Source organism: Bacteroides mediterraneensis (assembly GCF_016900355.1).
Lineage (GTDB): Bacteria > Bacteroidota > Bacteroidia > Bacteroidales > Bacteroidaceae > Phocaeicola.
This window is the reverse complement of sequence record NZ_JACJKA010000015.1, coordinates 1-89917: the sequence shown is the minus strand read 5'-3', so window position 1 is coordinate 89917 and position 89917 is coordinate 1. Positions and strand designations below refer to the sequence as shown.

74 protein-coding genes, 1 tRNA gene and 1 pseudogene are annotated in these 89917 nt (G+C 45.9%); 44 read left to right on the top strand and 32 right to left on the bottom strand.

The genetic code is table 11. The features are described 5' to 3' along the window. Positions 1–242 precede the first annotated feature (242 nt). A complete protein-coding gene (locus H6A28_RS09490; RefSeq protein WP_204479957.1) occupies positions 243–4280 on the bottom strand; it encodes a protein NO VEIN domain-containing protein in 4038 nt (1345 codons plus the stop codon). 1079 nt (positions 4281–5359) lie between these two features. On the opposite strand from H6A28_RS09490, the gene H6A28_RS09485 reads away from it, so the two are divergent. The 4 genes from H6A28_RS09485 to H6A28_RS09470 all read left to right on the top strand — a co-directional run bounded on the left by H6A28_RS09485 (position 5360) and on the right by H6A28_RS09470 (position 9565). Then, complete coding sequence (locus tag H6A28_RS09485; RefSeq protein ID WP_204479955.1) at positions 5360–6523, top strand: serine hydrolase domain-containing protein; 1164 nt, start codon at positions 5360–5362, stop codon at positions 6521–6523. A 239-nt stretch (positions 6524–6762) separates the two neighbouring features. Beyond that, on the top strand, positions 6763–7743 hold the full coding sequence (locus H6A28_RS09480) for an aldo/keto reductase (protein ID WP_430641274.1): 981 nt from the start codon (positions 6763–6765) through the stop codon (positions 7741–7743). Between the two features lie 184 nt (positions 7744–7927). Continuing rightward, the gene (locus H6A28_RS09475; protein ID WP_204479951.1) at positions 7928–8524 is read left to right on the top strand and encodes a DapH/DapD/GlmU-related protein; all 597 of its coding nucleotides are present in this window, start codon (positions 7928–7930) and stop codon (positions 8522–8524) included. Between the two features lie 6 nt (positions 8525–8530). Further along, positions 8531–9565, top strand: a complete 1035-nt coding sequence (locus H6A28_RS09470; protein WP_204479949.1) for an amidohydrolase family protein — start codon at positions 8531–8533, stop codon at positions 9563–9565. On the opposite strand, the gene H6A28_RS09465 is transcribed toward H6A28_RS09470, so the two are convergent. Further along, on the bottom strand, positions 9528–10427 hold the full coding sequence (locus tag H6A28_RS09465; RefSeq protein ID WP_204479948.1) for a helix-turn-helix domain-containing protein: 900 nt from the start codon (positions 10425–10427) through the stop codon (positions 9528–9530). The genes H6A28_RS09470 and H6A28_RS09465 overlap by 38 nt on opposite strands. Before the next feature lie 164 nt (positions 10428–10591). Here H6A28_RS09465 and H6A28_RS09460 point away from each other — a divergent pair, with 164 nt between their 5' ends. The 3 genes from H6A28_RS09460 to H6A28_RS09450 are packed head-to-tail and all read left to right on the top strand — an operon-like array spanning position 10592 to position 13432. Then, positions 10592–11596: an aldo/keto reductase gene (locus H6A28_RS09460; protein ID WP_204479946.1), complete on the top strand. Its 1005-nt coding sequence runs from the start codon at positions 10592–10594 to the stop codon at positions 11594–11596. A 12-nt stretch (positions 11597–11608) separates the two neighbouring features. Further along, on the top strand, positions 11609–12262 hold the full coding sequence (locus H6A28_RS09455) for a flavodoxin family protein (protein WP_204479944.1): 654 nt from the start codon (positions 11609–11611) through the stop codon (positions 12260–12262). Between the two features lie 18 nt (positions 12263–12280). Continuing rightward, positions 12281–13432: a carboxymuconolactone decarboxylase family protein gene (locus H6A28_RS09450; protein WP_204479942.1), complete on the top strand. Its 1152-nt coding sequence runs from the start codon at positions 12281–12283 to the stop codon at positions 13430–13432. Between the two features lie 375 nt (positions 13433–13807). On the opposite strand, the gene H6A28_RS09445 is transcribed toward H6A28_RS09450, so the two are convergent. Together H6A28_RS09445 and ispE are read right to left on the bottom strand one after the other, a co-directional pair. Next, the gene (locus H6A28_RS09445) at positions 13808–14617 is read right to left on the bottom strand and encodes a Type 1 glutamine amidotransferase-like domain-containing protein (RefSeq protein ID WP_204479935.1); all 810 of its coding nucleotides are present in this window, start codon (positions 14615–14617) and stop codon (positions 13808–13810) included. 146 nt (positions 14618–14763) lie between these two features. After that, entirely contained in the window at positions 14764–15588 is an 825-nt protein-coding gene (ispE, locus tag H6A28_RS09440) for a 4-(cytidine 5'-diphospho)-2-C-methyl-D-erythritol kinase (protein WP_204479933.1), read from the bottom strand. A 110-nt stretch (positions 15589–15698) separates the two neighbouring features. Between ispE and dnaB the strand changes: the two genes are divergently transcribed. Next, the gene (dnaB, locus tag H6A28_RS09435; RefSeq protein WP_204479930.1) at positions 15699–17261 is read left to right on the top strand and encodes a replicative DNA helicase; all 1563 of its coding nucleotides are present in this window, start codon (positions 15699–15701) and stop codon (positions 17259–17261) included. Between the two features lie 80 nt (positions 17262–17341). On the opposite strand, the gene H6A28_RS09430 is transcribed toward dnaB, so the two are convergent. Further along, positions 17342–19165 carry an alpha-L-fucosidase gene (locus H6A28_RS09430; protein ID WP_204476901.1) on the bottom strand — a complete coding sequence of 608 codons (1824 nt, stop codon included), beginning with the start codon at positions 19163–19165 and terminating at the stop codon, positions 17342–17344. 436 nt (positions 19166–19601) lie between these two features. On the opposite strand from H6A28_RS09430, the gene pheT reads away from it, so the two are divergent. The 3 genes from pheT to H6A28_RS09415 all read left to right on the top strand — a co-directional run bounded on the left by pheT (position 19602) and on the right by H6A28_RS09415 (position 23164). Continuing rightward, positions 19602–22064: a phenylalanine--tRNA ligase subunit beta gene (pheT, locus tag H6A28_RS09425; protein WP_204476902.1), complete on the top strand. Its 2463-nt coding sequence runs from the start codon at positions 19602–19604 to the stop codon at positions 22062–22064. A 39-nt stretch (positions 22065–22103) separates the two neighbouring features. After that, complete coding sequence (locus H6A28_RS09420) at positions 22104–22841, top strand: YebC/PmpR family DNA-binding transcriptional regulator (RefSeq protein ID WP_204476904.1); 738 nt, start codon at positions 22104–22106, stop codon at positions 22839–22841. A gap of 80 nt (positions 22842–22921) precedes the next feature. Further along, positions 22922–23164, top strand: a complete 243-nt coding sequence (locus H6A28_RS09415; protein WP_204479929.1) for a TIGR03905 family TSCPD domain-containing protein — start codon at positions 22922–22924, stop codon at positions 23162–23164. Positions 23165–23173: 9 nt separating this feature from the next. Here H6A28_RS09415 and H6A28_RS09410 read toward each other — a convergent pair whose 3' ends face one another. Further along, complete coding sequence (locus H6A28_RS09410) at positions 23174–24424, bottom strand: DUF3667 domain-containing protein (RefSeq protein WP_204479928.1); 1251 nt, start codon at positions 24422–24424, stop codon at positions 23174–23176. A 303-nt stretch (positions 24425–24727) separates the two neighbouring features. Then, positions 24728–25429, bottom strand: a complete 702-nt coding sequence (locus H6A28_RS09405) for a Crp/Fnr family transcriptional regulator (protein WP_204477226.1) — start codon at positions 25427–25429, stop codon at positions 24728–24730. Between the two features lie 115 nt (positions 25430–25544). On the opposite strand from H6A28_RS09405, the gene H6A28_RS09400 reads away from it, so the two are divergent. Further along, positions 25545–27734, top strand: coding sequence for a DUF5686 family protein (locus H6A28_RS09400; RefSeq protein ID WP_204477223.1), 2190 nt, complete (start codon positions 25545–25547; stop codon positions 27732–27734). 9 nt (positions 27735–27743) lie between these two features. On the opposite strand, the gene lysA is transcribed toward H6A28_RS09400, so the two are convergent. The 7 genes from lysA to hisH all read right to left on the bottom strand — a co-directional run bounded on the left by lysA (position 27744) and on the right by hisH (position 33900). Continuing rightward, positions 27744–28904 carry a diaminopimelate decarboxylase gene (gene lysA, locus H6A28_RS09395; RefSeq protein ID WP_204479927.1) on the bottom strand — a complete coding sequence of 387 codons (1161 nt, stop codon included), beginning with the start codon at positions 28902–28904 and terminating at the stop codon, positions 27744–27746. Positions 28905–28997: 93 nt separating this feature from the next. Next, complete coding sequence (locus tag H6A28_RS09390) at positions 28998–30323, bottom strand: aspartate kinase (RefSeq protein ID WP_204477219.1); 1326 nt, start codon at positions 30321–30323, stop codon at positions 28998–29000. A 115-nt stretch (positions 30324–30438) separates the two neighbouring features. Beyond that, a complete protein-coding gene (locus tag H6A28_RS09385; RefSeq protein ID WP_204477217.1) occupies positions 30439–31119 on the bottom strand; it encodes a cell division ATP-binding protein FtsE in 681 nt (226 codons plus the stop codon). An 8-nt stretch (positions 31120–31127) separates the two neighbouring features. Further along, positions 31128–31742, bottom strand: a complete 615-nt coding sequence (gene hisIE / locus H6A28_RS09380; RefSeq protein WP_345944514.1) for a bifunctional phosphoribosyl-AMP cyclohydrolase/phosphoribosyl-ATP diphosphatase HisIE — start codon at positions 31740–31742, stop codon at positions 31128–31130. A 36-nt stretch (positions 31743–31778) separates the two neighbouring features. Then, positions 31779–32534: an imidazole glycerol phosphate synthase subunit HisF gene (gene hisF, locus H6A28_RS09375; protein WP_204477213.1), complete on the bottom strand. Its 756-nt coding sequence runs from the start codon at positions 32532–32534 to the stop codon at positions 31779–31781. Positions 32535–32556: 22 nt separating this feature from the next. Continuing rightward, entirely contained in the window at positions 32557–33279 is a 723-nt protein-coding gene (hisA, locus tag H6A28_RS09370) for a 1-(5-phosphoribosyl)-5-[(5-phosphoribosylamino)methylideneamino]imidazole-4-carboxamide isomerase (protein WP_204477211.1), read from the bottom strand. Positions 33280–33309: 30 nt separating this feature from the next. Next, positions 33310–33900, bottom strand: coding sequence for an imidazole glycerol phosphate synthase subunit HisH (gene hisH / locus H6A28_RS09365; RefSeq protein WP_204479925.1), 591 nt, complete (start codon positions 33898–33900; stop codon positions 33310–33312). 263 nt (positions 33901–34163) lie between these two features. Between hisH and H6A28_RS09360 the strand changes: the two genes are divergently transcribed. Together H6A28_RS09360 and H6A28_RS09355 are read left to right on the top strand one after the other, a co-directional pair. Then, positions 34164–34237, top strand: a tRNA-Asp gene (locus H6A28_RS09360). A gap of 242 nt (positions 34238–34479) precedes the next feature. Then, on the top strand, positions 34480–35715 hold the full coding sequence (locus H6A28_RS09355; RefSeq protein ID WP_204430066.1) for a site-specific integrase: 1236 nt from the start codon (positions 34480–34482) through the stop codon (positions 35713–35715). 83 nt (positions 35716–35798) lie between these two features. Here the strand turns inward: H6A28_RS09355 and H6A28_RS09350 are convergent, their stop codons facing one another. Both H6A28_RS09350 and H6A28_RS09345 read right to left on the bottom strand, forming a co-directional pair. Further along, a complete protein-coding gene (locus H6A28_RS09350) occupies positions 35799–36092 on the bottom strand; it encodes a helix-turn-helix domain-containing protein (RefSeq protein WP_087212336.1) in 294 nt (97 codons plus the stop codon). Further along, on the bottom strand, positions 36089–36394 hold the full coding sequence (locus H6A28_RS09345; RefSeq protein ID WP_204430068.1) for a helix-turn-helix domain-containing protein: 306 nt from the start codon (positions 36392–36394) through the stop codon (positions 36089–36091). The genes H6A28_RS09350 and H6A28_RS09345 overlap by 4 nt, the downstream gene beginning before the upstream one ends. 260 nt (positions 36395–36654) lie before the next feature. Between H6A28_RS09345 and H6A28_RS09340 the strand changes: the two genes are divergently transcribed. Next, positions 36655–37533 carry a phosphoribosyltransferase gene (locus H6A28_RS09340; RefSeq protein ID WP_239465327.1) on the top strand — a complete coding sequence of 293 codons (879 nt, stop codon included), beginning with the start codon at positions 36655–36657 and terminating at the stop codon, positions 37531–37533. Between the two features lie 129 nt (positions 37534–37662). On the opposite strand, the gene H6A28_RS09335 is transcribed toward H6A28_RS09340, so the two are convergent. Beyond that, positions 37663–38118: a hypothetical protein gene (locus H6A28_RS09335; protein WP_204479923.1), complete on the bottom strand. Its 456-nt coding sequence runs from the start codon at positions 38116–38118 to the stop codon at positions 37663–37665. 400 nt (positions 38119–38518) lie between these two features. Between H6A28_RS09335 and H6A28_RS09330 the strand changes: the two genes are divergently transcribed. Then, a complete protein-coding gene (locus H6A28_RS09330) occupies positions 38519–38833 on the top strand; it encodes a helix-turn-helix domain-containing protein (RefSeq protein ID WP_087210464.1) in 315 nt (104 codons plus the stop codon). A gap of 231 nt (positions 38834–39064) precedes the next feature. On the opposite strand, the gene H6A28_RS09325 is transcribed toward H6A28_RS09330, so the two are convergent. The 12 genes from H6A28_RS09325 to H6A28_RS09270 all read right to left on the bottom strand — a co-directional run bounded on the left by H6A28_RS09325 (position 39065) and on the right by H6A28_RS09270 (position 51464). Beyond that, positions 39065–39859, bottom strand: a complete 795-nt coding sequence (locus H6A28_RS09325) for a PRTRC system ThiF family protein (RefSeq protein WP_204430072.1) — start codon at positions 39857–39859, stop codon at positions 39065–39067. Next, entirely contained in the window at positions 39856–40560 is a 705-nt protein-coding gene (locus H6A28_RS09320; RefSeq protein ID WP_204430074.1) for a prokaryotic E2 ligase family D protein, read from the bottom strand. The genes H6A28_RS09325 and H6A28_RS09320 overlap by 4 nt, the downstream gene beginning before the upstream one ends. 10 nt (positions 40561–40570) lie before the next feature. Further along, a complete protein-coding gene (locus H6A28_RS09315) occupies positions 40571–41686 on the bottom strand; it encodes a hypothetical protein (RefSeq protein ID WP_204430075.1) in 1116 nt (371 codons plus the stop codon). Positions 41687–41731: 45 nt separating this feature from the next. Continuing rightward, on the bottom strand, positions 41732–41953 hold the full coding sequence (locus tag H6A28_RS09310) for a PRTRC system protein C (protein WP_204430076.1): 222 nt from the start codon (positions 41951–41953) through the stop codon (positions 41732–41734). A 148-nt stretch (positions 41954–42101) separates the two neighbouring features. Next, positions 42102–43175, bottom strand: coding sequence for a PRTRC system protein E (locus H6A28_RS09305; RefSeq protein WP_204430077.1), 1074 nt, complete (start codon positions 43173–43175; stop codon positions 42102–42104). Positions 43176–43206: 31 nt separating this feature from the next. Next, the gene (locus tag H6A28_RS09300; protein WP_177609409.1) at positions 43207–43419 is read right to left on the bottom strand and encodes a hypothetical protein; all 213 of its coding nucleotides are present in this window, start codon (positions 43417–43419) and stop codon (positions 43207–43209) included. 19 nt (positions 43420–43438) lie between these two features. Further along, a complete protein-coding gene (locus H6A28_RS09295; protein WP_204430078.1) occupies positions 43439–43651 on the bottom strand; it encodes a hypothetical protein in 213 nt (70 codons plus the stop codon). A gap of 49 nt (positions 43652–43700) precedes the next feature. Next, on the bottom strand, positions 43701–43916 hold the full coding sequence (locus tag H6A28_RS09290; RefSeq protein WP_204430079.1) for a hypothetical protein: 216 nt from the start codon (positions 43914–43916) through the stop codon (positions 43701–43703). A gap of 39 nt (positions 43917–43955) precedes the next feature. Continuing rightward, a complete protein-coding gene (locus tag H6A28_RS09285) occupies positions 43956–45758 on the bottom strand; it encodes a DNA topoisomerase (RefSeq protein ID WP_204430080.1) in 1803 nt (600 codons plus the stop codon). 59 nt (positions 45759–45817) lie between these two features. After that, the gene (locus tag H6A28_RS09280) at positions 45818–46090 is read right to left on the bottom strand and encodes a DUF4099 domain-containing protein (protein WP_177609403.1); all 273 of its coding nucleotides are present in this window, start codon (positions 46088–46090) and stop codon (positions 45818–45820) included. A 43-nt stretch (positions 46091–46133) separates the two neighbouring features. Beyond that, the gene (locus H6A28_RS09275; RefSeq protein WP_204430081.1) at positions 46134–47996 is read right to left on the bottom strand and encodes a DUF3945 domain-containing protein; all 1863 of its coding nucleotides are present in this window, start codon (positions 47994–47996) and stop codon (positions 46134–46136) included. Positions 47997–48608: 612 nt separating this feature from the next. Next, on the bottom strand, positions 48609–51464 hold the full coding sequence (locus H6A28_RS09270; RefSeq protein WP_204479921.1) for a KAP family P-loop NTPase fold protein: 2856 nt from the start codon (positions 51462–51464) through the stop codon (positions 48609–48611). Between the two features lie 404 nt (positions 51465–51868). Here H6A28_RS09270 and H6A28_RS09265 point away from each other — a divergent pair, with 404 nt between their 5' ends. From H6A28_RS09265 to H6A28_RS09165, 21 genes are all read left to right on the top strand, one after another. After that, entirely contained in the window at positions 51869–52108 is a 240-nt protein-coding gene (locus tag H6A28_RS09265; protein ID WP_204430085.1) for a hypothetical protein, read from the top strand. Positions 52109–52112: 4 nt separating this feature from the next. Beyond that, on the top strand, positions 52113–52592 hold the full coding sequence (locus tag H6A28_RS09260) for a hypothetical protein (protein ID WP_204430086.1): 480 nt from the start codon (positions 52113–52115) through the stop codon (positions 52590–52592). 887 nt (positions 52593–53479) lie between these two features. Further along, positions 53480–54340 carry a transposase gene (locus H6A28_RS09255; RefSeq protein WP_204430090.1) on the top strand — a complete coding sequence of 287 codons (861 nt, stop codon included), beginning with the start codon at positions 53480–53482 and terminating at the stop codon, positions 54338–54340. A gap of 327 nt (positions 54341–54667) precedes the next feature. Beyond that, entirely contained in the window at positions 54668–55087 is a 420-nt protein-coding gene (locus tag H6A28_RS09250; RefSeq protein ID WP_204430092.1) for a GPW/gp25 family protein, read from the top strand. 13 nt (positions 55088–55100) lie between these two features. Continuing rightward, positions 55101–56882 carry a type VI secretion system baseplate subunit TssF gene (locus H6A28_RS09245; RefSeq protein WP_204430094.1) on the top strand — a complete coding sequence of 594 codons (1782 nt, stop codon included), beginning with the start codon at positions 55101–55103 and terminating at the stop codon, positions 56880–56882. After that, positions 56879–59314, top strand: a complete 2436-nt coding sequence (locus H6A28_RS09240) for an AAA family ATPase (RefSeq protein ID WP_204430096.1) — start codon at positions 56879–56881, stop codon at positions 59312–59314. The genes H6A28_RS09245 and H6A28_RS09240 overlap by 4 nt, the downstream gene beginning before the upstream one ends. Continuing rightward, positions 59299–60237: a hypothetical protein gene (locus H6A28_RS09235; RefSeq protein ID WP_204430097.1), complete on the top strand. Its 939-nt coding sequence runs from the start codon at positions 59299–59301 to the stop codon at positions 60235–60237. Before H6A28_RS09240 ends, H6A28_RS09235 begins: the two co-directional genes overlap by 16 nt. A 19-nt stretch (positions 60238–60256) precedes the next feature. Continuing rightward, positions 60257–61135 (top strand): TssN family type VI secretion system protein, encoded by an 879-nt coding sequence (locus H6A28_RS09230; protein WP_204430098.1) that lies wholly within the window; start codon positions 60257–60259, stop codon positions 61133–61135. A gap of 19 nt (positions 61136–61154) precedes the next feature. Further along, entirely contained in the window at positions 61155–62306 is a 1152-nt protein-coding gene (locus H6A28_RS09225) for a hypothetical protein (RefSeq protein WP_204430099.1), read from the top strand. Between the two features lie 29 nt (positions 62307–62335). Beyond that, positions 62336–62830 carry a type VI secretion system TssO gene (tssO, locus tag H6A28_RS09220; protein WP_204430100.1) on the top strand — a complete coding sequence of 165 codons (495 nt, stop codon included), beginning with the start codon at positions 62336–62338 and terminating at the stop codon, positions 62828–62830. Then, entirely contained in the window at positions 62827–63273 is a 447-nt protein-coding gene (gene tssO / locus H6A28_RS09215) for a type VI secretion system TssO (RefSeq protein ID WP_204430101.1), read from the top strand. The genes tssO (H6A28_RS09220) and tssO (H6A28_RS09215) overlap by 4 nt, the downstream gene beginning before the upstream one ends. Positions 63274–63278: 5 nt before the next feature. Then, on the top strand, positions 63279–64220 hold the full coding sequence (locus H6A28_RS09210; protein ID WP_204430102.1) for a PKD domain-containing protein: 942 nt from the start codon (positions 63279–63281) through the stop codon (positions 64218–64220). Continuing rightward, the gene (gene tssR, locus H6A28_RS09205) at positions 64217–66553 is read left to right on the top strand and encodes a type VI secretion system protein TssR domain-containing protein (protein WP_204430103.1); all 2337 of its coding nucleotides are present in this window, start codon (positions 64217–64219) and stop codon (positions 66551–66553) included. The genes H6A28_RS09210 and tssR overlap by 4 nt, the downstream gene beginning before the upstream one ends. 5 nt (positions 66554–66558) lie before the next feature. Continuing rightward, positions 66559–67347 carry a DUF5457 domain-containing protein gene (locus H6A28_RS09200; protein WP_204441043.1) on the top strand — a complete coding sequence of 263 codons (789 nt, stop codon included), beginning with the start codon at positions 66559–66561 and terminating at the stop codon, positions 67345–67347. Between the two features lie 268 nt (positions 67348–67615). Continuing rightward, on the top strand, positions 67616–67993 hold the full coding sequence (gene tssD / locus H6A28_RS09195) for a type VI secretion system tube protein TssD (protein ID WP_204430105.1): 378 nt from the start codon (positions 67616–67618) through the stop codon (positions 67991–67993). A gap of 21 nt (positions 67994–68014) precedes the next feature. Continuing rightward, positions 68015–72451, top strand: coding sequence for a DUF6531 domain-containing protein (locus H6A28_RS09190; protein ID WP_204479919.1), 4437 nt, complete (start codon positions 68015–68017; stop codon positions 72449–72451). 5 nt (positions 72452–72456) lie between these two features. Next, positions 72457–73350, top strand: a complete 894-nt coding sequence (locus tag H6A28_RS09185) for an immunity 22 family protein (protein WP_204430855.1) — start codon at positions 72457–72459, stop codon at positions 73348–73350. 147 nt (positions 73351–73497) lie between these two features. After that, positions 73498–74019 carry a hypothetical protein gene (locus H6A28_RS09180; RefSeq protein WP_204430857.1) on the top strand — a complete coding sequence of 174 codons (522 nt, stop codon included), beginning with the start codon at positions 73498–73500 and terminating at the stop codon, positions 74017–74019. A 479-nt stretch (positions 74020–74498) separates the two neighbouring features. Next, positions 74499–75179, top strand: a complete 681-nt coding sequence (locus H6A28_RS09175; RefSeq protein WP_204430859.1) for a hypothetical protein — start codon at positions 74499–74501, stop codon at positions 75177–75179. A 71-nt stretch (positions 75180–75250) separates the two neighbouring features. Next, positions 75251–77863: a hypothetical protein gene (locus tag H6A28_RS09170; protein ID WP_204430860.1), complete on the top strand. Its 2613-nt coding sequence runs from the start codon at positions 75251–75253 to the stop codon at positions 77861–77863. A 97-nt stretch (positions 77864–77960) separates the two neighbouring features. After that, complete coding sequence (locus H6A28_RS09165; RefSeq protein WP_204430861.1) at positions 77961–78635, top strand: hypothetical protein; 675 nt, start codon at positions 77961–77963, stop codon at positions 78633–78635. A 111-nt stretch (positions 78636–78746) separates the two neighbouring features. Here the strand turns inward: H6A28_RS09165 and H6A28_RS09160 are convergent, their stop codons facing one another. The 3 genes from H6A28_RS09160 to H6A28_RS09150 are packed head-to-tail and all read right to left on the bottom strand — an operon-like array spanning position 78747 to position 80025. Then, positions 78747–78968 (bottom strand): hypothetical protein, encoded by a 222-nt coding sequence (locus H6A28_RS09160; RefSeq protein WP_204430862.1) that lies wholly within the window; start codon positions 78966–78968, stop codon positions 78747–78749. A gap of 22 nt (positions 78969–78990) precedes the next feature. Next, positions 78991–79599 (bottom strand): hypothetical protein, encoded by a 609-nt coding sequence (locus tag H6A28_RS09155; protein WP_204430863.1) that lies wholly within the window; start codon positions 79597–79599, stop codon positions 78991–78993. A gap of 12 nt (positions 79600–79611) precedes the next feature. After that, complete coding sequence (locus tag H6A28_RS09150; RefSeq protein ID WP_204479918.1) at positions 79612–80025, bottom strand: hypothetical protein; 414 nt, start codon at positions 80023–80025, stop codon at positions 79612–79614. A 484-nt stretch (positions 80026–80509) separates the two neighbouring features. Here H6A28_RS09150 and tssD (H6A28_RS09145) point away from each other — a divergent pair, with 484 nt between their 5' ends. The 7 genes and pseudogenes from tssD (H6A28_RS09145) (at position 80510) to H6A28_RS09120 (ending at position 89557) form a co-directional block, all read left to right on the top strand. Beyond that, positions 80510–80908: a type VI secretion system tube protein TssD gene (tssD, locus tag H6A28_RS09145; RefSeq protein WP_204430865.1), complete on the top strand. Its 399-nt coding sequence runs from the start codon at positions 80510–80512 to the stop codon at positions 80906–80908. A 111-nt stretch (positions 80909–81019) separates the two neighbouring features. Further along, positions 81020–82783: a type VI secretion system Vgr family protein gene (locus H6A28_RS09140; protein ID WP_204430867.1), complete on the top strand. Its 1764-nt coding sequence runs from the start codon at positions 81020–81022 to the stop codon at positions 82781–82783. A 3-nt stretch (positions 82784–82786) separates the two neighbouring features. Next, positions 82787–84178, top strand: a complete 1392-nt coding sequence (locus H6A28_RS09135; protein ID WP_204430870.1) for a hypothetical protein — start codon at positions 82787–82789, stop codon at positions 84176–84178. Further along, the gene (locus tag H6A28_RS09130) at positions 84129–84413 is read left to right on the top strand and encodes an immunity 17 family protein (protein ID WP_204430872.1); all 285 of its coding nucleotides are present in this window, start codon (positions 84129–84131) and stop codon (positions 84411–84413) included. The genes H6A28_RS09135 and H6A28_RS09130 overlap by 50 nt, the downstream gene beginning before the upstream one ends. A gap of 12 nt (positions 84414–84425) precedes the next feature. Further along, positions 84426–88487, top strand: a pseudogene (locus tag H6A28_RS09125) (DUF6531 domain-containing protein); the annotation flags it as partial. Further along, positions 88461–88898 (top strand): AHH domain-containing protein, encoded by a 438-nt coding sequence (locus tag H6A28_RS15400; protein ID WP_343212085.1) that lies wholly within the window; start codon positions 88461–88463, stop codon positions 88896–88898. The pseudogene H6A28_RS09125 and the gene H6A28_RS15400, both read left to right, overlap by 27 nt. Positions 88899–88915: 17 nt before the next feature. Then, complete coding sequence (locus H6A28_RS09120) at positions 88916–89557, top strand: Imm43 family immunity protein (protein ID WP_204428976.1); 642 nt, start codon at positions 88916–88918, stop codon at positions 89555–89557. The last annotated feature ends 360 nt before the right edge of the window (positions 89558–89917 follow it).

Here is an 89917-nt window from a genome sequence, read left to right as displayed (position 1 = left end):
AAACCCACTTGCGTGACCTGTTCGACAAGACTAATTTCAATGATGTCAAAGATCTAAATGATCCCCTGATTCCGGGGCTTTTTGATTAATTGTTTAACTCGTCCCATTTTAACGGGACACTAATGTATTAGGGTAATTCTTACTTAATACAAAGGTACAAAAATTAAAGGATGAAAAGAATAATAAAACAATGTTCTTTCCATCCTTTATATAATTCTTTGTGATAATTACGAAAGATAAACTTATAGATCAGATTTCTCTGAATATTTCTGTAGATAATAGGCTTTTGGTGAAGTTTCCACTGCGAAAACTCGGACAATAACATATTTGGAATTATCGTCAGTCTTTTCAATATAATCCCATTCTTTGGGCTGGAAGTTCAGTGGAAAAAGATCGCTTTCTGATACATTGCCGACAGTAGTCTTGACTTCAAAAAACAATTTTTTCCCGTCAGTCAATGTGACTTCAAAGTCATAATCGTGTGAGGTAGTACATAAATAGTATGTTTCGCCATTCCAATGAACACAACGGGAATCTGTAGTTGATGGTGTAACCAGATTACTCCATTTAACATTGTTGATTCCATATTTTCTACACAATTCTTGATAGACAAAACACTCTCCTTCATCACCAATCTGTATCTTTCGTTGTTTTGTAGTCCAATCTTTTATCTGTGTTAAATCAAAATCACCTTGCTCTTTTTGAAGTCTATCAAAAATTTCATTCAAATCAAAATTGGGGAATTTTTCTTGTATTAGTTTCAGAGTTTCCAATTGACCTAGTTCTTTGTATAATTCGTCTTTTTTCTGACTCAATTCCTGAATGACGGTCTTGTTCTCAAAAAGTTGTTTAATTTCATTCCTACTATTTACCAAGTCATTCATTTCATCCAAAGTAAATGCATCGTGCATCTTCTGAAGTTGTTTGCGAGTTTCTGGGTCATATAGTAGATCCATTGCCATATCATTCCTTCTGTTATATACTTCTTGCATCAACTTACTATCCTGGGTATGGACTTCTGATTGGAAATAGTTCACAATTCGTTCTACAGCATCTTTTACAAGTTCCCTATTCTTACTATTAAGATTTTTATAGCAATATGTGACACATTCATTTATGATACCTAAAATCACACGTTTAGTGTCATCTTGTGCCCATTCTGTATGCCTAAACCCTGGCTTCAATACATAACTTAATATGTTGCGTTTAACATTTGCATTCTCTTCAAACGGACAATCGTTTAATAATCCTTTTTCCAAAATAGGTATCAGTTCTTCGATATCATTTAAACAAGAACCGTCATACATTTTGTCTTTGATTGGATGTAGGTTTCCATAGTAATCGGGTATTATCAGTGTCTCGTCCGATATATGTAATCTTGCTTCGGAGATATAATCAATATAGTTGTCCAACCATTTAATAGCAGGGATTGTAAATGAAGACTCATCTACTTTTTGGAGTTTCTTATCCAGCATATCTAAAGAACCTGCATCTGTTATTTCGTTTGCAAGGTGACAAGCTATTACCTTAACAGATTCTCGCCACAACGAGGTGTCGGAGCATTCTATTTCTGTCTGTCTCCCTGAATAATGGACAAACATATCATATACGTTTAATAATTTATCAAACCAATTCTGTCCTGAGGGTTTTAGGTGGATTATGTATGAGGCAACATCGATTTTAGTTTTAAGTTCTTTATTTTTATCAGTATAAAATGATTCCAGGTTTTTTACTATGTTGGCGAGTTGCAATGGTACAATGTTCAACCTATTGTTTATTTCAAATTGATCATGTATCAAATTTGCCTTGATATCAATGCCAGATACAGCAAAATTCTCACTTAAGAGTTCACGTGGCACGTTGCCTATTGTATGTAATTGATCCAAGGAACAGTATACTCCATATCCATTTGGAATAAGATTCCAATGTTTCCCATCTTTGCCAGACTGATTGTCCCCAGATAATTCCTCTTGGTGCAAATATCCGTTGTTTATCGAGAAATTAACGAAATTATTTAACCATTTTATAGTACAATATTTATTAGTCTGATCATCTCCACTCTCATTTATTGTGTCCAATTGTTTCTTTGAAGCGACTTGGTCTAAAAATTGCCTCATCAACCATTTGTCCGTATCTTCCCATATCTCAGCCGAAAGATTGATTTCTACCCCATTTGTTACTTCCTGTTGATATATTGCTTTGAAGAATTCAATTATTTGCAATCGTTTATTTCTGAAGTTCTTTCTGTTATCATTTTCGGCATTGGTCGGGATAGCTATGATTATGGGAAGCAACAGCTCCATCACATTTGTTTTACTATCGATAATATCTTTGCATCGTTTTTTGATGGCATTGACCACATCTTCTTTTTCAATCGCTTCTAAGGAAATGTTATTTATTCCGTCAAGGAGTAATTGTTCGTCCCAATTCAGCCCCAATTTCTTCATGAAAGCATAAGTAACCTCTTCAATATCTGCACCATTTTTCAACGGTTTTTCTCCAGATACACAAACAAAGTTTTCTTTTCGGTTTGGGACAATCCTTTTTTCATTGATGATGGATGACTTTGCTTCAGAGAGCCATTCATAAAAACGATTCAACCATTCAATAGAGTTAGATTGTTCAATCAAGGCCAAAGAATTTATATTCCCCGCTTCTTCAATGAAGTTTGCAATATCGTTGGTGTCAACAATTTGGAATATTGATTGTTCTGATTTGTCAATGCTTTCTTTAAAACCATCAGTAAATTTGTAAGCTCCCCATTTGTTTTTTATCCAATACTTAAGCTCACCAAAAACAGGCATGGAATTTCCATATATGTTATTACATATTTCATAGAAATTCGATTTGATATTTGCCGGAAAATAAAGATTATCTTCTTTTATTGACCTCAATCCGTCATTAGTTTTTACTATTGATTTGCGAACTACTATTTCGCGTAATGGAATTATGTATCGTGCAGCCAAACAATCCTTTTCTTCTTCTGTCCAGCCGGAACCATTATCTAATATTTTCCCTAATCCGTTTCCAAGATTGTATAAATCAGTGTATTCGTTTGTGATAAGATAATCAATTAATTCCTCATACATAGGAACAGAGCGTTCCAGTATCATCCAATTTATCCCATTTGGGAAAATCTCTTCTTCGTTACAATTCGTTTCATTATTATATCTTTTACTTTTGCGTATTTTCTTTAGATATAATGCTGTTCGTTCTGTTACAGGTTCAAAATCATTACTATTGATATAGAATGGCAATGTCATTCTTTCAAATCCAATAAGGGGCAAAGAACAATAGACCGATGGAGAAACGTCATAAGAGATGGGTTTCACTTCTTTTCTGTCATTTACCTCTATGGCTAATTGTAGCCGAAGATTGCGCTCAATTTTTTTAAATAATGTGAGTTCTTGATTTGGTTCTTCTATTGAATTGACAATGAAAATTCTGTTTTGAGAATAACAGCCCTTAGTTTCCTCGAATTCACATTGAACGAAAGTTCCTTGAATGGGCTTGTCATTCTCCTTGCGGCATATTTCATAATAAATTTTATCTATTTCATCATTTATTGTAATAGATTTAATCGTTGGACAGAATGTCATGGTTTGTGCAGAGTTGTCCATCAGATTGGCAATACCCATACGGGCGGGTCTAATCTTGTCTTCACTATCCAAATGATAGATGAATTCAGTGATTAGATGACCATCTTTCCTTTCTATTTCACGTTCATTATATCGTGTTTCTTCTTCAGTTCTAATCAGTCCTTTTTTAAGCTCATCATCAGTAGTACCATCACGATATAATGTCATATCGACAGACACCAATCCTTTGTCCTTCGTTTCTAATGCCCCCTTTATATCGATAATACGAGATAATGCGTGAGTCGTTAAGAAGCCTGTTCCGAAGCGTCCTGTGCTTTGCTTATCTCGTCTTATGCCATCTTCTGTTATCTCTTCACTTCTTTTTTCTGCACTGAATTTCCATTTTAATCCTACCAATGCCTTTGCCGAGAAGGGGGCTCCGTTATGTGAAAAAGAAAGGCATTGATGTCCCTTATCATCAATATATCGACGAAAAACAACATCTACAAATTTATCTTTCTCTCTTTTTACCACGGTATCTTTCGCATTTTGTATCAGTTCCCATGGCCAACGTTTGCAATCAACGTCTCCTGGATTGTCTAAATCACGTAATCTTGAACCGACGCTATTACAGTATTGTTCATACATTACGTCATTCTCTGCTATACGGATATCATCCGGTATATACTTTCCTGTTTCCATATTTTTTTGTTTAATGATAAGTTATTACATTGTAAAATGATATATTAAAGTCACGAAGGATAGACTGAATGCCACACTCTTTACCTAAAGGTCATAGGAATCCTCGGATACAGATGTAACAAAGTAGCCCACGGTATAGCGTGAGAACCACTATGCTATTCTTGTATCCAATTTGAAAATCTCCTACGTTTTCAAGTCCAAGATATGTATGACGCTTCTTCTTTTTCTCGTATGTTTTGGAATGAGTTTCTTCAATCCGCTTATAAAAGTAGGAGATTTTTCTGATAATTCCCTATCTTCTAATGTTTTTATTCGCTTTGGGAGTGGACTTTAGAGTACATTCTATATTTTCAGCCCTTTATCCTGTTTTGTATAAGCAATCTCCAACCCATTTCTCCAATCATGCGTTCTCTCCCTGAACCATGCATAAGCGGAATATCATTCACGTATATATGGTAATATCCTTTCCTGTTCTTGTCTTCCTTAAATATGAATGCTGTATTTTCGTCATGGAACTTTCGGTTGAACTCAGGAGAATAGAAATCACCTTTCAACTTCACCTTCTTCAACTTGCACAATTCTAGGATTATCCTTTCAGAGACATGCAGGGTATTTCGGCTGAAGTTAATTAGCGATAACAGCTTTTCTATATGAGATAAGTATTGTTGTAGCTTATCCACATATTCATTAAACTTGTTACGTTCCTTCTTACTGTTCCATTGTTTTGATATGTTGTATCAATTCTTTGTCCTAATTTTCAAGTGTGGATATACGTTGTTGTAAATCCTCCCTTTTGTCCTTATTTTCTTTGGTATCTTCAAGTTTTCATTGATTGTAACCTGTCCCATTGATAGGGATAATGCTTTTCAATTGTTTACCCAACTTTTGGATTATCTCTTAACTCTTTAATTCTCAAACCCTGTTGCGTTTATCTGCTGCAATTCGGTGGATATTCCAAAGATTATCCGTAAGTTTGTAAAAGCAGTATCCCTCATTTCAGATAAGAAGCCTAATCTGTCTTGCTTGGCATACAGCTTTTGAAGAACTACGGAAAGAAAATAGTTTTACAGCATATCCCTATGAAAACAAAGAAGAAAACCATCCTCCGTTTGCTCGTCGCCCTGGTCGTGGTGCTGGGGGTGGTGTATGCCTCCTTGCCCTACTATGCCCGTCAGGCGCTCATCCACTGGATGCCTGTCATCGACGACCTGGAAACCTTTCACCGACATACGGTACACCATAATCCCGACGACGTGTGGCACTGGCCCCTTTCTGCCGACTATAACCGCTACCGACTGACGGAGCAGGATACACACTATCTGGACAGCCTGCGCACCGTGTCGTTTCTCGTCATTCGTCGTGACAGCATCCTTTTTGAGAGTTATCGTGACGGGTGGAACGACACGTTGACCTCGAACCTTTATTCTGCTACAAAGACCATCGTGGGACTGTTGACGGGTGTGGCTCTCGACGAAGGAAAAATTCATAGTTTGGATGACCCCGTATCGCGCTACATTCCGACCTATACGAAAGGGATGCAGGCTGATGTCACCCTGCGCGACTTGCTGACCATGAGCGGCGGTATGGCGTGGGATGAGGCGTATGCGTCACTCTTCTCCGTTACTACGCATGGCTACTACGGCAATGATTTGTATGACTTGGTGACGGGCTTGGAGGTGACGGAAAATCCCGGCGTGCAGTATTCTTATCGTAGCGGAGAGACCCAACTGCTGGCTTTTGTGATTGAAGCGGCTACTGGGCAAACACTAAGTGACTATGCTGAAGAGAAACTCTGGCGTCCGATGCAGGCCGAGCGCGATGCTTACTGGCTGCTCGATAAGAAAGACGGCGACGAGAAGGCTTTCTGCTGCTTCCATACCACGGCCCGCGACGTAGCCCGTTTCGGAAGTCTCTTGTTGCATCGCGGCAATTGGCACGGCCGTCAACTGGTATCCGAGGCCTATATGGACGAGCTGATGCGTCCCGCTTCGTACCTGAAAGACCAGTGGGGCAAGGATTCACTCAGCTACTACGGTTTTCAGACGTGGATCATGGATTATCACGGGATGCGTTGTCCTTACATGCGCGGTATGCTGGGGCAATACATCATCGCCATCCCCGCACTGGATGCCATCGTGGTACGCCTGGGTCGCAAGCGTAGCGACGTATATCACCGCGAGCTTACGACCGACATCACGCGGTATATGGACATCGCTCTGAAGATACTGAAAGAGAATCAGTGAAACGGGTACACACCTCCGAGTTATTGTTACATACCTACTGCCTGTTCTCCGCTATATTTGCATAAAGACTAAAAAGACAGGAGATTATGGATCGAAGGAATTTTCTGAAACAGGCTTCCGGTTACACCTTGGCCGCAATCGGAATGATGACAGGCATGGGGCAGGTCTTTGCCGGAACGAGGCCGAGGGGGGAGAGCGCAGCAGATGCGTCGTCAAACAATCGGGTACAAAGAAAAGAGATGGAACACCGCAAACTGGGCGGGATGGAAGTTTCTGCCATCGGCTTGGGGTGCCTGCCGATGGTGGGTTACTATGGAGGCAAATATGAGAAGAAGGAGATGATAAACCTGATTCGGCGGGCATATGACCAAGGGGTTACGTTGTTCGACACGGCAGAGGTTTACGGGCCTTACACCAGTGAGGAATGGGTGGGTGAGGCCGTTGCCCCATTTCGTGACAAAATTAAAATCGAGACGAAGTTTGGCTTCGGGGTAGAAGAGGGGCAGCCGACCGCCCTGAACAGCCGACCGGACCATATCCGTCGGGCGGTGGAAGGTTCGTTGCGCCGTTTGCGTACAGACCACATCGACCTGCTCTACCAGCATCGTGTAGATCCGAATGTGCCGATGGAAGAGGTGGCCGGGGTGGTAAAAGACTTGATGCAGGAAGGGAAAGTCTTGCATTGGGGATTGTCGGAGGCAAGTGCTCGTTCCATACGTCGGGCACATGCGGTATGTCCGCTTTCAGCTGTGCAGAGTGAATATGCCATTTGGTGGCGCGAACCGGAGACCAAAATCTTTCCCACGCTTCAGGAACTGGGCATCGGCTTTGTACCATATTGTCCGCTGGGGCGGGCTTTCCTGACGGGAACAATCAACGAACACAGCCGTTTCCAAAAGGGAGACAGGCGGTATAATCTGCCCCAATTCCAGCCTGAAGCATTGAAACACAATATGCCGTTGGTTTATCTCGTGGAGGAATGGGCGAAACGTAAAGGGGTGACTCCGGCGCAGTTCGCTTTGATTTGGATGCTCTCGCGTAAATCGTGGATTGTCCCTATTCCCGGAACAACCAATCCTGACCATCTGGATGACTTCCTCGGTGCCGCTTCCGTACGGCTGACTCCTTACGAAATGGAGGAGTTTGACGCTGCCTACGCCAGGATAGATCTGATGGGGCACCGTGCCGACCCGTTCACAGAGAGTCAAATAGATAAATGATTTTACCATTATACAGATAATTTGGAGGTCATCATCCAAGAAGAGAGGTGCATGAAAGTGTTTGTGGGGTTTATAAGTTCATTTTCAGTGAAATTGGTATAAACACAGAGGATATGTCTACCCTGTATCGGGTGGTGTTGTCGTATCTTTATCACATAGAAAGAACCAATCAATTAAAGACAATATGGAAGATATTTTCAAGAAAGACTTGTCGGGAGAAATGGTTTCTCCCAATGAACCGGGATATGACAAATTAATCAATGCGATTTGGGACACCATGAAGCTGGCAAACGAATTGAATACCGGCTGGCATACGCCTGAAGAAGTGCGCGACTATCTGTCTCGTATTACAGACCGTGAGATTGATTCGTCGGTCACGCTGCTACCTCCGTTTTATGTGGATTACGGGAAGAACATCCGCATAGGGAAAGGTTGCTGGATACAGCAGGGGTGCACTTTCTTCGACCGGGGTGGCATCACGTTGGGCAACGGCGTGTTCATCGCCCCGAAAGTGAACCTTATCACCATCAACCATGACCCTAATCCGGACAACCGCAGTGCCACTTACGGGCGTCCCATCGTCATTGAAGACAAAGTATGGATAGGCATCAATTCCACTATCCTGCCCGGTGTGACTATTGGTTACGGTGCCATTGTTGGGGCAAACAGCGTGGTGACGCACGATGTGCCGCCGATGACGGTAGTAGGCGGCAATCCGGCGAAGGTCATCAAAGAAATTAAATGCAGAGCAACAACGACAAGTACAATAACCGGGGAATAGAAGGTAATGAATAAATTGATTTTGACAGGGGCATTGTGTGCGGCATTCGCTACTGTATCTGCACAGATGGTGGATGTACACAGCCACATCATTCTTCCTGAATACAGGGAAGTGCTGAAAGCACACGGGGCAGAATTGGAAGAAACTTTTCCGTTGCCTGAGTGGAATGTAGAGCGGCACATCGCTTTTATGGACAGTGCAGGCATCCGTACCGCTGTGCTGACCATGCCAGCTCCACAACCTTATTATGGCGATGTGGGGGAAAGCGCTGCATGTATCCGCAGAGTGAACGAGGTTTCTGCAGAAATAAAACAGCGATACCCTGAAAGATTCAAGTTCTGTGCCTCACTGCCGTTGCCGGATGTGGAGGCTGCCATACGGGAAGCGGTGTATGCACTCGATACGTTAGGGGCCGATGGTGTGAAACTGGCGACCAACAGTCGCGGGCAGTACTTGGGGGATGAGGCATTGGACCCGTTGATGGAAATCCTGAACGAGCGTCATGCGGTCGTTATCCTCCATCCGCATCGTCCCACGCCTTATCCGAAGGAAATCATAGCCACCACACCGCTGGCGATGTATGAATATCCGGCGGAGACCACTCGTGCCGTGGTGAACATGCTGGCACGAAATGTATTGGTGCGCTATCCGAACCTGAAAGTGGTTGTGCCCCATTGCGGTTCGTTCCTGCCGTTGGCTTTACCTCGCATGAAATCCATTCTCCCGGCAATGGTGAAGCAGGGCTATATGCAGCCGATAGATTGGGAAGGCAACCTTTCGCGCCTTTATTTCGATCTGGCGGGCAACCCGACCATGGAAATCTTGCGCTCGCTGCTTACCCTCACCACGCCCGACCACATTCTTTACGGCTCGGACTATCCTTACCTGCCTGATGCCGTGTTGAAAGCCAACCTGCAAAGGTTGAAGCAGACGCTTGCTTCTGATAAGGAACTTGCCGGATATGCCGACTTGTTTCTGTGGAAGAATGCGGATGGCTTGTTTGTTAAGTGTGCAGCTGCTGGCAATATTCGGAAGGAGTGATGCCTTCTTGCTTCTTGAACATGCGACTGAAATGCTGGGGATATTCAAAGCCGAGTCTGTCAGATACCTGCGATACGGTTTCGCCCGCTGCCAGTCCGTTCTTGGCCAGCCGGATGATGAATCGACGGATGTGATTGCTTGCCGTATCGCCAGTGGTTTTCTTGATGACGTCGCCGAAATAATTGGGTGACAGGCACAGCTTGTCGGCACAATACTGCACGCTAGGCAGGCCGAGGGTCAGCTGTAGTTTGTCTTCAAAATAATCGCGAAGCAGATGGTCGAAACGGACGAGAATGTCGGAGTTCTCTACCTTACGGGTCAAGAACTGGCGGTTGTAGAACCGTTGGCAGAAGTTGAGCATCAGTTCGATGTAGCCTACAAGGATGGTGTTCTGTAGCTCGTCTGGCTTTTTGAACAACTCGTCTTGTATTTGGCGCATGAGAGAGACAAGGATGTCATGCTCCTCATCTGTCATGTGCAGGGCTTCATTGACACGGTAGTCGAAGAAAGAATATTCCTTGATGTGCTTTTCGAGTGGAAAGCTGTGTAGTAGGTCGGGATGGAACAGGAGCGCCCACCCCGTAATAGACACCTGTTCGCCGTTGTCTTCCTTGCCTCCCACTTGTCCGGGTGCCACGCACAGCAGCGTACCTTTGTGGTAGTCATACTTGCCACGGCCATAGTCCAAGGCTACATTGGCATCGTCCCGCAGGAACAGTCCGTACACACTGTAATTGTTCAGACTATGACGTATGGGGGACACCTCGGCATAATTGATGACACTGACCCACGGATGCAGGTCGGCGTGTCCGAGGTAGTGACCGTAGTCATTGACATTCTTTACTTTCAGTATCTTGCTCATCGTCCTTTCCGTTAATCCCATACAAAGATAAAGTATTTAACGTACAATGATGGATGCAAATACGTAATTTCTGTAAAACGGGTATGTTTTGCCAATTTATGGTTACGGAATTTTCGCTTATCACGATGTATTTTTGCATTAGATAAATAACCGGAAATACAGTTATGAAAACAAGAGTATTGGGAAAAGATTTGGAAGTGTCTGCCGTAGGATTGGGCTGCATGGGATTTACACAGAGTTATCCGCCCTATCCCGACCGTAAGGATGTGATAGAAACGATACGTAAGGCCGTGGACCTGGGTGTGACTTTCTTTGATACCGCTGAGGTATATAGCTATGGCAAGAATGAAGACATGGTAGGGGAGGCGTTGCAGCCTGTCCGGGACAAGGTGGTCATCGCTACCAAGTTTGGTTATGACTTGTCCGAGACACCCGATTTGAATACGTCTACGCGTCCCGTCAGTCTGTCCAGCCGTCCCGAAACAATCCGTAAAGCGGTGGAAGGTTCGTTGCGTCGTCTGCGTACGGATCACATCGACCTCTATTACCAGCATCGGGTGGACCCGAATGTGCCGATTGAAACCGTAGCCGAGACTGTCGGTGAACTGATTCGGGAAGGTAAGGTGTTGCATTGGGGATTGTCGGAAGCTGCTCCTGCTACGGTGCGCCGTGCCCATGCCGTCTGTTCGCTGACTGCCGTACAAAGTGAGTATTCCCTCTGGTACAGGAAGCCTGAAGTGGAGTTGTTGCCTACATTGGAAGAACTGGGTATCGGTTTCGTACCGTTCAGTCCGCTGGGAAAGGCTATGCTGACCGGACGCTTCACCAAAAACACTACATTTGACAAGACGGACTTCCGTTCAGCCATTCCCCGTTTTCAAGGCGAGAACCTGAAGCATAACATGGCATTAGTGGAATACGTGGAAGAGTGGGCGAAGAAGAAAGAAACGACTCCTGCACGTATCGCCATTGGCTGGCTGCTGGCCCAAAAAACGTGGATAGTTCCCATTCCAGGCACGAAACGCATCGAGCGTATACAGGAAAATATAGGTGGTGCGGACATAGAGTTCACGTCTGAAGAACTGGCAGACATCCGCCGGCATTTGGACAGCATAGAGATTCTTGGGGGACGTTATCCTGAAGACCAGGAGAAAATGACAGGACTCTAACCTCAGGCACCTATGGAACGACGAGATTTTTTGAAGAAGTCTGTACTCGCCGCTTTGGGTACGGCTGTAGCCGGAACAGGGATAGTGGAGGCTTTTAACTATATAAGTGATAACAAATCAAAGACAAGCAAGATGAAAATAGTAGTATTGACGGGTAGTCCCCGTAAAAACGGGAATTCTGCTTATCTGGCGGAACAGTTTATTAAAGGAGCGGAAGAGAAGGGGCATGAAGTGTTCCGTTTCGATTGTGCTTTCGAACTGGTGGAACCGTGCCGCGCCTGCAATCGTTGTGGCATGAACGGGCCTTGCATCTTCAATGATGATTTTCAAGAACTCCGACCTCGTCTTATCGAAGCCGATATGGTGGTATTTGCCACGCCCATGTATTATTTTGGTTTTTCAGCACAGATGAAGCGGGTGATAGACCGTTTTTATGCGATCAACGGGCAGATAAAGGGAGTATCTAAAAAAGCTGCTCTCCTAATGGCCTATTCTGACACTTCCCAAAAAGAAGCAGAACCGATGCGGGTGCATTACCATACGCTGATGGATTATCTCGGATGGACAAGTGTGGGTGAAGTGGTAGCTTCGGGAGTCTGGACGGCGGGCAGCGTCCAGCATACAGACTATCCACAGCAGGCCTATCAATTGGGCAAGAGTTTATAACCTTTTATTATAGGAAATATGAGAAAAGTAATAGGTCTCATTGCTCTCGTGCTGGCAGGCAGCTTGTCCACGATGGCACAAACAGCAGACAATAGTATGAACAGGATAGAAATATGCAAGCAGAATTACCACACGCTGTTCGGCGGTGAACCCTTAACCGGGCAGGGTACAGACCCGGAAATGATGGACATTCTGCAGAAGTTTATCTTCGGTGAGGTATTCCAAACAGGCAACCTTACCTTGAAACAACGTGAGATGATTACCTGCATCACCCTTGCCACCATGCAGACACTTCCACAACTGAAAGCCTATGCAGGGGCGGCACTCAATGTAGGAGTCACTCCTGAAGAGCTGCGAGAGGTGATGTACCTCACTGCGCCTTTTATCGGTTTCCCTAAGATGCTGAATGCAGTGGCTGCGGTGAATGAAGTGCTTCAGGAGCGGGGCATCTCATTGCCGTTGGAAAAGCAAGGTACGGTGACGGAGGAAACCCGCCATGCGACGGGCAAGGCCATTCAGGACCGGCTCTATCCCGGAGGTATCGCTTCGGTGATGGAAGGATTGCCCGGTGACATGGGCAGGCAGGTGGAACAATTCCTTACGGATTATTTCTTTGGCGAGATATACAGCCGAGGTGCTATCGATTTGCAGACACGTGAATTGCTGGGCTACTGTGTGCTGACAACCTTGGAAGCTGAAAGTCAGCTTCGTTCGCACTATCACGGCAATCTGAACGTGGGCAATACGCCCGAAACACTGACTGCTGCCGTCATTCAGTGTCTGCCGTATATCGGTTTTCCGGCAGCCATCAAGGCGTTGAGTATTATCAAAGAAGAATATTCCCGGCCGGTTCCCGCCGAAAACAACCTGGTGCGCCTGTCAAAAATAACAGTCGATTCGACCCAATTGCAGGCCTACAATGCTTTTCTGAAAGAAGAAATCGAAGCTTCCATGCGGTTGGAACCGGGTGTATTGACACTCTATGCCACTGCCGAGAAGGAGGCGCCGCACAAAGTGACCATTCTCGAAATCTATGCCGACCGTGCGGCTTACGAGAGTCATCTGAAAACACCCCATTTCCAAAAGTACAAGCAAGGGACGCTTTCGATGGTGAAGGAATTGGAACTGGTGGACGTGAAACCCCTGATACCGGGATTGAAAATCAAATGACGCGATTGGAATAATAATGATTTTCCGCAGATTTTTGTTAAGTTTGCAGAAACTGTAAAATTCGTTTCAGATGAGGAGCATGATTTATCCGGTAGGTATACAGAGTTTTGAAGAGATACGGAAAGGAGATTATTGCTATTTGGAAGTGTTTTTATTGTGCCATTCGTTTGGAAAGAATCACTTTCGCTTTTTCGCGGAAGGTAATTTCACTTTCTAGTATAGTTTCTCCACCAATATCCTCTCCGGCGCTTTCCCATACTCCGTTGTGGTTATAAAAATACCATAGGCCATATATGCCCATGGAGTCCAGATATTTGTTGTTTACCACTCCTGCTATTTTATTCTTGTAGACGAATATTTTGTTTACACTGGAGTTTAGGAATGACTCTTTGCCTTTAGAAATTTCTTTGACGTTACATAGGCCGATAAAGGTGTAGATTTTCCGTCCGGTGCAATCTCAGATAATTTCTTTTCAACTTCTGTCGTTTGATATTCTCCTTCGGGAATTGCATTCTTGCTAACTACTATTTTGGCTTCAAGTTTCTCTATTTCAAGTTGTTTCCCCTTTAGAAAGACATGATACAGGTGGTGCTTGTCGCTTTGTGTGACAAATTCTTTGGCTTTTCCGTTCACAAAAAGAATGCCGGCTCTTTCATCAAACGCATAACCGGAGTGAATTTTCTTGTTGCCTATGAGTTTGTGGAATAAATCCTGACGCTCTTTTTGGGAATAATGAGGGCAATTGCTATAAGGAAGAAGACCAAGCCCTTCTACCGCACTTATACTTGTGGGGCGTGAATCGCTTATTCCCTTTTCGAACCAGCAGATAGAACCGGCACTTCCGCCTGATAAGATAATTCCTTTGTTGAGTGCTTTCTTAAGAATCTTGTCAATGCCTTGTGCTTTCCAAATTCCTATCATGTTCAATGTGTTTCCTCCACCCACTACAATTGCGTCCGAATTAAGAAGTATGTCTTCAAACGATTGATTGTCGGGCGATGCACTGACCCATACGTTCATCACCAAAGTGTCTATCTTGAGTGCGTTACAGATACTTCCCCAAAATCGGATGTTATCGGGGTTGTCTCCGCTGGCAGTCGGCAGATAGCATAGGCGCGGGTGTTCCTTCCCGGTCAAATCGGCGATGTATCTGGTAAATTTGAGGTTAATGTCTCCTTCCCACACAAAAATCTTTTTATCTTGTGCGTTGATTACAGAAAGGTTCATGATGAACAATCCTATGATAAAGAATAATCGAAGCATGATGGTAAGTTTTTATGGTTGGCAGAAACATAATCTGTTAATTTAAAGTTGAGAGAAAACCGGACTAATCAGTCCAGTTCTCTCTGACGGCAGAAGCAGCCGCCGAATTTTTCGTCTACATTTTCTATCGGTTGACGGAAGATGCCGTACACCGAAGAGCCAGAACCGCTCATGCTGGCGAACACGGCACCCAGGTCGTACAGTTCGTCTTTGATGGCGGCAATCTCCGGATGTTGCAGGAAAACGCTGTCTTCAAAATCATTTTTCATACTGTCTTTCCATGTTTCCACAGGCTGGCGGACAATCTCCTTCAAGGAAACCTCCGGTTTGTGGGGAGTGATGTGGGCAAAGGCCTCGCGGGTGGATACGAAGATATCCGGTTTTACCAGCACGAGGTAACAGCCGGAAAGTGACAGGCGGATGGGCTCAAAAATGTTGCCGATGCCGGTGGCAAAGACCGGTTGGTTGCGGATGAAGAAGGCACAGTCGGCACCCAGGCGGGCGGCATAGCCCTCCATTTCTTCCAGACTCAGGTTCAGGCGGAATTTCTCGTTCAGCAGCTTGATCATGAACGCGCAATCGGACGAACCGCCTCCCAGTCCCGCACCTGTAGGGATGTGCTTGAACAGGTGGATGTCGATGGGCGGCATCTCGTGGTCTTTCTTCAGTAGTTCGTAAGCTTTCACCACCAGGTTGTCTTCCGGAGCGCCTTCGAGGGCGGTTCCTTTTACGTGGAGGGTATAAGGAGTGTCATCTTTTTCTCTTCGCGTCACCTCCAGCGCGTCTTGCAGGTGGATGGGATAGAAAATGGTTTCCAGGTTGTGGTAACCGTCGGCGCGTTTTTCAACAATATTCAGGCCAAGGTTTATTTTGGCATTTGGAAAGGTAATCATAGTGTCGTTTGTTTTGTTTGTTTTTTGTTGCTCAAATATACACGAAAGTTTTTAGAAAAACGGGATTCACGGAAAAAATCGTATCTTTGCCCCACTTAAACAAAATTGAAATGGCAGAACCGAGAAGAAATACACGTGTGGCGAAAACGGCCAAGACTAAGCCGATGGATGAGTATGGGCATCTTCAGCCGCAGGCTCCTGAACTGGAGGAGGCGGTATTAGGTGCGCTGATGATTGAAAAGGATGCGTATTCGCTGGTGAGCGAGATTCTTCGTCCGGAATCGTTCTACGAACACCGGCACCAGCTGATTTATGCGGCCATTACCGACTTGGCCATCCAGCAGAAACCGATTGATATCCTGACCGTGACCGAGCAGTTGCGTTCGCGCGGCGATCTGGATGAGGTAGGCGGACCGTTCTATATTACGCAGTTGAGTGGTAAGGTGGCTTCGTCGGCTCATATTGAATACCATGCCCGCATCATAGCCCAGAAGTTTCTGGCGCGTGAACTGATTTCTTTCACAAGCAGCATACAGACCAAGGCGTTCGACGAGACGCAGGATGTGGACGACCTGATGCAGGAGGCCGAAGGAAAGCTCTTTGAAATCTCCCAGCAGAACATGAAGAAGGATTACACGCAGATTAATCCGGTCATCCAGGAGGCGTACGAGATGTTGCAGAAGGCGGCGGCCCGTACCGATGGCTTGAGCGGACTTTCAAGCGGTTTCCATCAGTTGGACAAGATGACTTCGGGCTGGCAGAATTCCGACTTGATTATCATTGCAGCCCGTCCGGCCATGGGTAAGACGGCGTTCGTGCTTTCCATGGCGAAGAACATGGCGGTGAACAACAAGGTGCCGGTAGCGTTGTTCTCGCTTGAAATGAGCAACGTGCAGTTGGTGAACCGTCTGATTGTGAATGTCTGTGAGATTCCAGGTGAGAAAATCAAGAGCGGTCAGCTGGCACCTTACGAGTGGGGACAGCTTGACTATAAAATCAAGGAATTGTATGATGCTCCGTTGTATGTGGACGATACGCCGTCATTGTCTGTATTTGAATTGCGAACCAAGGCGCGTCGTCTGGTGCGTGAACATGGGGTGAAGATTATCATCATCGACTACCTTCAGCTGATGAATGCCAGTGGAATGTCGTTCGGCAGCCGTCAGGAAGAGGTCAGCACCATTTCGCGTTCGTTGAAGGGACTGGCCAAGGAGTTGAACATTCCGATTGTGGCCCTGAGTCAGTTGAACCGTGGCGTGGAGAACCGAGAAGGTATCGACGGAAAGCGTCCGCAGTTGAGTGACTTGCGTGAGTCAGGAGCCATCGAGCAGGATGCCGATATGGTATGCTTTATCCACCGTCCGGAATACTATAAGATTTATACCGACGAGAAAGGAAACGATTTGCATGGTATGGCGGAAATTATCATTGCCAAGCATCGTAACGGTGCGGTGGGTGATGTGCTGTTACGTTTCCGTGCTGAATATGCCCGTTTCCAGAACCCGGATGACGACATGATTGTACCGATGCCGGGCGAGGAGAAAGCGGCTCCGGTGCTTCGTTCGAAAATGAACAGCGGCGGGGGACAGGATTTTGTGCCACCTCCACCTGCTGATTTACCTCCAATGCCGGATAATCCGTTCGGTGCCCCAGTGCCGGATGTACCATTTTAAGAAGTTGGACTAAAAATAATACAGGCGGCTCGTTTGGATGCGGGCCGCCTGTAGTGTATTTATACGGGTGGTTTCAGAAGTTACTGTGCAACGGTCACTCCGAATTCTTCCAGTTCTACCGTCGCGGTAGTGGCATCGGGAGTCGTGGCTTCCAGTTTGACGAACCGGACAGATTCTGCCTGCGGAAGGGTTACGGTCTGCGGTAGCGGGTTGTGCATGATGTTGCTGAATTCTCCGTGGCTAATCACTTCCTTCCATTTCTTTCCATCCTGACTCACATAGAACTTATAGCGGAAAGCCATGGTCGGTTTGGCTTCTGCGTTCAGAGGGGCATAGGTAAAGGCCTTGAGGGTTACGGTCTTTCCCAAGTCGATGGTCAGCGGGGAACCTGACAGTTTCTTCCAAGAGTCTCTTGACAGGTTGTTCCAGTTGGTAGCACTTCCTTGTTCAGCTAAAGGTTTGGCATAGTAAGCCGCCACTTGCTGGATGTGCGCGTTCAGTCGGCTTTGGTTGATGGTGACTTTCAACGAGTCGGTCACGGTATCAGGGAAGCGTACCATGCGTTTGTAGCCTACGGTGGTTCCTTTTCCTATAGGTTTCCAGCTGCCGTTGTCCCAGGCTTCGAGAGTGAAGTCTTCCACTCGCTGTCCTTTGGAAATGTCTTCTTGCAGCATTACCACATTGATGGAGCTTTTCGATTTAACAGCATACGTGCGGGAAGTTCCCTGCGGGGCTTCCCAAGGCTGGTCTCCACGAAGCACCTTGTTGTCTTTGAATGTTTCTTGGCGATAAGCGGCAAATTCTTTCAGGCGGGCCACATCGGCTTCATGAATCCGTCCCCGGCGGTCAGGAGGAATGTTCAGCAGCAGGACGGAGTTGTAGCCAACCGACTGGAAATAGATGTCCGACAGTTGCTTCAGGCTTTTTACCTTGTCATTTTCTGCTTCATGCCAGAACCATCCTGGACGGATGGATACGTCGACTTCCGACGGATACCAGAAGAGTTCCGTGGCATCTTTCAGCATTTCGCGGCTACCCAAGTCTTTGGCCTGACTGTACACTTTCAGACGGGCATTGTTCGCTTCCGAGCGGGCGTAAACTCCCGGGGTCAGAACCGTGGCGCTCCATTCAGTTTCCCGTCCAAGTCCTTTTTCGTTGCCTACCCAGCGTACGTCGTCGCCCATGATGGCCATAACGGCTTTGGGTTGCAAGCGCTGGATGGTTTTGTAGAAGGCATCCCAGTCGTAGGTTTGTTTTTTCCCATTGGGCCCTTCTCCGTTCGCGCCGTCAAACCAAACTTCGTGTACTTCTCCGTAGTTAGTCAGCAGTTCAGTCAACTGTTCGATGAAGAATTTGTTGTAGGCAGGAGAATCGCCGTAGCAGCTGGCGTTCCGGTCCCATGGCGACAGGTAGACACCGAATTTCATATCGTATTTAGTACAAGCGTCGCGAAGTTCCTTGACCACATCGCCCTTTCCGTTTTTCCAAGGAGAGGAGGCTACGGAGTGTTTCGTGGTCTTGGTAGGCCACAGACAGAACCCGTCGTGATGCTTGGCGGTGAGCAGTACCATCTTGAAACCGGCTTCTTTCAGGGTCTTCACCCATTGTTCGGCATCCAGGTCGGTGGGGTTGAACAGTGCCGGGTCTTCCGAGCCGTCGCCCCATTCCCTGTCGGTAAACGTGTTGATGCCGAAGTGCAGGAAGGCCGTCAGCTCCATTTGTTGCCAGGCCAACTGCTGAGGCGTAGGAACCAGACGGGCCGCCATGGATACTTTTTGCTCCATGGTTTCATTGCCGGAGAAAGACAGATGTTTCACGAAATAAGCGGTGTCTTGCTGTGCGTGTATTCCTACAGGAAGCGAAAGCATTGCGCATGCCGCGAGAAATTGAGATAGTTTTTTCATAATGAGTTGATTGTCGGATGGTGATTTTATTTCATAATAGGGGAATTGTCGCTGAATTTAATTCAATGGAACGCTCCCCGAATGTTTTTATTGGGTAAAAGTAATATAACTTGTTCAATTTTCAGCCATTTCAGCAAATAAAAACGGTTTGTATAAGAATTTTTATGTTCGAAGAATGGGTTATCGTTTGAGGGAAATATCTTTCGTTTGTAAAATGAGTTGAAAAAGAAGGCTTTTAAGATTGTGTATGAACGAGTAAAGGTGAAGGAATATGGGTCATGTTTTCGTTTTTTTGATTTAGGGGCATTGAATATTTGTTGGTCTAATTCTTTAGTATTCAGTTGAATTTAAAGCAATCTGCGGATTTTATTAGAATATTCCATCTAATTTTTATAACTTTGCGCATCATTCTTAGGAAATTATAAATAACAACGATATGAATATCTCTTATAACTGGCTGAAAGAATACGTCGACTTCGACCTGACTCCGGACGAAGTGGCAGCCGCACTAACTTCCATCGGTCTGGAAACTGGGGGAGTGGAAGAAGTTCAAACGATTAAGGGAGGATTGGAAGGCCTTGTGGTAGGCGAGGTGCTGACTTGCGAACCGCATCCCAATTCCGACCACATGCATATTACCACCGTCAACTTGGGACAGGGAGAGCCTGTACAGATTGTCTGCGGTGCGGCTAACGTGGCTGCCGGACAGAAGGTTATCGTAGCCACAATAGGTACGAAGCTGTACGACGGCGACCAGTGCTTTACTATCAAGAAGTCGAAACTCCGTGGCGTGGAGTCAAACGGTATGATTTGTGCCGAGGATGAAATTGGCGTGGGAACAAGCCACGAAGGTATCATCGTATTGCCGGATGATGTGGTTCCGGGTACACCCGCCAAGGATTACTATAACATCAAGAGTGAATATGTACTCGAAGTGGATATCACTCCGAACCGAGCCGATGCCTGCTCACATTATGGGGTAGCCCGCGACTTGTATGCATGGCTCATCCAGAACGGACATAAAGCTACATTGAAGCGTCCTTCTGTTGATGCATTCAAAGTAGACAACCACGACATGAACATCGACATCGTGGTGGAAAACACGGAAGCTTGCCCACGTTACGCAGGAGTAGCCATCAAAGGCGTGACCGTGAAGGAAAGTCCGGAATGGTTGCAGAACAAGCTTCGTCTGATTGGAGTGCGTCCGATTAATAACATTGTCGATATTACCAACTACATCCTGCATGCCTACGGTCAGCCGATGCACTGCTTCGATGCCGATAAAATTAAAGGAGGTAAGATTGTAGTGAAGACTTGTGCCGAGGGAACTCCGTTCGTGACACTGGACGAAGTGGAACGCAAATTGTCTGACAAGGACTTGATGATTTGCAACACGGAAGAGCCAATGTGTATCGCCGGCGTATTTGGCGGACTGGATTCAGGTACGACGGAAGCGACTACGGATGTGTTCCTGGAAAGTGCTTATTTCCATCCGACTTGGGTGCGTAAGACGGCGCGTCGTCACGGATTGAGCACAGACTCTTCTTTCCGTTTCGAACGTGGTATCGACCCGAATATTACGATTTATGCCTTGAAGGAAGCTGCGCTGTTGGTGAAGGAACTGGCAGGAGGTGAAATCGCTTCTGAAATCAAGGACAACTATCCGCATCCGATTGCTGATTTCCCGGTAGAGCTTTCTTACGACTATGTTAACTCACTGGTAGGTAAGGTGATTCCGGTAGAAACCGTGAAGAGTATCGTTACCAGCTTGGAGATGAAGATTGTGAACGAAACGGCAGAAGGTCTTTCGTTGCTGGTTCCTCCTTATCGGGTGGATGTACAGCGTCCGTGCGATGTGGTAGAAGATATTCTCCGTATTTATGGATATAATAATGTGGAAATCCCGACTACACTGAAGTCCAGCTTGAGTGTGAAGGGAGAAGTTGACAAGTCAGTGAAACTGCAGAACCTGGTCGGCGAACAGCTGGTAGGTTGTGGTTTCAATGAGATCCTGAACAACTCACTGACCGCTGCGGCTTATTATGACGGACTGGAAACGTTCAAGCCGGAGAACTTGGTGCGTGTGATGAATCCGTTGAGCAACGACTTGAACGTGATGCGTGCCACACTGCTTTTCGGCGGTCTGGAAAGCATCCAGCACAATGCCAACCGCAAGAATGCCGACCTGAAGTTCTTTGAGTTCGGTAACTGCTATCACTTCCATGCCGAGAAGAAGAATCCGGAAAAGGTACTGGCTGGCTATTCGGAAGAATTGCACATGGGCTTGTGGCTGACAGGAAAGCGGGTAAGCAACTCTTGGGCACATGCCGATGAAAATTCATCCGTATATGAATTGAAGGCTTACGTGCTGAATATCTTCCGTCGTCTGGGTGTGAACTTTGGAGGACTGGTATTCGGAAATCTTTCGGACGACATTTACTCAGTAGCTATTTCTGTACACACTCGTGGTGGTAAGCTGCTGGCTACCTTCGGTGTGGTTTGCAAGAAGATTCAGAAGGCATTCGACATTGACCATGAAGTATATTATGCCGACCTGAACTGGAAGGAACTGATGAAGGCTATCAAGAACAATGTGGTAAGCTACAAGGAAATCTCCAAGTTCCCGGCTGTAAAACGTGACTTGGCTTTGCTGATTGATAAGAAGGTACAGTTTGCTGAAATCGAAAAGATTGCTTACGAAACCGACAAGAAGCTGCTGAAGTCTGTAGAATTGTTCGACGTGTACGAAGGTAAGAACCTGGAAGCTGGCAAGAAGAGCTATGCCGTAAGCTTCATGCTTCAGGACGAAAATGCCACACTGAACGACAAACAGATTGACAAGTTTATGCAGAAGCTGATTGGCAACCTGCAGAACAAACTGGGAGCTGTACTTCGATAAAAGAAAACTTATTAAAAATAAATTTAAAAATATAATCCAATGGGAAGAGCGTTTGAATATAGAAAAGCTACAAAATTGAAAAGATGGGGTCACATGGCGAAGACCTTCACTCGTCTGGGTAAACAAATTGCAATTGCAGTAAAAGCTGGTGGTCCGGAACCGGAAAACAACCCGGCTTTGCGTTCGGTAATCGCTACTTGTAAGCGTGAAAACATGCCGAAGGACAACATCGAACGTGCCATCAAGAATGCAATGGGTAAAGACCAGAGCGATTACAAGAGCATGACTTACGAAGGATACGGTCCTCACGGAATTGCCGTATTCGTAGATACTTTGACTGATAACACGACTCGTACGGTAGCCGACGTACGTTCCGTATTCAACAAATTTGGCGGTAACTTGGGTACGACTGGTTCACTGGCTTTCTTGTTCGACCACAAGTGTGTGTTCACTTTCAAGAAGAAAGACGGCCTGGACATGGAAGAACTGATTCTGGACTTGATCGACTATAACGTAGAAGATGAATATGACGAAGATTCGGAAGAAGGTACCATCACTATCTACGGTGACCCGAAGAGCTACGCAGCCATCCAGAAGCACTTGGAAGAATGTGGCTTCGAAGATGTCGGTGGTGATTTCACTTACATCCCGAACGACCTGAAAGATGTAACTCCGGAACAGCGTGAGACAATCGACAAGATGGTAGAACGTCTGGAAGAATTCGACGATGTACAGACGGTTTACACGAACATGAAACCGGAAGAGGACGCAGAATAAGTTTTTTCTTTACATACATTATGGACGGAGTGCTTTACAAGGTACTCCGTTCTTTTTTATACGCAAAAAAAGACAATAGTATGAAATACAGTTATAGAACGACAGGAACCTGCAGTTCCCAAATTGACGTGGAAGTGGAAAACGGAATTGTGAAGGACGTACATTTTACAGGAGGATGCAACGGCAACCTGCAAGGAATCTCTTCACTGGTAAAGGGGATGAAAGTGGACGACGTGATTGCCCGCCTGGAAGGTATCCGTTGCGGGGGGAAGTCCACTTCCTGCCCCGACCAGCTTTGCAAGGCCTTGCGCGAGATACACTGAGAGGCTTTCTTAAAACTCTTCCGAGAGTGAGGAAAGCAGCACGATGAGCAGGATGCCGGCGATAACGAGGGACAGGAACGTGAACAGGCTCAGCAAGCCCACGGTTTTGAGGAAGGTTCTGACCCAGCCACGGTGGTACACGGTGTGCAGGGAGATGTAGGTGTAGATAAACATGCCTATAAGGAAAATCGTTTGCATATAGATAGGCATGTCTCCTCTGAAGGAGTCCAGAAAGTTTTTCTCTGTCAGCAGGGGAATCAGCGGGATGGGCAATAGTATCAGGAACACGGTATTCAGGTGGATGGCATGGACGAAATGCCACATGTAGGGATACCGTGATTTGCGGAACAGGCCTTGCAGAAGCCAGGCGAACAAGGGGAGAAGGAACATCATGTAGAGAGGGGTCCATTTAGATAGGCTTCCGATAAGCTGGTTGAGGAAGGATTCCCGGCGGAGTTGTTCGGCTTCATCGGGGTTGTCCGGATTCCATTCATACACGGGAGTGAGCGCGTTTCCTGCGGAGTCGGTCTGAAAGTGGAGGGCTGCTTGCATCGACTCTGATTTGATTCCTTTTTCCTGTAGTAGGCTGTCCAGTTGTGAGGTCTTCACTTTCTGGAGGTTCAGAATGTTTTTCAGGTCTTTTTCCCTGAGGGTGCTTTCCCGCAGGCAGGAGTCGGCTACCAGCTTCGGCATTCGTACATAAGAAAGGGAGAAACGGTCGTCCAAGCGTTGTACCTTAAACAGTTCATCAGTTCGGGTGACCCCTCTTTCCTGCAAAGCCTGTACCAGTTTCGGGCCCTGATACAGATAGATGCTGGTATCGGGGAGGGCAGACTTGGAGTTTAGTTGCTGGACTACTTCATCGCTGATGCTTAGAGATTCTACGGCTTGTAGGGCTTGGTTGGCCTTATCAGAGGCCAACATGAAAAAGAGGGTGAAAAAGACTACGGAGATGCACATGTAAAGGCGGAAAGGATGCACGTAGGAATTGATTTTCCCGGCATTGAATTCGTTGGTCAGGAATCCGGGACGAGTAAACATAAACCATAAGGTCTGCCAGATTTTGCTGTCGAACTGGTAGACATTTTCAAAATATTGTTTGAAGTATTTCCAAAACGGCTGATAGATGTCGAGCGCATATTGCCCGCAGCAGTGGCAGTACATCCCTTCCAGTTTGGTACCGCAATTCTTGCAGTAGGTGTAGCCGGGTACAGTCTTTTTACGGATTCGCTGGAGGCGTTTTAATTCGATGAGTCTCATGACTCGGCGTTTCCTTTCTGTCAGTTTTTGTCGCATTCGGGCGAGAAAACCTGTTTCCTTTTTTGTGTTGTGTTATTATCCATGTCAGTAAGATTAATTGTTAATAATATACTGACACAAAAATACGTTTGGGAAATGAATCTTGCAAATTTTTATAAAGAGAAGCAGTAAGCTGAGATTCGTTTTTTCAGGCATGGGAAGGCAATAAAAAACAGTTATATTGTTTCCTTCTGTATCAAGTAATTCTTGGGAATCAATATAACTGTCAACAATACCTCGGAGGTATTATAATATAAGGAGTTGTTAGCCTATTTTGCTGATTTTCTTCAGCTTCTCCTCGTCAATAATCTTTATTTTTCGTCCGTCAATAATAATCAGTTTCTCGGCTGCAAAGTTTGACAATGTACGAATGGCATTGGAAGTAGTCATATTCGAAAGATTGGCCAAGTCTTCTCTTGAGAGATAGATACTCAGGGTACACTGGTCCTCTTCTACGCCGTAGGTTTCTTTCAGGAAGAGCAACGATTCTGCCAGACGTCCACGGATGTGTTTCTGAGTCAGGTTGACGGTTCTTTCATCTGAGATACCTAAGTCCTTTGATAACTGTTTGATGAAAAACATGGCCAGATTTGCGTTCTCCATAATCAGTTTGATGATGACGGGCATCGGGATCAGGCACATGGTACAAGGTTCGAAAGCAGCTGCTGCAGTCACGAAGTTTTCTTCGGCGAAGTAAGCCCGGTAAGCAAAATATTCCTTGTTTTTAATGACACGGATAATTTGGCTTCTTCCTCCAACTCCGTCTTTGTAAATCTTTACTTTGCCGTTGAGCAGGCACATCAGATTTTCTGGAGTTTCCCCTTCACAGTAAATAGTTTCGTTTTTCTTATATTTTTGAATGGTGAAGTTTTGAGCGAGCAATTCGCGTTGCTGCTGGGTCAATGGTTGCCATAAATCTGGTATACTTTCGGCAATCTCAGCTTCTGTTAATTCCTTTTTTACCATAAATGTTCCAAAACCATGTTATTTAGCACAAAGATAGAAAGAAAATTTGAAAATTTTCTTTTTTCCCGGCAAAAAATGCCCCTGGAATAGGCCTTTGTTATATATTTGCCTAAGAATGCGAATAAGAAAAGCCTTATATGTAGTTTGGTGGGGACTGTGGGCTTTATGTCTGCTGAGCGGTATTCCACAACGGGGAATGGCACGTGACAATACTCCGGCTCTTCCTTTTAGGCCCATGGTGCCTGATTCCATTCTGCAATATATGTTCCAGGCAGCTTCCATTTATTCGCATGAGGTCAAAGGTTATAAGGCCGATTTGTATTTGAAGGGGCATCTTACAGTCCACAAGCAGAATCGCATCATTCGTTATGTGCCTTCGATGTTCAGGTTGGAAAAGGGGATAAAGGATTATGTGCATGAATCTATCAGCGACCTTCAGTACACGGCACCTGGAATTATCGACCGGAAGATTAGGGCCATATCCACCACTTTTCCCAGTAACAGAGGACAGATTTTCGATGTGATAGATTACATGAAATTCAATATTTATTCGCCTTCTTTGATGGGTAACAAATTGTTGTCACCTTTGAATGAGAAGGCACGGATACACTATCGTTATCTGTTGGAAAGTGTGGAACCTCGTTTGGATGGCAAGCTTTATTGCATTCGGGTGATTCCCCGTTATCGGAGTACGCAGCTGGTGGAAGGGTCGTTATGGCTTTCTTCTGACGATTGGACTATCCGACGAATGGATTTGCGAGGACGATATGACTTAATCAGGTTCCACTTGAATATGCAAATGGGAGAGGAAAAAGAAACCAGATATCTTCCGGTATTGATGAACCTGGATTTGAATTTTAAGTTTCTGAAAAACCATCTGGAGATGAAATACACCGGATGGATGCGTTATTCTTCGGTGACGTTTCGTAAGCCGGGGGAGGAGTGGATTGTGAAAAAAACGAATGATCACAATCTTTCCAATTCGTATACGTTGACGTGCGATACCAGTCGTTTGGTGGTGGAACGAGACTCGTTCAACCGTATCCGTCCAATTCCATTGTCGTCTTATGAAGATTCGCTTTACCGGATGGCTGACGAACGGAGAAGGCAGCGGGAGGCAGATACCTTGAAGCCTCCACCTACGAAGTTCCAAAAGAATATGGTATTCCTCGGTCAGATAGGGGATGCCTTGATCAGCAGTTATGACATCGACCTGTCGCGGGTAGGAAGCATCAACTGTTCTCCGTTAATCAATCCGTTGCTTGTGAGTTACAGTCACCGGAACGGGATTTCCTATCGGCAGGTGTTCAAGTACAACAAATTGTTTCATGATGGGCGTCTGCTGCGTATCGCACCGCAGATTGGTTATAATTTTACCAAGAAGGAGCTTTATGCCAAGGCCGATATTGAATATTTTTACAATCCCCGCAGGTTGGGCTCCCTTGAGATACATGCTGGAAATGGTAACCGCATTTACAGTAGTGTGGTACTCGACCAATTGAAAGAAATGCCCGACAGTACGTTCTCGTTCGAGGGGTTGGAACTGGATTATTTCAAGGATGTGTATGTGGATGTATCGCACAACATTGAACTGTGCAACGGCCTGAAACTGGGTACAGGTTTGGCTATGCACTGGCGATATACCAAGAGTACGCCGGAGGTGGAAGCTCGTGTCCGTTCCCGTTATAACAGTTTCGCACCTCGCCTTCGTTTGGAGTGGACGCCGGGCATGTATTATTATATGAATGGCAATCGAAAAATCAATGTAGGTTCCTATTATCCGACTTTCATGTTAGATTATGAAAGAGGTATCAGGCTACTGAAAAACTCGGGAACCTATGAGCGTATTGAATGCTCAGTGGAACAGATTATCCGTCTCAAAAATGTCCGATCCATTGCCTATCACATCGGAGGGGGAATGTTTACGAATCAGTCGGACATGTATTTCGTAGATTATGTGCACTTTGCCAACTTGAACTTGCCGCAGGGTTGGGACGATGACATTGGAGGAACTTTCCAAATGTTGGATGGACGCTGGTACAATGCATCTCGGCATTATCTTCGTGGCAATATGACGTTTGAAGCGCCTTTCATCCTTCTTTATCCTGTAAACCGACTGCTGTCCTTCATCCAAAAAGAACGAATCTATGCAGGCATTCTGTTCATGCCCCATTTGAATCCCTACCTGGAGTTTGGTTATGGCTTTGCCACTCATCTGTTCGATGCAGGAATCTTTATCGGAAATGAAAAAGGTAAATTTACCTCCGTGGGATGTAAATTTACCTTCGAATTATTTAATAAGTAGAATGACTGCTTATACCAGTTCGTCCGATGTATAACCTTTCGGCAGCGGGCGGCAATTGTAGCCTGAAGCCATGATTTCACCGTAAGCTCCAGCAGAGCGCAGGGCAATCAGGTCGCCGCGGTGTACCTTGTTCAGGTCGATGGCTTTGCCGAACACGTCGGATGATTCGCAGATAGGACCTACCACGTCGTAGGTTTCTACTGATTCTTCCGAGGTTAGGTTTTCAATCTTGTGGTAAGCTTGGTACAAAGCCGGACGAATCAGGTCGGTCATACCTGCATCTACAATAGCAAACTGCTTGTTGGTGCCTTGTTTTACGTAAGTTACCTTGGTGATGAGGCTTCCGCACTGTCCTACTACCGAGCGGCCCAGTTCAAAGTGCAGTGTTTGCTGCGGGCGCAGGCGCAGGTGCTTGTGATAAGTAGCAAAATAGTCTGCAAAGTCCGGAATTGGCTGGCGGTTCGGATGTGCATAGTCGATGCCCAGTCCGCCTCCCACGTTGATGTGTTCTACGATAATCTGGCGGGCATACAGTTTTTCCTGCAATTCATTGATGCGGTTGCAGAGTGCCACGAAGTCGCCCATGTCCAGAATCTGTGAGCCAATGTGGAAATGCAGTCCCACGAACTTCACGTTTTTCATTTCCAAGGCCAGGTCGATGATGTGGTCCATGTCCTGCATGCTGATGCCGAATTTGTTTTCTGCCAGTCCGGTAGTGATGTTGGCATGCGTATGCGCACCTACATCCGGGTTGATACGGAATGCTACGCGGGCTATCTTGTTCTTTGCTGCAGCCAGTTCATTGATGACCTCCAGTTCCGGAATAGATTCTACGTTGAAGCAGAAAATGTCATAATCCAGTCCCAGATTGATTTCCTTGTCGGTTTTTCCTACCCCGGCAAATACGATTTTGCTGGCCGGGAATCCTGCTTCAACGGCCGCTTGGATTTCACCACCACTCACGCAGTCGGCACCCAGTCCGCTTTCGCGGATGATGCGCAGCACCTTGGGGTTGGCATTGGCTTTGATGGCATAATGTACACAGAATTTATTGTATTTTCCTGCTTCTTCCTTGATTTTGTTCAGGGTCTCCCGCAGCAGGTTTGTGTCATAATAATAAAACGGGGTTTCAATCTCTCTGAAATGTGCTATTGGAAAATTCGCTTTCATGTAGGTTTAGTTGTTTTGGATTGATATCATGATAAAAAAGCGGACGATGCGGTTTTGACCGTATCCTCCGCTTTTCGCTGTATATAAATATCTTTATTTTTTGTTGCCGTTGAACAGCACGTCGCTCAGTGACTGAAGCGCTCTCTTCTTGTCCGCTTCACGAATCAGGAAAGAGATATTGTAGTTACTGCCGCCGAATGAAATCATACGTACCGGAATTTCACGCATGGCATCGAGTGCTTTGGCTTCAAAGCCTACGTTTTCCCATTCCAGGTCGCCCACTACACAAACAATGCACATGTCGTGGTCTACTGTTACCGTTCCGTACTTCTTCAAGTCGTTTACGATTTCGTTCAAGTGCTTCGTATTGTCAATTGACATGGATACGCCTACTTCTGAAGTACATACCATATCGATAGCTGTCTGGTAGCTTTCGAAGATTTCGAACACCTTGCGCAAGAAGCCGTGAGCCAACAGCATACGACTGGACTTGATTTTGATAGCGGTGATGTTGTCTTTGGCAGCTACTGCCTTGATTTTGCCCTTTTCTGTATCGTTTGAAATCAGCGTGCCCGGAGCCGACGGTTCCATGGTGTTCAGCAGTCGTACCGGAATGTTGGCATATTTAGCCGGCTGGATACAGGTTGGATGCAGAATCTTGGCCCCGAAGTAAGCCAGTTCGGCTGCTTCCTCAAAGTGCAGCTGACGTACTGGAGAGGTCTTGTCTACTACACGTGGGTCGTTGTCGTGCATTCCATCGATATCCGTCCAAATCTGGATTTCTGATGCGTTGATGGCCGCACCGATTAAAGAAGCAGTATAGTCACTTCCGCCACGCTGCAGGTTGTCGATTTCACCGTACGCATTGCGACAGATGAATCCCTGTGTGATATAAATTTCGTAGCCCGGATTGGCTTCCAGTTGTGCTTCCAGTTTCTCGCGGATGTAGGTCAGATCCGGTTCGCCGTTCTTGTCCGTACGCATGTATTCCAATGCCGGAATCAGGATGGCTTTCACGCCCTGTTCGCACAAATAGTTTGTCACCATGTTTGTGGAGATGATTTCTCCCTGTGCCAGGATGACTTTTTCTTCAAACAACGTAAATATGTCTTTCGTATAAGAACGAATGTAATCAAAAACCGATTTTACAAAATCCAGTGTCTTCTGTTTATATTCTTCTGTAGAATATAACTCATCAATGTGCTGTTTATACTTCGCTTCCAGTTTGTTGATGATTTCATTAGCACCTTCTGGATTTTTCTTGTACAGATAATCCGAAATTTCAACCAATGTGTTCGTCGTACCCGACATGGCAGACAGGACTACAATTTTCTGTTCGCCGTCATTGATTAATTTGGCCACATCCTTCATTCTTTGAGCGGAACCTACGGATGTACCTCCAAACTTTAAAACTTTCATTTTACGTTTCGAATTTAAAATGTTTTATAATTAATTATTTTCGGGAGCAAATGTAGTAATAAAAACCCTATTTTAAGTTCATTTTGGCGAAATTCCTTTTGCTCCTTTGTCTTTTTTATGAATTTTCGGTTTCTGTCAAGTGATGATGCTCACATTTGTACACTTTTCCTGGATATTCCGACAGCAGGCTCAGGTTGTGTGTGGTCATGATGATGGCCGATCCTTGCCGGCAGATATCCTGCAATAGTTCCACAATGTGCCGTCCGGTCTCCACGTCGAGGTTACCCGTCGGTTCATCAGCCAAGATGATGTCCGGCTGGTTCAGGATGGCCCGTGCGATGACGATGCGTTGCTGTTCACCCCCTGAAAGCTCGTTGGGCATTTTGTATCCTTTATTTTCCATGCCTACCTGCCGCAGCACTTCTTCGATTCGCTTTTCTATTTCCGTACGGCTTTTCCATCCTGTAGCCTTGAGCACGAACTTTAAATTTTCGTGTACGGTACGGTCAGTCAGCAACTGGAAATCTTGGAATACGATGCCCAGTTTCCGGCGCAGGGTAGGGAGGTCTTTTCGTTTCAGCTGGCGGATAGAGTAGCCTAAAACTTGTGCCTCTCCATCGTTGATGTCCACTTCTCCGTAGAGAGTTTTCAGGAAAGTGGATTTTCCGCTGCCCACCTTCCCGATAAGGTAGACAAATTCCCCCTTCTTCAGTTCGAAGTTCACGTCAGAAAGGATTTCCTGTCCCTGCAGGCTGATGCTGACATGCTGATATGTGATAAGCGGTTGTTCTTCCATGCTTTGCATTAATGTTTTTTCCAGGTCGCGCTGTGGCGTTCTTTCAGTTCACGGGCCAAGTCTTCGATGCGGTAACCTTTGTAGGTGAGCAACACAATCAGGTGATACAGCAGGTCGGCTCCTTCATAAATCAGGCGTTCATCAGTACCGTTGCAAGCCTCGATGACTGTTTCTACCGCTTCTTCACCCACTTTCTGTGCCATCTTGTTGACCCCCGAATTGAACAGACTGGTAGTGTAGGACTTTTCCGGCATTTCTTGGCGCCGGCGGTCAATAAAATCCTGCAGTTCCTTCAGGAACATGATGTCCTGCTCGTTTTTTTCGCCCCAGCAAGTATCGGTTCCTGTATGGCAGACTGGGCCGTCCGGGTGTACCATGATGAGCAGGGTGTCGTTGTCACAGTCCGCCTTGATGGATACCACGTGCAGGAAGTTGCCACTCTGTTCGCCCTTGGTCCACAGGCGGTTTTTCGTGCGGCTGAAGAAAGTTACCTTTCCCGTTTTTACGGTCTTCTCATAGGCTTCCTTGTTCATGAAGCCCAGCATCAATACTTTCTGTGTGTAGTTATCTTGAATGATGGCCGGAATCAGGCCATTCATTTTGTCAAAATCCAGTTCCATAATTTCTTGCTTTTGTATAATTAGTGGTTAAAAATGTCTTTATCTGCGTACGGTCACGCCTTCTTGGCAAAGGTAATCTTTTAATTCGGGAATTCGTATCTCTCCGAAGTGAAAAACACTGGCCGCAAGTGCTGCATTGGCTTTTCCCAGTGTAAATGCATCGCGGAAGTGTTCTTTCTTGCCGGCGCCTCCCGAAGCGATGACCGGGATGGACAGTCGGTCGGCCAGTTCGGCCAGTGCCTCATTGGCATAGCCTTCCTTCACCCCGTCGTGATCCATGCTGGTGAACAGGATTTCTCCCGCGCCCCGGCTGTTGGCTTCTTCCGCCCATTCCATCAGGAAACGGTCGGTCTCCAGTCGTCCTCCGTTGAGGTAACATTTCCAACCCTGCGGAGTCTGGCGTGCATCGATGGCTACCACGCACACCTGCGACCCGAAGTGAAGGGCTATGTCGTCGATGAGCTGCGGGTTGCGGAGGGCAGAGGAGTTGATGGACACCTTGTCTGCTCCGGCGTTCAGAAGTCGTTCCACATCGCTTAGTTCATGGATGCCGCCCCCCACGGTGAACGGAATATTGATTTCCGCCGAGATGCGTTTCACCAGTTCCGTAAATGTTTTGCGGCCTTCGTGGCTGGCCGTGATGTCCAGGTAGACCAGCTCGTCTGCCCCCTGTTCGCTGTACGCCTTTCCCAGTTCCACCGGGTCACCGGCTTGCCGCAGGTTGACGAAGTTGGTTCCTTTCACTGTCTGTCCGTCCTTGATGTCCAGACAAGGTATGATTCTCTTTGCTAACATAGTTCTGTTTCTTGAATAAGTTTTAAGGTAGGAAAGCCTTTAAGTCGTTCAGGGTGATTCGCCCTTCGTAAAAAGCCTTTCCGAACACTACCGCCGGGATGCCGGCCTCTTCCAGCGCTTCAATGTCTTTCATGCCACTGATACCTCCGCTGGCAATCAGGTGCAGGTCGGGATGTGCTTGGATAATTTCCTTGTATAAGTCGATGGACGGGCCGTTGAGCATGCCGTCGCGGGAGATGTCCGTGCAGAGCACTTTGGTGACACCCTTCTTAATGTATTCGTCGAGAAACGGCATCAGTTCCATCCGGCTGCATTCCAGCCAGCCGTTCACGGCGATTTTTCCGTCCTTGGCATCCGCTCCTAAGATAATCCGCTCACTACCGTAAGCCTCCATCCATCGGCCGAACGTATCCGGCTCTTTCACGGCAATGCTGCCCAAGGTGACCATCCGCGCCCCGCTCTCGAAAGCGATGTGCAGGTCTTCGTCACTTTTGATACCTCCGCCGAAGTCGATGACCAGTGAGGTCTGTCCGGCCAACGCCTCCAGTACCTTATAATTTACGATATGTTTGGAAGCCGCTCCATCCAGGTCCACCACATGCAGCCGCTGGATGCCGTGTGCTTCAAACATCTTGGCCACTTCCACGGGATTCTCGTTGTACACCTTTTTCGACTGGTAGTCTCCTTGTGAAAGCCGCACGCATTTGCCGTCGATGACGTCGATGGCAGGTATAAGTTCTATCATAGGATGTTCTTATGCAAATTGAGTAAAAGATTATAGATTCAGGAAGTTGCGCAGGATGCATTCGCCCACCTTTCCGCTCTTTTCCGGGTGGAACTGGGTAGCATAGAAATTGTCCTTGTGCAATGCTGCACCGAAGGGAGTGATATATTCCGTAGTGGCAGCAGTAAACTCGTTGACCGGCACATAGAAACTATGGACGAAATACACGAATTCTTCCTCTTTAAGTCCTTGGAACAATGGGCTGCGAAGGTGTGAGAGCGTGTTCCATCCCATATGGGGTACCTTTTCTTCCGGATGGGTCGGCTGGAATTTCTTCACTTCCGCGTCGAAGATTCCCAGACAGTCTACGTCGCCTTCCTCAGAATGGCGGCAAAGCAGCTGCATGCCTAAGCAGATACCCAGTACCGGCTGTTTGAGGTCTTTGATGAGTTGGTCCAGTCCGCATCCCTTCAGGTAGTCCATGGTGGTGCGTGCTTCGCCCACTCCCGGAAAAATCACCTTGTCGGCACTGAGCAGCGTTTCCTTATCGTGGGTAATGACAGGTTCCACGCCCAGCCGTTTCAAGGCACAATCCACCGAAAAAAGGTTGCCGGCGTTGTATTTGATGATGGCAATTTTCATTCTTCTGTATTGTTTTTTATGAGAAAAAATTGTTTTTGCAAAAGTAACGAATTATAATCAATCTCCTAATAAACGCAACGGAAAGTTTGGCGTCTGCTTTCTTTTTCTGACAAGATGGAGTGGGAGAGCCTGTTTTTTCCTATTTCTTATATTTCCTGTATAAGTCTCCTGTTGAAAAATTTTTCACGAAGCTATTGCAGGTTCAAAAAATTGTACTACCTTTGCAACCGCAATCGAGAGAGAAAGCAACGAAAAAACTTAATGGTGCGTTAGTTCAGTTGGTTAGAATACATGCCTGTCACGCATGGGGTCACGGGTTCGAGTCCCGTACGCACCGCAACTCGAAAAAGCAGAATTAGGAAAAGCTCTGATTCCCAACGGAATTAGGGCTTTTTTATTGGTTTTCGGGCGGCAAAAAATAGCGTTTTAGAGAAGTTATGAGGGGCAAATTCAGGGTCCTTTTTAGGGTCACTGAAAAAAGCACCTGGAATGTATCATACTTCGTTGATTTTCATATTTTTGTATAGGATTTACCTGTTCCCTATTTTGCTAATTTTGTAACGCTAAAAACAAGGTGAAATGAAACAGGATTCAATGAAGATTTTGTTCTTCATCCGCAAGAGCAGGCTGAAGAAAAACGGCGAGGCTCCGGTGTTCCTCCGGATAACCATCAACGGGCAACAGGATGAGATACGTATCCAGCGTTCTGTACCCATCCATCTGTGGAACAACCTGAAGGGATGCAGCAAGGGAAAGGACCGTGTGTCCTTGGAACTGAATAGCTACATAGAGGCTCTGAAAGTACGGCTGTATCAAATCCATAAGGAACTGCTCTGCCGGGATGCGCTGATCACTCCCAAAAACATGCTGGTCAAGCTGTTCTCTAAGGAGGAAAGACATTTGGTTGTGGAAACAATGAAAAAGTGTATTGATGACTGGCGCTCTCTTATTGGGCAGGAATACCAACCGTCTACTATCTCCCGCTATGACAACTGCTACGAATCGCTGAAAACAGTAGTAAAGGAATTCTATAAGAAGGAGGACATCACGTTTTACGAACTGAACGGGGAATTCATTGACACATTTGAAATGCACTTGCGGACGGAGAGGAAACTCTCGCAGAATACACTCACCAAATACATGAGCTGCTTCCGCAAGGTATTGGGCATAGCCAGGGATAACGGGTGGCTGAACTTTGATCCGCTGGTAGGCAAACGGAAACGGCTGTTCAAGAAAGAAGAGACGTGCCCGACTTTCCTCACACTGGACGAACTGCAACGAATCATGGAGAAGGAGTTTTCGACGGAACGGCTGAACCATGTGAAGGACTTCTTCCTATTCTGCTGCTATACCGGGCTCTCGTACATAGATGTGAGCACGCTGCGTCCCATACACCTGTACCGGGACAACAACGGGAAGCTGTGGATACACAAGTCGAGGGTGAAAATCACGACGAACAAGGAAACCTGTACGAGTAATGTGCCGTTGCTACCGCCCGCCATCGCTATTCTTGAGAAATACAAGGGGTGGAACGAAAAAGATCCGGACGCACCTTGCCTGCCCATCCCGTCGAATCAGAAGATGAATGAATATCTGAAGGAAATAGCTACTTTATGCGATATAAAGAAACGCCTGACCGTCCATGTGAGTCGGCACACCTTCGCGACCACGGTGACGCTCGCCAACCATGTTGCCATCCAGAACGTGTCGAAAATGCTGGGACATTCGTCCACACGCATGACCCAGCATTACGCACGGGTGCTTGACAACAGCATTATGGAGGACATGAAAGGAGTGGCCGGAGTATTCCGCTAAAATATTGCATGAAGTCTGAAATATAACAAAACCAGGAAGGATTGTTTCTCATAACGACAATCCTTCCTGGTTTTTATCTCTCTTTACCGGAAAGCTTCCCGCCTGTTCTCTACAAGCAATTTTTCTATGTCTGCTTCCCGATACAGAATTTTACCGCCTATTTGATAAAACGGGATTTTTCCTGTATTGCGATATTCCTGTAACGTGCGTTTTGTCAATTTCAAGTGCTGTGCCAGTTCGGTGTCAGTCAGAAAACTTTCTCCATTCAATATCGGTCGCGTATTGGTTTCCAGCATGTCGAGTAAAGCAGATAAATGCTTCATGTCCTGGAAAAACGCAATAGCCTGCGGATCGTCACGCATTATAACTTTACTCATCTTTCGGACTCCTTTCTCGATTTACGTCTACAGCCTGTCATTCCTAATAATCTCATAATATCGTGCTCCTGATAATAGGTCCTGCGGTCAATCTGGGTGTAAGACAAAGTACCGTTGCTACGCAAAGATTGCAAGGTTCGTGGCGAGATATGCAATATGGCGCATACTTCCTGATTGTCCAGCCATTTGTCCAGTCGCTTGGGCAAATGTCTTTGAGACAACGTTTCCACTTTCTTCTTGAGCAATTCCAAAGCCATGCGCATATCTTCAAATGTTTTAGCCTCTATACATACAAATTCCATACATTTCATTTTTAGGTCAGACAAATATAGCATTTGTAACCGTATTGCCAAAATGCATGTCGGCAACTGGCTGCCAATGGCATCAAATGTCATAACAAATTCACTCAATTGAAATTTTTCAAGCGGCTACAATGCTCCCTTTTAAGCGTATGCTCGCCTGCGTGAATCTAAATATTCACTAAAAACATCTATCCCAAGCGGGGAGTTTATCAAATAATCTCTATTTTAGTCCGTCGTAATATCTAATCTTACCCAAAGGCATGAATGATTTTATTCTGACCCTATTGATAAACGGAGGCGTAGTCTTATGCATTGTTGGGCTATGGGCTTATGCCAGGTACTGGCGGCGAAAGGCGGCAAAGGCATTCCTCCAACATGCTGTGGCCTGCTACAAAAAAGAAGACAGGGAAGAATTAGCCGGACAAGCCGTAATGGCCGGGAGCAGACATGCCGGTTTGTTGTATGCGCTGACGTGCCCGGAACTGTTTGACATCGTACGGCCGATGCGGGCTTTCCGTTTCGGGAAAATACGTTGCGTGTGTGCCGACTATTATTTTCCCCAACGCTATGAAAGCTGGCTGAGGGATGATCAGGCAGACTTTGTACAGGATGTATATGCCTTTAAGGACGGGAAAGAATTATGTCATGACTATTTCTCACAAGCATTTGAAGTTCTTTCCGTCCATGAGAATGTGACAGCGGTATTCATGCCGTGCAGTACCTCTGAACGGTATTACAGGCGTTTCGCTAAAATAGCCCATTATTTGGAACGGCATGGCTATGCCCTATCCGGACTGCATCTGATAGAAATCGTTAGGAACCGGGAAAGCAAGCACACTGCCGCCCAACGGTCGAGCGTTGATATGGCAAACTACTCCATGTCACTGGCATTGCAAGGGAAAAAGGTGGTGATCGTAGATGACCTTCTCACTACGGGAAGCAGCCTGACCGGATTTGCCCGGAATCTGGAACAGGTTGGTGCGGAAGTGGTTGGGGCAGTGTTTCTTGCCCGCACATTTCAGGTTCCGTCATGGAGGAGGGTTCGTTGGATGGTGTGGAAAAAGTATATTTTGTCTAAACGAATAAAGACATGGGAGGTTTCCTATAGTTCTATCGAACAAAACTCTGTAAAAAAGTAATGATTACCCATATGTATGACTTCGCATAGGTAAAGCCATCCATCCTTAAATCGTTGAAACTGCATAATACATTGACAAAATGGTATATTTGAAAATGATAAAGCTACAAAAAGCGACTAAGGAAAATGCTTACCAAAACATATCGTATAAATCAATACAGGGATAACCGTATTCACGGACGGATTCCATACCTGCAAGTTCCTGCTTACCCAGCCAAAGAATATCCATTGCATTTTTAGAAAAGTCATTTTCCATTATCTTTCTACGAAACTGTTCCACCAATCCGCCCAACAGATAATCCGGAGTATAATTGTCATCAAAACAAGCCCAGTGCTCGTCGGACATGAAATGCTTAGCAGTAGCAAGGGTGAGCTGTATAAACAACCTTGCCGCCTGTTCGTGACAACCTGCATCCAAAAGTTCAGCAATGTTATTACAGACCGGTTCCATCGCCATAGCAATGCTTTCACAATCATTATCGAGTGGAGTTACTTGAAATATATTCTCTATGAAATCCGGTATAGCATTTAATTCGTCTTTGGGATCAACCATCATTTCGTACTGCTTTGTTCCAGCTTTTTGCAAAGTTAAGGCAATATTCCGATTTTTCCATCCTCACCGGAGAAGAAAGATTGGATATATAGCTACTTCATCGGGATATGTCACCCCATCTTGTAATTTCAGTCATTTGCAAGCCTGTCACTAGCAATTCATGAAAGTGCAAATTGAAAGTAAAAGACTGTAAAGTGTAAACTTCCAAACTGTAAATACTGTAAAGGGTTTACAGGATACAGGTTTACACTTTTATTATGAATGATAAAATTTGAGCAATTTAACCTGTTGTATATCAAACAGTAAACAAGTCAGCAATCATATTAAAGACATTCTATGGCACGGCATTTTCACTATTATAGCCATATACTCCTCATGTGCGCACGGAAGGGGTGATTATTGTATCACTTATTAAAAACATGGAGGAATAACTATGCCTTATATAGACGATGAACTGCTGGAAAAGATGATCAATACGATGGCGGAAGGATTTGCGCGTATCGAAAAGAAGCTGGAACGCATGAACCGGCAACGGGACTGCCTGGACGGAGACCAGTTTTTGGACAATGTGGACTTGGCGGAACTGCTTGGCGTGTCGCAACGGACCTTGGCACGCTACCGGGAAAAAGGGAAAATACCTTATTACTGTGTGGACGACAACGGGCGGACACTTTACCTTGCTTCGGAAGTACGGGATTTCATCAAAAGCCGGCAGAAAGGGAAAACCATGAAACCTGACAAGGGTTAGACACAGACTGGATGCAACTTGTAAGAGTGAAGAATCTCATCCAATATTATATAAAGAGACAGTTTTGAATTTTTACAAAAACTTTCCTTGCCAGGACAGCCGTTTTCGCGTATGCTCCAAGCTATAAATTCAGAACAGTTTCAGATGTGGATGTTTCATTCAAGAGAGCCGTATCATTGCTCAAAAACAGCATGTTGATACGGCTCTCTTATTATGCCTAAGCCCCATCACTCAGACCGGGACGGCAGTCATGCGCATCGTGTCCAGATTGAGATAGAGCCCCCGATAGAACGTACATCCTTCCCGGATCATCTTCCACAGCAAGCCACAACCGGCCTGCGCCAATATGGAATTGATGAAAAGATCCTGTTTCTCCAAGGCTTCCGCCAGCGAACAGCTCGGGCCGGAGTCCTTTTCGTCAATCATGGAATAGCTGACCTCCTCGGTGATGACATTCAGGTGCGGTGTAGGCTGGTACTGTTCTGAAACGGGCTGATAAATCTTGTTGCGCACGGTACCAACCAGCACCTGCCCGGTGGTGCGGGCATTGCCGAAATCCATCCAATAGATCGGGGTGGCCTCATTGATATGGGTACTGTCCCTGAAAGGTTTCAGAAACCGCCAGAGCGTAAGCCTGGAACGTACATTATCGGTACAGGTGATGATGATGTTCGCCGTACGGTTCTTTCTCTTCCCTGTTTCAGGCATCGGATAACGGCGTGGCTCTGCCGCCCATGCCGTGCCGAAAAAACGGTTGATCCGTGTGACGAGTGCGACCGCCTTGTTCAGGCCGATTTCCGGCTCGGAAAACAACTGGCGTCCGATGTTGGACTCGGACACGGTATCAGGGTCGTAAACAGTAACATACAGCCCCGGGTGACCCAATGCCTGCAAAGCCCTGTCCATACGGGCCAATGAAGTGATGACCTGCGACCCTGTACCGCCGGCACCGATGACGATGACACTGACCGGGTGGTGCGGAGAAAGCAGGTAATTCTCGGTATAATGTATTTTTTTCTTCTTCATGACAATAAATCTTTCAATGTAATGTTTAACGGTTGCAGTTCCTCTTCGTCAAAGGGAGCGTTGCGGGCATTCTCGGTAACGATGACCAGGTTGCTCCTTGTAGGGTTGCCTTTCCCTCCCAAATGGGAAAACTCGCTTGTCCAGAAACGTTGTTCCCAATACGCCAGCCAATCGGCATAGGTCGGGTTCTGCGGAACAGTCAGCGAGGTGCTGCCCAGACAGACCTTACTTTGTGTGACGTTGAAGAACGGAGCCCGGTAAAGCTCCGTCCTTTCTTCCGGCCTGTTCCCCTTGAATGCGTAGATATCCATCCGTTCCTTTTCCACCTTGTAGACAACGCCCGGAAGATTGAACTCCCCGTCAGCGATGTTCAGCCCCCCGGTGAAGAACATCAGGTGCTTTCCCGGAGGATTGTACCAGATATACTTCTCATGCCCTTTCCGGGAATTACACTCCAGCAGGTTCGGCGGAATTCTCCCGTACGGTATCCGGCATATCTCAGCGGAATAGTTGTCCGCCAAAGCCCCGATAAACTCGTGACTGACGGGAATGGCCGCTCCCATACGTCCGTCGGGACTGATGGGACGCAGTTCAAGATGATATTTATCATGGACCCTGTAAGTATTGGAATCATACGCATAAGCGATGAGTGCCGCTTTCGGCACCATGATCTCCTGCAATTTGGTTGTCAGTTCATTCATTTTCTTTCAGTTAAAAATGTTGTTCAATATACTCTGTAAACTTCCCGAACCACCGGGCGAAACGTTCAGGAAAGTTATCCATACAAAATAGCCTGTCCGTTTCGGGAGACAACGGCATATAGGTGACAGGAGAAAGGCAATACGTTTCCTGCTGGTCTGAGTTAATAATCTCCATCATATCTTCCGTCAGCACGTCACGGATGGAATAGACCAGCATGACCTGTTCATCCAACGGGATGGGCCGGAAATCCGGTTCTTCCTCGTATGCCCAGTCGTACTGGTAAGACATGATAGAAGGCGCGTCTTTGCCTATGAAAGCCATACCTTCCCGTACCAGTGCCAACAAATTCCGTTCTTCCTTCTTTTCAGGGCAGTATTCCGACAGCAACTTGGTGAATCCTGAACAGAACGGACGTTTCCACATACGTTTCAGCATCCGGTCAATTCTACCTTTCTCGTAGGACTCTACCAGTTTTTTCCACGCTTTGATTTCCCGCGGTGTTATGTGCTCGTCGTAATTAGGGCGGCTTTCCAAATTGTCACACGACATTTCATAGTAATATGTTTCTTTCAAATCCCGCATGTCGTGGTGCAGTATGAAACGACGGATAAATTCAAGTACCAGCCTCCTTGTCGGCGCAGAAAGCACTCTGGTAAAATCCAAAGGCAGCCAGAAAAGGGTGTGATCCGGCCAGTCGTGATGCCGGTAAAGGCAGAATGCCAGATTACCCTTCACCACTTCCAGATTGACAGATTCAGGGACCAGGTTGTCCATCACCTCAAAAAGCCGGACGATGTCCTGCCTCGGACATCGGCTCCGTCTCTTTTTGGGGAAAGGCAAGCGGACATCCAGCAGACGGGCGTAGTTTACAGCAGAACGATACAGGTAGTCAAATGATTCCGGTGTAGTAAGATTTATACGGTTATTTTCGTCCCAATCAATACTATAATCCGGTGGTGCAACGGGATATATCCGTTCTGTCAGAAAACCATTGTTGCGCCGGGTGGCGGCAGTAGCCTTTTTCTGTTGCGCAATGTTCCCCGGCTGATATCCGTCTGCCGTTCGAGTTCGCTGACGATTTGCCGTGCCAGTTCCTGCAACTGGTAGTCTGTAAGCTGTACGCATGCCTGTTCCTCCTTCTTTTTAATATGTTTCCCTCTTGCCATACCTCTATCCTTTTACGCCGGTGGTCGTCTTGAATTCATAAACCGCACAATCCTCCTCTATGACAGGGCCATGCACGTTTGCCGTGGTCAGTTCCGGGTAAGTCATGGAATAGAAATCCATCACATCTGCCGGAGCCATTTCCGGATTCGGATCATTCAAGGCCAGGTAAGTGTTTGCCTTCTTCATTTTGAATACTCGTTTGAGTCCTTTGATTTCGAGTGCCATATCTTTTATCTTTAAAAAATTAATAATATTATTTGTTTAAGATTCCAGCAAAGGTCTACGATACAGTTTGCCGAAATCTGATACACAGACCTTTGGTGGAATTTCAGTATATTTGAAACCTTATTGTTATCAGTTCATTTTTAAGCATTTAACAGCATACCAGTTCCAATTCCTGCTGCGCCTCGTCTTTCATGCGGTTTTCTTCCGGAAAGTCCGGGTATTCAGCATAAGGGTTTTCGCGGAGCAGTTCACGGTCCTCCTCATCTTCCTTGTCAAAACTGTAAGGGGCTGCCGACTCCTGTGGATGGGGTTGAAAATCCGGGGTTTTACTAGCCGGACGGTTCGGCGGGGTCTGTACGGGAGCAGACGGCTGTGCCTGCATATACGGATAGGTTCCTGGATACGGAGGATATGCCTGCCCATAAGGCGGGTATGGTTGTCCGTTAGGTGCAAAGCCTTGTGGCGGCATTGTCGGCGGTTGTTGTCCGTACGGCGCTCCCCATCCGTATTCCAGCTGTGGAGACGTGGTTTGCGCGGCCGGTGCCGGTGGAACAGCGGCATTTCTGCCCGCTCCGTGAAACGGCATCGGTCCGGCATCAGTCCTTTGTACGGGATTGCCATTGACCGGATGGGCCTGCGCAGACACTTGTTGTGCCGGAGCGGTGGGCGCGACCGGTTGCTGTGCGGATGGTTCAGGTACGACTTCCTGCCCTCCGAAGAGACTTCCGGCATTCGCTTTGCGCTGAATCTCCTGTATCTTGGCGTCAATTTCTTTCTGTTTATCAGCCGTGGCGAGCAGGCGTGCCTGCTTTAACCAGGTCTGCGCTTCGGAAAACCTGCTTGCCGCAGCCGCATCGTCCGCTTTCTTCATCAGTTTTTCCATTTTCTCCCGTTTTTCACGGGCTTCTTTGGACTCTTTTTCGACAGTTTTTCCCGGTTTGGCCTGTGAAGCGGTCTTTTCTGCCGCCTTTTCGAAGGCTTCCAGGTTTGTCAGGATGCCGAGCGCCTTCTTTACCGGTGCCATGACAGCCTGCAGGAACTCCCGGTCCAGTTCTTCTGGTGTCCCGCTGAGGACGAGAGGCACCATGTGTTGCTGCTTTTCTTCTTTCAAGGCATTGTTCCGGGGCATAACTGCCACATTCAATTTGTCATTCATCCTGCGGATGTTGATGCTCAGGTCGGTGCCTGTGCTGATCAGTTGGTAAATCTGTTCAAAAAACATAATTATAAAATTTAGATGGTTATTGATTGGCTTATTCTATGACTTCCTGCATGAAAAGTTTCAGCAGTTCAGCCCTGTCCGGTCGTGAAGCGATATCCAGTAACGGTTCCAGGTAATATCCTATGGTACGCGGTTCGTCTGCCGTGTCCGGAAAACGCCGCTTTACGGGTCGTGACGGGCCACACGGTGTCGGCCATGCAACGGGCGTGGCGGGTGCAGAAGGGGCAGTTGTTATTGTCTTCATGTGTTCTCGGTTTTAACAGTTACAATAATATTCCGAATAATACCAGCCATACGACTGTCTTGAAGAAGAAACGTATGACACGAAATGCCAACGAAATGATTTTTCCAGCCAACAGGATGGCTACGAGAAGCTTTGCGGATACAATCCCGCTTTTCAGCAGGAGAAATGTACCGATGAACAGGCACAGCACCATGACCGTCCTGCCGATGCATTTGATAATTCTGATTTTCATATCTTTTCATTTTAAGTGAATGACCCCATCGGGGTATGTTTTCCCGATTTTACAAAGGCGAGGTAGTGGATTGCTTTTTCCTGCACAAGGCTTGGCGGGAAAAAATACCGCAGCGAAGCGAGGATGATTTTTTCCCAGCCAACCAAGCCCCAAGGGGGCTCGCCTTGTGCAGGAAAAAGCAATCCGCTACCTTTGCTGCGTAAAACGGAAAAATATTTTCACCCAAATAAAAAATGCAGACCTTACGGCCTGCATTTCTGTCCATACCATTTATAGGGTTTTGCACCACCAGATGCCTGGAAATTTATTGGGCGCCATCTTCTTGGACGCCTCTCCCCTTGGAACCGCACAGACGGAATATCTCGTCCGTCACCTCGCCCGCCAGCCTGGATACATCTTCCAGAAATGCTTCCTGAGAGAGGTTGCCTTGTTCCATGTCCTCCAATTGCGCTTCCCAGCCGGAGGTGAGGGACGGGTCGGCAATCTTCATGCCACGCACCGTCTCGTAGATATACAACCCTTTGCGTGTGGGGATGATGTATTTGCCCGAATAACGGATGTATTTGCGGTCAAGCAACGTGCGGAGAATGGCTGCACGGGTGGATGACGTACCCAGCCCGGTCTTTTCCATATATTCCACCAGCTGTGCGTCGGTATAGGGCGATGGCGGCAAACCGCAACGGCGTACCAGGCTGCATGCCGGAACCGGCAGTGTCTCACCGGCGAAAATATCGGGCATGGTCAAGAAACAGGCACTCTCCGGGGCAATGTCGCCCTTCCGACCGAATATGCCTTGCCACCCTTGCTCCACTATCCGGAAAGTGTCTGCGCGGAAACGGAGCGCCGCACATACGGCATCCACTGTGGTACACTCCACCTTGCAGGGAGGCATGAAGGCTTCGAGCATCCGTCCGACCACAAGCAGGTAGACCTGCATCTCGCGCCGGTCAAGTTCCTGCTTTCCGGGACACAGTCCCGTAGCGATGATGGCCGGATGGGCGGCGCTGTCACCTCCGACAACATGTTCCGGCAGGCACGTAGGGTCGATGCCCGTTTCCCGCACATAAGCCCGCAATCCGTCCCACGCCAGCATCTTCCCCATAATGTCCGGCAGCATGGCGGAAACGTCAGGCGGCAAGGTACGGCAGGATGTGCGAGGATAAGAGATGAGCTTTTTCTCATACAGGCTCTGTGCAATGTCATGCACCTCGCAGACTGTAAGACCATAATGCCGGCTGGCATCCTTCTGCAGTTCACCCAAATTATACAACGCAGGCGGGGGAAGTTCCTTGACCCACCGGGTGACGGTTGTGATGCGGAGACCTTCGGCATGGCTGCAGTCGCGATGGAACTCTTCGGCACGGCCCCGGTCGTGAAATGTGTCCACGCTGCGTAACTTGAACGGAATGCCCTCCTTGGCGGTACTGACATAAATGTGCCAGCAGTCTGAGGCGATGTGGTTCTCCCGATCCCGGTAACGTCCGCTGATTGCGGCCAATACGGGAGTCTGCACCCGTCCTAGGGAATGGTTGCCCAACCCTGTCGCCCGGCAAAGCGCATAGCTCGCGTTCATGCCCAGCAGCCAGTCTGCCTTTGCCCGGCTGTCGCCCGCCCGGAACAGGCCGTCGTACATCTCCAACGGCTGCATACGGTTCATGCCTTCACGCACTGCCTGCTCCGTGAGCGAGGAAATCCAGAGACGAAGTACCGGCTGGCTACATCCCAAATACCGGTAAAGCTGCCGGAACAGCAGTTCACCTTCGCGTGATGCATCCGTGGCGGCAATGATGCGGGAACATTCCGGTAACAGTTTCTCGATGACCTTGAGCTGTTTGACCGCATTGATGTCGGGAATCCAGCCGCTGTCCGTACGGACATGCTTGACCATCAGTTGGAAAGGCCGGGGCACCAGCGGAAAGTCTTTCCGCTCCACACGTGCTTTGCCATAATCTTTCGGCATAGCCAGGGAAAGCATGTTTCCGAAGGTCCAGGTCACTATGTAGCCGCCGCCTGCCATGTATCCGTTCCCGCGCTTGTCCGCGCCTATGATTCTTGCTATTGTCTTACCCACTTCGGGCTTGTCTGTCAGTATGAGTGTATGTTCCATTTTATTTGTTATTGGTGTTTCCCCATGCCAGAAGCACGGGGAAACGGGTTTGACCATCGTTATTCTTCAAAAGATCCGTTATCAGGGCTGACCCCGTTGATTTCCATGAGCGCATTTCCCTCCGTACTGCGCACGAGGCGGATGGTAGCATCCATTGTCAGGTCGATAACGGTTGTTCTCAAATGAACGGACAGGACGGCTGTCTCCTCTCCGGAAAGGAGTGAATCAAGATTGCCGCTGTCTTCCAATTGCTGCCTGCTGATTCCTAAAGACTGAAGCCGTGTCCAGTCCATGTCGGTTTCTGAAAAAATATAGTTGCTTTTCTTTCCCATATTGTTCTTGTTTAGAAGGGTTCGTGAATGAATGATGTTTCTGTCAGACCGCCTGTCTTGCACTGCGTTTCTGTTGTTGGGACTGATCGGTTTCAGCCTGTGCCGTGTTTCGTGAGATATTACGTTTCCGGTTCGGATTTTCCTGGTAGAAATTCAGGATGCCGGTGCTCGGATTGACTTTGGCGTAAGAGGAAAACTCCTTTCCGTTTTTCCCTTTCAGGCCGGAAAGAAGCACCGCCTTTCCGTCCTGCAGGTCCGCCCGTTCCTTGGCCGAAAGCACTTTGCCGTAGACTTCCGCAGGAATCCTGGCTTCCTGCTGCTCGTTGAATCCGTCCGGCGTGCGTGAATACTGCGGATACCCGTTGTTCATGTTCAGGCGCACAAAAGAGGAAAACTCCCTGCCGTCACGTGAAATCATGTTCTCCAGGAAAACGGGCTGCCCTTTGCGTAGCGCCTCCCTGTCTTCCGGTGTCAGACGGACTTCGTTGATTTCTTTCGGGATGTAAATTTCACCCGTTTCCGGATTGTGGCGCGTATATTTCAGCTGGTTGGTTGCCGGGTCCTGTGTCACAAAGGACGAGAATGTGGTTCCGTTGCTGCGTTTCATATCCTCCACCAGGATGGTATGCCCTTCGCTGAGCATCTTGAGCTGTTCGGGCGAGAGTTTGACGCCTCCCAATGTCTGTTGGTTGAACACCTGGTCTTTCGGGAAAATATATTCGATGCCCCTGCGTTCCGCGCTGTACTGGATGGTGGCGTTGAACTCCTTGCCGTTTTTGGACGTCATGCCGTCCACATAGACGGCCTCCCCGTTTTTCAGTCGGGCAATCTCGGCAGGTTCCAGTTTCACACCCTTGATTTCATCCGGAATGAACACATGCTCCTGACGTACCGCTACCAGTTCGTTCGTCACCTTGTCCAGCGAGACCAGGCAGGGTTCGGCATTGCCATTGTTCCGGAAGTCCAGATTTACCACACGGCCCAGGTTGCCCGACTCACGCAGGTTCTTCTTGTCCTCTTCCGTAAAGATATGCCCGAAATAAGGGCGTTCCAGTTCCGGTTCCTTGCGGATGCCGTGAATGCCCAGCGTTACCTCGCCGTTCGAGTTGCTCATGAAGGAAAGGCGGGCATCCATGCGGACGGTCGCCAGGCCGTCGAGATTCAGCGAGAGCTGCACCAGCTTGTTGGTCTTGTACCCCTTGAGCATGCCGTCAAGCACTCCCATACGTTCCAGCATTTCTTTGGACACCCCGATATTTTTCAGCCCTTCCCAGTCTATCATGTTCTCGTTATACCGGTAGGACGGTCCTTGCGGCTGTTCTTCCTGTACGGGCTGCTGCGCCTGCTGTTGCGCAGCCTGTTGTACTTCGGTGTGCTGTTCGGCATACTGGGGTGCCGTCGGCTGTTCGTTTACTGTCTGTTTCTTTGCCATTGTCGCATCTTGTTTTAGATTCTTGTTTTGTTCCTCCTTTTGTTTTTTCGGACGGACTTCGTAGTGTTTGAGGAACTCTTTCACCGCATCCGTCTGTTTCCCTTCCGCCAGATCCTTTATGGCCTGCTTATTCCGTTTATAGTCCTGAAAAGTCAGGCGGATCAGGCGGAAGTGGGTCGGCTCACGGAACTGGCTCCAGAAATTCTTAATGAAATTTTCGAGTATGCTCGAATTCTTGTCGAACTTCAGGAACTCGTTCTCATGCTGTTCATCAGCAGGCACAGTCTTGCAGTTGCCTTTTTCATCTGCCTCGCTGACAGTCTGAACGCCGGCCTTCGGGTCATTCTTATTGTGGACCATCAGCAGTTCGCTGATTTGCTCCACATAGGGCGCGGACTCTGCTGCCGGTTTGGCGGCAACTTTACGGGCACGCTTTGTTCTTGTTTCTTTTTCCATTTCTCTTTTCTGTGTCATACGTGTCGTTTTTATGTGTTAACGGTTTGTTTTGACACGTCAAAAGTAGGAACATAATTTGAATAATCGTTTGATTTTCAATGAAGTGTCATTACATGACATCAGGTGTCATCAAGTGTCAGGAAAGAGTATGAAACAGACCCGAAAAAGGGAAAAAATTGAGTGGAAAGCTCATGCGGATGAAGCAAGAAAACAAGTAAGCAGACGGGAACGAATAAAAAAGGAAAGATACCATGCACAGCCCAAGCCATGCAGAGCAGAGGGAGCTGGAAGCCCCCTGTAAACTTTATAATGTCGAACACCCAACAACGGAAGTAATGTATAACTGGAGCAATACTGTTGGCTTGAATAACGGTATTAAAAACAGGCCGCTGCCTGTTGCCCTGAATCATTCATGCGTCGCGTCGGTCGCAGTTTTGCCCCTGTAATCATTCCTTAATTCCGTTTCCGGTTGCCGCCGCGTTCTTTTTCGTGAGAATTTTCCCGGCGAAGCCGGTTATGGAAAATTCTCACGAAAACCGGTGGAAACGCGGCTGGCAAAACGGAAACGGAATTACCTTTGATGGAAGGGGAAAATGGAGATATCCATATTCTGATATTACTCCAGATGCTCTATGCATTCCTAATTGAACCTGCCTGCGTAAATCCACTATTTAATTTACACATCATTTGATAAATTTCCTCTCTTAAACTTATGTATAAATCATTGGATTCAAACATTTCTTTAATGTCTTTTTCGACATATCCTTTTTGTGAAATCTCTTCCTTTATATAACGCAATTGCTTTAATTGTTTGATTTCCTTTTTGAAATTATTGTCGATTTTTTCCTGAACATTCCCTTGACCTTCAAATTCAATTGGACGATAACTGTTATTTTTATAAAGTTCCCAATAATTTTTTACCCTTGTTTCATATTGACTTTGGCTATTGCAACCCTTCAAGAATTCTTCAAAATTCTCATAACTGCCAAATATGGAGAAACAATATGGTTCAGGGAAAACCGTATTGAATTCCGGATTAGAGGAACGCCCTGTACGAATAAATTTTTTGAAATAATTTTCGGGACATTTCAGAATTTCAATTTTCATTATATCCAAAGCTTCTTGCCTTAAAAACACCTTACCCGTATGTAAGTCAATATGGTCTTGACAATTATAGAACAGATGAAACCCAAGCTCCGACAGTTTATCAGGACAATTTTTGAAATACTGTACTTGTATATCAGATAAATCAGGCAGTTTTATCAGTAACTGTTCGGAGGCAATATTACTGTTTTGGATATTTTGAATAAATTTGGACAAGGCTGAAGTCATATTACTCTGATTTGTTGTTTCCGACAAAAAAGTATGAACGATTTTTTGTTCTTCATCCCCTATTTTATGATATAAATTGGACATCAAATTATCCCGTATCAAAATTGATAGCAGGAAATTTTCTGTATCAAAATAGTTACCGGAAGTAAAGTCCATGAAATTATACAGGTTCAGCAATGCCTTGAAATGCAGATTATTGATACAGCGCAGATTGGCCAAATGGGGGGCTATGGCAACGCTTACTTCCGTCCTTACTGCCGGCAAATCTATCTTGCATAACTTAGACAATATTCCATATATCATGCGATAATCTACCGGACTATATAGTTGGCCATTTTCATCTTTTTGCAGCTGTGAAATCTGGTTCAGAAGTGCCGCTATTGTATTCTGAAATTCTAACGGATATTTATTTTCGTATAAACTTTGTACAGCCTCTGAAAATTCATGTTCATCTTTAGAAGCCAATGACATAAACTCAGGGACGGTCATAACTTTCTTATCCAGTCTGAACATAAAATATTTGTCATAGCTTCGAAGTTTGTGTATGGAATATACTCCATCGCTAAGACTGAACAAATAATTCAGAATATCATATATGATATCAACATGCTCATTGCCATGCGCCGCATTTTCAATACATGTTTTGACATCATTCTTTAATCCAAATTTATCATTATTTAGTTCTAAAAGAGCAAAAGGCTTGTTGCAAAGGAGAGAATATAAATCATTGTATTTGTACCTCAGCAATTCGATGTAAAACAAATCTTGAAATTCGATCTCCATTTCTATCTTCTGGTCCTTATAAACCTGAGCAATCATACGAAACGCATTGTGGAAACGGATCACATCCCGAATTGTATGCAAAACTTTTGGCAGCAAATAGCAACCCATAATGCTATTACTTGGATTATTAGGCGTATAATATATCATCTGAGTGATTTTTTCGTCCTCCGTGTTAATTCCCCATATATTATTAATGGTTGTGGAAAAACGAGATTTCAACTCTTGGCAAATAATTCGCTCTTCGCTTTTGGGCAAAGCAATTTCTACATTAAGGAATTTTTCCAAATAAAGCTCAGGAACACCAATTCCTGAGTTTCTTAAAGCATTGCATACATAATTCTTATCATAAGCAACAATAAATTGTATATATGGGAAATTTGCAGTATTTCTGATTAGACGCAGCACTTCCTTGATTTCATCCGGACTCAATCTGTCAATATCATCTACAAAAACTACAATCTTATGTTTTGTATTTCTCAATTTCCGCCTGATTGTTTCATAAGGATTTTGATTGCCAATTATTTTTTGAAACGATTTGCTCAATATCTTCAACGGTTTGGCGGATTCCTCATCCAGCAATATTTGAATGTAATCATTGAATACAGAAGACATGTTCGGGATATAGATTTGCAATTCGTTGCGTAACGATGTAAAAAATGTCCTGACAATAGAATCGGGAGTATCATTTTTCCAAGGTTCAAAATCAATGATACTAAGTATGGAAGTGTTTGTTTTATACTTGTCTTTCAAATTATTCATGAAAGTGGTTTTACCGCTTCCCCAAGTTCCTGTTATGGCCAATGCAAAACTTCCTTCTCCGTAAAAGCAAGTTGTCATTATATTATATGTAGTTTCAACCAATGGAGAACGCCCATACGTATCGGAGACTTCTCTACTTTTTTCTATTTCCAATTTTGGTGAATCCCCGTTTTTATTATTTTTTTTCATGTCACGCAGCAGCCAATGTATCCATAAGATAAATTCTCCAATGAGAAGAAGAAAAACCAGCAGATTGCTCCAAGCTGTACATCTGTAACCTTCTACTATTGATGTATAATCCCATTTCCCTGAAAGGAAACAAATCAGGTAAAGCGAGATACCCACCCCAATGCAGACAATTCTAGTAAGGTTTATACTTTCACTTTTTCTGTATATATAAACGTAATACCCTAATATAAGCATGGAATACAAGATGACTGTCCACCATTCATGCCCATCAAATTTGCTCATGACTGGATCTACCCATATTTTGTTTATCCATCGTTCCCAGAAATCATCCAGAATGAAGAATGAGATGAATAATGTTACCCCTAAAAACCACAAAACAACTGATTTTGCAATAGATTGCGATAATTTGTATAATGTATTCATAAACACTATCTTATTTAGTAGAAATCATTATCTATTATTATTTGAGCACAAAAATAAAAAATCAATATGGGACGAACTATTTTTCGGAAGTTTTTTATACTTTTGTTTTCATCGGACAGAAAAACTACACAATGGAAGAAAAGGAAGCTGAAAAAATGAATATGATAAGAGCAGTAATGGAATGTACAAAGTACAAGCATAAACTTCACACCTCTTTTTGCTTGGAACTGTAATCAAAAAAATGAAATCCTATAGAGAAAGAGAAATAATCAAATAAGGTTTTAGGATATTGATTTTCAACAGTCCTATTTCTCTTCAAGGCTTTGAAAAGAAACTTGCATACGGGTGTGAAGCATTTGAAAATAGTGTTGTGTCAAATATTTCATCCAAAAAACTTTTTATCAATGTCACCTATAGAAGAAAATAAGATTCAGCCTTTAACGGAGTATATTCAATTAAAAATTGAAATAGCATATCAAAAAGCCATTTCAAGAACGTCCATATTGCACCGTAAAGAATATATTGATCAATTGGCAATGGAAATATTCATTGACATGATGCGCAATGATTCGCAATTGCGGTATTATATGCAACCAATTATAAAGCGAATGGTACAACGGTGCGGTAAAGAATATATCCTTTGATGACTTGAGAGAAAAAAACCGGACAGGCATATTTTATACAAATTTAGGAGTCGGTACATTTTCTGCTTATCTGGTTTATTCAGGCGGATATTATAAATGGAATGAAATTTGGCACAAAACCAAAACCGCAGGAACAGCTTTTCGTTGGGAATCAAGGTGGAAAAAGCATTTTTCAATACAGCATAGGATTAAAGACGTAAGTAAAGTTGCCAAATATCGCAATATAGCAGGTAAAGTAACCAAAGGGAGCGGTGTACTTTTAGCTGCAGATGTAATTGTTTCTGGCGAAATAAGACCTTCACATTTTATAAATGGGGCGATGCTTGGAGCATCAACCACTGGCATTGGTTCAATTATTGCTGCTATTTGGTTTGCTGCAGATTTGGGAACTATGGGTATCAACATATTAATAAATGGAGAAGCAAAAGGCTTAGGGGATATTATTGACGAAGGATTGAGCGATTACTGCTATAAAATATATTAAATAACTTACTTTTGGGAACAATATGAAATTCAACTTGTCTTTAATTGATTATGTCTGGTATACCGGAGAGCGCTTTCATCAACAAGAACACAATCCCGGAGATGGGACTATGCTAATAATGATAAGTTGGTTTTGTACATTATTCCTTCCTTTGTTATCTATTGTCTATAAATTAAAGACTTCCCCCATAATACAAATAATAGCTTCAATCATTCTTCTTCTTTTCCCATTCCTATTCTGCCACTTCAGATACACTCCAAAACATAAGGAAGCTCTTAATTTGAGGTATAAAAATAAGAAAAATTGGGGGCGTCGTCTGTTGATAATATGGGGAAGTTTAATCATCATAGTTGCAATAGAAGTGTTTCTCTTGTCCCAATTCGGAGTCTGGCATATAAAATAAGAGGTGATAATCTCATATTGTCCATATCTTCCATGCAATGAAATATCGGACTCCTTTTCCTGTAGTTCCACATAAAGATGTCCGGATAGTACAAATATGCTTGCGATGAAGTATGATGGTTATAAACACCTGCTTTTCGTCATGCCCATGTCCCGGTTCTTCCTAACGAATTTACTCTTTACTGAGGATGAAGCATAAATGGCAAACCAGTACATTATAAATTTCCTAAAAGCAATTGTAATTTTCCCTGATATTTCATCTAACGGTGATTTAAGTTTTGCAAATATTTAACCCGTTAGTTAATAATGCGAATCAGGAGTTGAAAATAGCTTCTGATTCAAGTTTTAAAAGTTTGTAATTCAGTTGATTATCTCATTGTTTTATTTCGTAATCTCCTTGAAAATCAGTATATTAGAACAATAATTCCACTTATTTTCTAATTATGATTCCCAAGGAGAAAAAGTTAAAACTAATAAGTTTGTATATGTATATCTGTGATGTCTATAAGTCTTCTTTGCGTTTCTACTGCCAGAGATTCAGCAACAACTCCAATCCCGAGTTTACGGACGAGGAGGTTCTTACCGTCTATCTGTTCTGCGGTTACTGCCAGAAATACTTCGGCATCAGAGAGATCCATACTTTCGCCAAGGAGTATCTGTCATCGTGGTTTCCTAAGCTGCCGTCTTACCAGACATTCAATACACGTTTGAACATGCTTTCAGAAGCCTTTAAAGTGTTGGCGGAAACCATGATACAATCATTCAAGCCTGAGGATTGCGACTCTCTCATTTCCATTGTGGATTCCATACCGATTGTTACCTGCAAAGGAAAGAACCGGGAAGGGAAAGTGGCAACGGAGATAACATCAAAAGGATATTGCTCTACCAAGAACATGTACTACTATGGCATGAAACTGCACATGGTAGGACAGCGGAGGAAGGGTACAATACCTTTTCCTGAGATGATAGTTCTGACACCGGCTTCGGACAACGACCTGACAGTATTCAAAAACGAATGCGCGCCATACCTGTCCGGAAAGACCGTGTTCGGGGACAAGATTTACTGCGACTTTTCTTTCTTCAATGAGAGTAATCCGGTTAAAGTCCTTACCCCGCATAAGGAGATTAAGGGAGAGCCGGAAGTGCTCAAACAGAGGAATAAAGCAGCCAGAGACCTGTTCTCACAAGCTGTGTCCAAACTCAGACAACCCATCGAATCATTTTTTAATTGGCTGAATGAAAAAACAGAAATTCAAAGAGCATCTAAAGTAAGAGCTACCAAAGGCTTGTTGATACATACCTTTGGAAAGTTGGCCATTGCTCTACTTACATTTGTCAATTTTTAATCTTTTGAACCAGGAAGCCAACTCCTGATTCGTATTAATAAGGATTCAATGGCATGACTGCAAGGCTGAATCCTCTTTTGACAGGTATTCCGTATCAAACGGCCTGCAACAAACACGTTGCTGCCTCTGCAACTTATTGTTCATTAAATTCTATTTGAAATTATGAAAATTAGTTATACCATTCCACCTCTTACTTTTTAAAAAGCGGCGTATTTTACTAATTTAATTTGAACCGGCAAAATTTTCCACGAAATATTTTCTCTAAAAGTGTTTAGTCTTGGCGTTAAAATGCTATATTTGCAAGGTAGAATGTAAATTCGCAGAAAAATGAGTTACATAAAGCTACCCATGAATCTACATGCTGCTGTGGACGGAAGGCTAAAACGCTGTTCCTATGAGGAATCCATAGCACAGCAGATAATGCTTCTGATCGTTTCCCATCATGGAGAAGTGGTTGGACGGGAAGATTACGGTTCTGCTATTTGGGACTTGGAATTCAATCAGTTGGTGAAGATTAATGAATGGGAAGAAAAGGTTCAAGTTTCTTTAATAAAAGCTATTCAGCTTTATGAAAAGAGATTGAAAAACGTCAGTGTAAAAGTTGTCTTATCAGAAATAGAAGATGAGAACAAGAAGAACATACATGTACGACGCAAGGCACAGATTACGGTAACCGGCAACATCGTTTCTACAGATTTGCCTTTCCATTTTAATACACTTGTATATATCAGTCCGCTTTCACAATAAAACATAAACAGATATGGCAGATAAAAAGCTGATTGAAATAAAAGAACGCATATTGAAGTATGCAATGGAACTGTGGGGCATTGAGGATGCCAAGAATATGGATCCAGTCGTTGATTTGCTGCTGGATGTGTTCGCCTATGAATCGGCCAGACTCCATAACGAAATCGAAGAATCAGACTCACATATCCTTTCCCGTTTGTCCCAAATACTAACAGGCGACAAATGGTCTTTGCCTACACCGGCCCATGCCTTGATGTCCATAAACCCCAACCGAGGTGAAATGCGTCTATTAGATGCGGAAGATCATTTTTACGCTGAAAAATACATTTTTGGCAAAGGAAACACCCAAGTCTTTTTTACTCCCCTTTTTTCATATCCGTTAGTGGATGCCCAATTGCGTATGACCGTTTTTGGCAATACAGTCAGGGAGTATAAAGACAAACAAACTTTTTCCTCGTCCATCCTTCAACATGATAAGGAAACGCCGTTTGATACCCGTTCCATCTGGCTGGGAATAGCAATTAGTGATGAACAACTGCAAAAGTTGCAGGACCTCACACTCTGCATTATCCCTAAAGACCTGTCTTTACTCGCTTTTTTGAAAGCTCTTCGATTTTGTGATTACCAGGGAAAGAATTTGTCGGTACACATAGGACTTGATGTAAAAGACCCATTCAATAATGCCCATTATTTTGAAGAAATCAGACGTTATTACAATGATTATTATTTCAAAGTAGAAGTAGCGAAAGCAACGAAAGCATTCTTTTCCCTCCAGCAAATGCTTCCAGATTCAAATCCTGTCAATGAAAATGTGGATACGACTGTAAAACTTTGGTGGATAAAGATAGAATTGCCGGAAATCTTCAATTATGACAATATAGGGAATTTGCAAATTTACCTGAATACCTACCCAGTGGTGAACAGGCAATTGGTTTATAAGCAGCATAATTTCTCCAATAGTGGAAGAATCATACCGCTGCCATGCCCTAAAGAATGTCATTTCCTCAACATACGCTCAATACAAGATAATTCAGGAACGGAATATGTCAACCGTCTCCAGCAATATGATGAACATCCTACCGGCGTTTTCAGTCTCTATTTCGGAGATCTGGAACGGTTTGATTCTGATGATGCGTCATCATTGATATCCAAAACATTGCAACGCATACGAGAAGACGGGAATGCCTTTGCTGCCATGAATCCTGACATGCTTGCGACCCAGCTTCAAGACTTGTCTGCAAAGCTCAAAGAGTTTGAAAAAGATGTGGAATCGACAGATACGGACAAAGACGGCCGAAAGCAACGGGTCTTTGTACTTACTGTTCCCAAACCGGAAGCAAGCAGTGCAGAGATTAAATTCTGGGTAACACTCGGTGAATTTGAATGTGAGTTCAATGAAAGGACTTTTATACAACAATTCAATATAGACAAATACGATGCAGGAAGTTTCCAATTCAGAACACCTGTTCAAAAAGGAGTTGTCCATACTGAAGAAACAGACTTAATAAACAATCTGAGATACGGTCTGGTCAGCCGCGACAGAATTGTCTCTAAAGAGGATATACATAATTATATCTTGCATAAAATTGGCAGCAATGTCAAATCTATAGAGTTTAAGGATGGTGTAGAGATGGCACCAGAGAAGAAAAAAGGTTTCGTACGAGTTATGCAGATTGAAATCAAACTGGACGGGAACCATACGTATTCTGATTTGTCACCACTTGCCCATTTCCTTGAAACAGATTTGACAGAGCGGTCGGTATGTAATTCATCTTATAAAATAATATTCTTATGAAAGAAAGCGATTATAGTCCCAGTTTGCTCGTAGCCATCAGAACAGCCCAAGCAATGGCCCGGCACGAAAGGCAAAGCACCTATGGTGTACCGCATCTCGTTTTGGCTATGCTGACAGGAGATACGGGGCTAAAAGATATATTAGCATCCATGCAGAAGGACGTTGCATATATTCTGGAATGGTTTGAAACCCATAAAGAAATGTACTCATCACCGGAAAGTGATTCTGACTCCCCCAGTCCGGATGAAGAACTCTCCAAAGTATTAGACGAGGCAGAACGCTCCAAGATAAAGCTGGGATTCGACCAAATTGATGCACTTTGCGTGTTTGCAGCCATTTCAAGGGAAGGTGTCATTTATTCCCACAATCAGATTGAAATGCTGGGAGTCAGTGAAGAAGATATACTCCAATTCTATAATGCTTCCACTTCCGTACTTTCCTACCAAGGAGAAGAAAATCAAGTGCTGGCTTCTGTCCCTTATGCGGACAATCTGAAATCGGAAGCTATCATAAAAGCCGGAGAAATAGTTATCGGACGCGACAAGGAAGTACGTACTATGCTGGAATGCCTTGAACGGTCTGAAAACAAAGGAATTATGATTGTAGGCGATTCGGGCATTGGTAAAAGCGCCCTCATCCAATCCTTTGTCAAGGAGATTTGCAGGAATCAAGATGAAATGCTGCAACAGTTACCGATTGTCGGTCTGAATGCAGCCAAATTGCTGGCCGCCACCTCCTCTGAGAATGAGATAGCACAGAAAATTGTGGCACTCATACATAAGCTGGAACAGTTGGAACAAGTTGTGCTGGTCATAGACGATCTGCATGTTTTGTTGGCAAACGGACATGGGGGCAAAAGCGATGTTCTGGTCAACATTCTTAATTCGCAAATCAGTGAGGGACAGTGCAACCTAATACTGACAATGACAAACGATGCCTATCGCAAATACATCGAAAAGCATTCTATCGAAAGCCGGTTGGATGTCATAAAAATAGAAGAGCTGGATGACTCCACCTTGAAAAGCGCCCTGCGGCTTCATCAACAAAAGATCGAAGAACATTACGGACTGAAAATCGCGGACAATTGCATTCCAGATGCCATTCAATTATCCAAACGATACTTTAAGGAAAAAAGCCTTCCTTCTGCCGCAATAGATTTGCTGGACAGGGCCTCTGCAGCAGTGCGCCTCTGCAATAAAAACGTAAAATATATCATTGAGAGATTCATTTCGGACTTCAATAAGCTGAAAGAAAGCGGAAACTGGGACGAATCAGCTTTATACCTTCTTTATCGCACCATATTCAACAAGACCAGCGTTGTACTTACTACCAAGCTTTCCGTAGCTTATACCTGGAACAAGGATGACAGCGACGAGACAAAGCTTCAATGGCTGGAACGGATTCTTTCCGAACTTTCAATTCTGGCTTCCCGCAATATCGAAGAGGTCACCGGTGCCGAACTGGAGGCAATCGTAGCTGAAAGTACCCATATCCCTATCGGAAAAATACAAGCCCGTGAAAAAGACAGACTTTTGGGTATTGAGAGTAAGTTACAGGAACGGGTCAAAGGACAAGGACGGGCCATATCCACTCTTTCCGATGCTATCATAGAATCGCGCAGCGGATTGAGCGATCCTAAGAAACCTATCGGTTCCTTCTTTTTTCTGGGTCCGACCGGCACCGGCAAAACTGAGTTGACCAAATCGTTGGCTGAACTGTTATTTGACGATGAATCAGCCATGATTCGTTTTGACATGTCCGAGTTCAAGGAAGAACATTCAGCCGCCTTGCTTTACGGTGCTCCTCCGGGATATGTAGGTTATGAAGAGGGAGGTTTGCTTGTCACCCAAATCAGGCAAAAGCCTTATTCAGTCGTGTTGTTCGATGAAATCGAGAAGGCTCATTCCAGCGTATATGACGTATTCCTCCAAATGATGGATGAAGGGAAGATTCATGACAAACTGGGACGTGAAGGAGACTTTTCCAACTCCATAATCATCTTTACTTCCAATATCGGAAGTCAATGGATTGTAGATCAGATACAAGCCGGACATACCCCAACTTCTGCCAAATTGATAGAAGTGATGTCACAATATTTCCGTCCTGAATTTTTAGGCCGATTGACTGAAGTCGTCCCCTTTTCTCCCATTAACGAGGAAATCGCACAGGAAATATTCCTGTTGCATTTTTCACGTCTGCAAGAACAACTGTTGAAGCAGAAAAACATACGTCTGGACCTCTCGGAAGAAGCATTGCAATATTTGTCAAAGAAAGGATTTTCACCCAAATACGGAGCAAGACCGATTGCCGGCGTCATACGAACTTATATAAAGAAAAACATATCCAAACTGATTGTCGCTGAAAGCGTCAAACCTGGAGACAAAATCATTGTTAACTTAAAGAATGAAGAGTTGGTATGGGAACTTCTGTAGAACAACGGAAAGACAAGATCACCCGACTGAAACGAAGCAAAGCTGGTGATTATGTAGCGGAAATCTTCTTCGACGAATTACAGTTTGTCCTGAACGAAGACTTGCTGGAGCATATCCTTGTGGTATGCCACGGCATGAATACCCGTGTAAAATCGAAAGATGTCCTGAATGTTTCCTTGCGCTATTTTCCCACTACAAATTCACATAAAGAATTTGTCACTTTGCATCTTGCCCGCAACAGCATGTATCACCAGCTGCCTGAATTCCTGTTCCATCCTCTGGTTATCAGTATGCCCGGCATGAGCAACAAGGAAATCGTGGACGCCATCCGGACCAACAAGAAGCAAGAAAGGGAGCAGATAGCCTTTTTTTCTTTTTTTGACACGGCATTCTTCAAGGAACATGTCAATATCATCAATCGACATTTGAATTTCTTTTCCAATCCGATATCCAGGCAGAACCTGAACCGGGCAATCAAAAAACTTCAAAATGTCCCCTTGTCCATTTCCTCTTATGAAAGGTACAAGTTATTCCTGTTTTTGTGCCAAGCGGAAAAATACAAAGAGAACCTGCCTGCGATTGAAAAACTTTTTGCCATCGTACTAAACCTGGAAGTTTCGCTCAGATATGTACCACACTACATTACAGCTCCTATTTATCAACCGGTCGGAAAAGGCGTTTTAGGTTTTACAATCGGATTGAACGGTAATATCCAATGTGAAGAAGATAACCTGGAAGCGGTTATAAAGCTCAAAGAACATGCGGATGATTATGCTTACCTGAATCAGTTGGTATCGACAGTAACCGCTATTCTCAACTTTTTTATTCTTTCCATCCGGAACATAACTGTAAAATATGTTGTTCTCAATGATTATGGCTGTATATTGGGGAAAAACCGTTTGGGATATGATACGAATCTGTAACGATAAAATTTTATAGACTATGGAAATGTTAGTGTCTATTTTTGCCAAATACCTGCTTATGCCGCTGTTTGTGGTTGTCATTCTGTTTGTTCTGAACGGAATGAGGACGCTCAAACGCAAGCTGAGCATGAAGAAAGCAATCATATTCATCTTGATTGCCGCTCTGATAATGGCTCTTCCCTCCTTGTTTGGGCTTTTGCGCAATGAATTTGTTTGGGGAGGGTTAATACTTACCGTACTGAGCTATATCGGTTTAGGATTTATTTTGTGGAAATTTACCAAAAGCAACCTGTTCAAATCCATTGGTATTGACAAGTCAACCGTAGGGACAATCTTATTGCTGATTGTAACAGGGCTATTAGGTGGCTGGATATATTATCTGGTGTTTGAACGAATAAGCAAGCTACCTTATGTTCTCTGGTGTACCCTGAATGTATTCTGGTTCATTGTGCCTTATATGATTATGTGGAGCAAACAGTTGTTCTCACTGATTCCACCTCCTATTTACGAACCGTGGGAACTGAATTTAGGAACTTTTGACCGGAATTATTGGGACAATATCGATAGTTATAGTTCCAAGTCCGTAAAAGTAAAAATCAAACGTAGGCTTAGTGACCGTTCTTACGTTTCACTGGTAGTCCGCTTGCCGGACGGGATCTCTTTGGGCAATTGGTTCAACTGGTTTATCGAAGACCAAAACAGGCGTTATCCACAAAATAAAATCGAAACCGGTGATGCCAATAACAAAATCGGATGGACCTTCTATACGTCCAGAGGCTTTAATTTCCCTTTCCTCATCCGTATATTAGATCCGCTTAAAACCAGCGAGCAAAATAAAATAAGGAACAATCGAACCATATATATACGCCGAGTAAAAGTCGAAACAACAAACGAATAGTAAATGAATATTACAATATATGAATAAGATAGAACACTTGCCTATCAATTGGGCAGACGGTCTGAAATTGAGAGCCGAACATTTGGTGGAGAATTATTTCAGTATTCTCGAATCAAATTACCGAACTGTCAGCCAATCCCTGACCAACTACAATTATGGTCTGGGAGATGCCCTGGAAAATTCCGGAGAAAGTATTGAAATCGAAATCAGCGGAATGACCGTTGATACCTTATCCGTACATTTGAAATCTTGTAATGCATTGACCAGAAGCGGCATACCCATCCTGTTTTATGACGGATTGTATGGGGACTACATACCTTCAGCCACTATGGCAGCCAACGGCTACTCCACCATTGGCGACAATGCATTCTATATTCTTGTCTCCGTCAATCCCTATCGGTTGATTCCCGTAGGAGAACCAGATCCTGACGAAGTGCCACTGCGACATCCGAATGTTTTGCCTGAAATCGGCATGCACCTTGTTCCGAAAAATCAAGTCAACAAGGCGTTTTATAACAAGAATTTTCTGATTGTCGGTGAGATCCAGACACAAGGGAACTCTTTTTCAGTCAACAGGCAATATATACCGCCTCTGCAAAAATCAGCCTATCACGATGGTGTAAGAAGTTTTCTCAACCAACTGAACCATACGCTTCATGCTATCCGGGATGACATCCGCTTGATTTATAACCGGAACATATCCGATAAGCGCAGGGATATACTGGCCAACAACACATTCGTTCTCTGTGAGGCTTTTAACAGCTTCTATGACAGCCGTATATTCTATTTGGAACAGATTGCAGAAGAGCAGCCCCCTATATTTATCGTACAAGCCATCAACGAACTGGCAAACAAGCTGGCTTCCGCCTTGCAGACCATTTCAGAGACCGAACGAGAAGAATTGCTGCAATACTACTATGAATGGACGGATATCACTCCTTCCGATTTTATGCGAGACATGGAAAATGTCGTATCCTTGAAATACAACCATACAGAAATCATTGATTCGCTAAATGTATCAGGGGCGTTTATCACCCTTCTGCGCAAGATGTTCCATAAGATGAGCGAACTGGAATATATCGGTCTGGTACGCGAAAACATTGTTATGGGCGAAGAACACAAAACTCCCCTTTCACAGCAGAAGAAAAAAAGATGGTTCTTCATGGAATGACAATATAATAACCTTAAAATTAAAGAAGAATGGAAACTCTAAATACAGACGACCGCAAGCAGAAAAAGGCCATTTTCTGTTTAGTGTTTTTTATCACCCTTCTGTTAACAGCACTTTGCGGGAGCGCATCTATCGTCACAGCACAAAAAGGAATTTCGCTCCTTAAAGAAAAAAAAGCAGAATACGATGAAATGTTCAAAAAACAGGCCGAACTGAATTTCCAAATGGAAGAGCTTTTCAAAGACCTGAACAATTTGAAGATGAAGCAGCGCAACACGAGCGAGCACAAGCATATGCAGCAGCTAATCACCCGAAAAAGGCTGCGCATGGAAGATGAAATATCCCTGATTGAATGGGGGAACTATGAGATATACCAACAAATGCTTGAGCAAATCAAGGTCATTCAATCCACCATGGACAACCTTGACCGAGAGAACAAAAAGCGTGAATCCAATATGGAACAATTGGAAAAATGCCGTATGAAATATCAGGAACTAACCAAACAACAATCAACAAAGCCATGACAAGAGACGAAACCATTTGGACAAACATACGTTTTACCTTGCTCCTTGTTTTTTCGGTAGCAGTTATCTTCATATTGCTGGTCAAATACGTTTTTGATGTACCGATGGAAGAAAGTTCAGACTTAATCAAGGACATCAACCATTCTGAAACGGTATTCGAGCAGCAAAAGGAACTTGCTGAGAAAGCCGCCATCGTATGGAGTGAAGTCGATTCACTGGACTTCAATGTGTATCAAGTGCAGCGTATGGATGAGATTAAAGGTGAAATATCCTCGCTCAGAGATATTTATATCAAGAACAACATGAATTCAAAGTTCTTTTTCAGCGTATTATCTTCACGGACATTGAAATTTCAATTTGACATCCGGGAAGAGCTTAACAGTGTCATCCACAACAACGAGCTGATAGAAGAAGATTTGGAAGAATGTAAAGCAAACTTATAACTGATATGGACGATAAAAGAAAAATAACGATTATTGCTTTGGGCGTGCTGGCAGTTTGCGGCATTCTCATCATCCTGTTGTTGCCCTCAAAATCTGAATTCAGCCATATAGACTTCTATATTTTTGACTCCAATGACAATTATCACTATGAGGTGAACGAACGTCTGGAGTTGTTAGTCAACGATACAACAGCGATTCAAGGCAAGAAACTCTTATGGCAAATGGGTAACGGCGATACACTGATGAGAAGCAAGAATGTGGTATACGCCTATAAGAAACCAGGGAAATACTTGATAACCCTCAATGTCAATGACGCTTATTCCATCAGCAAATACATCAAAGTAGTTTCCGGAACGGAAAGAGCAGCCATTGATTCCGTCCCGCACATCTATGGAGTATCCGAAGGATACCAAGGAGAAGAACTGGTATTTGCGGCAGAAGGGTATGGTATGGACACCTGGCTATGGGAATTCGGCGAAAGCGGCACGGTCGATGCATACGACCAGCAAGTTGTCTATACCTACGAAACCCCGGGCGAATACACCATTCTCCTACAGACCAACACCACCAAATACCCTATCAAGCATCCTATCACCATCCTGCCACGCTTTGAGAAGGTGGAAGAGATGGTTGTGGTGGACTCTTTGACTTTGGCCCAGGACGATATCCGAAAGCATCTGCAAGCCATTGCGGACGCAAAGGTCTCCCAGCGTTCGGTCTATTATGAACATACCAATTATATCCGCAATAAATATTTCTGCATTCCGGCAGACCAAGTGGCCGTTGTGGTCAATGGAGAAAAATACAATGATTTTACGGGATATTGCCAAGGGCTTCATTTCCTCGAAAGCAACAATAAAAAACGGGTGCACATAGACGAAGTGCACATTGACAATATAAAGTGTGTATCAACAATACAGGTCACTCAAAGCTATATGGAACCATGATACGATTATATAAATATATCCATACAATATACATGCCGCTCGTCGTACTGGCCGCATGCGCGTCTCCCTTATCCGGTTTCGGGCAAGTATCCGCATGGGACAGAATCCGGATTGTCGGTAGAAACAGTTTTAATTATGACATCGATGCCTTGAACCCTCCAACGTTAAGGAAAAACCGTTCCAGCCTGGTCGTTTATTCGGACAGAAATAACAATCAGGCATACGAAGACCCCTATTTCCAGCGAAAAGCGAAACAGCAAGAAATGGGTACAGCCTATTACGTCATCGGTGAAGAAAACGATAACTATGAATTAGTATGTGCCGATCCGGGTATTTTGGGCAAACCCAAGATCTTTTTCAGTTTTCTCCTCAATAAGAAAAGGCATTTCAAAACACCAGAATCAGTGAAATACGTAGGCTGGATACCCAAAAACAACCTCCTGGCATACAGCCATGCCTTTGTGGACGAGAAAAACAATCTTCCCATAAAATACCGCATAGGAATAACCCATCCGGGAAGGCTGTTCAATCTATCAAAATATTTCAGAGGCGATACCCTAACCGTCTATAACGAACCATTCCTGAGAAACAAAATAGCCGGAGGCTTGCAAAACGGCCAAATCGTTTATGTCTATAAATACGACCCAAGCGGACGTGCCGCCTTGGTATCGGATTGTCCGTCTTTGGAGGACACCTCACGGAAAATACTCGGCTGGGTACCTGCCGATTTCGTAGCCAAGGCTGGGCAACAACAGACATTTTTACTTCATACAGACAATTGGCGCGATTCCATACCCGGAATACAAAACCTGGCCGATACTTTTTACATTCATGAATACGATCTCCAATCGAAAGCCTTATTCAACTATCAAGGCAATACGACTTGTGAAGGTGATGATACGGAAATCAACTTTCCCGTAGCAGTCTGGAACCGTCACTCCAATAACCTGATCAATATCAAAGGCGGAAATATTCCGGCAAGCGATATCCGGCGTATGGAAGCAGAGCATTCACAAATCAACATCCATTTTCTATTCTTTGACGGAGACAGCCCACAAGCAAACAGATTCAGCAATACACTTCAGAACCTAAAGTTGAAGCTGTTTCCAGAAAATTCATACGCTTTTACAGCCACCCTCATTTCGCCCGACGGCAACCGTTATTCTTCCCTTACTTCCGGCTTTGCTGAATGGCTTAATTTCATCAGTGATGCCACTACCCATAAAGAGCGGCTTCCCCAAGCGGACCAAGCCGGTCTCAATCCTGCCCTACAACATATTCTGGAAGCTGTCGGAGAATCAGCATTCAGTAGAAATATTTTTATCATTCTGGGCAGCAACCAAGACTTAAACATCCGCAAAGACATTGTAAGGCATATCGCAAAGAAATCGGGCAGCTTCCTATTCGTCCAGACAAAACGCTCTACGGATAAGCCTTATCAAGACTTTATTCTGCAAGCCAAATCCATTCAAAGCTATTTTTCGGAAGCTTATGTCGATTTTATCACCAATTACATTGTAGACGACAATTTGGTGAAACCAGAATTCTTCCAAAACGTAGCTATGGAAGATGCCAATATTTACCTGTATGATGCCCCGGCAAACAGCCTTTCCGTCGGAGGAATCATTTTCCCCAAAGGACGAGGAATGTTACAGAACACGTCACTCGACCTGGCTCTGGACTCTCTTCACTCACAAATCCGCCAGGTAGACCAAACCTTGTTGAAATCCTTACATTTTTATGAACATAAAATCGGCACCCTCCGTAGCAGTCCGACCAAGGGAATAGAAGAAATTCTTGCACGCTCAAGCCTGTCTGATACCCTCCCGTTGACCAATATCAGTCGCAACAGCATCCAAGACACCTACTATATCCGGTTGTCTGTTCCCGACTCTATATTGACCCGATACAAGAACGGCTATTTGTTCAATGCTTCAGAACTCGAAAACCTTTTGCAGAGATATAGAGGACTGCTACCGGAATTCACTGACAGTATCCGTAAAAAAGAGTTCCGGGTACTCCGCAGAGTTTACAGGAAACAACGGAGAAGCATTAACAAGGACTTTCACCGTAAGGTATTGAAGTTGAACCCAACCGTTGCAGACCTCTTCTACTACCGGACAGGCATCCAAGCCAATGAAGAATTGCTTCAGACATTGAAAATTCGCCGTCTGAAGGTACGCAAGTGCAAAAAGAACGGCTTCCATGAAACATATTCGGTGCTGGTTGACAAGATGAAAAAACTGGAAGATCTATACATGCAAAATGAATTTGAAACGGTAGATTTATCAGGAGATACTTATTACTTTATACCCAAACAATTCTTATTATAATGAATATGGAACCAACAAAAGAACAATTGCAAGAAGAAATAATGGAGATATTGTATCAGAAAAGCCTCCAAAAGCCCCTTTGGGTAACATGTTCGGAAGTATATTGGAACATCAAGAATATCAAAGTCAGCGAACGCAGCGTGCGCGAAGCGTTGGACTGGCTGGTGAAGAACGATGTTGTCATTTGTCAAGCCGAAAAATACCAGATCAGCAAACGAGAATTTATAGAAATGTCCGAGCGAAAAAAAACAGAAACAGATCATCCAGTTTCCCGGCAACCGGAAACAAAATATGCGAATACTTCGCAACAGGCGGAACATGCCCCTTCTCTGCGAACATCGCACAGCAGGAACAACCTGTTTTTCGTTATCATCGCACTTATCGCTTTCCTGTTAAGCGGAATCCTTATAGGCATTTTGCTTTTCAATCATTATGCCAAAGACGAAAATATCCATTCTGTTCCACAACTACAAATCACCCAAGAAGCAGACAGCATAACACTATCCAGCCTACATGTACGAGGAATGGGATATATACAAGAAGAATACACCTTAAACCAAAATTTCAAGAACTTATCCCGTTCATTGAATGAACAGCAAGGCATTAACCAAGAAATTTTAGCCCAGTTACGTGTCCAACAAGAACAGATAAACTCATTGATGAAATACAATGAACAGCAAGCTTGTGCCATTGAACAGTATCAAAGACAGATACATATCTACCTGTGGATATTGGGAGCAGCCGCACTTGTGACCAGCTCGCTCCTAATAGCCTGGTATGGTCGGCGCAATTAAAAATTGTGCGCCTGATATGTTAAATAGAGCAAAAATAAAAACCGGGAATTGGATTTATGAATTCAATTCCCTATATTTGCGATTAGCCGAGATGACGTTTTATTTTCCTTCTCTTTCTCCCATAAATAAACCAGATCGGTGAGTAAACAAGAGGGAATTTCAAAACAGTCATTTTGAAGTTTTCTCTTTTTTGTTTCAATGGGGATTCCAACATATCCAGCGCAAGAAAGAGAAGTTTCATTTGTTGTTTTAACTTAAGATTAATATTATGAGTTCATCTGGAGGCATATTAGAATTTATAGGTTCAGAATTCAACGTATTATACTTGAAGCATGAGCCCAAACACCCGACTGATTCTAAGGATCCAACTTCTACAGCAGGAACCATTCAGGTCGTCATTGAACCCAATGAGAAGGTGGCTCTTATAGAAATCATACTGACCGCACAGTTCCGTCCGATGGAAGGCAAGATCCTTTACAAACTAACGGATGAAAGGGAAAAGATGGAAAAGTTCGTTTTCAAGAAAGCTTATATAACCAATTATCATACCGTTGAAGCCGATGAAAAGCTTCCGAAGGGAATCTCCATCACCTTCTCAGCAGAATCCATTGATAAAGGAGAAACGGAATCAAACATAGACCAATAGTTACCCATAAAATCCCTTATTATGTCCACAGAAACGAGTTACTTCGACCAGGTGAGCGCTCAGCTCGAATCGACGGTGGGCGCGCAGGTGTCGGGCGTGGTGTCGGGCGTTTCCGAAAACGCCGAGGCGGGCGTCTCCCCGTCGGTGAACGCCCTCGACACGGGCCTGAAGGCCGCCGCCGCGCTGGGCGGGCTGGCAGACGGCGTGTGCGAGGCCGCCGCCGTGCCCGTGCTGGCGTCCCTGGGACTGAAGGGACAGGCGTGCCTGCCCGTTTCCAAGCAGCTCGACCCGGTCATCGGGGTGGACATACACCTGGTGAACATCCCGCCCGCCACAAGCGTGCCCATGCCGCACCCCTACATGGGCGTGCTGCTCTGCCCGCAGGACTTCCTCACGGCGGCCGTCTGCTCGTACATCCCCCCGCCCGGCCCGGCGTCCGAGGGAGGGGACGCGGACGCCGCGAAGCTCGCCGGGGCGGGGCACGCCGCCCTGACCATGGCCGTGGGCATGCTGGGCGCCACCGTCAAGATCGGGAGCTTCATACCCCGCGCCGTGGCCTCGACCCCCACGCGGAGCATCCCGCACGTGCCCATGGGCGCGGGCTTCGCCGCCAACTCGCTCCCGATACCCAAGGACAACGGGCACGCCTTCATGGGCAGCCTGACCGTGCTGGCCGACGGGCTCCCCCTGTCGGGGGGAGGCGCCCACCTGCACCTGGACTGCAACGACCTGGGCATGGCGAGCGTGCACAAGGTGCCCGGACGGTTCCTCCCCACGGGGGTCATCAACCCCATACCTCCGGCCAGGCCCGTCCTCACCAGCCCCGTGCCCGTGCCGCTGAACCCCATGGCTGCCGTCTCGCGGAAGTGCATGGGGGCGTTCGGAAGGCTCTACAAGAAGAAGACGGAGAAGGCCGCCATGCGCCTGCACGACGCGGTCAACAGGAAGATAAAGAGCGACTCCCTGAAAGGGATGCTCCACAAGACCATCTGCACCGTCACGGGACACCCCGTGGACGTGGCCAGCGGGACCTTCTTCACCGACGAGGAGGACTTCTGGCTGGACGGCCCGGTGCCCCTCTCGTGGGAACGCACCTGGTACAGCCGCAGCGAATACCGGGGTCCGCTGGGAAACGGGTGGCACCACGCCTACGACATGGGCGTCGTGGCCGGGGACGGCACACTCACCCTGCGCATGGCCGACGGCATCCCCGTGGCCTTCCCCCTGCCGACAGAAGAGAAGCCCTCGTTCCTGCCCTCCGAACGCAAGGAGGCACGCCGGGAGAAGGACGGGTACTGCGTCTGGGACCTGGACGAGGACCTCTACTACCGGTTCACACAGAAGGAATACGACTCCGTCCGGCTGCTGGAGAGCGTCTCGGACGCCAACGGCTTCGCCATACGCCTCGCCTATGACGGGAAGGGGCGGCTGCAGGGCATCACCGACAGCGCGGGCCGGCACCTGAGCGTGGAGTGCGACCCGGAGAGCGGACGCATCACTGAGATCAGGGGACCGCACCCCGAAAACGCGGGGGAGGAGATTATGCTCGCCTCCTACGAATACGACGCGGACGGGAACCTCGTCTGCCAGCGCAACGCCGTTGGCGACGCCATGCGCTACGGGTACGCCGGGCGCCTGATCGTGAAGGAGACCTGGCGCAACGGGCTCAATTGGTTCTTCGAGTACGACGGCACGGAACCCGGCGCACGCTGCGTGCACACCTGGGGGGACGGGGGCATCTACGACCACAAGCTGAAATACCTGGACGGGGTTACCGAGGTGCTGGACAGCCACGACCGCCTGACGGTGTACCGCCACAAGAACGGGCTCGTCTGCCGGAAGACCGGCCCCACGGGGGAGGAATACCGCTGGAAGTACAGCGTGCACCGCCGCCTGCTGCGCGAGACGGACGCCGCCGGAGGGGCCACGCGCTACCGCTACGACCGCTGGGGGAACTGCACGGACATGTCCGGTCCGGACGGGGGGAGCGTCTCGGCGGCGTTCTTCCGGAAGGGCGGGCTGCGCAACCGGCCCGTGTCCGTGACCACCGCCGACGGCGGCACCTGGACGTTCGCCTACGACGCGAAGGGCAACCTGACGGAACGCACGAACCCGGAAGGCGCGAAGACCCGGATACGCTACGCCGGCGGCCTGGCCGAAAGCGTCACGGACCCCTACGGCGTGGTCACCCGCCTCTCCTACGACGCCATGCACAACCTGACGGGGGCATCCGACAGCCGCGGCAACGCGTCGGGCTACCGCTACGACCTGCTCGGCCGCTGCACGCGGGTCACCAACCCGAAGGGCGCCGTGCAGGAACGGCGCTACGACGATGCCGGGCGCGTGACGGAGGTGGACGACTTCGACGGGAACCATATACGACTGAAATACGACGGGATAGACAACCTGCTGGAATACCGCGACGACCTGCAGACGGTGGAGTACGCCTACTCGGGCATGTGGAAGCTGACGCACCGCAGGGACAGCCGCGGCGTGGTGGCCTTCCGCTACGACCGGGAGGAAAGGCTCGTGCATGTCGTCAACGAACGCATGCAGCGCTACGAGTTCGAGCTCGACGCGGCCGGGAACGTCATAGCCGAGACCGGCTTCGACAGGGGGCGCAGGACGTACCTGCGCGACCGCGCCGGGCGCGTGGCAAGCGAGACGCTGCCGAGCGGCATCGTGCGGGAATACGGGTACGACAACGCGTCGAGGGTCACGAGGGTGTCCTATGTCACCACGGACGAGCCCGACCAGACCTACCGCTACGGCATCTCCGGAAGGCTCGCGGAAGCCGTACGGGGGGAAAGCCGCGTGGAGTTCGCCTACAACGCGCTGGGACTGCCGGTGACGGAAACGGCTGACGGGGAAACCATCACACGCACCTACGACAAGACCGGACGGATACTGTCCCTGCAAAGCACGCTCGGGGCCAACCTGGAATACATACGCAACGGGTTCGGGGAACTGGCGGAGTTCCGGGCCGGGGACGGCATCGGGAGCGGTGAAATGCCGTGGAAGTCACAGCACCGCTACGACACGCTGGGCTTCGAGGTGGAACGCCTGCTTCCCGGAGGCGTGATGCGCAGCTTCGGGTATGACGACATCGGCCGCCTGGTGGACGCGCGCACGAGGAAGGACGCGCGGACACGCCACCTGCGCCGCTACCGCTGGGGCAAGGCGGACCGCCTGCTCGCAACCGAGGACAGCAGGTACGGGACGACACGGTACGGGTACACCCCGAACGGACAGTTGGAGCATGCCGGGTACGGGGACGGGACGGAACAGTGGAGGAAGAGCGACAGCCTGGGAAACCTGTATCCAGACCCCGACTGCACGGTAAGGCGCTTCCTGAAGGGCGGGGCCATGGAACAGGACGGGAAATGGCACTGCGAGTATGACAAGGACGGAAACCTGACGGAACGATACATCGGTACGGGAAGATGGCTGGACGGAAAGAAGGAGCACTGGAGGTACCGCTGGAACGCCGACGGCTCGCTGGCGAAGGTCATACGGCCAGACGGGAAGGAAGTGGCGTTCGAATACGACGCGCTGGGAAGGAGGCTCTCGAAGAGCTGCGGGACGGCCGTGACGCGCTGGATGTGGAACGGGAACGTGCCCCTGCACCAGTGGAGGCAGAAACGAAGCTATTCGCAGAAGGAGGATGCGTGGCTGACGGAAGAAGAACGCAGGGAACGCACGCTCTGGCTCTTCGAGGAGGAGTCCTTCGTACCCGCGGCCATGATAAAGGAAGGCAGGGCCTGGTCCATCGTCACCGACCACCTGGGCACGCCCACGCAGGCGTATGACGCGGAGGGCAACGAGGTGTGGAGCAGGACGCTGGACATGAACGGGGAGGTCGTCGAGGAGACCGGAAATGTCGGAATGATACCGTTCCTCTTCCAGGGGCAGTATTATGACCGGGAGACGGGGCTGGCGTACAACCGCTTCAGGTATTACTCGCCGCAAATGGGGATGTATATCTCGCAGGATCCAATCGGACTGGCTGGAGGAATACTCAATCTGTATGGGTATGTTGATGAGACTAATGCATGGATTGACATATTGGGACTTGCTCCATGGGGGCGTGGTAATAAAGCATTTAATGATTGGTGGGATAAAGCTACAGTATCAGATATAGAAGCAAATATTGATGCTGTAAAAGCTCACTTGAGAGGCGGAGGTGGAATGCACGAGATGTTTCCTGTTCATCTTGCTCCAAAGTTAAAAGAACTTGAGTTTACAGCATTAGAACTTAAGAAGATGGTTATTCCAACAAAAAATATGCAGATTAGAATTGGTAGAAATAAAGGATTTCACCATCGTTCTTCTGCCAGTTCTATTTTTCATCAAATGCTTGCTAATGCAATAACTAATGCAAAATCAAAACAGCAAGCTCAAAATGAAATTGAAAGACTGCATAATAAACATGTAGTAGGATATTCTAATAAAAAATAAGTTTTATGAATAAAATAATGATTTGGGTTGGTCAATTTAATTCAGAAGTTGATTTCGAAAAATATATGGATCAATCAGCATTTTATAATTGGTGGAAAAAATATGACGAAGACAACAAAGAACTTTGCTGTCAATTCTGTAAGGAATTAGGAATAATGAGCTATGACGAGGATTTCCTCATTATGAAATATGCTTCCAATGGAATGAATGAATTATTAAATTTAATACCTGCTGAAACTTCTAAAATACATGAAGCCATTGAAAAAGCAGGAATATCACAGTGTAATGCTGTAATATGTTACAATTGTTCTTGTGGTATTTCTCCTCAAAAAGCGAAAAGAACTGTATCCATGAATTATCTTGGCTCTTATAAGTTTGAACAAAATATTGAAGGTACCGTAGGTTCATTAGCCGGTCTTGAATACATGATATGGATAGGTAAAACTGAAAAGAGCCGAGAAGAATTTATGGAATATTTCAATCAAGATATATATATGAAAGAGTTGGAGGCTTATAATTCTTGTCAGACTAAGAAACGTCCAAATCCAGAACACCGATGCCAATTCTGCAAAGATATTGACATTAAGTATTACTATCCTGAATTTTTAAAAGTAACAATTATAGATCATCTAGAAGATCCATTCAAGATGGTAAGAAAAATGATAGATAATAAACTTATCCCTGACTGGTCAATAGAAATTGATATCAAAGAATATGATATAAAGCCTGCGAATTGCATATTTTGCTATATTCCAAATGGATTTAAAGATAAAAAAAAGAATCAAAGAATTTTCATCAAAAAGAAAAATTATGATTCCTATGAAACTCCTAAAAAATATGTAAATGAACTAAGGAGCTACAATGGAATCAACTATTTAGAAACATATATAGCAGAATAGAATTAAATCTATTATGGCGGACACAGGATATTTCGACAGCGTGAATGCGAACCTTAAGACCGGCATAGGTGCGCAGTTAAGGGTATCTCGGAAGGCATCAAGGCGAACTCCGACACTGGCGTGTCACCGTCCGTCAACGCCCTCAACATGGGCATCAAGGCGGCAGCCGTTATCGGTGGACTTGCCGACGGCCTGAGCGAGACGGTCGTACTGCCCGTGCTCAGATTGCTGGGGATGAAGAGACAGACCAGCCTGCCCATATCCAAACAGTTCGACCCGATCATCGGGGTGGACACACATCTAGAGAACATTCCGCCAGCTACGAGCGTACCCATGCCACGTCTGCATGTCGGCTTCCTGATGAAACCAGAGAACTTCATGGCCGCGGCCATATCCTCATACCCCATCCATGAAGAAAAGAAAGAGATCGGCGACGCGGATCCTGCAAAACTGGTAGAGATAGGTCACACGGCACTGACGATGGCCGTGGGCATGCTGTGCGCCACCGTTAAGCTCGGAGGATTCATTCTGAAAACCATGGCTTCCACACCCATACACAGCATACCCCACGTGCCGATGAAACTATATTTGTCGCCAATTCGCTCCCTATACTGGAGAACAACGGATAAACTTTCATGCAGTCTGAAAATACTGGCAGTCATTATATGATTTTGTCATATAACAAAATGATATTTGTTACGGTAAACAAGACGCTTATGTTGATAGTTAGACCTTCAAAAATCGACATAAAGAAAGAGCAATCTATAGAGATCTGGCACTATATTTAGATATAAAACCTAAGTAGTAACACAAGAATTATAACAAGAAACAGAAAAATATCTGAAAATTAGCATAATACAGAAAAAATAATTATCTTTGCAGCCCGAAATATAAGATTGCTTACTATGAGTCGCCAAAATTTAACTGCATGGTGATTATTTTGAACTATATGCCTTATCCAGCAGATGATTTTCATAAGTTGGCGATTCTGTTGAATGTATGCTTTTGAAAAGGAAAAATATTGCTGTTGAGCAGAAAGGATTATTGGAAAGGCTTGCTGCTTGTTTCTGCCTCTCCCTACAAAGGAGAGGCAGGAGAATTTCGCATTGTTTTTAGCAAACCTTTTATGATAGATAGATATGTGCAAATTGAGAAGAAAATTACTGTTATTTGATTATATTGTAGGAAAGATTGTTGATTGGCAAGCTCAAATAGACTGGCAAAAACGATACAATGAATTGACACGTGCTCAAATAAATGAAATATTGGCTACTCTGTCGGGAAAAAGATTAATGAAATTATTGTATTTTATTTGTTTAAGTAGTGTCCATGAGGATACTCAAAAAAGACAAGACTCTCTGTTTGGAATTTTTGATAGATACATTGCAATGGAAAATGGTCCTGTTGAAGATTCTGTTTATCACAATCGTGGTATTCTTTTACGTTATACATTTGACAGCGAACTAAAATTATCTGACAAATATCAGGAACATTTTAAATTCAACTATCCAGATGTTGATGAGAATGCATACAACAAATCTGATATATATCGAGTAGAAATTTTGAATGAACAACTACAAGACCCTAAGAATAATAAAGAAACTGACGAGACCAATTTGATGCTATATGCAAAAATGGTAGATAAAAGCATAGAACATTTGCGAAATAAAAAAACTTTTCCTTTTGAGGATAAGGAATTATTAATACAAATGACTCATGAATTACCATTATGGAATAAATATATTAACAAAAACGACACTTGCATCCAATTAGATAACATTGAAGAATTAAAGTATGAACGTCATTGCTTCGATGAACTATTAGGATAATTATATTTATATTTTATCATAGGGTTATCCTTCACAGAAGGATAACCTTTTTTTATTATTTGAAATCAGATATGAAGTCATCACATATAGGAGCTGCCATTTCAATATATGAAAAATTGGCCACATACGATTTATCCATATATGGAGAATTGATAGTCTGTTTTCTCCAGCATCATCAGGTCAAAACAGAAGAAGATTTTAATGTCTTTTTGACCATGCTTTCCCTACCTACTGATACTGATTTATATTGTAAATTTAATAATAATGCCATAAATATATCACGCGAAGGGGAAGCTGATGAACAAATCAGCATAAGCATTGATGAAATTGAAGCAGAAGTAAAAGCTATCACTCCAGCATCTTTGCATTCCTCATCCTCAACAACTAATATTGTTAAAGCTCTATTATTTATAAAAAAAGTACATGAAAAAGAAGGATACAGACAGCTCCAAATAAGTGATTTGTCAGATGCTGAATTTGAATCTATTCTTCTTGCTTCGAAGGAGAAAATCAGCACATTTCCCAATGCCATAGTAGAATTAGTAAAGCTTTCTCTAAGTCTAGCTGATGAAAATAAAAATCTTAAAAGATTTACCAATAGAATCTGTACGCAACTGTTTGGGCATATCGGGAAATCTATATTGAATGCTGAATATCTGATTTTTGATGAATACAGTTCTTCGCTCCAAAAGATAGACGATCTTTTTTTCTCGAAAATAAAGGAATCTGATTATGAGGAAGGAAGAAATGGTGAGCTTTATATATTGAAATCAATATTAAAAACTTCATGGCTTCTGCAAGAAGCATGCAGTCGCATCAAAAGATTTATCAGTCAAGACGCCCCATTCAATTTAATCAATATTGATCCTGATAGCGAGGAAAGATATCGGAGGAGTTTTAAAAACGTTCCTCAATTATGTGGAGAGAAAGAGGCGCTTGTATTTGAAAATTTATTAAAGTCAATTATAAACATTACGCTCATTGACCATTGCTACATTTCTAATGAAGAATCGGTTAAGAAATTATTTCATGCATTTGTCTGTTTAGAAAACTCTCAATGGATTTTGCCCCAAACACAGGTAGATTTATCCAAAGAAGTTATCAAAATTGCCTTGATTAAAACAGCTTCATTGTTGGACCGAATGATTAATAATGAGTATCATGAAAACAAAACCAAAGGATTGATAGAAGTAAATTATGATTATATAATAAACTATCAGGATGGTAAAAGTGGGCTAATTAAAAAACTTAAAGAATACAGCATTTCTTCGAAAGAATCATTTCAACTGAATTTTTTTATAAAAAAGAGAGTTGATTTTCAGAATAAAAAATTAGATGCGAAGGAACTGACTCGGCAAATTAAATTTGACGGTTATTTTAGAGATTTGGAATTGTATGATAAGGCCATTATGGTTGGTATTTCCAGCTATTGTGAACAGTCTTCTGTCATTCAAGATATCCATGATAATAAAAGAACAAAATCAAAAGTAGCTGACAGCATAATAAGCTTCTGGGATTCAAAAAATGACAAAAAGAATCTAACCCCGTCATTCTTTCGTCAAACCTTAGAGCTTGTTTCAACGGAAATCAAGGCATTATTACAAAAAGATTGTTCCCAACAAAATGAAGGTGATATCAAACGTATGTTTGAGTTAATATCCTTATTAAAAAAGATTCTAATAGAATTAAATCGTTATATCATAAGATATAGCTCAAATATCCCCAAGCTATATCGGCCTTATTTTACTCACAGTTTTTACGAGTTATCCCCAAAAGGTAACTCTGTTAACGCATGTGGTGAATTAGAAAAAGGAAGAATAACAAATTATAACAAAAAAGAATTTAGACATAGATTTTTCTTTACATCTGCATACTGTACTCCTATTAATCTTCAATACCTGAAAGGATTATATACTATATATACAGAAAAGCATACAGATTACTTGTATCAATATGAGCAAAGATATGATTCATTAATTAGAGGAATTGTTCAAGCACACTTAGCAAAATTAGATAATAGGTCGAAGGAAGTAACCAGTAACATCAATGAAAAGATGAAAGAGTTATCCCATACTACAGATATAGCTATACAAAATGCCTCTCAGAAACATTTAGAATCCACGACGACGATTCTTGGCGTGCTGGCAGCATTTCTTGCATTTGTGACAATAAGTATTAATATGGGAAAGTTAGCAGATAATATTATTGAATATGTCTGTTTTGCTGGTACTTTTACGGGGAGTCTTATTCTTTTCGCTGTACTTATTAAACACCTTCCCAATGCATTTGAAAAAAGACTTGAAAGTAATATAAACAATCAGGATAATGAGTGCTTAACTACTTATAAATCAAAGAATAATAAATTTATCTCTTTTTTCAAACACCTTGGACTAATTCTATTCATTTGGACCATCATATTTGGAATATCATTTTTATTTTCATCCTCTAACAGTGCTTTTTTACGGGAGGAAGAACGAAAGCAGGATTCGATAATCAATGTGCAAAAATTACAGTTGGAGAAGTCTGAGAAAAAAATATTAGAACTTCAAAACGAAACGAAAGAGAACGCTGATAGAATTGAACAAATAAGTCATGAAATGCAAGAAATAAGCATAAGCCAGCGAAACAATCAAAAGATTAAACATGATATAGATTTAAAAATCAATTCAAATAGTGCTAACTGATAATGTATTCATTGCAAATGAAAATAACAATTAAGTCCTATTCGATATAAATAATTTCTTCTGAACGGATTAAGGCTATATGCAAAATAAAATCGATATGGAACAAATTACCTCAAAAGATATCTATGCCTCCTTATGGAAGTGCCGCGACTTTGAGTTATCCCATTTATGGCAACGGTCGATTTTTCTGACCGCATTCTTAGTCATGTGCTTTACAGGTTATGGAAGCCTGCTGTTGAAAATCTGCGAATATGTTGCCGATGATAAAAAAATTATCCCTTTTTGCATCCTTAATGTAGCCGGTTTGTGCGTTGCATTTTTGGGCATTATCCTTTCTACCTTGTGGATTATGATGGGAAAAGGTTCCAAGGCCTGGTATGAAAAATATGAGAAAGCATTGTATAATATCGAACGTGACATAACTTATAGCACAAAAATAGTGGCAAGGGACATGGACGATGCAGAACTGGTGCATGGCAGCCTTCCCAGACCTGTGCCATTGGATGCGAACTTGTTTACTACCAATGCCGGAAAGTTTTCCGTGTCAAGAATAAACATTGCCATCGGCCAAATATCCATGATTGTTTGGGGGGTTATTTATCTAATTCAATCCATCTGCTTTTCGTTTTCCAAACAATTATATACGCTACTTGGGAATTGTGAAGGTTGTCCGTTAGCCGGTTTCATATCCTTATTTGTTTGGTTGTTGTTACTGATTCTATCTATTGTTATCATTAAATATACTTCATGGTGCCGCAGTTCAGGAATATAGGATTATTTGAATAGAAAAGTATTCATATAGTTGTGTGAAAAATCTCCCCAAAGCAAAATCAGCCAACAGATTCACTGCAAATCTGTTGGCTGATTTTGCTTTGGGCTTGCCTTAAAAATGTTGATCTGGTGGAAGAGGAACAATCTTCTTTCGTTTCAATTTTAATGGTCTATTGTTCACTTGCGGACACAGCAGATTAGCTTGTGCAGCAATATAAAGAAAGTCCTCTTTGGTTAAATCGGGATAATGCGGCTGCAACTGATTGAAAATATCATCAAATTCCACTTCCTTATCGCCTATCAAATAATGCAAATCCGATATAATCCCATTCATCGGTTGTACCTCCTTTTTTATTTTATATTACGTATTTGACTATGCCATACAATGAACCCACCGGATGAAGAGAATAATGATAAGTCCCTGAATCCTCATCGTAAGTTTCGGACAAGATATAGCGTGGCACCTCATTCTGTCTCTCTTTATCTTGTTTTTTCTCGCATTCTTCTATAAATTGCGCTTTAGGTACTCGAATCCGCCGGTGAAATTCTCTGTAAATTTCATTCCAATCGACATGACTGAGGTCAATGTAGCTTACGAATTTCCGTAGTTTATAAGGACTCTGGCATAAAGTATTATAAATATGAAAGGCAAGTACAGGGAAATCCCTTATATCCTCTTTTGCCCTCTCATCCAATTCCTTCACAAACACTTCCTGTCCGTTATGGATATCGTAGTCTTTCATTGAATTGCCATACACATACAGTGCTTTGTACCCAGACACATCAACCGGTTTACCTCCACACACAATGCTTTTAGGCCGCTTCCCGGTCAGAATCTTGTATTTCCAATGAAATTTCGTCACCTTGCCCGCCTTGGCCACAATCTCTACCCGTATAAAAGAGCACAGCATTGCAATCTGGATAGCCAAGATTATCAAAACTACTGTCATAAAACTGCTTGTCATAAGCTTCGCATTTTAATTAGAACTGACTTCTTTCCCTTGCCTTGCGACATCCTTTACCCTATAACATTCGGTTTTAAAGAACTTCATGACAGAAAGGCATATCCATGAAGCAATAAAACAGATGCGGGATATATCGGGATCTCCGTTCTTCAGGGATAACACAAACGCAAGCAAAAACAACACCAACATGATGAATACTCCCACCACATGTGAGTATTGATTGACCATCATTTCCTTCAGGAAACCATATATCGTATCCACGAGAAACAAAATCAATGCCATCACGAGCGGAAACAAATAATCATCCACAGACTTCGATAATGAATTGCCGAAGTCAAAGCTCATTTCTCCTGTAAACAACTTGGGGAAAGTCGCGTACAAGAGTCCTAAAGACCAAGATATTATGTATCCTATTTTATAAAGCATTTCTTATCAAATCTATTTATTTTGCAAATATAAGGTTAAAATCGGGAATGGCAAAACTGAACAGACAAAAACTGCAATAGTCTGTCATTAAGACAGTTTGGGCAGGCACTTACCTGCATCCTCCACTTGCCATTTGATCACCTACAAAAAGATGCATAACCACATCCGACAGCGGAAATCCGCTCGAATTCCCACCTGCATAGGATGTGCAAAGTATAAAAGAAGTTAACCGAAGGAACAAATACAGACTTTTATTTGGTTTTCTCTACTCGGTTGCTTATATTTGCAATCGACAAAGATGATGTTTTATTTTTCTTCTCTTTCTCCCACAAATAAAACTGAATCGCCCGGAAGACAGGAGGAAATTTCAAAAGGTCATTTTTGAGGTTTTCTCTTTTTTGTTTCCCTAAACCCGGGTTCGGATTCAGAAAGGAAAGCCTGCGAGAGTACCAACTTTATTGTTTCATTACTAAATTTATCAATTATGAGTTCATTTAGAGCAACATTGGAATTTCAAGGTAAAGAGTACGACGTATTGCACTCCGAGTATGAGTTCAGCCGCAACACTGACTCCAAAGGCAAGCCTTCGTCCAACATTCAGGGCGGACGTGTATCCGTTGTCATCGAATCGACTGATGACACGACCACCGTTGAAGCCATGCTGAACAGCCAGTTCAAACAGGTGGAAGGCAAGATTGTGTACAAGAAAATCGAAGAGGACGCCACGATGAAGGAAATCGAATTCAAGAATGCCTACATTGTCCACTACAAGGAAGTGCTTGACGTGAACAACGAAGTGCCGATGCAGATTGCCCTGACTTTCTCTGCTGAGCAGATAACCGTAGGCAACGCCGCATTGGACAACCGTTGGCCGAAGAACTGATGCCGGTTCCGAAAGCCAATGAATGTTCGGATATTCTGAGCTTGCCGTCCGGGACATATCCGCATTGTCTCAGACGGCAAGTTTTTTTAAACATTGAAAAAGAATACTGCCATGGCTGAACAGAAGAAGATAACAGTGACTATTGCGGGAGTTGAATTGCCCTCATTCCAACAACTTGTGCTCAAACAGCCGATCAACGACCACCACTATTTTGAGCTGACGCTTGATATAGAAGCCGGTGAATTGTATGATACCCATTCGCTTGACCGTACCAAAGGATGGTTGGGAAAGAATGTGGAAATGAAGTTCGGCGACACTCCTTTCCTCGGAATCGTCACCCACGTCGCCCTTCACCGCACCAGCGGCAACCACGGCAGCATAGTGGTCAGCGGTTATTCCACAACATTCCTGCTCGAATCAGACCTCACCTGCGCCTCGTGGCTGAACAAGACGCTTGCCGAAATCGTGGAGGAAGTCTGCAAAAAGGCGGGCGTACCTGTGATTGCCAAGCCTGAATACAAGGCCTCTATCGAATATGAGTGCCAATATCGGGAAAGCAACTTTGATTTTTTGCGCCGTTTGGCACGGCAATACCGGGAATGGTTTTATTACGACGGGCGCCAACTGATATTCGGGAAAAACGAATTGCCGGCTGCCATCCCGCTGACGTATGACCGGGAGATTACCGATATGGACATCTGCGTCCAGACATTGGCACGTCCTTTGGAGGGACAATCCTACAATTCCAAATCCGCTTCCCCCAGTAACGGTGCCAGTCCGAACGCTCCGAACGGCTTGGGCCCGTTAGGCCAATCCGCCTTTGAGTCTTCCATGGGCATTTTCAAGACATCCGCCACGCAATATGCAGAAATGCGTGTGGCCAGCCAAAGCGAACTCAACAATTATCTCCAACGGAAACAACAGAGCGACAGTGCTTCTTCACATTACCTCAGTTGTGAAACCGACTATGTCGGCCTGGGGTTGGGAAGTGTCGTTTCTGTCAAGACCGCCATTCAAGTCTTCCAATCCCAAGCGATAGAAAAGAACTTAGGGTCTTATCTGATAACGGAAATAACCCATATTGCCTATTCTGGCAACAGTTACCGGAACAGTTTTTCCGCCCTCAGCTCTTCCGTGCTGTGCCTACCCGCTCCGGATGTGCCGCTGCCTGTAGCCCAGACCCAACAGGCTGTCGTAGTAGAAAATGAAGACCCGGACGGACAGGGGCGCGTGCAGGTCAAGATGAACTGGCAGACGGGCAACATGAAAACTTCCTGGATACGGGTATTAGCCCCGGACGCCGGCAAGAGCGACCAAGTCTCGACCAACCGGGGATTTGTATTCATACCGGAAAAAGATGACCTGGTGCTTGTCGGTTTCCGCTATGATGACCCGAACCGTCCTTTCGTCATGGGAAGCCTATTTAATGGAAAAACAGGAAAAGGCGGCGATAGTGGAAACAAGACAAAGAGCCTGACCACCCGAAGCGGATGCACCATCACCATTGACGATGAGAAAGGAAGCGTCACCATGAAAGACAAGGGCGGCAACAGTTATACCGCCGACGGAGAAGGCAACATTACTATTTCTGCCTCCCAAAGCATCAAGCTGTGTGTCGGAGAGACCACTGTCACCTTAGACAGCGAAGGGAACATTACTTCTAATGCAACGAACAGTATCTCGGAAACCGCCCAAAACAACCTTTCGCAAAAGGCGGCCGCCATAGACAGCACGGCAGACAACGGTTACAACATAACAGCAACCGATGTAGCCGCTACCGCCTCGAACTCAGCCATCGTTTCGGGCAATACCACCGCCACGCTTGACTCTTCGGGAACAACCGCCGTTGCAGGTGCCATCATTAAACTGAACTAAACCATGAGCAACGCCATACAACAGATAGCAGAAGACATGCTCAGCATGTGGGAGGAAGCTGTAGCGAATCCCGTCAAGATGATACGCATCGTCATCAATCCCGGAGACGAGACCATGCTCAAGGCCTTTTACCAGTATATGCTTGCCATAGACAATGAAGAGGAAGACATGGTGCTTGTCATCGAGTGTCCGTTTACGTCATCAGGCACATTCTCAAAGGAAACGCTTGACTATGTGGCTACACAAATCGAATACTGGAATAATTCCAAGAAACCGGAAGATATCATTTTTGAACACGTGGACTGGCAGCCAGACTCCAGCCTTGCCGACACGGAAAACCCAGCCTCGTTGTTAGTCGGCAATCTCAACCGGCTGACAGAAGCTATTGTCGGCGGTACAGACATCAAATGCAGTTTCATTTTTGACATAGACGGCACGCAAGATTACAACTCGTGTCAGGAATGGTTCCGACAGGCCATCTCACTTCCTTTCCACAAGCAAATGGTATGGGGGCTGGCAGACGTAAAAGGGAACGAACATTTCAAAGAACTGGAGAGCCAATTGCCGAATGACGTCAAATCCATCTATCCGCCGATAGATATGGACGGTGCAATGGAACAACTGGCTGAACAGGCAGCCAATGAAGACCGAAGCGATCCGGCCCTCTCCAAATTCAGGCTGGCCTTGATAAGGCTGATGAACAGCGTCAAGAAGGGAGATGCCGCCGAAACGGACAAATACACCAAAGAATGTCTGGACATGGCACTTGCCAATGTCAAGAAAGACATCAACTGGCTGAGCCAATTCGTCACCGTATATACCATTCTATACACGGACAGCATCAGGCGACATGACATGAAAACAGCCTTGTACTTTTCCGACAAAGCCATAGAATCCGCCCGTTTGGGCATAGGCAAGCTTGACCCGTCGTTGGCGTACCGTCTGCTGGGCAATTCCTTGTTGGGAAAAGGAAGCGTCCTTGCCAGACAGTCCCAATGGGAAGATGCAGCCCATGTTTACCGGGAGGGAGCGGACACCTATGCCGCCTGCAACGACTACCTGATGCAGGCAGAAGCCCTCCGGATGTGCGGCTGGTGCTGGGAAAAGAAGCATGAGGAAACACTCGCTTCAGAGTGCTACATTGAAGGTTTCCGGCTGGCAGACAAGCTGCCGGCAGAGATGATAAAGATTTCCTCGTATCCTTTGCTCCTGCTTGCCCTGCTGAACAATACGAAACGCGCAGAAAAGATTTCGGACGAAGAACTGGACACAGTATTGAACCCGATACTGGGGGAAGACTGGATGGATTATTTATATGAATATAAACGGAAATTGGGCAAATATGATGAACTGGCTGAACAAAATATGGACAGATCTGGAACAACTGTTCACTAAAGGAACGGAACATATCCAGACGAATCCCCAATCAGGCTATCTGATAGCGACAGCCCTGTTGCTTATCTGGCTGATAGGGCTGATAGCAGGGTGGAAGTGGACATACGCCCGTCCCGGAAGCTGGGGAGGCAATTTCTGGCTGGACTTGTTGGGACCTGCCACTTTTCGTTTCTGGTTAGGAGTCATTGTGCTTTTGGCCATTATTTTGTGTCTCTTTCTTTATTTCAAAACTTAAAAGCAACCGCTTATGTCCAGCGAGGGGAGTTACTTTGACCAGGTGAGCGCGCAGCTCGAGTCGACAGTGGGCGCGCAGGTGTCGGGCGTTGTGTCGGGCGTTTCCGAGAACTCGGAGGCGGGGGTTTCCCCGTCGGTAAACGCGCTCGACACGGGCCTGAAGGCCGCGGCCGCTCTGGGCGGGCTTGCCGACGGGGTGTGCGAGGCGGCCGCCGTTCCCGTTCTGGCTTCCCTGGGCCTGAAGGGGCAGGCTTGCCTTCCGGTCTCCAAGCAGCTCGACCCGGTCATCGGGGTGGACATCCACCTGGTGAACATGCCCCCCGCCACGAGCGTTCCCATGCCTCACCCCTACATGGGGGTGCTTCTCTGCCCTCAGGACTTCCTCACGGCGGCCGTCTGCTCGTACATCCCCCCGCCCGGCCCGGCCCCGGAGGGAGGGGACGCTGACTCCGCGAAGCTCGCCGAGGTGGGTCACACCGCCCTGACGATGGCCGTGGGCATGCTCGGGGCGACCGTCAAGATCGGGAGCTTCATACCCCGCGCCGTGGCCTCGACCCCCACGCGGAGCATCCCGCACGTGCCCATGGGCGCGGGCTTCGCCGCCAACTCGCTCCCGATACCCAAGGACAACGGGCACGCCTTCATGGGCAGCCTGACCGTGCTGGCCGACGGGCTCCCCCTGTCGGGGGGAGGCGCCCACCTGCACCTGGACTGCAACGACCTGGGCATGGCGAGCGTGCACAAGGTGCCCGGACGGTTCCTCCCCACGGGGGTCATCAACCCCATACCTCCGGCCAGGCCCGTCCTCACCAGCCCCGTGCCCGTGCCGCTGAACCCCATGGCTGCCGTCTCGCGGAAGTGCATGGGGGCGTTCGGAAGGCTCTACAAGAAGAAGACGGAGAAGGCCGCCATGCGCCTGCACGACGCGGTCAACAGGAAGATAAAGAGCGACTCCCTGAAAGGGATGCTCCACAAGACCATCTGCACCGTCACGGGACACCCCGTGGACGTGGCCAGCGGGACCTTCTTCACCGACGAGGAGGACTTCTGGCTGGACGGCCCGGTGCCCCTCTCGTGGGAACGCACCTGGTACAGCCGCAGCGAATACCGGGGTCCGCTGGGAAACGGGTGGCACCACGCCTACGACATGGGCGTCGTGGCCGGGGACGGCACACTCACCCTGCGCATGGCCGACGGCATCCCCGTGGCCTTCCCCCTGCCGACAGAAGAGAAGCCCTCGTTCCTGCCCTCCGAACGCAAGGAGGCACGCCGGGAGAAGGACGGGTACTGCGTCTGGGACCTGGACGAGGACCTCTACTACCGGTTCACACAGAAGGAATACGACTCCGTCCGGCTGCTGGAGAGCGTCTCGGACGCCAACGGCTTCGCCATACGCCTCGCCTATGACGGGAAGGGGCGGCTGCAGGGCATCACCGACAGCGCGGGCCGGCACCTGAGCGTGGAGTGCGACCCGGAGAGCGGACGCATCACTGAGATCAGGGGACCGCACCCCGAAAACGCGGGGGAGGAGATTATGCTCGCCTCCTACGAATACGACGCGGACGGGAACCTCGTCTGCCAGCGCAACGCCGTTGGCGACGCCATGCGCTACGGGTACGCCGGGCGCCTGATCGTGAAGGAGACCTGGCGCAACGGGCTCAATTGGTTCTTCGAGTACGACGGCACGGAACCCGGCGCACGCTGCGTGCACACCTGGGGGGACGGGGGCATCTACGACCACAAGCTGAAATACCTGGACGGGGTTACCGAGGTGCTGGACAGCCACGACCGCCTGACGGTGTACCGCCACAAGAACGGGCTCGTCTGCCGGAAGACCGGCCCCACGGGGGAGGAATACCGCTGGAAGTACAGCGTGCACCGCCGCCTGCTGCGCGAGACGGACGCCGCCGGAGGGGCCACGCGCTACCGCTACGACCGCTGGGGGAACTGCACGGACATGTCCGGTCCGGACGGGGGGAGCGTCTCGGCGGCGTTCTTCCGGAAGGGCGGGCTGCGCAACCGGCCCGTGTCCGTGACCACCGCCGACGGCGGCACCTGGACGTTCGCCTACGACGCGAAGGGCAACCTGACGGAACGCACGAACCCGGAAGGCGCGAAGACCCGGATACGCTACGCCGGCGGCCTGGCCGAAAGCGTCACGGACCCCTACGGCGTGGTCACCCGCCTCTCCTACGACGCCATGCACAACCTGACGGGGGCATCCGACAGCCGCGGCAACGCGTCGGGCTACCGCTACGACCTGCTCGGCCGCTGCACGCGGGTCACCAACCCGAAGGGCGCCGTGCAGGAACGGCGCTACGACGATGCCGGGCGCGTGACGGAGGTGGACGACTTCGACGGGAACCATATACGACTGAAATACGACGGGATAGACAACCTGCTGGAATACCGCGACGACCTGCAGACGGTGGAGTACGCCTACTCGGGCATGTGGAAGCTGACGCACCGCAGGGACAGCCGCGGCGTGGTGGCCTTCCGCTACGACCGGGAGGAAAGGCTCGTGCATGTCGTCAACGAACGCATGCAGCGCTACGAGTTCGAGCTCGACGCGGCCGGGAACGTCATAGCCGAGACCGGCTTCGACAGGGGGCGCAGGACGTACCTGCGCGACCGCGCCGGGCGCGTGGCAAGCGAGACGCTGCCGAGCGGCATCGTGCGGGAATACGGGTACGACAACGCGTCGAGGGTCACGAGGGTGTCCTATGTCACCACGGACGAGCCCGACCAGACCTACCGCNACGGCATCTCCGGAAGGCTCGCGGAAGCCGCAAGGGGCGAAAGCCGCGTGGAGTTCGCCTACAACGCGCTGGGACTGCCGGTGACGGAAACGGCTGACGGGGAGACCATCACACGCACCTACGACAAGACCGTACGTATACTGTCCCTGCAAAGCACGCTCGGGGCCAACCTGGAATACATACGCAACGGGTTCGGGGAACTGGCGGAGTTCCGGGCCGGGGACGGCATCGGGAGCGGTGAAATGCCGTGGAAGTCACAGCACCGCTACGACACGCTGGGCTTCGAGGTGGAACGCCTGCTTCCCGGAGGCGTGATGCGCAGCTTCGGGTATGACGACATCGGCCGCCTGGTGGACGCGCGCACGAGGAAGGACGCGCGGACACGCCACCTGCGCCGCTACCGCTGGGGCAAGGCGGACCGCCTGCTCGCAACCGAGGACAGCAGGTACGGGACGGCACGCTACGGGTACGCCCCGAACGGGCAGCTGGAACATGCCGGGTACGGGGACGGGACGGAACAGTGGAGGAAGAGCGACAGCGTGGGAAACCTGTATCCAGACCCCGACTGCACGGTAAGGCGCTTCCTGAAGGGCGGGGCCATGGAACAGGACGGAAAGTGGCACTGCGAGTATGACAAGGACGGAAACCTGACGGAACGCTACATCGGCACGGGAAGATGGCTGGACGGAAAGAAGGAGCACTGGAGGTACCGCTGGAACGCCGACGGCTCGCTGGCGAAGGTCATACGGCCAGACGGGAAGGAAGTGGCGTTCGAATACGACGCGCTGGGAAGAAGGCTCTCGAAGAGCTTCGGGACGACCGTGACGCGCTGGATGTGGAACGGGAACGTGCCGCTGCACCAGTGGAGGCAGAAGCGGGTCTACTCGCGGGAACAGGATGCGTGGCTGGTTGACGGGAAACGCCGGGAACGCACGCTCTGGCTCTTCGAGGAGGAGTCCTTCGTGCCGGCGGCCATGATCAGGGAAGGCAGGGCCTGTTCCATCGTCACCGACCACCTGGGCACGCCCACGCAGGCGTATGACGCGGATGGCAACGAGGTGTGGAGCAGGGTGCTGGACATGAACGGCGAGGTCGTCGAGGAGACCGGAAACGTGGGAATGGTGCCGTTCCTCTTCCAGGGGCAGTATTATGACAGGGAAACGGGGATGGCGTACAACCGATTCAGGTATTACTCGCCACAGATGGGGATGTACATATCACAGGATCCAATCGGACTGAATGGTGGTATTACAAATATCTATGCGTATGTTTATAATACAAATACTTGGATAGATATCCTAGGACTCAATTCTACTGATTTAAACAAAGCTTTAGGCGGTTCAAGAAAAGGAATGCAAGCACATCATCTTATTCCAGAGAAAATATGGAAGAAAAACGAAGCTTTCTTAAATTCTATAGGACTAGCTGGACAAATGGATAGTGCATCTAATGGATTACATATGTATAATTCTGAAAAAGGAGCCATAGCAAATGGGAAAGCTTATTACCATGTAGGTAGACATGATGTATATAGCAATGCTGTAGATATATCTATAGCTAAAATACAACAAGAATATGAGAACAACATAAAATTTAAGGGTATGGAAGAATCAAAAGCCCAAATTATTGCTAAAAAACAAATTTTAAAACTTCAGGATCTTCTAAGAAAAAAGTTAAATTCTGATTCCAAAGATGGAAGTGCAAAGCGTGTAGGATATAGACAATAAATATAAAAAATCTAGTTATGAACTATATTTGGTATTATACAATAGATAGACCTATAGGCATTCCCAAAATTGAAGGATATGCTTTATCAGACCAATATTCTCAACGTGGGTGGAAACCAATTTTAGCTGATTGGATGAACCTAAACTATGATGGTTTTCCCAAAAAAGAAGAACATAAACTTCCAAAAGAACTTTTTCTATATATTAAAACATCAAAAACAGAACCTTTATTTGATTGGTTTTATTTAGGAAATCACATGATGGCAGTATCAGAAAAGTTTTATTCATATTTATATCAACAAATAGGGAGGCAATCTGAAATAAGCGAACTTAGGATTTTTAACACTAAAAGACTTGAATCTAAACGAAAATATTATGTTTTTAGAATATGTGAATTTAATGATAATTTATTTGATTTCCATAAAGGAACCGCAGTAATTCAAGAACATTTAATGAATGAATATATGCTGTACCCTGATATGTGTCTAATAGACAAAAATATATCAAAAAACATATTTGTAGTAAAAGAGTTCTGTTATAGTTTTGGATTAATTTTAACAGAAGAATCAAAAAGATGGATAGAGTATAATTTATATAAACCTGAAATTCATTGTCTAAAAAAGTATCCAGATGTTTGGAATAACGAATTTATAATATAACTTGTCTATTTCATGCCACCAATGTCGGATACTTATAAAGTGGACAGTCATTAACTCAATATATACAGAATGCTTATCCTAAATTAAGCCCAAATATATAGAGATTCCCTTGATTATAATACATTATAGTGAATTCGATGCAGTTATTTATATAAAAACGAGAATCTCCAAACAGAGACTCTATCTCTAATCGCTCATCAGAGATTTTTGCAAGCAAAGTGTAAGATGATAATCTTATCGCAATTCAATTTTATATCATATTACTTAATTTTCGTCTAAAAGCAGGATATATTGCATGTAATAAGAAAGTAAAATTTTCTAATGACAGATTTGAGTTTATCAGTAATAACAAATCTATGA

Coding starts and splice junctions, on each gene's coding strand:
- H6A28_RS09285 (WP_204430080.1), bottom strand. CDS start 45,758: ATGGAACATACACTCATACTGACAGACAAGCCCGAAGTGGGTAAGACA.
- H6A28_RS09325 (WP_204430072.1), bottom strand. CDS start 39,859: ATGAAGAAGAAAAAAATACATTATACCGAGAATTACCTGCTTTCTCCG.
- H6A28_RS09385 (WP_204477217.1), bottom strand. CDS start 31,119: ATGGAAGAACAACCGCTTATCACATATCAGCATGTCAGCATCAGCCTG.
- tssO (WP_204430100.1), top strand. CDS start 62,336: ATGGAAACTCTAAATACAGACGACCGCAAGCAGAAAAAGGCCATTTTC.
- H6A28_RS09210 (WP_204430102.1), top strand. CDS start 63,279: ATGGACGATAAAAGAAAAATAACGATTATTGCTTTGGGCGTGCTGGCA.
- H6A28_RS09160 (WP_204430862.1), bottom strand. CDS start 78,968: ATGAATGGGATTATATCGGATTTGCATTATTTGATAGGCGATAAGGAA.
- H6A28_RS09455 (WP_204479944.1), top strand. CDS start 11,609: ATGGAACGACGAGATTTTTTGAAGAAGTCTGTACTCGCCGCTTTGGGT.
- H6A28_RS09475 (WP_204479951.1), top strand. CDS start 7,928: ATGGAAGATATTTTCAAGAAAGACTTGTCGGGAGAAATGGTTTCTCCC.
- H6A28_RS09265 (WP_204430085.1), top strand. CDS start 51,869: ATGTCACCTATAGAAGAAAATAAGATTCAGCCTTTAACGGAGTATATT.
- H6A28_RS09310 (WP_204430076.1), bottom strand. CDS start 41,953: ATGGCACTCGAAATCAAAGGACTCAAACGAGTATTCAAAATGAAGAAG.
- tssR (WP_204430103.1), top strand. CDS start 64,217: ATGATACGATTATATAAATATATCCATACAATATACATGCCGCTCGTC.
- H6A28_RS09120 (WP_204428976.1), top strand. CDS start 88,916: ATGAACTATATTTGGTATTATACAATAGATAGACCTATAGGCATTCCC.
- H6A28_RS09320 (WP_204430074.1), bottom strand. CDS start 40,560: ATGAATGAACTGACAACCAAATTGCAGGAGATCATGGTGCCGAAAGCG.
- H6A28_RS09400 (WP_204477223.1), top strand. CDS start 25,545: ATGCGAATAAGAAAAGCCTTATATGTAGTTTGGTGGGGACTGTGGGCT.
- H6A28_RS09200 (WP_204441043.1), top strand. CDS start 66,559: ATGGAACCAACAAAAGAACAATTGCAAGAAGAAATAATGGAGATATTG.
- H6A28_RS09420 (WP_204476904.1), top strand. CDS start 22,104: ATGGGAAGAGCGTTTGAATATAGAAAAGCTACAAAATTGAAAAGATGG.
- H6A28_RS09490 (WP_204479957.1), bottom strand. CDS start 4,280: ATGGAAACAGGAAAGTATATACCGGATGATATCCGTATAGCAGAGAAT.
- H6A28_RS09240 (WP_204430096.1), top strand. CDS start 56,879: ATGAAAGAAAGCGATTATAGTCCCAGTTTGCTCGTAGCCATCAGAACA.
- H6A28_RS09235 (WP_204430097.1), top strand. CDS start 59,299: ATGGGAACTTCTGTAGAACAACGGAAAGACAAGATCACCCGACTGAAA.
- H6A28_RS09465 (WP_204479948.1), bottom strand. CDS start 10,427: ATGAGCAAGATACTGAAAGTAAAGAATGTCAATGACTACGGTCACTAC.
- H6A28_RS09170 (WP_204430860.1), top strand. CDS start 75,251: ATGAAGTCATCACATATAGGAGCTGCCATTTCAATATATGAAAAATTG.
- H6A28_RS09350 (WP_087212336.1), bottom strand. CDS start 36,092: ATGAGTAAAGTTATAATGCGTGACGATCCGCAGGCTATTGCGTTTTTC.
- H6A28_RS09295 (WP_204430078.1), bottom strand. CDS start 43,651: ATGAAAATCAGAATTATCAAATGCATCGGCAGGACGGTCATGGTGCTG.
- H6A28_RS09470 (WP_204479949.1), top strand. CDS start 8,531: ATGAATAAATTGATTTTGACAGGGGCATTGTGTGCGGCATTCGCTACT.
- tssD (WP_204430865.1), top strand. CDS start 80,510: ATGAGTTCATTTAGAGCAACATTGGAATTTCAAGGTAAAGAGTACGAC.
- H6A28_RS09140 (WP_204430867.1), top strand. CDS start 81,020: ATGGCTGAACAGAAGAAGATAACAGTGACTATTGCGGGAGTTGAATTG.
- H6A28_RS09135 (WP_204430870.1), top strand. CDS start 82,787: ATGAGCAACGCCATACAACAGATAGCAGAAGACATGCTCAGCATGTGG.
- H6A28_RS09245 (WP_204430094.1), top strand. CDS start 55,101: ATGGCAGATAAAAAGCTGATTGAAATAAAAGAACGCATATTGAAGTAT.
- tssO (WP_204430101.1), top strand. CDS start 62,827: ATGACAAGAGACGAAACCATTTGGACAAACATACGTTTTACCTTGCTC.
- H6A28_RS09270 (WP_204479921.1), bottom strand. CDS start 51,464: ATGAATACATTATACAAATTATCGCAATCTATTGCAAAATCAGTTGTT.
- tssD (WP_204430105.1), top strand. CDS start 67,616: ATGAGTTCATCTGGAGGCATATTAGAATTTATAGGTTCAGAATTCAAC.
- H6A28_RS09480 (WP_430641274.1), top strand. CDS start 6,763: ATGGAACACCGCAAACTGGGCGGGATGGAAGTTTCTGCCATCGGCTTG.
- H6A28_RS09450 (WP_204479942.1), top strand. CDS start 12,281: ATGAGAAAAGTAATAGGTCTCATTGCTCTCGTGCTGGCAGGCAGCTTG.
- H6A28_RS09410 (WP_204479928.1), bottom strand. CDS start 24,424: ATGAGACTCATCGAATTAAAACGCCTCCAGCGAATCCGTAAAAAGACT.
- H6A28_RS09345 (WP_204430068.1), bottom strand. CDS start 36,394: ATGGAATTTGTATGTATAGAGGCTAAAACATTTGAAGATATGCGCATG.
- H6A28_RS09155 (WP_204430863.1), bottom strand. CDS start 79,599: ATGACAAGCAGTTTTATGACAGTAGTTTTGATAATCTTGGCTATCCAG.
- H6A28_RS09180 (WP_204430857.1), top strand. CDS start 73,498: ATGGGCATCAAGGCGGCAGCCGTTATCGGTGGACTTGCCGACGGCCTG.
- H6A28_RS09150 (WP_204479918.1), bottom strand. CDS start 80,025: ATGCTTTATAAAATAGGATACATAATATCTTGGTCTTTAGGACTCTTG.
- H6A28_RS09315 (WP_204430075.1), bottom strand. CDS start 41,686: ATGCGTACAGCTTACAGACTACCAGTTGCAGGAACTGGCACGGCAAAT.
- H6A28_RS09330 (WP_087210464.1), top strand. CDS start 38,519: ATGCCTTATATAGACGATGAACTGCTGGAAAAGATGATCAATACGATG.
- H6A28_RS09165 (WP_204430861.1), top strand. CDS start 77,961: ATGGAACAAATTACCTCAAAAGATATCTATGCCTCCTTATGGAAGTGC.
- H6A28_RS09460 (WP_204479946.1), top strand. CDS start 10,592: ATGAAAACAAGAGTATTGGGAAAAGATTTGGAAGTGTCTGCCGTAGGA.
- H6A28_RS09290 (WP_204430079.1), bottom strand. CDS start 43,916: ATGGACAGAAATGCAGGCCGTAAGGTCTGCATTTTTTATTTGGGTGAA.
- H6A28_RS09230 (WP_204430098.1), top strand. CDS start 60,257: ATGGAAATGTTAGTGTCTATTTTTGCCAAATACCTGCTTATGCCGCTG.
- H6A28_RS09250 (WP_204430092.1), top strand. CDS start 54,668: ATGAGTTACATAAAGCTACCCATGAATCTACATGCTGCTGTGGACGGA.
- H6A28_RS09355 (WP_204430066.1), top strand. CDS start 34,480: ATGAAACAGGATTCAATGAAGATTTTGTTCTTCATCCGCAAGAGCAGG.
- pheT (WP_204476902.1), top strand. CDS start 19,602: ATGAATATCTCTTATAACTGGCTGAAAGAATACGTCGACTTCGACCTG.
- H6A28_RS09405 (WP_204477226.1), bottom strand. CDS start 25,429: ATGGTAAAAAAGGAATTAACAGAAGCTGAGATTGCCGAAAGTATACCA.
- hisA (WP_204477211.1), bottom strand. CDS start 33,279: ATGATAGAACTTATACCTGCCATCGACGTCATCGACGGCAAATGCGTG.
- H6A28_RS09430 (WP_204476901.1), bottom strand. CDS start 19,165: ATGAAAAAACTATCTCAATTTCTCGCGGCATGCGCAATGCTTTCGCTT.
- hisF (WP_204477213.1), bottom strand. CDS start 32,534: ATGTTAGCAAAGAGAATCATACCTTGTCTGGACATCAAGGACGGACAG.
- H6A28_RS09305 (WP_204430077.1), bottom strand. CDS start 43,175: ATGTTTTTTGAACAGATTTACCAACTGATCAGCACAGGCACCGACCTG.
- H6A28_RS09130 (WP_204430872.1), top strand. CDS start 84,129: ATGAACTGGCTGAACAAAATATGGACAGATCTGGAACAACTGTTCACT.
- H6A28_RS09185 (WP_204430855.1), top strand. CDS start 72,457: ATGAATAAAATAATGATTTGGGTTGGTCAATTTAATTCAGAAGTTGAT.
- H6A28_RS09190 (WP_204479919.1), top strand. CDS start 68,015: ATGTCCACAGAAACGAGTTACTTCGACCAGGTGAGCGCTCAGCTCGAA.
- H6A28_RS09415 (WP_204479929.1), top strand. CDS start 22,922: ATGAAATACAGTTATAGAACGACAGGAACCTGCAGTTCCCAAATTGAC.
- H6A28_RS09300 (WP_177609409.1), bottom strand. CDS start 43,419: ATGAAGACAATAACAACTGCCCCTTCTGCACCCGCCACGCCCGTTGCA.
- H6A28_RS09485 (WP_204479955.1), top strand. CDS start 5,360: ATGAAAACAAAGAAGAAAACCATCCTCCGTTTGCTCGTCGCCCTGGTC.
- ispE (WP_204479933.1), bottom strand. CDS start 15,588: ATGATTACCTTTCCAAATGCCAAAATAAACCTTGGCCTGAATATTGTT.
- lysA (WP_204479927.1), bottom strand. CDS start 28,904: ATGAAAGCGAATTTTCCAATAGCACATTTCAGAGAGATTGAAACCCCG.
- hisH (WP_204479925.1), bottom strand. CDS start 33,900: ATGAAAATTGCCATCATCAAATACAACGCCGGCAACCTTTTTTCGGTG.
- dnaB (WP_204479930.1), top strand. CDS start 15,699: ATGGCAGAACCGAGAAGAAATACACGTGTGGCGAAAACGGCCAAGACT.
- H6A28_RS09340 (WP_239465327.1), top strand. CDS start 36,655: ATGAATGATTTTATTCTGACCCTATTGATAAACGGAGGCGTAGTCTTA.
- H6A28_RS09225 (WP_204430099.1), top strand. CDS start 61,155: ATGAATAAGATAGAACACTTGCCTATCAATTGGGCAGACGGTCTGAAA.
- H6A28_RS09280 (WP_177609403.1), bottom strand. CDS start 46,090: ATGGGAAAGAAAAGCAACTATATTTTTTCAGAAACCGACATGGACTGG.
- H6A28_RS09390 (WP_204477219.1), bottom strand. CDS start 30,323: ATGAAAGTTTTAAAGTTTGGAGGTACATCCGTAGGTTCCGCTCAAAGA.
- H6A28_RS09275 (WP_204430081.1), bottom strand. CDS start 47,996: ATGACACAGAAAAGAGAAATGGAAAAAGAAACAAGAACAAAGCGTGCC.
- H6A28_RS09255 (WP_204430090.1), top strand. CDS start 53,480: ATGTATATCTGTGATGTCTATAAGTCTTCTTTGCGTTTCTACTGCCAG.